The sequence below is a fragment of the Nocardioides acrostichi genome (genome assembly GCF_015319165.1).
Taxonomy (GTDB): domain Bacteria; phylum Actinomycetota; class Actinomycetes; order Propionibacteriales; family Nocardioidaceae; genus Nocardioides; species Nocardioides acrostichi.
Genome location: NZ_JADIVZ010000012.1, coordinates 1 through 115,343 on the forward strand (window position 1 = coordinate 1; position 115,343 = coordinate 115,343).

Sequence of the window (115,343 nt, forward strand, 5' to 3'; positions counted from 1 at the left end):
TACGCCTGGCTCAAGTCAGCTCCCGCACGCGAGGAACGTGCCCGGGCTGATGCCGAACTCGCTGGGCGGATCAGGGCCGTCCACGGCGAGGACAACACCCAGGGTGCGCCACGGATCACCGCCGAGCTCAACGACGGCACCCAGCCCCAACGATCGGGTCAACCACAAGCGCGTCGCCAGGGTGATGCGCGTCGAAGGCATCCGCGGCTACGCGAAGAAGCGCCGGGTGCGGACCACCATCCCTGAACCCTCGGGGCAGAAGTACCCCGACCTGCTCAAGCGGAACTTCACCGCCGATGCCCCGAACCGACGCTACGTCGGAGACATCACCTACCTGCCGTTGACCGACGGCACGAACCTCTATCTGGCCACCGTCTACCTGGCCACCGTCATCGACTGCTACTCCCGGCGGCTTGCCGGGTGGGCTGTCGCGGACCACATGCGCACCGAGCTCGTCGAGGACGCGCTGAAGGCTGCCGCCGCAACCCGGGGCAGCCTCAAGGGCGCGATCTTCCACAGCGACCACGGGTCGGTCTACTGCTCGAAGGCCTACGCCAAGCTCTGCATCAAGCTCGGCGTCACCCAATCCATGGGCGCCATCGGCTCCTCGGCAGACAACGCCCTGGCCGAGTCGTTCAACGCCACCATGAAGCGCGAGATCCTCCAAGACGCCGCCTGCTGGGCCGACGAGCTGGCCTGCCGCCGGCAGGTCTTCAGGTGGCTCGTCCGCTACAACACCCGCCGCCGCCACACCTGGTGCGGCTACCTGTCCCCGTCCACCTACGAGGCCCGCCGCGCCGCTACTCTGCCGACCGCCGCGTAATCACACCCCGTGTCCAAGATCCGGGGGTAGGGCCCTTCAACGAGAAATACCCTTGCGCAATGATTACGTTTCCGCTCGATGGTGAACGAGCAAGAGCCTCCGGCTCTGTTCCCTGGCGTCTCGGCCAGTCGGTCGGCGAAATGTCGCGCTCATGCATGGCATGTCCGTCGACACGATTGAGGGCTCATCTCGATTGAGGGTGTAGTGCGGGTCTGAAGCCTCCTGCTTCGAGGAGGCAACGGGCGATGTAGTTGGTGAGGTTGCGGAATCCGAGGGCGGAGCCGCGGAGGTGTTCGAGGCGGCCGTTGATGGCCTCGGTGGGCCCGTTGGAGGTGCCGGGTCGGTCGAAGTAGGCCAGTACGTCGCCGGGCTCGTTTGCGCAGGGTCCGGCCGAGCTTGGTCAGCTCCAGCAGCGGTGCGGGGACGCTGCTGGTGAGGGAGTCGATGACCTCGACCATGAGTTGGCGTCCGTGGGCCCGGTGTGGGTCGCGGTAGGCGGCGATCATCTTCTGGTAGATCGCCCAGGTCGCGTAGACCTGTGTGTGCTGGTCGGGAGCGTCTTCGGCGAAGAGTCGGGCCAGCCGGTCGGCTTGGGAGTCGGTGAGCAGATCGGTCCCGGTCAGCAGGGTGCGGCGGGCTGTGTAGAGCGGGTCACCGGCGTGGCCGCGGTGGCCGTGGGTGATGAGCTGGATCCGGCGGCGGCACTCCTCGAGCGCTTGGGCGGCCAGGTGAGGTCGACCCGGGGCGCGGTGCCAGCGTTTCGGCTGGTCCGTTTCCCCGGGCCGCCTCCCGAACCGGACGTGCGACTTTCACCGCATCCGGCTCTCTACGAGGTCGTGCCGATGGTCATGCGGGTGCAGGCTCGGCCCACGGTGTCGCGATGTTGCCCCGGTAGCGGTAGCGGGTGACCGCCACGCCGGCGGGGTCGAACAGGACGACCCCTGCATGTTGGGGCCACCACCCCTGGACGGAGTAGCGGCGACGCAGGGCCCTCCAGCCGGTCTTGCGGTGCTTGTCGCTGAGCCAGCCGACCACCCGTGTCCACGTGTAGTGGCGCAGGTAGCCGAAGGCCCGTTTGGACACCCCGTGCTGGAAGTACCGGGTCCAGCCCCGCAGCAGGATGTTCAACTGCCGCAGCAGATCGCTGAGGGGCTGGTTCGTTCCTTGCTGGGCAATTGCCTTGACCTTTCGACGGACGGCAGCCAGCGACTTGCGGGCCGGGAAGGTGTAGACGAACGACTTCGACGTGCCCGGCTTGCGGTGCCGCTGGATGCGGAACCCGAGGAAGTCGAAGCCTTCATCGATGTGGACAACGGAGGTCTTCTCCTGCGACAGACGCAGCCCCAGCGGGGCGAGTACGTCTGTCGTCTCCTGGCGCAACGCCTCTGCGTGCTCACGCTTGCCCGACACCACGACGACGAAGTCGTTTGTCAACGCCGCGCGAAAACTGACCCCCTGGCGTCGTCTGAATTTTGACCCCTCTTCGGTTGGTCCGGTCAGCGGTTGCTGGCCGGAGGTGTGTTGGCGAGTAGGTCGCGGTGGGTCCGGGTGCGGTAGGACTCGCCGGTCAGCGTGAGGACCTCGGCGTGGTGGACGAGGCGGTCGATCATGGCCGCGGCGACGATGTCGTCGGAGAAGATCTCTCCCCACCTGCCGAAGGGCATGTTCGAGGTGACCAGCACGGAGCCTTGCTCGTAGCGGCCGGCGATGAGCTGGAAGAACAGGTTCGCAGCGGTGGCGTCGAAGGGGATGTAGCCGACCTCGTCGATGATGAGCAGCTTGTAGCGGCGCAGCCGTTTCAACTCGTGCTCGAGGCGTCCCTGGTCGTGGGCTGCCTGGAGCCGGGTCAGCCAGCCCACCGCGGTGTCGAACAGCACGGGGTGGCCGGCGTGGGCGGCCTTGACGCCGAGCGCGACCGCGAGGTGGGTCTTGCCGACACCGGGCGGTCCGAGGAGCACGACGTTCTCGGCCTTGGCGACGAAGGTGGTGGTGGCCAGGTGCGCGAGCACGTCACGACGCAGTGCGGGCTGGTGGTCGAGGTTGAAGTCCTCCAGAGTCTTCACAGCGGGGAAGTGCGCGGCACCCATCCGGATCGCAGCGCCGGAGGCTTCCCGGTCGGCGACCTGGCGAGCCAGCACAGCGGCGAGGTACTCCTCATGGGACCAGTTGCTCTCACGGGCCGTGGTGGCGAGGTCGTCGAAGACCCGCCCGATCGTCGGGGTCTTCAGCACCCGCGTCAGGTAGGCGATCTGCGAACCGACATCACCGCTTGTCGGGCTACCGGTGGCGGTCATCGCACGACCTCCAGCCCGTCGCCCAGCCCGTCGCCCAGCCCGTCGCCCAGCCCGTCGCCCAGCCCGTCGCCCAGCCCGTCGCCCAGCCCGTCGCCCAGCCCGTCGCCCAGCTGGAAGTCGGTGGCGTTGATACCGAACAGGGCGTCGTAGTCGGGCAGCGCACGCAGCTGGACGGGATGCCCGTCGTCGTGGCGACGAGCCCCGCGTGTCGCGGCGGCGCGTGCGGCCTGGTCGTGCTTGTAGGCGGTCCGCAGTCGTGCAGCGGTCGCCACGTGGGCCGGGTCGGTGACGGTCTGCCGGCGTGCCCAGCAGCGCCGATGATGGGCCACGACCCGTCCTTCGCAGCGGACGGTGACGTGGTCGAGGTCAGCGACCACGTCGACGAGTCGCCCGATCACGGCGGGATCGACGGAGTAGTCGACCGCATCCAGCCGCACGTAGTACTCCCGGCCGAGCCGAACCCGGTGGTGCCAGCCGACCCGTGGCGCGACCGGCGGGAGCACAGTCATCGCTGCCAGGTCGATGTCCAGGTGGTCGACCGGCCGACCACCCGCACCGGAGCCCGTCGCCGGCGCCAGCGAACGGACCTTGCGCTGGTTCGCGCGCGGGAGCCACTCGGCGAGCTGGGTGTTGAAGTCCTCGGGGCTGGTGAACGACCGGCCCGGCAGGAATGAGGACTCGAGGTAGCCGTTGTGGCGCTCGACCATGCCCTTGAACTCCGGGTCACGCGGTGGGGCAAGGATGATCCGGGTGGCCAGGGTGCCCGCGAACGCCCCCGCCGACCCGGTCACAATGCCGCCCCCGCCGATCGCGGACTCCCGGTCCCACCACAGTCGCTTCGTGACCGCGCCCAGCTCGGTGATCAGCGCCCACATCCCCGCCAGCAGGTCGCCGGCGGTACGGGTCGGGATCATTCGAGCGCTGATGTGCCGGGAGTACGCGAGCGTCATCACCAGCACCGGCAGCATCGCCATCTGCCCGCCGCCGACCGGGATTCGTGGCTCGGGGAACCACAGGTCGCACTGCGTCGTATCGCCCGGCTTGTGGACGATCCGGTCGACCGGGTCGATCCCGCGGTACTCCGGACGGATCAGGCGAACCCGGTCCTTGAGGACCGTGATCGAGCGAGTCCACCCGATCCGCTCAGCGATCACCGTGGCCGGCATCGTCGGATACTCGGCCAGCAGCACCCGGATCTGCGGCTCGACCGCGTCCACAATCGACCCAGCTGCCGGCCGCCGATACCGCGGCGGATCGTCCGAGGCCAGCGCCGCACGAACCGTGTTCCGCGCGACACCAAGCCGCCGCGCGATCTCCTTGATCGGCACCTGCTCAGCCCGATGCAGCCGACGAATCTCTGCCCAGTCTTCCATCTTGATCACCCTCCTCAGGGTCGAGGAAGGGGGTCAGATTTCAGGTGACGCATGGGGGTCAGTATTCACGTGTCGGCGACAGGAGTTCTGTCGTTTTCGCAGGCCCGAGCGCTCGCCAGGGCCCATAGGCAACGACCCCTACGTCGTCATGACCGGCGACAGCGACTGCACGTCGAGCGCAGTGAGCGTCCGCGAGGCCCGGTGAGATGACAGGCAACCCCGACTCACGGCTCAGTTGCGGAGTCTGAATCTGAGGGTGGATCGGGTGCCGGGTGGTCCGGTGCGGTGGATCTCGTAGGCCCATCGGGGGTCGTGGACCATCCGGTGGTGCCGCCAGCACAACAACCGGCCCTCGGCGAGGTCGGTGGGCCCTCCTTGTGACCAAGGATGGTCGTGGTGCGCCTGACACCGGTGCGCAGGCGTCTCGCACCCCTCGGCGGTGCAGTGCCGGTCCCTCACCGCGAGGACGAGGCGTTGGCCCTTGGAGTACAGCCGCTGCCCACGACCCAGGTCCAGCGGCACCCCGTCACCATCCAGGACCACCGGGACCAGATTCGCTCCACACGCCAACCTGCGCGCGGTGGCCGCGGAGAGTCGGTCGCCGGTGTCGAGGACCGCCTCACCCAGCCCACCCAGCAACGCATCGAGGGTCATCGTCACCACGACCGTGGCACCGAGGCCGCCGGTGGTGGGCAGATCCCGCTCGGTGAGCGTTTCGAGGAGCTCGCAGAACGCTTCACCGTTCTGCTGCGGCGTGGTCAGATCCTTCTTCGGTTCATGGCCCTCGCTGTTCCAGTGGCCGGGTGCGAGGATCGCATCCAACGCCTTGCGCAGCATCGCACCGTGCAGGGCGGGTAGCTGGAAGCGTCCGAACACGGTCCCGTGGCCGTCGTCGCTCATCGTCAACCGAGCCCGTTGGGCAGCTTGTTCTTCCTCGGCCTCGAGCCTCTTCGCGGCCTCGAGTTCGCCGCGTTCGGGGTCGACGACCTCCAACAGGTGCCGACCCATCACCCGCAGATCCCTGGCATCGTGCAGCGCTGCCTGCTCGACCAGGAACCGTTCGGCCTTCTCCACCACATCGGCATCGAGGTCGTCGGGCAAGTCGTCGAGGGCGCCCGCGATCACGGGTGCCTGCTCCCGGTTCACAGACCCGTCGGCGAACGCGGCCCGGAGTACCTCGTAGCGTTCGAGGGCGTGGGCCAGCCACACCCGTCGCCGCGCCTCGGCACGGGTCAACCGGGCGGTGCCGGCGAGCCAGGCCGAGGTCTGAACGGCGCCGGTGGTGTCCGCCACGACGACCTCGCCCGCGTGCGCCAGCACCCGGTGCTCGAGCTCGACCAGGCGTGACTCCAACGCCGTCAACACACTCAACGCCCCCGCCGTGGCGGCCTGGTCCAGCCCGAGCAGCGACAAGCCCTCGGCGTCGTCCAGGGCAGCGTCGAGTTGCTCGACGACCCGCCCCAGCGGGTGCCACATGCCCGCGATTAGGGGCTCGGCCACCAGTGAACTCATGTGGTCTAGTCAAGCCGCGACCACCGACAATCAGCCCTCGAAAACCGCCCATCCGGCGGCCTCGCCGAAGACCGTGACCCAACCGTGACCTCGCTCCACGCCGGCGCCGAAACTCGTGGCAGGTCAGGTGAAAACTGGTGACGGGTCATCCGGAAACTCGTGGCAGGTCAGCGCGGGATACTTGCCGCTGCCTCACCGGCCGCCGCAGCCGCGATCTTGCTGGGCACGACCGGGTTGCACGGAAAGGCGTAGTGGTGGGAGTGGTGGAACCCGGAGTGACACCGCCCGCGGACGTTGCGGGGCGTTGGTTCTGCTTGCGGGTGGAATGGGAGGAATGGTCCTCGCTGCGCAAGATCCGCGGCCTCGTGTCCGCAGCCGTGGTCTTCTTCGCCCTGCCGGTCGTGTCTCTCGACGTCGAACCGCGTCGCCACTGCGAGGTGTTCATCGTCAGGCGCGACACCGGCGAGACGGTGACCAGGTTCGACCATCCGTATCTCGGTGAGGCGAATGCCCAGGTGCACAGCCTCCTGGGCCGGCTCGAATCCCAGCACGTCTTCGACTTCTGCAGGGGTGTGGACCTGGACGTGGCGCTCGTCTCGGGTGCGGGTCTCGACATCCCCGCTTCGGGATTGGTGGAGTCGGTACCGATCAAGCGAGCAAGGTGACCGCCGATGTGGGCGAGGTCTGCCGCCGATCCGTCGGCCGAGACGGTGGATACGTCGCCGGTTCGACCAGCCCCCGCGATCGGCGTCGGGTGGCCCTACTCCCTCACCCCCGAGGGCCGCACCAGGAGTCGGGCTCGCCGCCGACGCCGGAGAACTGCAGCGAGCGTGAGCGGATCGGTTGATCGGCCGAGCGGGCGAGGACGACGCGGTAACGCCCGCCCGCCCGGACCCACCGACCGCGCTGCTCGCTGTAGTAGCGGAACGAGCGCGGGCCCAGGTGCAGGCGCAGGGTGCGGGACTCGCCGGGGGCGAGTCGGGTGCGTCGGAACTGCGCGAGGGCCTGCGGGGGTTCGCCGGAACTGCGTGGCTGGCGCACGTAGAGCTGGGTGACCTCGGAGCCCGCGACCCGCCCCGTGTTCGTGAGGGTGACGGTGGCGATGGCCCCCTGACCGTCGCGGCGCACCCGGAAGTCGCGGTAGCCGAAGCGTGTGTACGAGCGGCCGTAGCCGAAGGCGAAGAGCGGGGCGATGCCCGTGGCGTCGTACCAGCGGTAGCCGATGCGCGTGCCCTCGCAGTACCGGGCCGTGAGCTGGCCGTCGACGACCGTGCCGGGGAACTGGGCGCGCGTGCGCAGCGGGCCGTCGGCGAGACGGCGCGGGAAGGTGATCGGCAGGCGCCCGGACGGGTTGACGTCGCCGTAGAGGAGCGCCGCGGTCGCGCCCCCCACCTGGCGGCCGGCGTGCCACATCTCCAGCACGCCGGAGACATCGGAGAGCCACGGCATGACGACCGGGCCCGTCGTCTGGAGCACCACGACCGTGTGCGGATTGGCCGCCGCCACCGCCGCGACGAGGCCGTCGCTGTCGAAGGGCTGGTAGGTGCAGGGTGGGCCGCCGGTGGCGCCGGCCGTGATGGTGTCGCAGGTGCCCACGTTGAGGCCGAGGTCGTTGAGATCGGCCTGCTCGGCACTGACCTGCCCGACGAACACGAGGGCCACGTCGGCGGCGGCCGCGGTGGCGGCTGCGGTCGTGGCATTCGACCCGTCGTCGTAGGTGACGACGTCGCCGGCGCGGGCCGCCCGCGCCGTGATCGCCTGGAGCGGGTCGACCACGTCGGCAGCGCTGCCGACGATCGGCACCCGGCCGCTCCCGTACCCGTGGTAGGTGGTCGCCGCGCCGATGGGTCCGGCGTCGGGCCCGATGACGGCGATCCGCTGGCCACCGCCCGTGAGCGGCAGCACCCGGCCGCGGTTCTTCAGCAGCACCGCGCCGTCCTCGGCCATGCTCTGGGCGAGCGCGAGGTGGGCGGGGGTGCGGCTGTCGTTCGCGGCCGCGGCGCCCGCGCTGATCGGGGGGTGCTCGAAGAGCCCGAGCCGGAACATCTCGCGGGAGATGTGGCGCACCATCGCATCGACGTCGCGCTCGGGCACCTGCCCCGCCCGGACGGCGTCCGCGAGCGCCGCCCCGAAGTACGCCGGCTGGTAGGGGGTGGTGCCGGGCATCTCCTGGTCGAGCCCCGCGCGCACCGACGGCACGGTCGAGTGCGTGGCGAACCAGTCCGACATCACCCAGCCGCGGAACCCCAGCTCGCGGCGCAGGAGGTCGGTGAGCAAGGCCTTGTTCTCGCAGGCGTGCCGGCCGTGTACGAGGTTGTAGGAGCACATGACCGACGCGACCCTCGCGCGCTTCACGGCCGTCTCGAACGGCGGCAGGTAGACCTCGTGCAGCGTGCGGGAGTCGGCGTCCTCGGAGACGGTGTTGCGGTCGGTCTCCTGGCTGTTGAGCACGAAGTGCTTGATCGTGGCGGCGACCGGGTTCTCCTGGATGCCCTCGATGGTGCGCGCCGCGATCTGGGCGGTCAGGTAGGGATCCTCGCCGAGGTACTCGAAGGTGCGACCGGCCAGCGGGTTGCGCGCGACGTTGACCCCCGGGGCGAGCACGACGTTGACCCCCTTGGCCGTCGCCTCCTCACCGAGCGCACGGCCGAACGCGCGTGCCCCGCGCCGGTCGAACGAGGCCGCCTGGCTCTGTGCCTGCGGGTAGGCGGTGGTGGCGGTGAAGAAGTCGCCGATGCCCGCGCCGTTGTCGGCCATCACGAGCGGCGGCAGGCACAGTCCGGCGTCGGGGTCGGTCGCCCCGGCCGCGGGCGGGTTCACGTCGCCGCCACCGAGCGGACCGTGCTGGCCGGTCACGAGCGCCACCTTCTGCTCCAGCATCATCGCGTCGACGAGCATCGATGCGCGGCGTCCGGGGGCGAGGCCGGCGTCCATCCAGGGGCACGATGGGTCCGCGGCCACGGACGGCGAGACCTGCGCCGGCAACACCACCGACAACATCCCGAAGCCGATGAGCACGCCGGCCATCCGCCGCGCCGCGCAACGATGCGCAGACGGTGCCGCCGCCCGGGCGTCATGAGCCATCGGAGCCTCCGTACCGGTCCGGGGATCAGGCCCCGGTGGCTGCGAAGAATAGGCCGACAGCCCGGTTCACGCCACCGGTGCGCGGCCCAGCGTGACGGCGGCGGAGTGGGTCGCGCCGGAGGCGTCGCGCCAGCCGACGACGACCGAGTCCCCGACCGCGTGCTGGTCGAGCAGCCGACTGAGCTGGGTGCCGGTGCCCACCTGCGTGCCGTCGACCGTCGTGATGGCGTCACCGCGCGCCAGTCCGGCGTCGGCGGCGCCTGAGTCGGCCACGACCCCCGCGATCTCCAGGCCGTCGCCGGTGAGTGCGACCCCGAGGAAGGGTGTGTAGCCCAGTGTCACCGAGCCGGAGTCGTCGCCGGCCAGTACCTGGGCGAGCACACGCTCGACCCGAGCGATCGGGATCGCGTAGCCCGTGACGTCCACCGACCCGCTGGAGGCGGCGACGTTCATGCCGACGACGTCGCCTGCGGCGTCCAACAGGGCTCCGCCGGAGTCGCCGGAGATGATGTCGGCCTCGGCCTCGAGCAGTCGTCGTAGCCGTACCGCGTCGCCGGTCTCCTCGTCGCTCACGGTGATGGAGCGGCGCAGTGCGGTGAGCGTGCCGGACGACGCGGTGAGCGTGCCGCCGTCCCCGCCCGCGTCACCCACTGCGGTGACGACGGCTCCGCGGGCGAGGGCCGTCGTGGTGTCGGTGGTGTCGGCGAGGGGAGCGACGGTGAGGCCGGAGGCGTCGGAGAGGCGCAGCACCGCGATGTCGCGCCGGGTGTCGTAGCCGAGCACCTCTGCGGTGTAGCTGGCGCCGGTGTTGACCACGGTGACCGTGATCGAGGTGGCGCCCTCGACGACGTGGTGGTTGGTCACCACGAGGCCGTCGGCGCCCACCACCATCCCGGTGCCGGCCGCCGTCGCCTCGCCGAAGTCGACGTCCGAGGTGATCGTGACCAGCCCCGTCGACTCTGCCGTGGTCGCCTCGCTGGTGTCGGTGGTCGCCGTGGTGCTCGGCCCGAACCGGTACCCGCCGTAGGCGCCGTAGCCCTCGAACCCACCGGACCCCCCGTCGGTGGGGGGTGACCACCGGTCGTCGACCTGCACGACTCGCGAGTGCGCCCGGGGTGGGTGCGCCGGCGCCGCTCCCGCGCGGGCGGCAGGCAGGGCGATCGGCAGGGCGAGCACCCCGGCGGCGAGGACGGCGGAACGGCGGCGGGCGGTGCGGGTCATGGCACTCCTCGGATCTGCGAGCGGGTACCACCGACCCTGCGCCGCCCAGGTGTGCCGTGGCTGTGCGTGCTCCTCGCGCCCGCTGTGGGCCACGACCCTCGCGCGAGGGTCGTGGGCGCTCCGCTGGAGGCATGTCCTGGCGGCGTCCGCGAACGTAAAGTCCAGCTATGCGATGCACTCAGTGCGGTACCAAGATCCGAGGCGACGAGACCACCACGTGGTCCGGCTCCACCCTGTGCGGTTCGTGTGGCGACATCTACAACGGCGCGGCCCTCGGCATGATGACCGGCGGTGGGATGGGCGCGAAGCTCACCGACGCCGTGGCCTCGGCCGGCGTGTTCGGATGGATGCGCCGGTGGCGGGAGAGCCGCACCAGGTAGCCCCTCCCTCTGGCACGCTGGCGATGTGAACCGTCGCGTCGGGTCAGCGATCGCCGTCTGGGCGCTGCTCCTCGCTGCGGCGTGTGGCTCGCACGACGCGCCGACCGACGCCGTGTCGTCCGCCGTGCCCAGCCCGAGCGTCTCGACCCTGCCGCCCCTGCCGCCCGCATCGCCCGAGCCGCCCACGGGCAGGTTCGTCGGCGACATGGAGCAGTCGTCGCTCGACGCGGCGGCCGGGCAGATGCAGGTGTGGGTCGACAACGACACCCGCCGCGACTACACCCCCACGCGCATCGTCTACTCCGACCCGCGCTTCCGGGCGCCCGTCGTGGCCACCCGGCTGCGTGACGAGCCCGCCCAGGCGCGCCGCGGCTTCCCGCTCGCCCTGCCCGCCGACCCACGGTGCGACGTCGATGCGCCCGACGGCAGCGGGCGCCTCGTCGTGCAGACCACCGCGGGCCGCACGTTCCGGCTGCCGGTCCTCGACGAGGCGGGTGTGGTGCAGCGCTGGGTCACGAGCCGCTGCTCCGAGCTGGCGCTGGAGCGCGTCGTCCGCATCTCGTGGGCGCCGCGGGTCGACGACGGGGGTGTGGTGAAGGGTGAGATCGGCACGCTCACGCTGCGGTTGCGACCCACCGGCGGCCCGGGCCGCGCGGTGATCGAGACGGTGGGTGGCTCCCACCTGCTCGGCGCCGACGACGGTCAGACGTGGAGCCCTCGCGTCGTGGTGCACGGCACCGACGCCCGGTCGACGGTGTCGCTGTCGATGCTCCCGGCGCGGTGCGACGACCATGCCTTCATGGAGGGCGGCAACGCCACGGCGTTCCGGGTGAACTTCACCGTCGACGGCGAGCCGGGGCAGGTGCTGCTGCGCATGTCTCCGGCGGGCACCACCCACGCGATCGAGTACGCGAGGGCGGCCTGCGGCTACTCCTGACCGTGGAGTCAGCGAGCCGGCCCAGGGCTGTGTCGAACCTCGGCCGCTTGTCGCGACCGCACTACCGATATATCGTTATCGGTATCGGAATACCACCCATAGGAGAAGATCTGATGAGACCCGAACGAGACGACCATCGAGAGCACCGCGAACCGCGCGGTGACAAGCGCGGCCGAGGCCGCCACGGCGGACGCCGCGGGCGCGCCCCACGCGGCGACGTCCGCAGCGCCCTGCTGCTCCTGCTCGCCGAGGAGCCGATGCACGGCTACGAGTTGATGCACCTCGTCGCCGATCGCACGCGCGGTGCCTGGACTCCGAGCCCCGGCACCATCTACCCGACTCTGGGCGACCTCGAGCGCGAGGGGCTGGTGACCATGAGCGACACCTCCGGGCGCCGCGTCGCCACGCTCACCCCAGAAGGCGTCGACGCCGTCGGCGTGCTGCGGGAGACCGGCCAAGATCCGTTCGTGCGGCACGAGCGAGACGAGTCCCTCGGCAGTCTGCGCAGCCAGCTGGAGCAGGTGCACTCGGCCGTGCGCGAGGTCGGCCGCAACGGCACCGACGCCCAGCGGCAGGCCGCTGTGGAGATCCTGAGCACGGCCCGCCGCTCGATCTACCTGGTGCTCGCCGACGAGCCGGTCGAGGGCGTCGACCTCGTCGCCGCTGATCGCGACGAGACCTGACTCTCGCCCCCGCGGCTCGGCCGACACCGCAGCGACGCCGGGGCAGGAAGCGACCGGAGCAGCGAGCCTCCCCGCGCGCGGTCCGCGACTAGGATCCTCGGGGTGAGCATCTCCCTCGACGTCTCGAGGACGACCGCCGATCAGGTGGTCGTAGGCCCCTGCAGCCTGACCGAGACGATGGCGACGCTGCACGTTCTCTCCGCCGCCGACCACCACCCCGAGGCGGTCCGCCTGATCCAGCAGACCACCGAGCGCCTCGACGCCGAGGAACTCGACGCCTTGTTCTCGTTCTCGCCGCTGTGGTCGCGGTTCCGCTGCCGGCTGTTCTTCCCGCTGCTGGCCGGAGCCACGGTCGACTGGGAGGCGACCCTGCAGGCGCTCGCCGACGTCGACGACGAGGTCTTCGTGGTGCTGGCCGCCGAGGGCATCCTCGGGCTGGGCCGGGCCAGCGAGGCCCCGGTCCGCGACCTGGTGGCGCGCGGTGAGCTGGTCACCGCCTGCGCCCGGCGCTCCACCCTGCGAGCCGAGCTGGCCCAGCGGTTGCTGAGCGATCCCGCCCGGTTCCGGGCCGACCTCGCAGAGTTCCTCCAGCTGTGCTGGGACCGCTTCATGGCCGAGCGCTGGCACGAGGGTCGGCGGCGGCTCGACGACGAGGTGCAACGGGTGCGCCTGCTGCTCTCGCGCGGCTTGCCGGAGGCACTGGCGGGGCTGACCGACAACGCCTCACGCACGGTCAGCCCGGGTGTCGTCAGCTTCGACAAGCTCGCCACGCAGCGCATCGAGGTCTTCCCCAGGCGGCTGCACGTCGTACCGTCTCTCGCTGCCTGGCCCCACGTGACGGTCAAGGACTCCGCGGAACGAAGCGAGCTCCCGATCGTGATCGTCTACCCCGTGCGCGGCCTCACGCACGGCATCTCCCAACGGCTGCTGCTGGACCGCCTCGGTGCGCTCAGCTCGGCGAGCCGTCTGGAGCTGTGCCGGCACCTGCTCGGCGAGCCCATCACCACCTCCGAGCTCGCGGCACGCCTCGACATCTCGGAGTCCCAGGTCTCGCGGGCCCTGCGTCAGCTGCGCGACTGCGGTCTGGTGGAGTCCTGGCGACACGAGAAGACGCTGCGACACCGTGTCGTGGTCGAGCGGCTCCAGGCCCTCGGACCCGACATCGTCGCCACCGTCACCCGGTGACCCCGCCGTCCGCGCCGGTCACCGATCCTGCGTCGAGCAGCGAGATCATCAGGCGCGAGGCGCCGTCTCCGAGATGCAGGGTGGTGCGGGCGACCTGCGAGGTGCGGGTAGGCCCCGCAGGGGCGCCGGTGTTGGGGTTGACGTCGAACCGCGGGAAGTTGCTCGAGGAGACGTCGAGCCGGATCCGGTGACCCGCGGCGAACCGGTTCGCGGTGTCGGGGGCGATCACCCGCACGGTGTAGCGCCGTCCGGGCTCCAGCAGCCGGGGTCGGTCGAAGCCCTCGTGGAAGCGCAGTCGCAAGATGCCGTCGGTGATGTTCATGGCGAAGCCCTCGGGGTAGTCCGCGCTGGGCGGGTACTCGTCGACGAGCTTGATCGTCAGGTCGGTGTCGGGAGCGGAGGTCGAGACGGTCACCTCGGCGCTCACCGGCCCCACGACGTCGACGTCGTGCTCGAGCACGGGGGTGCGAAACGACACGACGTCGTGTCGCGCGCTCAGCGGCAGCGAGGCTCCGCTCGTGGTGAGGCTCCGCTCGTCGGTGCGCTGGTCGAAGGCCCCACCGGACATGACCGGCTCGCCCGAGGTGACCTGCCCGCCGATCGTGGGCACGGGGTCGCGGGGGTCGAAGTCGAAGGTGATCCGGCCCATCGCCGTGCTGCTGCCCGGCCAGGCGAGCGCGTTGTCGGCCGTGAGGTCGAGGGTGGTGGGCGTGCATCCCGCGGGTGGCCACTGCGTGGCGGTGTGCCAGCGGCCGCCGTGGTCCAACCGTCCCTCGGCAGTGCGGCGGCCCGTACCGCCCCCCATCACGAAGTAGGTCACCGGTGGCGGCAGTGTGCTCGTCTCGTCGCCACCCGACGGCTGCTCGGGTTGCGCGGTCACGGCGTCGAACCAGCGACGTCGAAACTCCAGGTAGCCGCAGCCCAGGCCGGTGTCGAAGGCGGCGTCGGGCCCGAAGTCGACGTCGCCGGCGTGCGTGGCCGTCCGGGCCCCGTGCGTCCAGGGGCCCATCAGCAGGTGGGAGACGGAGCGGTGCGCGGCCGTCAGGGCCGTGAAGTTCTCGATCGTCGAGCGCACGTACGGGTCGTACCAGCTGCCGACGTGGAAGGTCGGCACGTCCGGGAAGCGCTCGTAGGAGCCTCGCGCATGGATCGCCGGATGCTCCCAGAAGGGGCCGAAGCGATCGTGGGCCCACTGGTCGTAGAGGTAGTCCTCGTACTCCGGCGACCACCGCAGGGGAGACTCACCCCGCGCCCAGGGGAAGATCCGGAACCAGTCGCGCACCCGGTCCGGCTCGACCACGGGCTCGTCGTCCGGGCGCCCGGCACGCCGGGTGCGGGCGTGTCGCAACGCCCAGGTGACCTGCTTGAGCTCGAAGGCTCCGCCCATGCGCATGCCGGCGTCATAAGCGCACGCCAGGCCGCCGGAGTCCATGAACAGGCCAGCCAGGCCACGCGGTGTCAGGGGTGCTGCGGCGGTCTGAGCGTGAGCCGAGTAGGAGACCCCGGTCATCAGCACCCGCCCGTCGCACCACGGCTGCTCCACGAGCCAGGCGACGGTGTCGGCGCCGTCCTCGCCCTCGTTGAAGTACTTGACGAAGACGCCCTCGGAGTCGAAGCGTCCGCGGCAGTCCTGCCGGACCACGACGTAGCCGGCGGCCACCAGTCGCGCCGCGTTCTCGTCGGGGTCGGGCACGGGTTCCCCGGCGCGGTCCTGGTCGGAGACCCGGGCGCGGCGGCGCCCGTAGGGGGTGCGCTCGAGCACCACGGGCCGCGGGGTGTCCACCGCGCCGTAGACGTCGGTGGCCAGCAGGACGCCGTCTCGCATCGCCACCCCGTGCACCTGCGGCTCCATGGATGCATCGAGGCGTGGCGCGGAGCGGGGCTGACGACCGGTCGTGATCACCCGGCCTGCTTCTGGGTCGAGCCGTTGACGACGAGCTCGTCGGCGTCGATGGTGGCCCCCGGGACGCCCCACTTCTCGAAGATGGCGGCGTAGGTGCCGTCCTCCTGCAGCGTGCGCAGGGCCTTTGTGATGACCTCGGCCATGCCCGAGCCGCGGGCGGTCTCGATGCCGTAGGTGGCCGTGGCAGCGGGCAGCGACTGCATGTCCTCGACGGTGACGACCCGGAACCGGTCGTCCTGGGCGGCGGCGAGGCTGTTGGGTGCGGTCGGCGCGGCCACCGCCTGCACGCGTCCGCTGAGGATCGCGAGGTCGGCCTGGGAGAGGTCGGCGTAGGTGTCGACCTCGACGGCGTCCTCGCCACGCTTCGTGCAGGCGGCGCGCACGGCCTCCATCACGTTCTGGGTGCCGGCGCCCTTCTGGACGCCGACCGTGGTGCCGCAGAGGTCGTCGATCGACGTGGGGTCGAAGTCGTCGTCGGCGCGCAGCAGCAGCGTGACGTTGCTCTGGGCGACGTCGCTGAAGTCGACCAGCTCTTGGCGCTCGACGAAGTCGCCGGCCGGTCCGCTGAGGTCGAGGCGACCGGACTGGATGCCCGGGATGGTGGCGTCCAGGGTGCTGCTGCGGAAGGTGATCTTCACGCCGAGCATCGACTCCAGCTGCCGGGCGAGGTCGACCGCGATGCCCTGGAAGTCCCCACTCTGGGTGATCTCGACGTACGGCGGGTTCTCCGAGGCGCCCCACACCAGGGTCCGGCCCTGGAAGGAGTCGGGAACCTGGGCGGCCAGGTCGGTGTCTCGGGGAGCCAGCGACACCGACGTCTGGCTCGAGGGCTCACTGCTGGTGCCGTCGTCGACCGTGCAGGCCGAGCCGAGCAGGCCGAGGGTCAGGGCCGCGGCGGCGAGGGAGAGGGGTCTGCGTGCGGGCATGGGGCTACCTCCGTGGGGCGTAGGGGAGAACGGATGGGGACGGAAGCGGACGGGTGGTCCGGGGGCGAGGGGATGGGGGTCGCTGGGCGAGCGGCGGACGCCGGGCGCGGTGCCGCGTGGCGGCTATGCGTCAGGGGGCCCACACGCTGGAGAGCACGCGCATGGCGTTGCCGCCGGCGACAGCCTGGATCTCGCTGTCGCTGTAGCCGCGCTGCACCAGCCCGCGGATCAGGTTGCGAGTGGACTCCGCGGGGTTCTCGCAGCCACGCACGAAGGGGATGTCGTCGGGGCCGGGGGGTAGCGACGGATCGACGGCCTCGCGACCGAAGAGCGGCCCGAAGGTGCGGTGCCAGGCGAGGTGGTCACCGAAGTTGGTGTCGGGACCTAGCGCCACGTGCTCGGGGCCGACCAGTTCCAGGCAGTACTCGAGGTGGGCCAGCACGGAGTCGATGTCGTGTCCGGGCACCGTGCGCGCGCGGGTGGTGTTGGGGGCGGCCTCGATGCCGATGTAGCCACCGGAGTCGGCCACCGCGCGGATCACGTCGTCGGGCTTCATACGCGGCGTGGGCTGGAGGGCCCGAGCCCCGGCGTGCGTCACGACGACGGGTGCGGCGCTGGCGCGCACGGCGTCGAGGCAGGTCTGGTCACCGGCGTGCGAGACGTCGACGACCATGCCCAGCTCGTTCATCCGGCGCACGGCGCGGCGGCCCAGCGCGGTCAACGGACCGTTGCCGGTCTCGGCGAGGCCGGAGCCGAGCTGGTTGCTCTCGCTGTAGACGACTCCGAGCAGGCGTACGCCCAGCCCGTAGAGCACGTCGAGCCGGTCGAGGTCGTTGCCGATGCACGTCGCGGACTCCAAGGTGGCCACTACCCCGACCTGGTCGGGCTGGGTGTCCTCGAGGTCGCGGAGGCGCTCGATCGGGCGTACGAGGGACTGATGGGACCAGTCGGCGCGCCGCATGGCGAGGTCGCTGACGGCGTCGTCCCAATCGAAGGGGGTGTGCGAGCGGATCATGCTGACCGCCGCCGGCCCGCCGTCGAAGAACAGGTCGACCCCGGAGCGCGCTATGCCCTCGTAGGGCGTGTGCTCGCGACCGCTGCGGCGGTACTCGGCGAAGCGCGCCGGGTCGGCGGGACGCATCGAGAGGTGGTCGTGCACGGAGACGACCGTGGTGCCCGCCTCCAGCTCGGCGGCACGCCGCTCGACCTCGTCGGGCCAGGCCACCGCCGCCTCGGGGACGCGGCCCACGACGGCGGCGAACTCGAACTGGGGGATCTCCGGCGCCGGTGCGAGGTATTCATAGGGTCGGTATCCGCCCCAGCGCTCCAGGCGGGCACGGGTGCGGTCGTCGTGGGAGCTCACAGCACCTTCTCCAGGAATGTTCGGCCCCGTTGCGTGGCCGGGCGCGCGAAGAACTGTCGGGGCGAGGACTGCTCGAGCACGGCACCGTGGTCCATGAGCACGATGCGGTCGGCGACGTCGCGGGCGAAGCCCATCTCGTGGGTCACCAGGATCATCGTCATGCCCTCGGCGGCGAGGTCGCGCATGACCGTCAACACCTCGTCGACCATCTCGGGGTCCAGCGCGGAGGTCGGCTCGTCGAAGAGCATGACCTTCGGGCGCATCGCCAGGGCCCGCGCGATCGCGACCCGCTGCTGCTGGCCACCGGAGAGGGTCTCGGGGTAGGCCTCCATCTTGTCGGCCAGCCCGACCCGCGCCAGCAGGTCGCCGGCTCGCTCGTCGGCCTCGCGTCGTGACAGCCCGAGCACCGAGCGCGGGGCCTCGACGAGGTTCTGCCGCACGGTCATGTGGGCGAAGAGGTTGAAGCCCTGGAAGACCATCCCGACGGCGGCCCGCTGGGCCGCGAGCTCGGCCGCGCCGACCTCGACGAGGGCGCCGTTGCGGGCGGCGTAGCCCAGCGGCACGCCGTCGATGACGCACAGCCCGGCGTCGGGTGTCTCTAGACGGTTCAGGCAGCGCAGCAGGGTGCTCTTGCCAGACCCCGACGGACCGATGACGCACACCGTCTCGCCCGGGGCGACATCGAGGTCGACGCCGTGCAGCACCCGGTGGCCGCCGAAGCTCTTGACCAGGCCGCGCGCGGAGACGATCGGGTCCGGGGAGTCCGGGGAGTCCGCGCCGGAGGGGTCGGCGGGCTTGATCAGGGAGTACGAGGTGGTCACAGCGCTCCCTCCTCGGTCGGCGCCGCGATGCGGTGCGAGCGGTCGCCCAGGCGCCGCTCCAGCCAGGACTGCGCCAGGCTCAGCACACCGGTGATCACCATGTACCAGATCGACACGACCACCAGCAGCGGGATGGTCCGGTAGTTGGCGGCGTAGATGAGCTGCGCCGAGTACAGCAGGTCGGCCAGTGCGATGACCGAGACCAGAGAGGTCGCCTTGAGCAGGGAGATCACCTGGTTGCCGAGGGAGGGGATGACGATGCGGAAGGCCTGCGGCCAGACCACTCGACGAAACGTGCGCCACGGGCTCAGGCCGAGGGCGGCGGCCGCCTCACGCTGCCCGGTGGGCACCGCGGCGAAGCCGCCGCGGACGATCTCGGCGAGGTAGGCGGTCTCGTGCAGCGTCAGCCCGATGAGCGCCGCCGTCAGGGGGCCGATGACCTCGTTGGTCGACACCCCGCCCACTGTGCCGAGGCCAGGGAAGCCGAGGCCGAGGGTCGGGAAGAGGGCGGCGAGGTTGTACCAGAACAGCAGCTGGACCAGCATCGGGATGGCACGGAAGACCCAGATGAAGGCGGTGGCGGCGCCGGCCGCGGCACGCACCGAGCTCATCCGCAGCGCGGCCACGCCGACGCCGAGCACGATCGCCATCGCCATGGAGGCCAGAGTCATGCCGACGCTGACCAGGACACCGGTCAGGATCCGGCTGTCGAAGAGGTAGGGGCCGACGAGGCGCCACTCGAATCCGGGGGTGAGGGCCGCGCCCACCACCATCCAGGCGAGCACCAGCACCACGACGACGTTCACGGCCACGATCCAGAGTCGTCGACGCCCCCGGCGCGGCATCGCGTGCAAGACATCGAGCCGGCTCGCGGCTGAGCTGATGATGGTCATGCTCGTCACCTCCTTCCCTGATGATGGCCGCGATGCTAGGAACGGCGATCGAGGGGGCGCTAGGACATTGACCGAATGTGGTCAATGCGACGTAGGTGCCACGACGCGCCCTGAGATCGCCGGCGGGTCGTGGGCGTCCGTAGCATCGCCGCGTGGGTAGACGCAGCGCGGAGACCGATCCCTCCCGCCCGGGTAGGGGGTCGTCGGATGCGACGGCGCACGTGGTGCTCGAGGCCGATGCCGCCGGCGGGGTGACCGTGGTCGTCGACGAGACGCCGCAGTCACACGTGCGGCTCGACGACCCGTCGCACCTGGAGTTCGGCTACATCCGGCACCTCGCGCTGCTGCTCGGTACCCGGGTGCCAGCCGCGCCCGCGCCACTGGGGGTCACCCACGTCGGCGGCGCGGCGATGACGCTGGCGCGGTGGGTGCAGCACACGCGACCAGGCTCGCCCCAGATCGTGTTCGAGCCGGACGCCGCCCTCACCGACCTCGTGCGCGCCGAGCTGCCACTGCCGCGCGGCCACCGCATCAGGGTGCGCCCGGTCGACGGCCTGGCTGGCACGGCGGCGCTGCGCCCCGAGTCGGCCGATGCGGTCGTGCTCGACGCCTACGCGAGCGGGTCGGTGCCGTCCGAGCTCACGACGCCGGACTACCTGGGCGACGTCGCCCGCGTGCTGCGCCCGACCGGCGTGCTGGGCATCAACCTCGCCACCGCGTCGGGGCTCGTGCCTCGCGTGCTGGCCGGTCTGCTCGCGATCGAGGCCTATGTCGACCTCGCGGTGATCGGTCCACGCGAGGTGCTGCGCGGCCGCCCGGGCAACGTGGTCGTCGCCGCGGCGCGCGACGCCCTCGACGCGGGCGCCCTGCGTGCCGCGATGTCGCGTGAGCCGTTGCCGAGCGAGGTGCGACACGGTGCCGAGGTGGCCCGGCTGGCCGGTGCGGCGAGCCCCGCGCCTGGCCGGCGGTGAGCAGGCAACCGAACCGACGGCTCGGGCTCAAGGCGACCCTGCAACACCTCGGCGAGGAGCGGCGCCGGTGCCTCAGCGAGCCCCGGCCCGCAGGAACGAGCCCATCCGCTCGACGCCCAGGGCGGGGTCGGCCACGCCGGCGCGGAAGGCCACGTGGCCGTTGACCATGACCAACGGCACGCATGCGTCGTTGCGGTTGACCATGCGCTCGAGTCCGCCGTACACCTCGACCGGCGCCTCGTGGTACTCCTCGAGGGTGTCGTCGAGGCGCTCGGGGTCGACGACGACGAGGTCGGCCCGGTCGCCCTCGCGCAGGAAGCCGGCGTCGATGTCGTACCACTCGCCGAGCTCACCGGTGAGCCGGTGCACGGCGTGCTCGACGCTCATGAACGGCGTACCGGCCTTCTCGGAGGTGTACACGTGCCTCAGCAGTCGCAGCCCGCAGTTGTAGAACGCCATGTTGCGCAGGTGGGCGCCGGCGTCGGAGAAGCCCATCTGCACGCCCGGTGAGACGGCCAGCTCCTTGAGCACCTCGGGCCGGTGGTTGGAGATGGTGGTGCGCCAGCGCAGCTTCTCGCCCCACTCGACGACGAGGTCGAGGAACGCGTCGACCGGGTGCAGGCCACCGCGATCGACGCCGACCTGGCCGAAGCTCTTGCCGACGACGCTGTCGTCGGGGCACTCGACGATCTCGGCGTCGAAGAAGTCGCGGTGCCACACGCGCGGGCCGTACTTCGACTCGTAGTCCTTGCGGAACCGGCGGCGGTACTCCTCGTCGCGCAGCAGCACGTTGCGCTCGAGCTCGGTGCGCAGGTGCAGCGCCTCGGCACCGGAGCCGAACTCCTCGAAGATCACCAGTGAGATGCCGTCGGCGTACACCTCGAACGGCACCGGCAGGTGCTGCCAGCGGAAGTCGGCACCGAAGCGGTTCACGGCCTTCGCGAGTGGGCCCATGATCTTCACGGCGGCGGTGTTGGCCTTGATGTCGGCGGCCGAGAGCAGGCTGGTCTTCAGGTGCGGACGCCCGATGCCGAGTGAGGTCACCACCTGGCTCAGCACCGACGCGGGGTTCTTGATGTCCGGGCCGGACTGGAGCACGCGCCCGGTGCGGCGCAGGATCGCCTGGAGCGTGCGCAGCTCGTGCGCCGTGGCGTAGGTCGAGGGCAGCGTGCGCGAGCGGCACACCTCGCCGTCGAGCTTGTCGAAGAGCAGCTGTTGCGAGCTCATGCCGACGAACCCGGCCTCGAGGCACTCGGCGAGCATCTGCTCCATGCGGACCAGCTCGCGCCGCGACGACTTCACCGACTTCGTGGTGGCTCGCGGCAGGCTCATCGTGGCTGCGCGCATGTCGGAGTGGCCGATGAAGGCGGTGACGTTGGGGCCGAGCGGACGCCGCTCGATGGCGGCGATGTACTCCTCGGGCCCGCTCCAGCCCTCCTCGCTCTCCAGCGCATCGAGCACGTGGGCCCGCGGGATCGCCTCGACCCGGCCGAAGATGTCGCCGGCGTCCTCGGGGGAGCAGTAGACCGTCGACAGCGAGCAGGAGCCCATCATGATCGTGGTGACGCCGTGCCGCAGCGACTCCCCGAGGGCGGGCGCGCCCAGCACCTCGATGTCGTAGTGGGTGTGGATGTCGACGATGCCCGGCATCACCCACTGCCCGGTGGCGTCGACCACCTCGGCGCCGGTGGTGTCCAACGCCTCGGCGCTCACCGCCACCACGCGGCCGTCGCGGATGCCGATGTCGCGCACGGACGACGCCCCGCCCGTGCCGTCGAAGTGCCGTCCGCCGGTGATGACGGTGTCGAAGCCGGTCATGGTGACCTCCGGGTGCTGCCAGATGTGACGGGTGTCGCATCCCAGCGTCGCACCGCATTGGACACCTGTCCAGCGTCGTCCGGACCCGCCCCGACGGTGCTCGAGGTCGGTGGCGTCAGTCGAAGATGCTGTCGCGCTTGCCCAGGAGCATCAGCGCGTACTTCTTCCAGAAGACCCCGGCTGGCGGACCGCCGTTGCACGGACCGGCCGAGCCCCCGGGCTCGCTGATCCAGGCCGTGCGGTCGAGTCTCGGCCCGGCCACGATGCGAGGCGGCGCGCCGAGGCGCATGTGGTCGGGGTTGCACCAGTCGGTCGGGATCTTCTGCGGGTTGCCGTTGACCGCCGTGCCCACGAGGTAGTGGGTGCCGTCGACGCCGCGCGACTCCAGGCGTCGTCCGACGGCGGTCGCGTAGTGGCGCGAGTCGCGGGTCGAGGCGTAGCTCATGACGTTGACCGAGTACCCGCGAGCCATCCCGACGCCGGCGGCCTTCAGGCGGCGCGCCATCCGCCAGGGCGGCACCCAGCCGACATGCCCGGCGTCGACGTAGGCCCACACGCCGTGACTCGCGAGAGCGCGCACGGCGTGCCGCACCAGGCGCAGCCGGCCGTGGGTCTGCCCGGGACAGTTGTCCATGAGCCCCAGCGCATCGGGCTCGACGACGGCGACCGCGTGGGTGCCCGCGAGGCCGCGGGCGATCCGAGTCGTCCACGTGCGGTACTGGCGAGGGCTCCAGCCGCCGGCGGAGTAGCCGCCGCAGTCACGGTGGGGGATGCCGTAGAGGGAGACGAGCGGGATCCGGTCGTGCGCCGCGGCGCGGTCGGCGTACCGGCTCACCTGGCGACGCACGGTGCCCAGCGGGAAGTACTCCGGGCTGAGCCAGTAGGCGGTCGGCTGGTCGCCGATCGGCCGGAACACCGGCTTGTCGCGGCTGATGGAGTAGGCCTGGCTGTCGGTGTTGACCTTGAACGGCAGCCGCAGCCGTGGATCCGTGCCCGAGGCGGTCGCCTGGCCCGGTGCGACCACCGCGGTGAGGGCCGAGAGCACCGTGGTGAGCATGAGCCCGGCCACGACGACCGGCGCGGTCGGCAGGGTAGGGCGATAGCGGCGTCCCGAGATACGCATGCTCCTGAGGGTAGGGGCGCTGATGCCGTGCCGAGGATCTGCCGTGGATTTCTTTACGCCAGGGTGACGAACCTCATCGAGGATCGAGTCGCGCAGCCCGAGCAGCATGAGGGCGTACTCGGGCCAGAAGGTGCCGGCGGGCGGTCCGCCGAGGCGCCCGTCGTCGGGGTCGCACCCCGGGTGCCGGGGGAGGCATGCGACCACGGTGGGGCGCCGATTCCCCGCTCGTCCCGATCATGCGGCGAGGGGTATTCGTCGATGTCCGGTGGGCGGCCGCGAGCCACTATTCTCGGGCCGTGACGAGCGAGGCTGCGACCCAGCGCGAGGCGCGCGAGCAGGGCCCTGCGGGCGACCCTCCCGTCGTGCCGCACTCCCCGCTCGAGGATGTGCTCGGGGTGCTCATCGGCACCTACGTCGTGTCGTTCGGCGTCGCCGTACTCGGCGGCGCCGGCGCGGTCACGGGTGGCACGGCCGGCCTCTCGCTGCTGGTGGCCTATGTGCTCGACGTACCGTTCGGGCCGGTGTTCGCTCTGGTGAACCTGCCGTTCTTCGTGCTCGCATGGTTCCGCAAGGGGACCTCGTTCACCGTGCGCAGCGCGGTGTCGGTGGCCCTGGTCTCGGGGTTCGCGACGCTGCACGACCACCTGCTCACGCTGCCCGATCTCGCGCCGCTCTACGCCGTGCTCACCGCCGACCTGCTCATCGGCATCGGCCTGCTCATCGTGTTCCGGCACGGCTCGAGCCTCGGGGGCTTCAATGTCGTGGCGCTGCTGGCCCAGGAGCGATTCGGCTGGCGCGCGGGGTACGTGCAGATGGGCATGGACGTCGTGGTGGTGCTCGCCGCGTTCGCCGTCGCGGCGCCGCTCATCGTGCTCGTCTCGGCGCTGGGCGCCTTGGTGCTCAACCAGGTGCTCGCCCTCAACCACCGCCCGGGCCGCTACCTCGGCGCCTGACCCGCCTCCGGGCCAGGGGTCAAGGCGTCGGGAGCGCGGATGCGATGCCGCCGCGCACCTCGCCGAGCCCGATGCGGCCACCGCCGGTACCGGGTGCGGTGTAGCGCAGCACGACCTCGTCGCCGTCGGCGAGGAACGCCGACTCCTCGCCCCAGCCGAGCTCGAGCAGGCAGCCGCGCTGGCCGGGCTCCGGGCCGCTGATGGTGCCGGAGCCGAAGAGGTCGCCGGTGCGCAGGCTGGCGCCGTTGACGGTGAGGTGGGCCAGCATCTGCGCGGGCGACCAGTACATCGTGCGGTAGGCCGGCCGGCTCACGACGCGACCGTTGACCTCGATCTCGACGTCGAGGTCGAGCCCGCGGGTGGCGCCGGGCGCGAGGTAGGGCAACGGCTCGGGATCCTGGGGCGGCGGGTCGACCCAGGCGGCGTCGAGCGCGGCGAGCGGGGTGACCCAGTGCGAGATCGACGTGGCGAAGGACTTGCCGAGGAACGGACCGAGCGGTTGGTACTCCCAGGCCTGGATGTCGCGCGCCGACCAGTCGTTGAGTCCGACGACGCCGAACACGTGCTCGGCGAACGCGCTGCACGGCACGGGCGTGCCGAGCGTGGATCCCACGCCGACCACGAAGCCCAGCTCGGCCTCGACGTCGAGCCGGGCCGACGGGCCGAACGTGCCGCCGCGTCGTTGCCCGCTCGGCCGCCTGATGGGAGTGCCCGAGGCGACGACCGTGCCGGCGCGGCCGTGGTAGCCGACCGGCAGGTGCTTCCAGTTCGCCAGCAGCGGCTCGCCGTCGGGGCGCAGGATGCGGCCGACGTTGGTGGCGTGATGCTCGGAGGCGTAGAAGTCGACGTAGTCGGCCACCTCGATCGGCAGCGACAACGTGACCTCGGTCAGGGGCACCAGGTGCGGCTCCACCAGCGGCCGCTCGTCGGCCTGCGTGAGGAGGCCCACGATCCAGCGACGCAGCGCGGCCACGAGCTCGGGGCCGTAGCCCATGAGCTCGTTGAGCGAGGGCTGCTGGAAGGTGCGTGACACCTCGAGCATCTGCGCCGCGGCGATCGGGGCGAGGTCGAGCACGTGGTCGCCGATGCGCACCCCGACCCGCGGCTCCTCCTCGCCTCGCGCGAACACGCCGTAGGGCAGGTGATCGAGGTCGAAGAGCGAACCCGTGGCGCCGGGCACCCAGGTGGTGGGCTCCCCGTGCTGCTCAGGCACGGCGTCCGGCCCAGGTCCAGGCATAGGCCGGATCCTCCACCGCGAGCCCGCCCTCGCCCAGCTCCAGCGGCGCGAACGTGTCGACCATGACCGCGGACTCGTCGAAGGACTCCGCCCCCAACGATGCCTCGATCGCGTCGGGTTGCGGACCGTGCGCGTAGCCGCCGGGGTGCAGCGAGATCGAGCCCAGACCGATGCCCGAGCCCTTGCGGGCCTCGTAGTCGCCGGCGACGTAGAACATGACCTCGTCGCTGTCGACGTTGGAGTGGTAGTAGGGCACCGGGATCGCCAGCTCGTGGTAGTCGACCTTGCGAGGCAGGAAGTTGCAGACCACGAAGTTGCGACCCTCGAACACCTGGTGCACGGGCGGCGGCTGGTGCACCTTGCCGGTGATCGGCATGTAGTCGTCGAGGTTGAAGGTGTAGGGGTAGAGGCAGCCGTCCCAGCCCACGACGTCGAATGGGTGCGTCGCATAGGTCATCGCCGTGCCGACGACGCCCGTGCCGATGCGGTGCTTGACCAACACCTCGACGTCGACCTCGCCCGTCTGCCGCTCGACGAGCTCGGCCAGGGAGTGCGGGCCGTGCAGGTCACGTTCGCAGTACGGCGCGTGCTCGAGCAGCTGACCGTGCTGGGAGAGATAGCGCCGCGGTGGCCCGACGTGACTGTTCGCCTCGATGGCGTAGAGCCGGCTCGGCTCGGCGGGCACCCACCGGTGGGTCGTCGCCCGCGGGATCACCACATAGTCGCCGGCCCGGTAGTCGAGCACGCCGAAGACCGTCTCGACGCTGCCCGAGCCGGCCTCGACGAAGACGCACTCGTCGCCGATCGCGTTGCGGTAGTACGGCGAGGGGCCGGCATCGGTGCCGCCGGTGACGACGTACCCGATGCGCACGTCGGCGTTGCCGAGCACGAGACGCCGATCGGTGACGGCGTCCGGACCGGTCTCGAGATCGTGCAGCCGCAGGTGTCGCGGCTTCAGCGGGTGGTTCGGGGCGCGGGTCTGGTCGGGCAGCACCCACACCTCGCTCGCCACGATCGCCGACGGCACCCCGCGGTGGTAGAGCAGCGAGGAGTCCGAGGAGAAGCCCTCCTCGCCCATCAGCTCCTCACGGAGCAGCCGGCCCTCGACGTCTCGCAGCTGGGTGTGCCGCTTCGCCGGCACCTCTCCGACGCATCGGTAGTACGGCATGGGCGCCTCCTTCTCCTCGACGTCGGCTCAGAAGTTGCCGCGGCGGTCCTGCTCGCGCTCGATGGCCTCGAAGAGGGCCTTGAAGTTGCCCTTGCCGAAACCCAGCGAGCCGTGCCGCTCGATGAGCTCGAAGAACACGGTGGGCCGGTCGCCGGTGGGGCGGGTGAAGATCTGCAGCAGGTAGCCGTCCTCGTCGCGGTCGACGAGGATGCCGCGGGCCTGGAGCTCCTCGATCGGCACCCGCACCTCGCCGATGCGGGCGCGCAGCTCGGCGTCCTCGTAGTAGGAGTCGGGCGTGGGCAGGAACTCCACGCCCTCGGCGCGCATCCGGTCGACGGTGAGCAGGATGTCGTTCGTGGCCAATGCGAGGTGCTGCGCGCCAGGCCCGCCGTAGAACTCCAGGTACTCGTCGATCTGCGACTTCTTGCGCGCCACGGCCGGCTCGTTGAGCGGGAACTTCACCCGGTGGTTGCCGTTCGCGACGACCTTCGACATGAGTGCGGAGTAGTCGGTGGCGATGTCGTCGCCGATGAACTCGGCCATGTTCGTGAAGCCCATGACGCGGCGGTAGAAGTCGACCCACTCGTCCATGCGGCCGAGCTCGACGTTGCCGACGACGTGGTCGAGGGCCTGGAACAGCCGCTTCGGAGCGCCGGGCCGCCGCTGGAGCGTCGAGGTGCGAGCCACGTAGCCGGGCAGGTACGGCCCGTCGTAGCGCGAGCGGTCGACCAGCGTGTGCCGGGTCTCGCCGTAGGTGGCGATGGCGCCGATGCGCACCGTGCCGTGCTCGTCGGTGACGTCGTGGGCCTCCTCGATCACCGTGGCCCCCTGCGCCCGGGCGTGCTCGAGGCAGCGGTCGACGTCGGGCACCTCGAGAGCGATGTCGGTGATGCCGTCGCCGTGCCGGGCGTGATGGGCGATGACCGGGCTGTCCGGGGCCACGCCGCCGTTCACCACGAACCGCACCGCACCGCTGGTCAGCACGAACGAGGCGTGGTCGCGCAGGCCGGTCTCGGGGCCGGCGTAGGCCACGAGCTCCATGCCGAACGCGCTGGCGAAGAAGTGCGCGGTCTGGGTCGCGTTGCCGACCGCCCACACCACGGCGTCCCACCCGGTCACCGGGAACGGGTCGGCGGCGTCGTCGTGCTCGACGAGCCCGACGAGCTGCTTGAGAGTGTCGAGGTCGAGCTCGGCGAGACGCTCCTCGTCGGTCAGGGTCTGCTCCAGGGTCATGGCGCTCAGGGTGCTCGCTCGCCGTCGGCTCGACAACCGCGCTACTCATGGCTGGGCAGACTGGCTCGTCCTGCGTACCAATGCGCGCTCGGACTAGACAAAGTGACCAGAAGCACGCCTAGGGTGGAACCCGTGGACGCCGCATCGCGAGGGCAGCGCCTCGACGCGCTCGACGTGGCGCTGGTCGAGCACGTGCGCGCGCACCCACGTGTCGGCGACCTGGAGCTCTCCCGGCTGCTGGGCGTGGCCCGGGCGACCGTGCAGAGCCGACTCGCGCGGCTCCAGGAGAGCGGCGTGATCGCCGGTTGGGGCCCCGACATCGATCTGCGCGCGGCCGGGCTGCCGGTGCAGGCGTTCGTGAGTCTCGAGATCTCCCAGGGTGCGCTGGAGCGGGTCGAGGAGGATCTGGTCGCCATGCCGCAGATCCTGGAGGCCTATGTGACCACCGGCTCCTCCGACGTGCTGTGCCGGGTCGTGGCGAGTTCGCACGAGGGCCTCCAGGACGCCCTCATCACCCTCAACCACTCGCCGTCCATCGTGCGCTCCACGAGCGTGATGGTGCTGACCGAGCTCGTGCGCCCGCGCCCCGAGGCGCTCCTCGCCACCGTCGCCTCGGCCGACGCGCCCCGGGTACCGGCCTTCCGACGTCCCACCGATCGGGCCGATGCGGCCGATGCGACCGATGAGGCAGGAGACTGACCCGTGCTGCTCGACCTCCAGCTCGACGCCGCCCCCGACCTCGCCTCCGACCGCGCGGTCGAACTCGTGGCCACCGGCGCCGACGGACTGTTCACCTTCGAGGGTCCGCACGACGTGTTCACACCCCTGGTGCTGGCCAGCCAGGCGGTGCGCACCGACCTCATGACCAACGTCGCGATCGCACTGCCCCGCAGCCCCCTGCACCTGGCGCACCAGGCCTACGACCTCCAGCTGCTCAGCCGCGGCCGGTTCCGGCTGGGGCTGGGCTCGCAGATCCGTCCGCACATCGAGAACCGCTACGGCTCCACCTGGAGCCGCCCCGCGGCCCGGATGCGCGAGTGGGTGCTGGCCACGAAGACGATCCTGACCGCCTGGCAGGACGGCGCCCGGCTCGACTTCCGCGGCGAGTTCACGCGGCACACCCTCATGCCGCCCACGTTCGTGCCCGGCCCGAACCCGTACGGCGTGCCACCGGTGCTGCTCGGGGCGCTCGGCCCGGTGATGACCCGCACCGCGGCCGAGGTCGCCGACGGACTGCTCGTGATGCCCTTCCACAGCCACCGGCACCTACGCGAGCGCACGCTGCCGGCCGTGGCCGAGGGGCTCGATCGAGGCGGGCGCGACCAGGTCGACCTCTTCCCCCAGGCCATCGTGGCGCTGGGGCGCACCCCCGCCGAGGTCGAGCAGGCGACGGTCGGGGTGCGGGGTCTGGTGGCGTTCTACGGCTCCACACCGGCCTACGCCTCGGTGCTGGAGATCGAGGGGCACGGCGATCTCCAGCCCCGGCTCAACGCGCTGTCGAAGACCGGCGACGTCGCCACGATGATGGATCTGGTCGATGACGACCTGCTGCGCAGCATCGCGATCGTCGGCACCCCGGTCGAGGTCGCCGCCGAGATCGGCCGCCGCTTCGGCGACCTCGCCGACCGGGTCTGCTGCTACTTCCCCGGCTCCACCCACCCCCCGGACCTGCTCGCCGACCTCGCCACCGCCGTCCACGCACTGGCGTAGCCGCGGGGTGGTCACTCCTGATCGCCCGAGGGGTCGATGGCGCGCCGGGACGGTTGCCGGGTGACCGGCCGTGCGGTTGGGTCGTGCCCGTGACCGACCTCGGCGGCCCCGTGAGGCGTGAGCGACGGGCCGTGAGCGACGACGCGGCGGCGCGGCACGAGCGGGCGCGCTCGCGTGAGGAGCGCCGGCGTCAGGGCGTCTACTACACGCCCGAGCCGCTGGTGGCGCACCTGCTCGACACAGCGCTGGAGCCCGCGCTCGACGATCTGCTGGCCGGGCTCGCCCCCGACGAGGCGCACCAGCGGCTCCTGACCGTCCGGGTGTGCGACCCCACCTGCGGTGCGGGCCGAGTGCTGCTCGGCGCGGCGCACCGGCTCGCCGCGCGGTTGACGGCGCTGCGCGGCACCGGTGGAGACGACGCTCGCCGAGCGGCGCTGGCCGAGGTGGCGGGCTGCCTGCACGGCGCCGATGTCGACCCCGACGCCCTGGCCGTGCTGCGTGCGAGCCTCGCCGAGCTGGCCGGGCCCGCCGCGGCCGAGGCGACCCACCTCGCGCACGCCGACGCCCTGCTCGACCCCGACGCGCTGGTGGGCGGGTACCACGTGGTGGTCGGCAACCCGCCCTTCTTGACCCCCCTCGCGGCGCGCAGCGCGCTGACCCGCGAGGACGCCGCACGTGTCCGCTGCTGGGCCGGCGAGGCCCTCGCGCCCTACACCGACATCTCGGCCCTGTTCGTGCTGCGCGGCCTCGACCTGCTCGCCCCCGGCGGCCGGCTGGCGTTGGTGCAACCGCAGTCGGTCCTGGCGGCGCGTGACGCCGCCGGCGTGCGAGCCGCCGTGACGTCGCGGGCCGCGGTCACCGACTTCTGGGCCAGTGACCAGGCGGTCTTCGAGGACGCCCGGGTGCGCGCCTGCGTGCTGACCCTGCACCGCGACGCCGTGCAGGGACGAGTACGCCACCACCCGGGCGAGGAGACCACGCCGCTGCCGGAGGGCGAGTGGGGTGCGCTGCTGGCGCCGTCCCTCGGGATGCCCCGGGTGAGCGCGAGGGTGGCCGGTCGGCTGGGCGACCTGGCGTCGTGCGCCGCCGACTTCCGCGACCAGTACTACGGGATCGTCGACCACGTGCGCGAGGTCGACCCGGCCGCGGTGCCACCCGACCACGCCCCTCTCGTGACGAGCGGACTGCTCGACGCGGCGGTCTGCCACTGGGGCACGCGCCCGGTCCGCTTCGCACGCCGCACGTGGACCGCGCCCGCGGTCGACCTCACGACCCTGGGCGCGGCGGACCCGAAGCTGGCGGCGTGGGCGAAACGGCGTCGGGTGCCGAAGATCCTGCTGGCCACCCAGGGGCGGGTGCTCGAGGCGGCAGCGGACGCCGAGGGCACCTGGCTGCCGTCGGTCCCGGTGATCAGCGTGGTGCCGCACGACAGCGAGCGGATCTGGCACGTGCTCGCCGTGCTGCTCGCGCCGCCGATCACCGCGATGGCCGCGGCTCGCTATGCCGGCACTGCGCTCACGCCCGGGTCGCTCAAACTGAGCGCCCGCCAGGTCGCGGACCTGCCGTTGCCCGCCCACCGGGAGAGGTGGGACGCCGCCGCCGAGGCCGTGCGAAGGTGGCACTTCGCCCCGTCGGGTGACGACCGTCACACGCCACTCGACGTCACCGAAGCCGCCCGGCGGGGTTGTGAGGCATACGGGCTCGAGCGCTCAGAGGCCGCCGCGGTGACGCGGTGGTGGCTGGACCGGGTCACCCCACGCACCTGACGGAGAACGAGATGGCCACCGACGAAGCGACACCCGCCAAGAAGGCGACCGCGAAGAAGGCGACCGCGAGGAAGGCGACCGCCAAGAAGGCACCGGCCACGAACGTGCAGCCGCCGCGGGCCGAGGACGTGCTGGTCGAGGTCGAGGCGGCGGTCGACGCCGAGGTCGAGGCCCAGAAGAGCCAGGGGCTCGACCCGGTGCTGGCGGCGTACCGGCTGCTGCGGGCCTACTTCCGGCACGAGCTCACCGGCTCCGAGCACGTACCCGCGGGCGGCGCGCTCTTGGTGTCGAACCACTCCGGCGGGTTCATGGCCATGGATCTCCCGCTCATCGCCAGTGGCCTGGCCTCCGGCCTGGGCGTCAAGCGACGCATCGTCACCCTGGCGCACACCGCGATCTTCGCCGGCCCGTGGGGCGCGATGTTCGCCAAGCTCGGCCTGATCGAGGCGACCCGGGAGGCCGCCCACGAGGCCCTGACCTCCGGCGAGCTCACGCTGGTCTTCCCCGGTGGCGTCCACGACGTGCTGCGGCCGACCCGCGACGCGAACGTCATCGACTTCGCCGGCCGCATCGGGTACGTCCGCACGGCACTCGAGGCCGGCGTGCCCATCGTGCCCGTCGTGAGCATCGGCGGTCAGGAGACCCAGCTCTTCCTCACGCGCGGTGAGCCCATCGCCGAGCTGCTGCGGCTCGACAAACTCCTGCGGGCCCGCGCCTTCCCGATCTCGATCGGCTTCCCGTTCGGCATCAGCATCGGCACCCCGATCAACATCCCGCTGCCGGCCAAGATCAAGACGCGGATCTTGGAGCCGGTCGACCCGGCCGCCTTCGAGAGTCCCGAGGAGACCGACGTCGAGGTCCGGCGCCGCATGCAAGAGGCCATCGACGAGATGGCCGATGAGCGTCGGTTCCCGTTCCTGGGCTGAGCCGATGCCCGCACCCGAGCGCCTCGGCGGCCGCGACTCGCTGCTGCTGCACCTGGAGACGCCCGACGTTCCGATGCACACGCTCAAGATCCTGGTGCTCGACTCCACGCAGCGCGGGCGAGCGGTGAGCCGGGAGGACATCCGCGCGGCCGTCGAGCCACGGCTCGGTCTGGTGCCGTGGACGACGCGACGCCTGGTCGAACGGCGCTGGTTCGGTGCCCGACCGTTCCTGGTCGACGACGCCGACTTCGACCTCGACGCGCATCTCGGCGAGGTCGACCTCGCGGACGCCGAGCCGGGCTGGCGCGATCTCGACGAGGTGTGCGCCCGTCTGGCCGAGCAGCACCTGCCCCGCGACCGCCCGTTGTGGGCGCTCACCCTCGTGCACGGTCTCGACGGGGGGCGTCAGGCGGTGATCGCCCGGGTGCACCACGCGGTGATGGACGGTCTGGCGGCGGCGAACCTCTTCTCCGCGCTGACGGGCGAGAGCAGCGGCGACGTGCCGCCCGCAGCGGCGGCCCCGCGTCCGTCGTCCACCCCGGGCCAGGCCGCCCTGGCGGTCGGGGTGCTGCGGTCATGGGGTCCGCGCCTGCGACTGCTGCCGGTGATCGGCCGGGAGCGGCGCGCTTCGCGACGGGCGGAGCAGCCGAGCCCGGATGACGCCGCCTCGGTGCCCCGCCCGCTGCGCGCGCGCCGCAGCAGCCTCAACGGCCGGGGTGAGGCCTCGCGGGTGTGCGCGTCGAGCCGACTCGACCTCGGCGCGGTGCGAGGGATCTCCCAGGCCACCGGCGGCACGGTCACCGGGGTGCTGCACGGGGTGCTCGCGGGAGCGGTGCGAGCCGAGCTGCTCGCTCGCGGTGAGCGGGTCGAGGCGCCACTGGTGGCGACCTTCGGTGTGGCCGAGGACGTCGCCGACCCCCGGCTGGGCGGCAACGCCATCGCCGAGACCCACGTGCACCTGCATGCCGAGCTCTCCGACCCGGTGGCGCGGCTGGAGGCGACGGCGCGCAGCATGCGCGTCTCGGTCGGGCAGCGCCGGTCGGCGGGGTTCGCCCGGACCGAGTTCCTCGCCGGACTCGCGCCGCGAGTCGCCTCGCGACTGCGAGCACTCGCCGCGCCGCGCAGCCCGGTCGTGCTCAACCACGTGACGACCGCCAGCCTCCGCGGCCCCTCGGAGCACCGCTGGCTCGGCGACGTCGAGGTGGTGGGGTTCTTCTCCCAGTCCCTGGCTGTCGCCCCGGCCGACGTCAATCTCACCGCGTACAGCTACGGGGGCGAGATGTATCTCGGGCTCATCGGGACGCCGCGCACCATGGTCGACCCGGCGAGGTTCCTGCGGCGGATGGGCGAGGCCCTGGTCGAGCTCGACGAGGCCATCCGCGGGCGCAGGGGAGTCCTGAGGGGTGAGGAAAGCCCTTCCCAATAAGCGAAGTCGTGTGATCCTGGTGACATGACCAGACCGTCGGGACTGCTGCCCGGTGCCCTGCACGCTGCTGCCTCCGTGGTGACCCACCCCACGCGCACCCTCCTCGATCTGTCGGTGGCGACCTCCCGGCTGCCGGTGGTGGGCCCGGTGTTCAAGCCCCTGGGCAGCCTGACGGCCATCACCCTCTTCGCCGCACGGGTCGCGCCGGAGTACATCTCCGACATGCGCGCCCCCCATGTCGACCTGCGGCGCCCGCCGGCGGCCGAGAAGCCCAAGCCCGACAAGGTGCGCGACCGCGCCCTGAGCGAGCTCGCGCTCCAGCGCGCCGTCGGCGACCTCGAGCCCACGCCCGAGGCGGCCGCCCGTGCCGCCGAGCGGCCCGTGCGCTGCCGCAACCGCCGCACCGCCCGTGCGGTGCTGCGCAACGAGCCCTACACCGATCTGCCCCGCGGGCCCCGTCTCGACGTGTGGGCCGATGAGTCCGCTCGCGCCGGCGAGCGGCGTCCGGTCCTGCTGTTCATCCCGGGCGGCGGCTGGATCTTCGGCATGCGCCAGGGTCAGGGCGGTGCCCTGCTCAAGCATCTCTCGGAGGCCGGCTGGGTCTGCGTCACCATCGACTACCGCTCCGCGCCCCACGACCGGTGGCCGGCCCACATCATCGACGCCAAGCGCGCCGTGGCCTGGATCCGCGAGAACATCGCCGAGTACGGCGGTGACCCCGAGTCCGTCGCCGTGGCCGGCGGCAGCGCAGGCGGTCACATCGCCTCGCTGCTGGGCCTGACGCCCAACAACCCGCGCTTCCAGCCCGGCTTCGAGGACGTCGACACCACCGTGCGCGCCGTCGTCGGCCTCTACGGTCGTTACGACTGGGAGAGCCGCGACACCCTCGAGCGCAAGCGCCTCATGGGCTTCATCGAGCACGTGGTCGTCGGCACCGCGCTCGAGGACGACCCGCAGCTGTACCGCGACTCCTCGCCGATCCACCTGGCAGCCGCCGATGCACCACCGTTCCTGGTCGTGCACGGTGACTCCGACTCGATCATCCCCGTCGAGCAGGGCCGCGACTTCGCCGTCCGGCTGGCCGAGGTCTCCGACCAGGTCGTGCGCTACGCCGAGCTGCCCGGTGCCGGCCACGCCTACGACGTGCTCGACGCCGAGCGTGCGCGCGCCACCGCCCGCGCCGTCGAGCAGTTCCTCGCGGCCGTGCAGACGTCTGCGACGGCCGTGCCGCTCACCGTGGTCGGCGGCGCCTCGGCGGTCTGAACCCAGGCTCCGCGATCTCCCAGAGGCTCCCGCGGGCCCGTGCCCGGGGGTCGACATGGCCCAAGAGGGCCATTTCCTTTGCCGAGCATTGACTGGCTCTCGTGCGAGGAGTGATGCTCCGAGCCTGGAGGATCGGGGGGATCCTCGCCAGTCAGGAGGGGCCGTGAAGGCTGTCCGTTTCTCCATGCTCCGGGTGTCCCGCGTGGGCCTGGCCTCGTCGATCGCCACCCTTCTGGGGGCGGTGGTGCTGGCGGTGCCCGCGGCGGCCGACACCGACCCGGGCGCGCCGGTCGCCCACGACGACGCCTACACCCTGTATCCCGACGAAGCCGTGGTGCCACTGCGCGTCGAGGCCAACGACACGCCCACGGGTGAGGTGAGGATCCACGACTTCGAGCGACCGGAGAGGGACACCGGGGTGGTGCTCTACGTGGAGGCCGGCACCCTGTTCGCCGATGTCAGCCACTTCGCGCCTCTCGGCACCGTGGTCGTGCACTACGACGTGATCGACGGCCAGTCGCGCACGTCGGCCCCGGCCACCATCACGCTCACCGTCGAGCAGGATCCCTCGCGCGGGCCGGTGGCCGTGGACGACGACTTCACCGATCGGCGCATCATGGGCGGCGGCTCCTACGTGCTCGACGTCCTCGCCAACGACACCGACCCCTTCGGCCGGGAGCTGACGATCACCGGCTGCTCCGACGCCCGACGCGCCAGCGACGAGACGACGGCCGGCGTGGTCACCGTGGCCGCGGACGCGCGCACCGTCACCCTGGCGGTGCCGGCGAGGCTGCTCGGGCGCAAGGTCCGGGCGAGCTTCTCGTGCACGATCACCAACGGAACCCGGACGGCGAGCGAGGTCGCCACGTTCCAGACCACCCCGGTCGAGAGGGTGCGGGTCCACCGCACCGGCGAGCCGCGGCAGATCTCGTTCACGAACCCGAACCACGGCTTCGTGAGGATCTACCTCGGCAGGCACCCCTCCGCCCATCGCTGGAGCCTCGGCGTGCACCGAGTGGCCCCGGGTCAGACGCAGATCCTCCGCACCGACGAGCGCCTGACCCGTTACCGCGTCGCCTACGGAAAGCAGCAGATCTTCTTCATGAGGGGCTCGCGCGCCATCCGGCAGCGCTGAGCGGCCACCCGGCGGGCCCTGCACCCACCTACGACCATGAGGCAGGATCGACCCGTGAGTGCCGACCCCGCCCCGACAGCCCGCTACCCGGTGACGGCCGAGCCGCTGCGGCCGCTCGTGCTGAGCGGCACGCGGCTGCTCCCCGTCTCGTTGCTGCGCGTGTACACCTGCGGCATCACGCCCTACGACGTGACGCACGTGGGGCACGCGTCGACGTTCGTGTGGGCCGACCTGCTGTGCTCGGTGGCCCGGGCCGCCGGTGCCCGCACACACCTGGTGCGCAACGTCACCGACGTCGACGACGTGCTCACGGCTGCCGCCCACCGGGCCGGACGCCACTACGACGAGCTGGCGGTGGTGCAGGAGTTCCAGTTCGACCGCGACATGACCGCGCTCGGCGTCGCCCGGCCCGACGACGGCCCGCACGCCCGCGCCCACGTGCCCGCCGTCGTCCGGCTCACCGCCGCCCTGCTCGACGCCGATGCGGCCTACGTGCACGAGAGCGAGCAGGGTAGCTACGTCTACTTCCGTGGCGCGGGCGTGCCCGCCCTGGCTCGGCTCGACGAGCCGACGGCGCTGGCCCTCTCCCGCGAGTACGGCGACCAGGACCACGTGCCGGGCCGCGCATCGGACTTCGACGTCGCCCTGTGGCGGCCCTCCGCCGACGACCAGCCGGCCTGGCCCAGCCCCTGGGGGTGGGGTCGTCCGGGGTGGCACGCGGAGTGCGCGGCGATGGCCGTGGCCAGCCTCGGCCACGCGATCGACGTCCTCGTCGGCGGCTGCGACCTCGCGTTCCCGCACCACGCCTACCAGCAGGCCATGGTCGAGGCGGCCACCGGCACGGCACCGTTCGCCCGCGCAGTGCTGCACGTCGGTGAGGTGCAGTTGGGCGGCCACAAGATGGCGAAGTCCAGCGGCAACCTCACGCTCGTCAGCGACCTGCTCGAACGGTTCCCGGGGCCGGTGCTGCGCCTGGGCCTGCTCGATCGGCCCGTCGCGGATTCCTGGGAATGCGACGACGCCGTCTTCGAGGCCGCCGGCGCCCGACTCGACCAGCTGGTCGCTGCGGCCGGCCCACCGAGTGAGCGGGTCGGGTCGGAGGCGGCGCGGGCCGACGTGCTCGCCGCCCTCCTCGACGGCCTCGACGTGCCGCGCGCCGTCGAGGAGGCCCTGGAGGCTGGCCCCGACGCCGCAGCCTTCCTGCTCGACGTGCTCCGCCTGACCCGATGACCGAGCAGACCGGCCCCCACAGCGGTCCGCCCTACGACCCCGACCTCGCCGAGCTGGCCGAGGGCATCCCGCATCGGGCGCTGACCGAGATGGCGCCCGAGCACATCGAGGAGGTCCGCGCCCAGGCGGCGTCGGCTCCGTTGCCCGAGGGCCTGGCCGGGCGCCGGGTGGCGGCCGACGAGTTGATCGTGCCCGCGCCGGCCGACCACGAGATCGCGCTCACGCGGCTGCGCCCGCTGGGCGCCGGCGAGGGTTCCGCAGAGCCCGCGCCGGCCCTGCTGTGGTTCCACGGCGGCGGCATGGTCATGGGCAACCGCCACCTCGGCGCCGACCAGGTCGCCGACTGGGTGGCCGCACACGGGCTCACCGCCTTCAGCGTGGAGTACCGCCTCGCGCCCGAGCACCCCTTCCCGGCCGCGCACGACGACGGCTGGACTGTCCTCGGCTGGGTTCTCGAGCACGCCGAGGATCTCGGCGTCGACCCCGACCAGGTCGTGCTCGCCGGCACCAGCGCCGGCGGCTGCCTGGCCGCTGGCCTCGCGCTGCGGGCGCGCGACGAGGGCGGCGCGCACGGCTGGCCCGCCTTGGCGGGCCTCTTGCTCGCCAGCCCGATGCTCGACGACCGGCAGCGCACCCCCTCGGCCGCTCAGTTCCACGAGCGCGGCCCGTGGGACGGGCGCGACTCGACCTACGCCTGGACCGCGTTGCTCGGTGACGCGGCCGGAGGGCCCGACGTCTCGGCCTACGCCGCGCCGGCGCGTGCTCTCGACACCGATCCCGGACTGAGGGGGTTGCCCCTCACCTACGTCGACGTGGGCTCGGCCGAGCTGTTTCGCGACGAGGCCGTCGCCTTCGCGGCCGGTCTGTGGGAGGCCGACGGCGACGCCGAGCTGCACGTGTGGGCGGGGGGCTTCCACGGGTTCACCCTGGCGGCCGGTTCGTCGTCCCTGGCCGACGACTGCCTGCGGGCCCAGGATCGGTGGCTGGCGCGCACGCTCGGGAGGCCCTCCGGCGCCCCGTCGTGAGCCAGGCCACAACCGAACGGAGACCGGGCCTACTTCTGGATCGTTCAAACGATCCCAGTGCCGAAAACGGGCTCGAGCCTGGTTACCGTGCCGTAGTCCAGGTCAGCAGCGGAAGGTACATCGAATGGCCAGCATGAGCGCGGCGGACGTCGAGAAGGCTCTCGACGAGGCAGGGGTCTCCAACCCTCACGTACGTGAGTACGTTACCTACTGGGCCGGGATCACCGAGCCCGCCGCCGTCGAGGTGGTCAACGCCTCCGACGACGCCCGCCTGGTCGCCGAGGCCCTCGAGGCCGGCGAGCTCCAGCCCGCCGGTGAGGGTCTGTACTACTCCCGCTCCTACGTCAAGGACACCGCGCGTTCCGAGGAGCGCACGATCGTCGCGACCTCGAAGCCGGAGGACAAGGGCGTCTACAACAACTGGCGTGACGCCGAGGAGATGTCGGCCTCGCAGCTGGAGCGCATGCGCGGGCAGTCCGCCGGCAAGACCATGTACGTGGTGCCCTACCTGATGGCGCCGCAGGGCTCGCCGCTCGAGGCCTACGCCGCCGGCGTGGAGCTCACCGACAACCGCCCGGTCGTGCTGCACATGATCCGCATGGCCCGCGTCGGCGTGACGTACCTCGACCAGCTCGAGGATCCCCAGCACTTCGTGCGCGCCGTGCACGTCACCGGCGACCTGCCCAACCTCGGCCAGGGCACCGACGCCGACCAGCGCTACTTCGTGACCGTCGCCGACCAGCGCACGATCCTGCACTTCGGCTCCTCCTACGGCGGCAACGCGCTGCTCGGCAAGATCGCGCACGGCCTGCGCCAGGCCTGCTACGACGGTCGCGCGAGCGACCGGTTCCTGGCCGAGCAGTTCATGCTGTTGGGCATCTCCGACAAGGAGACCGGCAAGCGTTGGCACATCGCCGGCGGCTTCCCGTCGGCGTCCGGCAAGACGAACCTCGCCATGACGCTGGCCCCCGACGCTCTCGGTGACCGCTACCACGTGGAGTTCTACGGCGACGACATCGCCTGGCTCTGGGTCGACCCCGACGACGGCCGCGTCTACGCGATGAACCCCGAGTTCGGCGTGTTCGGCGTCGCGAAGGACACCAACGAGAAGACCAACCCCACCGCCCTGGACTCCATCGAGCCCGGCAGCGGGGCGATCTTCACCAACGTCGCCTACAACGACCTGACCCAGGAGGTCTGGTGGGAGGGCAAGACCAAGAACCCGCCCGCCGAGCTCGAGGGCTGGCACGACTGGAAGGGCGAGAAGATCGCCGACCGGGAGCCCGGCGACGACTCGCCGTGGGCCCACCCGAACAGCCGCTTCACCACCACCCTGGCCAACGTTCCGAACGTGGCCGGTGACTTCGAGGATCCGAAGGGCGTGCCGGTCGACGCGATCATCTTCGGCGGCCGGACCCGCGACCGCGAGCCGCTCGTGCGGGCCATCACCGACCTCGCCGAGGGTGTCTACGACGGCCTGACCCTCGGCGCCGAGGCGACCTTCGCCGCCGACGGCCTCGACGGGCAGCTGCGCTACGACCCCATGTCGATGCGCCCGTTCATGGCCTACTCCGAGGCCGACTACGCCGCCCACTGGCTCAAGATCATCGGCGCCGCCTCGAACCCGCCGATCTTCGCGCACGTCAACTGGTTCCAAAAGGACGCCGAGGACGGCCACTTCCTCTGGCCCGGCTACCGCGAGAACCTCCGCCCCCTGCTGTGGCTCATGCAGTTCAAGGACGGCGACGCGAAGGGCGAGGCGACCCCCGTGGGCGTCATCCCGACCCTCGAGGAGCTGAACATGGACGGCCTCGAGGTTCCGGCCGCCGACATGGACCGCATCCTGAAGATCGATCTCGACCGCTGGCGCCAGGAGATGGACTTCCGCCACGAGCACCTCGAGCAGTTCGACGGCCTTCCCGAGGCCATCTGGGAGGCGCACCGCCGCGTGGCCAAGGCCCTGGAGGCCTGAGCCCTCGCCCACCCGGTGGTTGAGCCGGGCGAGGCGCTAGTCGAGGGGTCCGGTGGTTGAGCCGGGCGAGGCGCTAGCCGAGAGGTCCGGTGGTTGAGCCGGGCGAGGCGCTAGCCGAGAGGTCCGGTGGTTGAGCCGGGCGAGGCGCTAGTCGAGGGGTCCGGTGGTTGAGCCGGGCGAGGCGCTAGCCGAGACCGTGTCGAAACCCGGTGAGACGAGAAGCAGCCGTGCCTCTCGACTCGCCGGGTTTCGACGCGTTCGGCCGTGGACGGCCTCTCGGCTCAACCACCGGTGCGCGTTCGGCCGTGGACGGCCTCTCGGCTCAACCACCGGTGGGCGTTCGGCCGTGGACGGCCTCTCGGCTCAACCACCGGTGGGCGTTCGGCCGTGGACGGCCTCTCGGCTCAACCACCGGTGGGCGTTCGGCCGTGGACGGCCTCTCGGCTCAACCACCGGTGCGGCGCAGGATAGAGCGATGATGACCCCATGAGCCCCCGCGTCGCCGTCGCCGCCCCCGGGGCGCAGGCTCTCGAGGCCGGCCTCGCCGTGGGCTCGGAGGGCGGGACCGCCGTCGACGCCGCGCTTGCCGCTGCCTTCGTGGCGGGCGCCACCGAGCCCGGCATCGTCAACCTGATGGGCGGCGCCTACGTCACCGTCTGGCCAGCGGGAGGCGACCCCGTCGTGCTCGACGGCAACGTCGAGATGCCCGGCCGCGGTGTGGCGACCGAGCGCTTCGGGCACGGGGTGGTGAGCATCGACACCGACTACGGCGGCGGCGTGACGATGCACGCCGGAGCCGGTTCCGTCGCGACCCCGGGCGTCGTACCCGCCTTCGCACTCGCGGCGCGACGCTGGGGCCGCCTGCCGTTCGCGCGCCTGGTCGAGCCCGCGGCGCTCGCCTGCCGCGAGGGATACCCGCTGGGCCGGGCCTCGGCCACCTACCTGGAGTTCGTGCGCGATTCCCTCTTCGCCCTCGACCCCGAGGCGCGGCGCCTGGTGACCCGCGACGACGGGTCGGCGCTGGGTGCCGGCGAGACCACCCACAACCGACCGCTGGCCGCCACGCTCGAGGCGCTGGGGCAGGAGGGGCCGCGGTTGTTCACCCATGGCGACGTCGCCCGGGCCATGGTCGCCTCGCTGGCCGACGACGGCCTGGTCACGGCGGCCGATCTGGCGGCCTACGAGGTGGTAGAGCGCGAGCCGGTGCGGTTGCACGTCGGGGCGTGGGACGTCGCACTCAACCCGCCGCCGGCGATCGGCGGCGTGGTGCTCGCCGTGATGCTGCGCGAGCTCGCCCGCCGGGCCACGGCGCAGGGCGGGTTCACCTGGAGCGACGTCGTGCAGGTGCAGCATGCGGTGCTGACCCACCGGATCGGTGTGCTCGACACCGCCCCGGATCTCGACGCCGCCGGTCGGGCGATGCTCGCCGACGCCAGCCTGGCGGGGCTCTCGTCGTCCGCGTCGACCGCGCACGTCTCAGCCGTCGACGCCGAGGGCACCGCCTGCGCCATCACGTTCTCGTCGGGGTACCACTCCGGCACCTGCGTGCCCGGCACCGGACTGCTGCTCAACAACTGTCTCGGCGAGACCGAGCTCAACCGTCGCGGGTTGCACGCGCTCGCACCCGGAACCCGGTTGGCGTCCAACATGGCGCCCACCGTGGCGCGCAGCGGCGACGGTGGGGTGCTGGCGGCCGGGTCGCCCGGAGCCGACCGCATCACCTCCGCACTCGTGCAGGTACTCGGGCAGACGATGCTGCACGGCGCCGACCCACGCACCGCCGTCGAGGCGCCGCGGCTGCACGTGCGGGTGCGTCTCGACGGCTCCACCTCGGTCGAGCACGAGCCCGGTGACGGCCTGGCCGAGGCGGCGTCGTCCGCCGGCCTCGCGGCACACGCCTACCCCGGCCCGCACATGTACTTCGGCGGCGTGGGCCTCGCGCTCGTCCACGCCGACGGCCGCCTCGAGGCCCACGGCGACCCTCGCCGCGCCAGCGCCACGGGGAGTCGTTGACCGGGTCGATGCCGAATCCGATGAGTCCCGAGCGCTCGGCGGGTCAGAGGGGGTGAGAGCGCGAGAGCCGCGCTCGACCACGTCGGAGGTGGTATCGATGTCCGACCCCGCGCCGCTCGACCTCACGTTCACGGCGACCCTCGGCAAGGTCCGAACAGGCGACACCTGGACCTGTGTGCAGTTGCCCGGCTCGGCGGAGATCTTCGGTACCCGGGGCCTGGTGAAGGTGGCCGGCACCATCGACGGCGAGCCGTTTCGCGGCGCCTTCATGGCGCTGGGCGACGGAACCCACAAGCTGCCCGTGGCGGCCGCGATCCGGCGGCGCCTGGGCAAGGCCGACGGCGACGAGGTCGAGGTGCACCTGACCCGGCGCCTCAGCTGATGCCGGGCGTGACGATCACGTCGACGGCCACCAGGACACCGGCGTCGCTCGCGGAATAGGCGTGCGGCTGGTCGGCGGCCCACGCATGGTGGACGCCGGGAGCCAGCGGCACGCTGGCGCCTTCGGCCTCCAGCGTGCCCTCGCCGGAGAGCACCACGAGCTGTTCGCGCACCCCCGGGGCGTGGGCCGGGGAGCGCCGGGTGGCGCCGGGGCGCACCCGCACGAGGTAGACCTCGGTCGTCGAGTCGGCATCGTGCTGCACGTGCAGGCGCACGGAGTCCAGCGCCGCATCGCCGACGACGAGATCGGACTCGGCGACCAGGGCGACCAGGGGCACCCCCAGCGGACCGGCGATGGCGTAGAGGGTGTCGAGGGTCGGGTTCCGGCGCCCGCTCTCGAGCTCGGAGAGGGTCGCCTTGCCGATGCCGGCGATCGCCGCGAGCGCGCTGAGGCTCAGGCCGCGCGACTCGCGGATCGCCCGGACTCGGGCTCCGGCGGTGGCCCCTGGACTCGACACGGCTCCGCTCCTACTCTGTTCCATATGCGGAACGTTCCGTCAACCGAACACCCTGATCCTACGTCGAGCACGCACCTGGCCGCACCCGTCACCGCCGGTGCGGTCGCTGCCGTCGTGGGCTTCAGCAGCGCGTTCGTGGTGGTGCTCGCCGGACTCCGCGCCGTGGGCGCCACCGCCGACCAGGCGGCGTCCGGCCTCGCCGCGCTGTGCCTCGCCCAGGCCCTCGGCATGCTGTGGCTGGCCTTGCGGCACCGGATGCCGCTCGCGCTCGCCTGGTCGACCCCTGGCGCGGCCCTGCTCGTCACGACCGGCCCGGTGGACGGCGGCTGGCCGGCGGCCGGGGGGGCCTTCGTCGTCACGGGCCTGCTGGTGGTGCTGACCGGCCTGGTGCCCCGGCTCGGTGACCTCGTGGCCGCGATCCCGGTGCCGCTGGCTCGGGCCATGCTCGCCGGGGTGCTGCTCCCGCTGTGCCTGGAGCCGGTCACAGCCCTGGTCGACGCGCCGCTGCGGATCGCGCCCATCGTGGTGACGTGGCTCGTGCTCCTGCGGCTGGCCCCACGGTGGGCCGTGCCAGCCTCGCTCGTCGTCGCCCTGGGTGTGGTGATCGTGGCCGCCGGTGACCGGATCGCTGTCGGCGAACTGACGCCGTCCGTAGCCCTCACGACGCCGTCGTGGTCGGTGCCCGCCCTGGTCGGCATCGCGCTGCCGCTCTACGTGGTGACCATGGCCTCGCAGAACGTGCCGGGCGTGGCGGTCATGCGCGGCCTCGGCTACCGGGTTCCGTGGCGCGAGTCGATGGGCGTCACCGGGATCGGCACCGTGCTGAGCGCCCCCTTCGGTGGGCACGCGGTCAACCTCGCCGCGATCACCGCAGCGCTCGTCGCCGGCCCGGACGCCGGCCCCGACCGGGCGCGTCGCTGGCCGGCCGCCCTCTCGGCCGCCGCCGCCTACGCCGTGCTCGCGCTCGGCGTGGGTGCCGTCACCGCGGTCGTGGCCGCCGCGCCCGAGGGCGTCGTGCAGTCCGCCGCCGGGTTGGCGCTCATGGGCACGCTGGCCGCCTCACTGGGCGAGGCGTTGCGCGACGACCACGAGCGCGTGCCCGCCGTGGTGTGTCTCGTCGTGGCGGCCTCGGGCATCAGCGTGCTCGGCGTCGGCTCCGCCTTCTGGGCGCTGGTCGCCGGGCTCGCCGTCAGGCTGGTGCATCCGCGGACGTGAGCGCTCAGGCCAGCCGGGTCGGGAGCGCGCCCCAACCGCGCAGGATGCGGGTGGGACGACGCCGCGCTCCGGGCAGCAGCACCAGGTCGGGGTAGCGGTCGAAGAGGGCGCGCAGGCCGACCTCGCCCTCCATGCGGGCCAGGGCGGCTCCGAGGCAGTAGTGCCGACCGGCGGAGAACGACACGTGGTCGCGGGCGTTCTCGCGGGCCACGTCGAAGGCGTGCGGGTTCGCGAACACCTCGGGATCGCGGTTGGCCCCGGCGAGGAGGGTGGTGACGATGGACCCGCACCGGATGCGCCGGCCCGCCACGTCGGTGTCGCGCACCGCGACCCGGCCGGTGAGCAGCACGGGCGGGTCGAAGCGCAGGATCTCGTCGACCGCGTTGGGCATGAGGTCCGGCTCGGCGCGTAGTCGCTCGAGCTGCTCGGGGTGCTCGCGCAGCAGCACGATGCCGTTGCCGAGCAGGTTCACGGTGGTCTCGAAGCCGGCCGCCAGCACGAGCCCCGCCGTGGCCAGGAGCTCGGCCTGGTTCAGCCCGCCCTCTTCGTCCTGCACGGCCACGAGCTGACTCATCAGATCCTCGCCGGGCTGCTCGCGCAGCCGCTCGAGGTGGGCGATCAGCCAGCCGCGGAAGTCGTCGAGGGCTCGCTCGACCGAGCGCAGCTCGCCGAAGGAGAGGCCGAGGTCGAGGCTGGGTGCGGCGGCGGTGCCGAAGTCGAGCACGCGCTGTCGATCCTCCGGCGGCACCCCCAACACCTCGGCGATCACGGTCACCGGCAGCAGCGCGCAGTACTCCGCCACCAGGTCGACCACCTCGCCCCGTTCGGCACGTTCCGCGAGGTCGTCGAGCAGCCCCGCACCGATCTGGGCCGTGCGCTCGCGCAGTCGCTCGACCGCGCGGACCGTGAACACCCGCGTGACGAGCTTGCGGTAGCGGGTGTGGGACGGCGGCTCGGTGACGAGCAGCGATGGCGGTTGCAGGGGGCCGATCCGCTCCGGGTCGTCGGCCCAGGCCCAGAGCCGACCGAGTGGCCCGTCGCCGGGCGTGAAGACGCCCGACCCGAAGTCGTTGCTCGACAGCACCTCGCGCACCACCGGCAACGACGCGGTCACGTGGGCGAACTTCGCCGTGTGCAGGGGTCCGGAGCGGCGGATCTCGTCGGCCAGGGACTGCAGCGCCGCGGTGTCTTGGGAGAGGTTGCGGCTCATCAGCCGGCCCTGGAGATCCCCGCGCCGGGCCGCGATCCGGGTCATGCCCGTCGGCAGGGCGTGCCCGAGCGACCACCGCACCCCGCGCCGCACCTCCTCACGAGCGAACGACGCGATCTGCATGGGCACCACGGTACGGGTGCCCTCAGGCGGGGCGGCGCCGTGCCAACGTCAGTGCGAAGTCGCCGTCCGCCGGGTCGGCTGCGTCGGTGAAGGTGCGCACGACCTCGAAGCCCGCCTCGTCGAGCTCGGCGGCGAGCTGTGCGATGCGGAACTTGGTGGAGATCTCGACGTGGATCTCCTCTCCCAGCCCCAGCTCGACCTCGATGCCGGCGCCCGGGATGCGGACCCGCTGCGGCATCTCGGCGCGCAGGCGCAGGTCCATCCGCTCCATGTGGGCATCCCACAGCGGCGTGTAGCTGAAGGCGTCGAGGTCGAAGTCGGCGCCGAGCTCGCGGCTGAGCACGACCAGACTGTTGCGCACGAACGCTCGCGTGAGGCCCTGGCTGTCGTGGTAGGCCGCGACCAGCCGGTCGACCGACTTGACCAGGTCGGTGCCGAGCAGCAGCCACTCGCCGTCATCGAGGGAGTCGGCCAGCGCGCCGAGGAAGGCGCGTCGCTCCTCGACGTAGAGGTTGCCGATGGTGCTGCCCAAGAAGGCGACCATGCGGCGTCCGTCGTCGGCGGCGGGCGGCAGCTGGCCCAGGTGCAGCGTGAAGTCGCCGACCACGGCCTGCACGTCGAGGCCCGGGTAGCGGCGGCTGAGCATGTCGGCGGCGTCGCGCAGGGTCGCCTCGGAGACGTCGACGGGCACGAACCGCTGCAGCCGACCCGCCCCCGCGAACGCGTCGAGCAGCATGCGGGTCTTGTCGCTGGTGCCGGAGCCGAGCTCGACGACGGTGCAGGCGTCGCAGGCGGCCACGATGTCGTCGGCGTGCTCGACGATGATGCTGCGCTCGGTCTCGGTGGGGTAGTACTCCGGCAGTCGGGTGATGGCGTCGAAGAGCCGCGACCCCTCGTCGTCGTAGAGCCACTTGGGCGGCAGCCGCTTGGGCGTACGCGTGAGCCCACGGCGCACGTCGTCGACCAGCGAACCCGAGGCCCAGTCGGGGTCGAGCAGCACGGTCACGGCGGGCTCGCGCACGTCGTCGTGGTGCTCGCGACTCATCGGGGCTCGCCCCCGTCGGCCAGGCGCACGCCCGAGAGTGCCCAGCGGGCGCCGTGCGGGAAGAAGTTGCGATAGGTGGCGCGGGCGTGACCCGGCGGGGTGAGCGCACAGCCGCCGCGCAGCACCATCTGGTTCGACATGAACTTGCCGTTGTACTCCCCGATCGCCCCCTCGGGCGGGTGGAACCCGGGGTAGGCGTGGTAGGCCGACGACGTCCATTCCCAACAGTCGCCGTAGACCTGCCGCAGCCGGCTGCCGGACGGCGCAGCCCCGGCCGCGGCGGGGTGGAACGACGCCGCGTCGGCCAGATTGCCTCCCGCGCGCACCGCATCGGCCTGACCGTCACTGACGACCGCGTGCTCCCACTCGGCCTCGCTCGGCAGTCGCTTGCCGGCCCACGTGGCGTAGGCGTCGGCCTCGTAGAACGACACGTGCGCCACGGGGAGGCCGGGGTCGACCGGCCAGGTGCCGTGCAGCGTGTGCTCGAGCCAGGTGCCCTCGTGCTGCGACCAGTACAGCGGTGCACGCCAGCCCTGCGCCCGCACCTGCGCCAGACCGTCGGAGAGCCACAGCTCGGGGCGCTCGTAGCCGCCGTCGGCCATGAAGGCCAGCCATTCGCCGTTGGTGACGAGCCGGTCGGCCAGCCGGAACGGCTCGAGCCACTGCCGGTGCCGCGGCTGCTCGTTGTCGAAGCAGAAGCCCCCGCCCTCGTGCCCCACCTCGACCAGGCCACCCTCGACGTCGACCCAGCCGAGCTCGTCGGGCTCCGAGACCGCCCGGCGGCTGCCGGCGTACACCGGCTGGAGCGGGTTGCGGGAGAGCACGTGCTTGATGTCCATGAGCAGCAGCTCCTGGTGCTGCTGCTCGTGATGGAAGCCGAGCTCGATGGTGGGTGCGAGCTTGGTCAGGGTGCCGTCGTCGAGGGAGTCGAGCAGATCGCGGAAGCGGGAGTCGACGTTGTCGCGGTAGCTGCCGACCTCGTGGGCGCCGGGCCGGGTGACCAGGCCCCGGTCGGGTCGGCTGAACCGCGGCCCCAACGACTCGTAGTAGGAGTTGAAGAGGAACCAGTACCGGTCGCCGAAGGGTGCGAAGTCGCGCTCGTGGTCGGCCAGCACGAAGGTCTCGAAGAACCACGTGACGTGCGCTCGGTGCCACTTGGTGGGCGAGACGTCGGGCATCGACTGGACGGTCTGGTCCTCCGGCGACAGCGGCGCGGCGAGGCGCTCGGTGTAGCCACGGACGTCGTCGAACCGGGTCGCGAGCTGGACGGCGGTGTGCAGGGAGTCCACCACCCCACCATGGCGCACACGGCTCACAGGATCGAGCCCTGCCGGGGTGAGCCGTTCAGGAGGCGGCGCGCACCGAGTCGCCTCGAGTCCGACCGTCGTGGCTGTCGCCGGACCCACGGACCTTGCCCAGCGGGGCGGCATACACGACGACGTTGCTCTCGTAGGCCGCGCCGTCCCAGTCGGTGCACGAGATGAGCACGAGCCGACCGTTGCCGTGGTCCTGACCGAAGACGCCGGCCGCCTCGCGGGCCAGCGCCTCCTTGTCGTAGATCTTGCGGCGCATGACCGCATACCGCATGGTGCCGCGCTCGGTGACGACGTCGATGACGTCGTTGCGCTTGACCTCCGGCAGGTCGTCGAGGGAGCCGCCCCCCGTGTGCACGGTGTGCCCGGCGATGACGGTCGAGCCCTCGCCGGAGCCGGGCTTCGCGCTGGCGGCCCACCACCCGACGTCGAGCACGTCCGCCGGCGGGTCGAGCACGGCGTTCGTGACCTGGATCGGCACGATCGGTGCCCGCACCTTGAGCCGGGGCACCTCGAGGCGCACGGGGTCCGAGGGGCTCAGCGAGCCGTAGGCCGGTTGTGGTGGTCCGGGGTCGGCGGGGATCACGACGCCACCGACCACCAGCCCGCCGCTGAGCACGAGGAGCATCGTGCCCAGGGCGGAGAGGCGTCGGTGGAGGCCCGTGAGCGCTCGGTCGACCCGAGCCTGGGTCACGTGCGGTTCATCGCCCGTCGGTAGGAGGCGACACCGGCGCCTGCCGAGAGGGCGAGCAGGCCGATGAGAGCGGCGCTGCCACCCGTGCCGAGTCCGCCGGAGGCGTCGTCCGCGCTCTCGAGGCCGGCCGGCACCGAGGTCGGCACGGTCGTCGGCGTCGCGGTCGGGGTGGGCGTCGGGGTCGCGACGGTGACGCGGCCGCTCGGGCCGCACGCCGATTCACCGATCTGGGCGCCGAGCAGGTCGACGCCGAAGCCGGAGGCGACCGGCAGCACGGAGAGGTCGAGCGCGGTGACGGTGATCTGGTCCTTGCTGGCGCGCGACTGCTTGTTCAGCGTGATGTCGAGGACGTTGTCCTCGAGCGGACCCAGCTGATCGGAGACCTGCTGGAGCGCGGCGGCGAGCACGGCAGCCTGGTCGATTGCACCGCCGAGGGCACCGAGCTGGCCGTCGATCGCCGTGGTGAACTCGCTGTTCAGCGCGTCGAGGATGGCCTGGGTGACGTCGCCGAGACCGGTGACGACCTTCGTGTTCGGGGCCGGATGCACCGGCAGCGAGACCAGGTCGATGCGCGTGCCCTGGAACTGCGCGTAAGCCGACGCGTCGACGATCTGGGCGTCGCCCGAGGCCGTGCCGGGCCCGGCCGTGCACTGGCTCTGGACGGCGCCCAGGTCGAGGAAGACGCCGAGATCGGCGGAGCTCAAGGCGGTGGTGAGCGCCTGGTTGAGCGCGTCGGTCAGCGGGCCGATGACGGGGGCCAGGGCGTTCTGGAGCTGCTGGTCGAGGCCCATCAGCAGGTCGGACTGCACGATCTGGAGGTTGCTGAGATCGACGTGTGCGGCGTCGAGCTGGAGGTTCTGGCCCGGGGTGAGGCAGGCGCCGTCGCCCGCGGCGACCGCGGTGGCGCCGTCACCGGCGAGGCCGGCGCACGCGGCGGAGTGGCCCGACTTGTTCCGCACGGTCGCCGTGGCGTCCTGGGCGAGGGTGCCCGCCTGCACGAAGCTCTGACCACCCAGCGCCGTGACCGCCGGGCTGTTGGTGCCCGTGGTGGTCTCCTTGGTGCCGTCGTTGGTCGCGGTGTAGGAGCCGCTGTCGGTGGGCGTGCTCGCGACCGTTACCCGCAGGGCGGTGGCGCTGGCCTGCGACACGGTGTCGGCCGCGAGGGCCGGGCCGGCCGTCAGGCTGAGCACAGCCGCGGTGGACAGGAGCGCGCCGGCCTGGAGGCCGCGACGACGCACGTGTGACATAGGTGCTCCCTCATGGTTGCTGCGCGGGCGAGTGGTCCCTCACGACTCGACCGAGATGGCGTACGACCTACCCAACGAGTGGGGTGTGGTGGAGGTTACGTAAAGGGCCGCGTGCGCGCCACCTCCGAAGGACCGAGGACTGCGGTCGCGCCGGGTTGGGCCGCACGGGTCGAGCCGCTAGACTGCACCGCGAGGGGAGTACCCCACCATGAGCCCGTTCGGTCAGTACGGCGTCGACGACGCCCCGGCGGGTGCCCGGTAGCAGCACCGCCGGGTCGGGGGAGACCTCAGGACATCTGCCGTCGGCTGGAGCCGGCGCCTTCCTGAGGAGAACCATGATCCCCGTTCCGCTCTCGCCCCTGGCGATCGACACCATCGGCAGCCCCACGTTGTGGACGCTCACCCTGGCCGCCGTGATCGGCCTGCTGGTGCTCGACTTCGTGGCGACCCGCCGTCCGCACGAGGTCTCGATGCGCGAGGCGCTGGCCTGGTCGGCCTTCTACGTCGCGCTGCCGCTCGCCTTCGGCGCCTGGGTCTGGGTCGCGCACGGACAGTCCGTGGGGGTGGAGTACTACACCGGATACGTCGTGGAGAAGTCGCTCAGCGTCGACAACCTCTTTGTGTTCATGCTGCTGCTCGCGGCGTTCGCGGTGCCCGAGGCGCTCAAGCAGCGGGTGCTGCTCTACGGCATCATCGGCGCGCTCGTGCTGCGTGGCGTCTTCATCGCCCTCGGTGCCGCGGCACTCCAGTACGCCGACGCCGTGTTCCTGCTCTTCGGGCTCATCCTCGTCGTCACCGGCGTGAAGCTGCTGCGTGACGCCGTGCGCGGCGAGGAGGAGAGCGTCGACGTCGACGAGATGCGCGTCGTGCGCGTCGTCCGCCGCCTGATGCCGGTCACCGACGACTACGAAGGCGCCCGCTTCACGGTGCGCCGCGACGGCGTGCGCGCGCTGACGCCGTTCGCGCTCGTGGTCGTCGCGGTCTTCGCCACCGACATCGTGTTCGCCGTCGACTCGGTGCCGGCGGTCTACGGCATCACCGGGGATCCCTACCTGGTGTTCGCCACCAACGCGTTCGCGCTGCTCGGACTGCGTGCCCTCTACTTCGTGCTCGAGAGTGCCCTCTCGAAGCTCGTGCACCTCTCCTACGGCCTCGCCGCGATCCTGCTCTTCATCGGCGTCAAGCTCGGTCTGCACTGGGGCCACCTCACGTGGACGTCGGTGCCCGAGGTGCCGACCCTGCTCTCGCTCGGCGTCATCGTGGGCATCCTGGTGCTCACCACCGTCACCAGCCTGATCGCCTCGGGGCGCGCGGAGAAGTCTGCGGAGGCCTGAGCCCCGCCCCTGCACATCGCCCCGCCCGAGCTGCTCGGGCGGGGCGATCGACGCAGATCGGTCACGCGCAGGCCGCGCGCCGTTCACGTGCGTGCGTCAGCATCCCCTGATGCGTGCGCGGATCCGGGCCCGAGTGCTGTCGGTGATCGGCTGGTCGCTCATCGTGCTCGGCGTCGTGCTCTACCCCCTGCCCGGGCCGGGCCTGCTGGTCCTCGCGCTCGGCGTCGGGATCCTCGCGCGCTACGACCCCGTGGCCGCACGACGGCTCGAGCCCTGGCGACGCCGCGCGCTGCGAGAGACGGCGCGCGCGGTGGCCACGCGTCGTCGGGCCGCGGCCAGCCTCGTGGTCACGCTGGCCTTCGGCGCCGCCGGGCTGCTCTGGATCCGGGCGCCGCAGCAGCCGACCTGGTGGCCGCTGCCGACCTGGGCGTGGCTGCCCGGCGGGGTGTGGAACGGAGTCGCCCAGCTCGCCTCGGGCGTGCTGTGCGCCGGTCTGGTGGGGCTGGCCCGCTGGGCGTTCGTGCGCAATCGCCTGGTGCTCGAACCCCGAGCATTCGACCCGATGTGCGGCGAGGCGTTGCCCGACCCTGCCATGCTTCGGCCATGAGCACCGCGAAGCGGGTCGGCGTCGAGGTCGCGGGCTGGCTCCTGCTCGTCGTCGGCATCGCCGCCATCCCACTGCCCGGGCCCGGGTGGCTCATCATCTTCGCCGCCCTGCTCGTGCTCTCCCAGCAGTACGAGTGGGCCGCCCGCTGGGTGGCGCCGGTGCGCTACCGCGCGCTCAAGGGTGCCGCCGAGAGCGTGCAGACCTGGCCGCGCATCGCGATGGCGACCACGGCCTCCCTGCTGCTCGCCGCGGCGGGTGTGCTGTGGATCCTCGACCCGGCCGAACCGTCGTGGTGGCACCTGCCGGCGTGGACGTGGCTCCCCGGCGGCCTCTGGACGGGCATCACCCAGATCGCGTCGGCCTGCCTGGCCCTCGGCATGCTCGTGTGGAGCTACCGCGCCTACCACGACAACCCCGAGGCGCTCGCCGCGCTCGACGGCGAGATCGACGAGGCCGACGAGGAGTCGCCCGTGCACCGGTCCCACGAGGCCTGATCTCGTCGGCGGCCCCGGTGTCGGCGGTGTCTCCTAGGCTGCTCTGCGATGACCCTGCACCTGCATCGCGCCACGCGCACCGACCTGCTCGCCGACGGCCTCGGCGCGCTGTTGGCAGAGGGGCAGGCCGACCCGTTCGCCGAGGAGCTGGTGGTCGTGCCCGCCCGCGGCGTGGAGCGCTGGCTGGCCCAGCGTCTCTCGCATCACCTCGGTGCGGCCGAGGGCCGGTCCGACGGCGTCTGCGCCGGCGTGCAGTTCTGCTCGCCGGCGTCCCTGGTGTCGCTGCTGACCGACCGAGAGCGTGACGATCCCTGGTCGCCCGACCGGTTGGTCTGGCCGGTGCTCGCCACGATCGACGACACCCTCGACGAGCCGTGGTGCGCCGACCTCGCCCGACACCTCGGGCACGCCGACGACTCCCCGGGCGGCGAGGTCCGCCGCCAGCGCCGCTGGTCGGTGGCTCGGCGCCTGGCGTCGCTGTTCGCCGCGTACGCCACCGCGCGCCCTCGACTGGTGGCCGACTGGCGCCACGGGGTGCGGGTGGGCGACGCCGACTCCGACGGTCACGGCGGCCAGCTGCCCGACGACCTGGCCTGGCAGCCCGAGCTGTGGCGCCGCGTGCTGGCACGGATGGCTCAGCAGAATCCCGACGTCGCGCCCCCCGACGAGCGGCATGCCCGGGCACTCACGGCTCTCGAGCAGGGGGAGAGCCCAGGGTCGGCCACGCTGCCCGCGCGCCTCTCGCTCTTCGGGCACACGCGCCTACCCGTCACCGAGATCGAGTTGCTCGACGCGCTCGCCCGCCACCGCGACGTCCACCTCTGGCTGCCCGACCCCTCGCCGGTGCTCTGGCAACGCCTCGCCCCCGAACCGTCGGTGGTCGAACGCGCCGCCGACACGTCCGGCCTCACGGTGCGGCACCCGCTCCTGGCCTCGCTCGGCCGCGACACCCGTGAGCTGCGCCGCGCCTTGTCCGGGGTCGAGATGCACGACGAGCCGATCGCCGCCCGACCCGCGCAGCGCGACACCCTGCTCGGGCTGCTCCAGGCCGACCTGCGCGCCGACGCCCTGCCCTCGATCGAGCAGCGGTCGGCGCGCCCCTTCGACCCGCGCGACCGCAGCCTCCAGGTGCACGCGTGCCATGGCCCCGCCCGTCAGGTCGAGGTGCTGCGCGAGGTGCTCGTCGGCCTGCTCGACGACGACCCCACGCTCGAGCCGCGCGACATCCTCGTGATGTGCCCCGACATCGAGACCTACGCGCCCCTGGTCGAGGCCGGGTTCGGCCTCGGTGAGATGAGCGGCGAGGGCATCGTCGGGGCGGTCGAGAGGGGGCACCCTGCCCATCGGCTGCGCGTGCGCCTCGCCGACCGGGCGCTGGACAGCACCAACCCGCTGCTCGGCGTCGCCACGACGCTGGTCGAGCTCGCCGGCGGCCGGGTCACGGCCTCCGAGGTGCTCGACCTGCTCGCCGAGCAGCCCGTGCGAGCCCGATTCGGATTCACCGACGACGACCTCGATCGGATCGCGAGGTGGGTGGGCCAGTCCGGGGTGCGCTGGGGGCTCGACGCGCCGTCGCGGCAGCGCTACGACATGGCGCGCTTCGAGCACAACACGTGGCGCTCCGGGCTCGACCGCATCCTGCTCGGCGTCGCACTGAGCGGTGAGGAGCACCGGCACCTGGGTCGCGGCCTGCCCGTCGACGACGTCGGCAGCTCCGACATCGAGCTCGCCGGGCGGTTGGCCGAGGCGATCGAGCGTCTGACCCGGTGCCTGCGCGCCCTCGCGCAGGTGCGCGACCCCGCCCAGTGCATGCAGGCGCTCACCCGAGGGGTGCGCGACCTCTGTCTCGTCGGCGCCGGTGGTTCGGGTGGTATCGGTGGTTCGGACGACGCCTGGCAGCTGCCGCAGCTCGAGCGCGAGCTGGCGCGCGTCGCTGCCGATGCCGGTGCCAGCAGCACGTCGCTCGCGCTCGCCGACGTGCGCGCCGTCCTGCGCCAGCGCCTGGCCGCGCGGCCCACGCGGGCGAGCTTTCGCACCGGCAGCCTCACGGTCTGCACGATGACCCCCATGCGCTCGGTGCCGCACCGTGTCGTGTGCCTGCTGGGCCTCGACGACACCGTGTTCCCCCGCCAGCAGAGCATCGACGGCGACGACGTGCTCGCGCGGCGCCCGCTCACCGGCGAGCGCGACCCGCGCAGTGAGGATCGCCAGCTGCTGCTCGACGCCGTCCTGGCCGCCACCGAGACGCTCGTCATCACCTACTCCGGGGCGAACGAGAGCACCGGCGCCGAGCGTCCGCCGGCGGTGCCGCTGGGTGAGATCCTCGACGCCGCCGACCGCACCACGACCGAGCCGGTCCGACCCCACGTGCTGACGTGGCACCCCCTCCAGCCGCACGACGTGCGCAACCTCGAGCCCGGCGGTCTCGTGCCCGCCGACCCCCGGCCCTTCAGCTTCGACGTCGCCGCCCTCGACGGCGCCCTGGCCGCCGAGCACACCGTCGCCCCCTCGCCGCTGCTCCCAGGACCGCTCGCGGCCCCAGTCGGCTCCGAGGAAGTCTCGGTCGCCGACCTGCGGGCCTTCCTGATCCACCCGGCGCGCACGTTCCTGCGCGAGCGCCTGCGGGTCACCTCGCCGCTGGAGGCCCAGGACGTCGACGACGCGATCCCCGTGCAGCTCACGGGCCTGGACAAGTGGGAGGTCGGCGATCGGCTGCTGCGCCTCTTCCTCGCCGGCGAGTCGCCCAGCGACGCGATGCACGCCGAGCTGCTGCGCGGCACGCTGCCCCCGTTCGAGCTGGGTGAGGCATCGCTGCGCGAGGTCATCACCGACTGTCAGGGCATCGTCAACGCCACCACGAGCCTGCGCGAGGGGCGTTCGGCCGGCAGTCGAGACATCGACGTCGACCTGGGCGAGGGGCGTCGTCTGGTGGGCACGGTCGGCTCCGTCTACGGCCACCGCGTCATCAGCGCCGGGTACTCCGCGCTCAAGGCCAAGCAACGGCTCAGCATCTGGGTCGACCTGCTCGCGCTCGCAGCCGCCTTCCCCGACGAGCACTGGACCGGGCACGCCATCGGCAAGGGCTCCGGCCGCGGAGGTCACGCCGACGGCTACGTGCAGGGTCCGCTCGACGATCGCGCCCTGGGCTGGCTGCGCGACCTCGTCGCCCTGCGCACCGAGGGCCTCACCCGCCCGGTGCCGCTGCCGGTCGAGACGTCCGCAGCACGGGCCGCCCAGCTGCTCGACCGGCGCGGCGCACGCAACCCGCGCGACACCTGGGAGGGCTCGGACTCCTCGCCCGTGCCCGGCGAGCGCGACGACCCCTGGAACGCGCGCGCGTTCGGCTCCGCGACGACGCTGACACAGCTGTGCGAGTCGGGTCTCGACGAGCGCTGCACCCGCATCTGGGAGCCGTTGCTCGGTCAAGAGCGGAGGGTTCGGCTGTGAGCACACGTGTGGGCCGTGGCAACCGGGTGCTCGCCCCCAGCGCCTTCGACATCACCGCGCCCCTGCCCGGGCCCGGCACCACTCTGCTCGAGGCCAGCGCCGGCACCGGCAAGACCTGGACCATCGGCGCCCTGGTCACGCGCTACGTCGCCGAGGGCGCCGTTCGGCTCGAGCAGATGCTGGTCATCACCTTCGGCCGTGCGGCCAGTCAGGAGCTGCGCCAGCGGGTGCGCGACCAGCTCGTCGAGGCCGAGCGGCTGCTGGGCGACGACCCGGCGACGGCGCCCTCGAGCGACGAGGTGGCGCAGAGCCCGCTGCTCACCCTGCTGCTGGCCTGCGACGGCGACGAGCGTGCGCGCCGACACCGTCGGGTGCTCGACGCGCTCGCCGACTTCGACGCCGCGACCATCGCGACCACGCACCAGTTCTGCCGGCAGGTGCTGGCCTCGCTCGGCGTCGCCGGCGACACCGACGCGCGGGCCGAGCTGGTCGAGGATCTCGACCAACTGCGCACCGAGGTGGTCGACGACCTCTACCTGCGCGGGTTCGCCACCTCCGGCAACCCAGTCTTCGGGTACCGCGACGCCTTGGGCATCGCGGCCCGTGCGGTGGGTGACCCGCAGGCCCGGCTCGAACCCAGCGACGAGATGCCGGGCAGCGTGGCTGCGCGCCGCGTCGGGTTCGCCCGGCTCGTGCGCGACGAGATGGCCCTGCGCAAGCGCCGGCTCGGGGTGCTCTCCTACGACGACCTGCTCAGCCAGCTCGCCGAGGCGCTCGACGCAGACGGGCAGGACACCGCGGCCCGCCGCCGCATGCGGCAGCGCTGGCACGTGGTGCTGGTCGACGAGTTCCAAGACACCGACCCCGTGCAGTGGCAGGTGCTCGAGCGCGCCTTCGGCGGCACCGACGCTCCCGCCACGATGGTGCTGATCGGGGATCCCAAGCAGGCGATCTACGCCTTCCGCGGCGGCGACGTCGACACCTACCTCGCCGCCGCCGGCACGGCCTCGACGCACCAGACGTTGGGTACCAACCGGCGCAGCGACGCGCCCCTGGTGGCGGCGCTCGACGCCCTGCTCGGTGGCGCCGAGCTCGGCCACCCCGACATCGCCGTCCACGAGGTCGACGCGCACGAGCGCGGCTCGCGACTCCTCGGCGCCCCGCACGGCGAGCCGCTGCGCCTGCGGGTGGTGCGCGACGACGACCTCGTCGCTGGTACGTCGGTCGGCGCGGTGCGCGAGGTGGTCGCGACCGACCTGGCGCACGACGTCCGACACCTCCTCGACGCGGGAGCGACCTGGAACGGCGAGCCGCTGGCGGCCGGGCACGTCGCCGTGCTCGCCCACAAGCACAAGCGGCTGGCCGAGGTGCAGGCCGCGCTGCGTAAGGTGGGGGTGGCCGCCGTGATCGCCGGTCAGGGCAGCGTGTTCGCCACCGAGGCTGCGATGGTGTGGCTCACCCTGCTCGAGGCGCTGGAGCAGCCACACCGTGAGATGCGGGTCCGCGCGGCCGCCCTCACCCCGTTCCTCGGCCACACGGCCGCCCAGCTCGACACCGATGCCGACGCCGACCCGGCTGATCCCGACGGCGAGCCGCGGGGCGACCTCACCGACCGGCTGGCCGACCAGGTCCGCGGCTGGGCACGGCTCTTCTCCCGCCGTGGTGTGGCGGCGGTTCTCGAGGCGGCGACCGTGAGCGGCCTGCGTGCTCGCGTCCTCGGCCAGACGGGGGGCGAACGGCTGCTCACCGACCTCGAGCACATCGGCGAGATCCTGCACGGCGTCGGGCTGCGCGAGCGGCTCGGGCTCGTGGCGACGGTCGCGTGGCTGCGCGAGCACATCGCCGAGGGCCGCGATGCACGGGGGGAGCAGCGCACCCGCCGGCTCGACTCCGACGCCGCCGCGGTGCAGTTGGTCACGATCCATGCCAGCAAAGGTCTCCAGTACCCCGTCGTCTACCTGCCCGACCTCTACGACCGCTGGCCGGTGGAGCCCACGCTGCCGCTCTTCCACGACGCATCGGGTCGGCGCTGCCTGGCGGTCGCCCAGGGCGCCTCATGGGAGCAGACCCTGGAGCGGGCCCAAACCGAGGAGTTGGGCGAGTCGCTGAGGCTGCTCTACGTGGCGCTCACCCGCGCGCAGTCCCAGGTCGTCACGTGGTGGGCGCCGACCGCCAAGAACACCCGCACCTCGGCTCTGCACCGGGTGCTGGCACGGCTGGGCGATCCGAGGCGCCCTCCGCAGGAGCCGGCGTCGGTCGTGGAGGCGTCCGCCCCGGTGTGGCGCGGCGACGGTGTGCGCGAGCAGTTCCGCCGGTGGCGCGAGCGCGGCGCGCTCTCGCCGGAGCTTCTCGGGCAACCGCCGCTGGCCACGCCGTCCACCGATCGGGAGCGGCCGTCGCTGGGCGTCCGCACCCTCGACCGCGAGGTCGACACCACCTGGCGCCGCACGTCGTACTCCGCCCTGAGTCACGTCGAGATCGCGACGCCGGCCACCAGCGAGCCCGAGACGACCCCACGCGACGACGAGCCCGACGACGCGATGGTGCTGCGGGTGGCCGACGATGCGTCGGTCGACGAGCCGGCTCGTGAGGTGGCCTCACCGATGGCCGGCCTGCCGGTGGGCGCGACCTTCGGTTCACTGGTGCACGCCGTGCTCGAGCACGCCGACCCCCAGGCTCCCGACCTGGCGAGCGAGCTGCGCGCGCACGTGACCGAGCAGCGCGGGTGGTGGCCGGTCGACGGCCTCGACACCGATGCTCTGGTCACCGCGTTGGAGGCGGTGTGCGCGAGCCCGCTGGGCCGGCTGCTGCCGGGGCGGACCCTCGCCGACCTCGGGCTGGGCGACCGGCTCTGCGAGCTCGACTTCGAGCTGCCGCTGGCCGGTGGCGACACCCCGGTCGCCGGGCGCGGTGCCGACGAGATCCTGCTCGGCGATCTGGCGGGGCTGCTGCGCGCGCACCTGCCCGACGGCGACCCGGTGCGCGCCTACGCCGACCAGCTCGACCAGCCCGCGCTGGGCGGGCAGCGACTGCTGGGCTACCTCACGGGCTCCGTGGACGTCGTGCTCCGGGTGCTCGGCGAGGCAGGGGAGCCGCGCTACGTCGTGGTCGACTACAAGACCAACTGGCTGGGCCCCCGCGACGAGCCGCTCACGGCCCACGCCTATCGTCCCGCTGCGCTGGAGGCGGCGATGGCGGGCTCCGACTACCCGCTCCAGGCGCTCCTCTACGCCGTGGTGCTGCACCGCTTCCTGCGCTGGCGTCAACCCGGCTACGACCCCGACCGGCACCTGGGTGGTGTGGCCTACCTCTACCTGCGCGGCATGTGCGGTGCCGACACGCCCGTGATCGACGGCGAACCGTGCGGCGTCTTCTCGTGGCGGCCGCCCATCGCCCTCATCGAGGCCGTCTCCGACCTTCTCGACGGGAGGCACCCGTGACCACTCCGCCCACCGACGTCCACCCCGGCGAGCTGATCGAGCCCGTCGACGACCACGACCGACGCCGCGCCACCACCGCGCCCGGCCTGCTCGACGACCTCAACCGTCTCGGCCTCCTCGACCCCGCCGACGTGCACGTCGCCACCCGGCTCGGGGCCCTCGGCGGCGAACACGAGCCCGCGGTGCTGTTGGCGGTGGCGCTGGCGGTGCGGGCCGTGCGCGCAGGCTCGGTGTGCGTGCAGCCTCAAGAAGCCGCGGCCGAGCTCGTCCAGCTCACCGAGCCTCATGACATCGCCTGGCCGCAGGAGTGGGCCGACCCCGCCGCCTGGCAGGCTCTGCTCGCGGCGTCCCCGCTGGTCGAGGCAGGGGTGCTGCGTCTCGACTCCGAGGCCGACCCCGACACGAGCCCCGACGCAGGGGGCGGGTGGCTCTACCTCGACCGCTACCACCGGCTCGAGACCCAGGTGCGCGACGACCTGCTCGGCCGCCTCGAGCAGCCGCCGCCGACCGTCGACGAGCCCGCGCTCGCCGCGGCCCTCACCCGGCTCGGTGACCAGCAGTTCAGCGAGGAGCAGCGTGCCGCAGCGGTCAGCGCCGTGCGCACGCGCACCACCGTGCTCACCGGTGGCCCCGGCACCGGCAAGACCACCACGGTGGCGCGCATGCTGGTGCTGCTCGCCGACCAGGCCGAGGCTCAGGGGCAGCGACTGCGACTCGTGCTCACCGCCCCGACCGGCAAGGCGGCGACCCGGCTCCAGGAGGCGGTCGCCGAGGCGCTCGAGCAGGTGCATCCCGACGACCGGGCACGGGTCGGGCGGCCGGAGGCGATGACCCTGCACCGGCTCCTGGGTTGGCGCCCCGACAACAGCACCCGCTTCCGCCACGACCGCACCAACCGGCTGCCGCACGATCTCGTCGTGGTCGACGAGACCTCGATGGTCGATCTGACCCTCATGGGGCGACTGCTCGAAGCGGTGCGCCCCTCGGCGAGGCTGCTGCTGGTCGGCGACCCCGAGCAGCTCACCAGCGTCGGAGCGGGTGCTGTGCTGCACGACGTCGTGCAGGGCCTCGGTGACCGCGCGGTGGCCCACCTGCGCACCAACCACCGTTCGCAGGCCCACATCCGCGACCTGGCCGAACAGCTGCGCGCCGGTGACGCCGACGCCGTCCTGGCCGTCCTGCGGGCGGGCGGTGACCAGGTGTGCCTGGTCGAGACGGAGTCGACGCAAGCAGCAGAGCGGGAGCTGCGCACCGGGCTGGTCGAGCACGCCGACGCCCTGCGCACGGCCGCGCTCGCGGGCGACCACGAGAGCGCGCTCGCGCTGCTGGAGCAGCGGCGGCTGCTGTGCGCGCACCGGGAGGGCCCGGCCGGCGTCCGGCACTGGAACCGGCTCGTCGAGACCTGGTTGGCCGAGCGCCTGCGCCTGCCCTCGCTCGCGCACGGCACTGCCGGTGGGTCGCCGGAGTGGTACCCCGGGCGGCCGCTGCTGGTGACGAGCAACGACTACGCCCTCGACGTCTACAACGGCGAGACCGGTGTCGCGGTCGTACGCCCGGGCGATGGTCGGCTCCGCGCCTGGATCCGCGGCTCCGACGGCCTGCGCGATCTCGCCCCCGGCCGCTTCGACACCGTCGAGACCATGCATGCGATGACCATCCACAAGAGCCAGGGCTCCCAGGCCGAGCACGTCACCGTGCTGTTGCCCGACCCCGACTCCCGGCTGCTCACCCGCCAGCTGCTCTACACCGCGGTCACCCGGGCCCAGCACTCCGTGCGCCTCGTGGGCACCGAGGCCGCGGTGCGGGCGGCCGTCGAGCGCGAGGCCGACCGCGCCTCGGGCCTGGGCCGCCGGTTGTCCGCGAGGGGTCGCTAATTGTCCCGCGAGGGGTCGAAGATCGTCCTGCGAAGGGTCGAGAATCGTCCCGCGAGGGGTCGATCGCCTGGCCCGCGATTCCGGTGCTCCGGCCGGCATCCGGACACGACATGACCACGCAACACGAGACGACTAGGGTTCGGGCGGTGTCGTTCCTCCTCCGTGTCGAGCTCCCCGACGTCCCAGGCTCCCTGGGACGCGTCGCGAGCGCGATCGGCATGGCCGGCGGCGACATCGAGGCGATCGAGATCGTCGAGAAGCGCTCCGACGGCGTGGCAGTCGACGACGTGCTGCTCGACGTGCCGTCGGGCGTCATGCCCGACACCGTCGTCTCGGCGTGCAACGGTGTCGACGGCGTGCGCGTGGTGTGGGTCAGCCGGTACGCCGCGGGCGGCAACCTGTTCATGGACCTCGAGGCGGTCGAGGAGCTGACCGTCAGCCCCAGCCAGGCCCTCGACAAACTGGTCGACCTGCTGCCGGTGACCTTCCGCGCGGATTGGGCCGCCCGGGTCCACCGCGCCGACGGCGTCGTCTACGCCACCGGGGCCTCGCCCTCCGATCTCTCGTTCGTCGAGATCGTGCGCGCCAAGCGGATCGAACTGCCAGGCGATGAGCTCAACATGGTCGTGGCCGCGCACCTCGACGGCAACCAGACGGTGCTGGTCGGACGCCGCGGGGGCCCGGACTTCGTCGACTCCGAGGTCGCACGGGTCGGGCACCTGACGGGCCTGGCCGCCTCGATCTACCGGGCCGACCCGTCGGCCGAGTTCTGACCTCGCGTCCTAGACCCGTTCGAGCACGAACACCGGGATCTCCCGATCGGTCTTCTCCTGGTACTCCAGGTACGGGGCGAAGACCGCGGCCGCGCGCTGCCACCACTCCTCGCGCTCGGCGCCCTCGACGATGCGCGCGCGGTACGTGTGCTTCTCGGCGCCGTCTTGGAGGTCGACCTCGGGGTGGGCGACGAAATTGTGGAACCACGTCGGGTGCTCGGGCGCGCCGCCCTTCGACGCGACGGCCGCGTACGCGCCGTCCTTCTCGACCCGCATGACCGGGTTCTTGCGCAGCACGCCGGACTTCGCGCCGCGTGAGGTGATGACGACGATCGGCCACTCGGGGTGATCGGGCAGGGTGTTCGCCTCCTGGCCGTCGGAGGCCTCGAACGCCTCGACCTGGTTGCGGACCCACGCTTCGGGGCTGGGCTGGTATTCGCCGGTGAGAGTCATGGCGTCACAACACCACCGGCCCGCGCCGTCTTCCACCCCCGCGCGGCGATAGGTTCGCCCCTATGAGCGCCATCGAGGGAATCTCGGAGATCTTCGACGCCGAAGCCTGGGGCGTCGTCCCGGGATTCGAGCAGCTGAGCGACCTGACCTACCACCGGGCGAAGGAGCACGGCACGGTGCGCGTGGCGTTCGACCGCCCCGACGTGCTCAACGCCTTCCGGCCGCACACGGTCGACGAGCTGCTCACCGTGCTCGAGCACGCCCGCACCAGCGCCGACGTCGGCTGTGTGATCCTCACCGGCAACGGCCCCAGCCCGAAGAACGGCAAGTGGTCGTTCTGCACCGGTGGCGACCAGCGGATCCGGGGCAAGGCCGGCTACCAGTACGAGACCGACGGTCATGTGGACGCCGGTGCCGCGCCGAACCCCATCGACAAGGCGAAGCTGGCACGGCTGCACATCCTGGAGGTGCAGCGACTGATCCGGTTCATGCCCAAGGTCGTCATCTGCGTGGTGCCGGGCTGGGCCGCCGGCGGCGGGCACTCGCTGCACGTCGTCTGCGACCTCACGCTGGCCAGCGCCGAGCACGCGCAGTTCAAGCAGACCGACGCCGACGTCGGCTCCTTCGACGCCGGCTACGGCTCGGCCTACCTCGCCCGCCAGGTCGGCCAGAAGTTCGCCCGCGAGATCTTCTTCCTCGCCGACACCTACTCCGCCGAGGACGGCGTCCGCATGGGCACCGTCAACCGCGCCGTGCCGCACGCCGAACTCGAGCGGGTCGCCCTGAAGTGGGGCGCCAAGATCAACGGCAAGAGCCCCACCGCGCAGCGGATGCTCAAGTACGCCTTCAACGCCATCGACGACGGGCTGGTCGGCCAGCAGATCTTCGCCGGTGAGACCACGCGGCTGGCCTACATGACCGACGAGGCCCAGGAGGGCCGCGACCAGTTCCTGGAGAAGCGCGATCCGGACTGGTCGGAGTACCCGTGGTACTACTGAACCGCTTCGCCGCGGGTGAGGACAGATAGGTCGTCGATCCGGTCCGTCTGGTGGACCAGGATCGCGACCCGGCCCATCACGCGGCGCGATCTAGGGTGAGCCGCATGCGCGACGACCCGGACCAGGCCGAGCTTTTCGCCCCGCCGGTGACCATCGCGCGGGAGTCGCTGCTCGAGGAGATGCCGGAGCACCAGTTCGAGGCGATCGCCGAGATGACGCTGGGCCTGCTCAACCGGCGGCTCGACAAGGTGCAGAAGATGACCGACGTCGCGAGCAGCGATGTGAACATCAACCCCTTCCTCATGCTCGCGCTCGCCCCGGCGTACAACATCTTCTCGCCGTTCGAGGCGGCCGAGTACGCGCAGATGGCGAAGCTGCCACACGGCGACGCGACCGCGTTCGGCCGGTTCGTGGAGGACAAGATCTTCCCGATCTTCGACGTCCGACTGCCGGCGGAGAAGACCGCCAAGCACACCAGCACGGTGTGGAGCTCGATCGACCGCGAGATCACCGTCGACGGACGACGCATCCTGATGACGCTCAAGGCCGGACCGTGGACGATGAACCAGAGCCACGCCCACGAGATGGCGCAGAACTTCCCGGCGGTGCACGAGGCCACCGGCTGCGACATCGTGATCGGCATCTACTACGGCAAGCGCACGAGCGTGAACAACAAGCCGCTCATGGTGCGCGGACGCACCGGCCCCTACGTGCACACCCTGGTCGGCAAGGATCTGTGGGAGTTCGTCACCGGGGTGCGCGACGCCCACATCGCGGTGTTCCGGGCGATCAAGGAGGCGCAGGCGCGCTTCGCCGTCGAGCACGGCGGCAAGACCTTCTACGAGCACCTCATCGAGGCACGGCTCAAATTGGCGCAGTCGTTTCGCGACGCCTTCGACCTGGTCGGTGAGGAGACCGAGATGTGGGAGGGCATCTTCAAGGGCTCCTTCTAGGACGACGCAGCGGACGGCGGCCACACGACCGCGCCCTCGCCCGACCCGTACCAGCGCCGCGTGCGCACGTGCGAGCGCAGGTAGACGCGCCGGAACGGCTCGGCGTCGGCCACCACGTGGGCCTCGGGGGAGCGCAGCTCGGCCGCCACGAGCTCGCCCGCGACCCGGCCGAGCCGCGCAGGCACGGCATTGCCGACCTGGGCGTACTGCTCCTGGGGCGAGCCGGTGACCTGCCAGTCGGCCGGGAACTCCTGCACGGCGAGGCACTCGGCGACCGAGAGCACCCGCACCTCGTCGGGATGGCACATCGAGGTGCTGGAGTGGTTGGGCATCGTGGTGATCGTGGGGCAGGGCAGGTCGCGGCTCAGCCGACGCCACCAGCCCGACCGGCCGCCCTTGGCGTGGAACGCCCGGCCCATCGACTCCTGCGCCACCGCGGGGGGCAGGGTGCGCCAGTTCCCGCCGGGGGTGACCAGCTCGAGGTAGGCCTTCTTGCGGGGGCTGAAGTCCATGAGCACCCGCTCCGCGGGCGCCTCGACCACGCCGGCCAGCGCCTCGCCCAGGGTGCCGAAGGGTCGGTCGGTGCCGGGGCCGTGAGTCGGCTCCGGGAAGTCGACGACCTTGCCGAGCCGGTTGCCGATGACCAGGGCCCGCTCGCGCAGCTGCGGCGCGCCGTAGTTGACCGCGTTCACCTCGAAGCAGTCGGCGCGGTAGCCGCCCTCGAGCCGGGCGAGATCGTGCGCCCACAGCCGCATCACCGACCCCGGCAGCTCGGCCCGGGTCAGCGGTGGGCCGTGGGGCGGGCGTTCGGCGATCGGGCGGTGCTGGAGCGCTGCGGAGAGGAGTCCGCGCACGTTCTCCATCACGAACATCGTGGGCTGGAGTGCCTCGACGAAGCGCAGGAAGTCCCACACCAGCGTGCCGCGCGGGTCGGCGACCGACTTGCGGCGTCCGGCCGTGCTGAACGCCTGACACGGCGGGCCGCCCACCAGCACGTCGACCTCGCCCGGCTCGATGCCGAGCTTCTCCATCAGTACCACCGGGTCGAGCACGGAGAGGTCGGCCTCGATGATCTCGGTGGACGGCGACCCGAAGCGCCCGGCAGCCCGGTTGACGCGCAGGCTCTCGCAGTAGCGGCTCTCGATCTCGACGCACCCGAGCAGGTCGAACTCGCCGGTCGCGTCGAGGCCCGTGTCGAGCCCTCCGGCGCCGGTGAAGAGCGAGACCACCGTGAGTGGTCTGCGAGGTGGCGAGGCTGCGGGCACGCGCGGCTCCCTTCTGACGTCGCTCGATCCTAGGTCGTGGGGCGGCTACCTCCCGGGACCCCGCGCCGCGATCAACCTAGGCGCGAGCACCGACAGTGCCGGGCGGCGTCCGATCGCGACGCCGCAGGCCGTAGACCCAGGAGTCCGAGACGACGCCGTCGACCACGCAGTCCTCGCGCAGGGTGCCCTCGCACTCGAACCCGATCTTCTCCAGCACCCTCGCCGAGGCGGCGCTGCGGGTGTCGACCTCGGCCTGCGGGCAGGGGCATGCGGCTCAGGCTCGCACCGAGGTCTGCTCGAGGCGGACCGACTTCTTGGTTGTGACGACGCCCACTGCCCGGTTGTGCCGACGGTCACTAGGGTGTGGCTCGTGAAGATCGTGGTGCTCACCGGAGCCGGCATCTCCGCCGAGAGTGGCGTGCCCACTTTCCGCGACGCCGACGGCTTGTGGGAGGGGCACTCGATCGAGGAGGTCGCCACCCCCGAGGGTTTCGAGAGCCAACCGAAGCTGGTGCAGGAGTTCTACGACGCCCGCCGTGAGCACCTCGTCGGCGTGCAGCCCAATGCCGCCCACATCGCCCTGGCCGGGCTCGAGGAGCAGCTGCCCGACGACCTGCTCGTCGTCACCCAGAACATCGACGACCTGCACGAGCGCGCCGGCAGCCGCAACGTCATCCACATGCACGGCGAGCTCAACTCCGCCTGGTGCCGAGCCTGCGATCGGCGCACCCACTGGACCCGCACCCTCGTCGACTTTCCGCCCTGCCCCGGCTGCGGTGCCACCGAGCTGCGGCCGGACGTCGTGTGGTTCGGCGAGATCCCGTATCAGATGGACCGCATCCTGGCCGCCGTCGCCGAGGCCGATCTGTTCGTCTCCGTCGGAACCTCGGGTGCCGTCTACCCGGCCGCCGGGTTCGTGCAGCAGGCCCTGAGGTACGGCGCCAAGACGCTCGAGCTCAACCTCGACCCCAGCGAGGGCTCGGTGTGGTTCCACGAGTCCCGACTCGGGCCCGCCAGCGTGCTCGTGCCCTCGTGGGTCGACGACGTGCTGGCCTCACAGCACCTGTAGGCGCCCGGGTCAGCTGCGAGCCAGCTCCGCACGCATCAGAGCATCGAGTCGCTCCTGCTCGTGGTCGAGCCCGAGAAGGGGCAGGGCGCTGGTCATGACGTCGACGAACATCTCGCCGCTCTCGACGACGCGGGGGTCGAGGTGGCCGAAGACCTCGAGGGCGACCACGCCGTAGAGCCGCGACCAGCCCTGCATCATGATCCAGACCAGGCCGCGGTCCTCGGCTGCGATGTCGTCGACCTTCGCGGGGATGAGCGGGTCGAGCACGGCCGCGCGCACGGTGTCGGGGAGATCCTCCAGGCGGGGCAGTGCAAACCGCTCGCGCTCCCACAGGAGCCTGATGAGGTCGGTGAAGAAGATCCCCGAGCTGGCCAGGGTCAGCAGCTCGCGGCGCGTGCAGGGGCTCTCGGCCACCGGGTTCGCGAACACCATCCCGAACTCGCGCGGTGCGCTGAGGGCCCAGCGCCGAAAGGCGCACACGCCCACGACCAGTCGCCCGGCGAGATCGTCGGCAGGCAGCGCGTCGGCGGCGGCCGCGAACCCCTCGGTGGCGAGTCGGTCGACCTCGAAGGCGACGAGGTCGACCAGCTCCTGGTACGACGCCACGTAGCGGTACAGCGCGGGCGCGGTCACGCCCATCCGCGCGGCGACGGCCCGCAGCGAGAGATCCTCACCCTCGCCGATGAGCGCGCGCGACGTCGTCACGATCTCGGCGAACGTCTGCTCGCGGCGCTGCTCCCGACGCGTCGGCTCGTGCAGGTGCATGTGGTGCAGACCTCCGGACCAAGCCGTTGACGATGAACGTTTACGCCGTTTACGGTTTACACCGTTCACAACAGTGACGTCATATTACGTCACGGCACTCGAGAGGGTCAGGGGTCAGCGCATGCTCGATCGATGGGGAGCCGTCCTGGCGCGGCGGCCGGTCCGCGTGCTCGTCGCCGCCGCCGTCGTCGTCCTGCTCGCAGGTGGGTACGGCGCCGGGGTGTTCGGGTCGCTGTCGCAGGGCGGGTTCGACGATCCGTCGTCGGAGGGCTACCAAGAGCTCGCCGCCGAGCGCGCGGCGCTGGGCAACCAGAGCATCGACGTCGTCGCGATCTACTCCTCGAAGAGGCTGGAGGCCGACGACCCCGCGTTCGAGCGGGCCGTGAAGCAGGTGGTGCGCGAGCTGCCGAAGGACGCCGTGGCGCGGGTGTTGCCCTACTACCAGGCACCGCCGCGGGCCGGCCTGGTGAGCGCGGACGGTCACTACGCCCAGGTTCAGATCTCCCTGGCGGGCACCAGTCAGGACGACTTCCTCACCCACTACGACGACATCGCCCCGGTGCTGCAGTCGACGACCCTCACCACCGATCTCGCCGGCCCGTACGCGATCTACGACGACGTCAACGCCATCACCAGCAAGGACGCCGAGCACGCCGAGCTCATCTCGCTGCCCGCCGTGGTGATCCTCGCCCTCATCATCTTCGGCAGCGTCGTCGCTGCCCTCATGCCCACCCTCGTCGGTCTCGGCGCGATGCTCGGCGCCCTGGCCGTCGTCCGGCTGATCGCGGAGTTCACCGACGTCTCGATCTTCTCGGTCAACGTGATCTCCCTGCTCGGCATCGGCCTGGCCATCGACTACGCCCTCTTCGTCGTCAGTCGGTTCCGCGAGGAACTGGCCCTGCTGCCAGACGATGCTCCCGACGCCGCGGCCGTCGCCATCCGGCGCACCATGTCGACCGCCGGGCGCACCGTGTTGTTCTCCGCGCTCACCGTGGCCGGCGCGATGGCGAGCCTGCTGCTGTTCCCGCAGGCGTTCCTGCGCTCGATGGGGTACGGCGGTATCGCGGCCGTGCTCGTCGCGATGCTCGCCGCCCTCACGATCCTGCCCGCGGTGCTCCGCCTGCTCGGACGCCGCGTCGAGGCGGGTCGCCTGCCGTGGCGCCGTGGTCCGCGCGGCGGGGTCGAGGGCGAGCGGTGGGCGCGGCTCGCGCACGCCGTGATGCGGCGCCCGGTCGTCGTCGCGACCGTCACGGTGGTCCTGCTGCTGCTCGTGGCCAGCCCCTTCCTGGGTGCCCGCTTCGGCAGCGTCGACTACCGGGTGCTGCCCGAGGACTCCGCGGCGCACCGGGCCTCGGTGCTGCTCGACACCGAGTTCGGCTCGGAGGTCTCGACCGCCAACCTGCTGCTGCAAGGCACCAAGCCCCGTGACGTCAGCGCGTTCGCGAACGCGGCCGGCCGGGTGCGCGGCGTCGAGTCGGTCGACGAGGTGGCGGAGAAGGACGGCACCGTGCTGCTCCGAGCCGTGTGGAAGGGCGGTGGTCAGACGGAACGCTCGCAGCGCATCGTGCGCGACCTGCGCGACGTCGACCCGGCGTCCGGCAGCGTGCTCGTCGGCGGCATCTCGGCCGACACCGTCGATCTCATCGACTCGGTGGCCGACCACCTGCCGTGGATGGGCCTCGTGGTCGTCGTCGTGATGTTCGTGCTGCTCTTCGTGGCGTTCGGCTCGGTGGTGCTGCCACTCAAGGCGGTCGTGATGAACCTCTTCTCGATCACCGCCTCGTTCGGGGTCGTCACCTGGATCTTCAGCGACGGACACCTCAGCGATCTCATCGGCTTCACGCCCCAGGGCTACCTCGATGCCACCAACCCGATCCTCATGCTCGCGATCCTCTTCGGGCTCTCGATGGACTACGAGGTGTTCCTGCTCTCCCGGGTGCGCGAGGAGTGGGACCGCACGGGCGACAACGAGGCGGCCGTCGCGGTCGGCGTGCAGCGCACCGGCCGCATCATCACGTCGGCCGCCCTGCTGCTCGCGGTCGTGATCGGCGCGTTCAGCACCAGCGGCATCGTGTTCATGAAGATGCTCGGCATCGGCATGCTGGTGGCACTGCTCATCGACGCCACCGTCGTCCGCGCACTGCTCGTGCCGGCCACGATGAAACTGCTCGGACGCTGGAACTGGTGGGCCCCCGCACCGATGGCGCGCTGGTGGGAGAAGTACGGCTTCCGCGAGGGCGGGGACGCCCACGCCGACACCGACATCGACGCCGACGGGGCCGGCTCAGGCGGAACCGAGGTACCCAGCACCGTCGGAGCGCGCTGAGCGCCGCACCCGAGGCAGGACGAGTGAGACCACGGCGACGAGGGCGCAGACGATGAGGGCGATCACCAGCCACCAGCGCAGGTCGGCGGCCAGGGCGTCCCACACCGCGAGCGTGAAGTCGCGCTGCTCGCCCGGGTCGGCGGCGCTGCCGAGCAGCGAGCGGAAGCCGGCGAGACCGAGTAGTTCGAGACCGCAGGTCACGAAGCCGAGCACCGCCATGAGTGCGAGTGCGCGTCGACGCAGGGGAGTCACGGCGACCGCGAGCAGGCCGACCACGAGAGTCGCGACCGGCAGCCACAGCCCGGTGTCGTCGATCGCGGCGTATGTGCTGCGGGCGCGCTCGAGCTCGGAGGAGTCGGCGACCGAGAACTGTACGGGCGGCAGTGCGTCGGTGGCGCCCTTCTTGAGCAGGTTCTTCGCGCCCAGCGCGTCGAGCGTGCTGCGCAGCACGGGTCCGAGGTCGACGGAGACGTCGGTGGGGCCGGAGTCCTGCGAGAGCACCTTCACGAGCTTGCGGTGCATGGTGCGGTTGATCTGCGCCCAGAGGTCGGGGAACTCGCGCGACGTCACGACCCGCTGGGCGGCGGCGTCGACCGCCTTCTGTGCGATCGCGGCCGGGATCTTCGAGCGCACCTGCCGCACCGCGACCGCCGTCACCTTGTCGGCCACGGCCTGCTGCACCTGGGTCTCGTCGGCCAGCGGGGTGACCGTGTCGACGTAGGCATCGGTGTCGGTCACCACCCGGTCGAGCCACGCGGACGCGATGGCGGCGGGCAGCAGCACGGCGAAGAGGAGCACGAGCAGCCCGGAGACGAAGCGGCGCAGGAGAGTCACGGAGTCATCGTCGCAGGTGGGTCGGCGCTCAGCCCTTCACCCGCGCCCGGACGGCCTGCCCGGACTGCTGGAGCTCGACCTTCTTCGGGAAGGAGTCGGCGAAGGCGCGGAAGGAGGAGAATCCGAGCGACTTCTCCTTGAAGCCCGGGTCCATGCGCACCATCTGCTGCTTGACCGACGAGAGGTGCGCCCAGCCTTCGTCGTCCGACTTCTCAGCGACGATGCGCAGGGCGCGCACCAGCAATGCGCCGGCGTCGTCGTTGGGGTCGGTGGGGGCGTCGGCCTGCTTGGCCGCCTTGCGGGAGACCGGCTTGACGTCGGGCAGCGCGTCGTAGTCGCTGAACTCGTCGCAGGCGGCGATGAGGGCCCGCCCGGTCGAGCCGGCCACCCCGATGCCGACCACGAAGCGCCCCAGCTGCTTGCAGCGCTGTGCGAGCGCCACGTAGTCGGAGTCGCCGGCGACCAGCACCACGTGGGTCAGGTCGGGGTAGCGGATCAGATCCTCCATCACGTCGACCGAGAGCCGGATGTCGGCGCCGTTCTTGGTGCCGCCCAGCGCGAAGAGCTGCACCAGGTCGACCGCCCGGTCGACGAGCTGGCGGCGGTAGGAGGTGTTGGCCGGCACCGACCAGTCGGCATAGGCCCGGCTCTGCGCCACGGTGCCGAAGGACGACGCGTAGTCGAGGATCGCGCCCACGTCGACGCGTGCCGTGGCCAGGTTGCGGTCGATCTCGTCCTTCGACTGCTCGTGCGCCGTGTGGTCGCGGGCGTCGTCTCGCCGCCACGTGCCTGTGCCGAACACGTGGTCGTAGCGGGAGATCACGATGTTGTCGAAGTCGAGGTACACCGCCACCCGGGAGTTCTCAGCCACGGGCACACCCTACGGATCAGCCGACGACCGCTCCGGCATGTGCTGGCAGCACGAGCGTGCCGCCGGCCAGGCTCGCCTCGGACCCCGACCCCGCACCGGTCACGGCCAGCAAGTCGCCCTGCACGTCGAGGACGCTCTGCTCCGTCTCGCCGAGGTTGAGGGCGACGAGCGTGCCGCCGCGCCACAGGTGCACCAGGCGGGCGCCCTCGTCGACCGTGCAGCGATGGGCGGTCATGGCGGGGTCGGTGAGCTCCGTGCGCTCCCGGCGCAGCCGGGTCAGCGTGCGGTAGAGCAGCAGCATGCGCGCATGCCGCGACCCCGCGTGCTCCGGCTCGGCCCAGTCGAGCTTCGAGCGGGTGAACGTGTCGGGATCCTGCGGGTCGGGCACGACGGAGGGATCCCACCCCATCTTCGCGAACTCCTCGATGCGGCCCTCGGCGGTGGCCTCGCCGAGCTCGGGCTCGGGGTGGGAGGTGAAGAAGCAGAACGGTGTGCTGGCCGCCCACTCCTCGCCTTGGAACAGCATCGGGGTGAACGGCCCGAGCAGGGTGAGCATCGCCGCGCAGCCGAGCTGGTGCTCGTCGAGGTGGTCGGTGAGGCGGTCGCCGACGGCGCGGTTGCCGATCTGGTCGTGGTTCTGGCTGCACACCACCAGCCGCCAGGCCGGCATGTGCTCGACGTCGATCGGTGACCCGTGGTCGCGCTCGCGGAAGGACGAGTAGATCCCGTCGTGGAAGAAGCCGTGCTCGACGACCTTCTTCAGCGCGGTCAACGGCTCGAAGTCGGCGTAGTAGCCGGTGGTCTCGCCGCTGAGCGCCACGTGCACGGCGTGGTGGTAGTCGTCGCTCCACGACGCGTCCAGCCCGTAGCCACCGGCCTCGCGCGGGGTGAAGAGGGTGGGGTCGTTGAGGTCGGACTCCGCGATGAGCGTGAGCGGTCGCCCCACGTGCGCCGAGCGGGCCGCCGTCTCGATCGCCATCTCCTCCAGCAGGTGGGTGGGCGAGGTGTCGGCCAGCGCGTGGACGGCGTCGAGCCGCAGCGCGTCGACGTGGTAGTCGTCGAACCACATCGCGAGGTTGTCGAGGATGTAGCGCCGCACCTCACTCGACCCCTCGCCGTCGAGGTTCACCAGGTCTCCCCAGGTGTTGCGGCCGGTCGTCAGGTACGGCCCGAACAGCGGCAGGTAGTTGCCCGACGGGCCGAGGTGGTTGTAGACGACGTCCTGCACGACGCCGAGGCCCCGGGCGTGGCAGGCGTCGACGAAGCGCTGGTAGGCGCGCGGACCGCCGTAGGTCTCCTGGACCGCGAACCACGCCACGCCGTCGTAGCCCCAGTTGTGGGTGCCGTTGAACGCGTTGACCGGCAGCACCTCGACCAGGTCGATGCCGAGGTCGACGAGATGGTCGAGTCGCTCGATCGCGGAGTCGAGGGTGCCGCCGGGCGTGAACGTGCCGACGTGCAGCTCGTAGAGGACCGCGCCGGCGAGCTGGCGGCCGGTCCACGCGTGGTCGGTCCACGCGAAACCCGAGGGGTCGAAGGTGCGGGAGAGCTCGTGGACGTCGCCGGGTTGACACCGCGAGCGGGGGTCCGGCCGCGGTTCGGGGTCGTCGTCGAGCAGGTAGCCGTAGTCGGTGAAGGGCTCTCCAGCGGCTCGAGGCAGCGGCTCGGCCGGCGTCCACCAGCCGCCGTCGTCTCGCTCCATCTCGACGACCGTGCCGCCGGCGTTGTCGCCGCAGAGCAGCCGGACCCGCTGCGGCCGCGGTGCCCACACATCGAAGCGCCGATCGGTCATGTCAGTCCTCCTCCACGAGCAGCGCGACCGGATGGTCGGCCAGGACGTCGGCGACGTCAGCGGGGCCGGTGTGCCCCCGCCCGGTCAGGGCATCGCGCCACCGACCGGGCGGGAGGTCCAGGTGGGTGCCGCCCCAGCCGCCGCGGGCGTTGAGCCCCAACGGCAACCGCGTGACGACGGTGATCGCGCCGCCCCGGTCGAAGGCCACCGCATGGTCGGCGGCCTCGCCCGTCACCCCGACGGGGTCGTACCCGGTGAACAGCTCCGGGCGGTCGCGCCGCAGCCGGAGCGCGCCCGCGGTGACACGCAACTTCGCGCCGCGCACGTCGTCGGACTCCCCGGCCAGCACTCGGGCCAGGTGCTCGAAGTCGACCGGACGCCGGTTGTCGGGGTCGACCAGCGACTGCTCGACCAGCTCCGAGCCCTGGTAGACGTCGGGCACTCCGGGCATCGTCAGCGCGAGCAGCTTCGCCGACAGCGCGTTGACCCAGCCGGGTGCCGAGACCCAGCCGAGCATCGTGTCGAGCACGTCGCGCACGCCCCGGTCGTCGAACGCCGCATCGACGGCGGAGTGCACGGCGGCCTCGAAGTCCTCCTCGGGTGCGGTCCAGGTGGTGGCCTCACCGGCCTCGCGCATCGCCTTCATGGCGTACCCGTGCAGTCGCTCGCGCAGCACGTCGTCGGGGTCGGACCCCCAGACCCCGAGCACCGCCTGCCACAGCAGGTGGGCGAACCCGGCATCCGGGATCGGGGCAGCTGTGAGCAGCTGGTCGACGGCGTCGATCCAGTGTCTCGGGGTCTCGGCCAGCACATGGATGCGAGCGCGCACGTCTTCGCCGCGCTTGGTGTCGTGCGTCGAGAGCGCGGTCATGGCGTGCGGCGTCGTGGCCTGGCGATGCGCCATCGCCGCGTGGAAGCCCGCCACGTCGAGAGCGAAGTCCGACGGGTCGCCGCCGACCTCGTTGAGCGAGGTCAGACGCGAGAAGCGGTAGAAGGAGCAGTCCTCGACACCCTTGGCCATCACCATGCCCGACGTCTGCTGGAAGCGCCGGGCAGCCGGCTGCGCGGGGTCGCCGAGCACCGGCTCGAGCGCCTCGAGGGTTGCCGCGAGGTCGGGCCGGTGGGCGCGGGCCGCGGCGAAGGCCTCGTCGAGGTGCGCGCGGCCGGCGTCGGCGTCGTCCGGGCGCAGGTAGGAGCGGTACACCGGGAAGCACGCGAGCAGCTCGGCCACGGCGTCGACGGGTTTCGACACGCTCGTCGCTGGCGCTCCTCCCGGCTCAACCACCGGGGAGGCGCTCGTCGCTGGCGCTCCTCCCGGCTCAACCACCGGGGAGACGCTCGTCGCTGGCGCTCCTCCCGGCTCAACCACCGGGGAGGCGCTCGTCGCTGGCGCTCCTCCCGGCTCAACCACCGGGGAGACGCTCGTCGCTGGCGCTCCTCCCGGCTCAACCACCGGGGAGACGCTCGTCGCTGGCGCTCCTCCCGGCTCAACCACCGGGGAGACGCTCGTCGCTGGCGCTCCTCCCGGCTCAACCACCGGGGGTGGCAGCTCACGCACGATGCGCCGCACCTCCGAGCCCAAGATCGTGTCGGCGACGTCGCGCTTGCGATCGTGGATCATCGCGTGCCAGTCCAGCGGGGCGTCGAGGCCACGCAGCCGCGACTCCAGCTCATCGAGCGGCGCCTGGCCGGCCGGGTCGACCAGCACGCGGTCGACCAGAGCGAGGGCGTCGTACCCGGTGGTGCCCTGGGTGGCCCAGGTGGTGGGCAACTCCTCTCCGGGCTCGAGGATCTTCTCGACCAGCACGTAGGCGCCCCCGGTGACCTCGGCGAGGTCGTCGAGATAGCCGCGCGGGTCGTGGAGCCCGTCGGGGTGGTCGACCCGCAGGCCGTCGACCAGACCGTCGTCGAACCAGCGGGCGATCTCGCTGTGGGAGTCGGCGAAGACCTCCGGCAGCTCGACCTTCACCGCAGCGAGCGTGTTGACCGCGAAGAACCGGCGGTAGTTGAGCTCGTGATCGGCGCGCTGCCAACCCACCAGCTCGTAGTGCTGCTCGGCGAGGGTGGTGGTGCCCGGAGCCAACGGGAAGACGTGCTCGTAGTAGCGCACCTCGCCGGCGTCGACGTCGACCTCGACGTCGTCGGTGGAGTCCGACCCGAGCACGGGGATGCGGATCTTGCCGTCGCCCGCGGCCCAGTCGATGTCGAAGGCGGCGGCGCGTGCTGACCCGGGGCCCATCTCGAGCAGGGTCCACCACCAGGTGTTCTGTCGAGGTGTGGCGACGCCCATGTGGTTGGGCACGATGTCGACCAGCACGCCCATGCCCAGTTCGCGGGCCCGTGTCGACACGGCCGCGAGACCCTTCGCGCCACCCCGGTCCGGGTCGACGCGGTCGTGGGCGATGACGTCGTAGCCGTGGTCGGAGCCCGGCTCGGCCTCGAGCACGGGGGAGAGGTAGACCCAGTCGGCGCCGAGATCGTGCAGGTAGTCGAGGAGTTCGACCACGCGGAACAGATCCTGCGCCGCGGTCACCTGCACCCGGTAGGTCGAGGTGGGCACTCGGGTCACGACTCCTGCTCCCAGGCTGCCCGAGCCGCCAACGAGGCGTCGACGGAGAGGTCGGGTGCCGGTTCGGCGTCGTGGTGCTCGACGAGCAGCAGCACCGACCGCGCCGGCAGGACGACGCCGCTGCCGGCGTCCATGGGCTTCTCGACCTCGACGGTGCCGGAGGTGTCGAGCGCGACCGTCCAGCGCTGGGCGTATTCGGCGGGCGGCAGCGTGATCGGTAGGTCGTCGCTGCCGGCGTGGGTGTAGAGCACGAAGTGGTCGTCGGTGATCTTCTCGCCGCGCAGCCCGGGACCGCGGATGCCGTCGCCGTTGAGGTACATGCCCAGCGACGACCCGCCGGCCTCCCAGTCGTCGCCCTCCATGCGGCGGCCGTCGGGGTGCAGCCACACGATGTCGTCGCTCTCGCCGGTGAAGAAGCGCTTGCGCCGGAAGGTGGGGTGCTCGGCGCGCAGGGCCGAGACGGCGGCGGTGAACTCGACCAGCGGCTCGTCGAGGCGCGACCAGTCGATCCAGGCGAGCTCGTTGTCCTGCGCGTAGGTGTTGTTGTTGCCGCCCTGACTGCGCCCGCCCTCGTCGCCGTGCAGCAGCATCGGTACGCCCTGGCTGAGCAGCAGGGTGGCCATCAGGTTGCGCTGCATCTTCGCGCGCTCGCGCAGCACGCCCGCGTCGTCGGTCGGCCCTTCGACGCCGAAGTTCTGCGAGCGGTTGTGGCTCTCGCCGTCGTTGCCGTCCTCGCCGTTGGCGTCGTTGTGCTTGCTCTCGTAGCTGACCAGGTCGGCCAGGGTGAACCCGTCGTGGGCGGTGACGAAGTTGATGGAGGCGAACGGGCGGCGGCCGGACTGCTCGTAGAGGTCGGAGGAGCCCGAGAGCCGCGAGGCGAACTCGCCGAGCACCGGTTCGCCGCGCCAGAAGTCGCGCACGGTGTCGCGGTACTGGCCGTTCCACTCCGACCACTGCGGCGGGAAGTTGCCGACCTGGTAGCCACCGGGGCCGACGTCCCACGGCTCGGCGATGAGCTTGACCTGGCTGACCACGGGATCTTGCTGGCACAGCTCGAAGAACGTCGCCAGCCGGTCGACCTCGTAGAACTCGCGCGCCAGCGTCGAGGCGAGGTCGAAGCGGAACCCGTCGACGTGCATCTCGGTGACCCAGTAGCGCAGTGAGTCCATGATCAGCTGCAGTGAGTGCGGATGCCCGACGTTGAGGCTGTTGCCGGTGCCCGTGTAGTCCATGTAGTAGCGCTGGTCCTCGGCCACGAGCTGGTAGTACGCGGGGTTGTCGATGCCCTTGAACGACAGCATCGGGCCGAGGTGATTGCCCTCGGCGGTGTGGTTGTAGACGACGTCGAGGATCACCTCGATGCCGGCCTCGTGCAGTTGCTTGACCATCGCCTTGAACTCCTGCACCTGCTGGCCGCGGCCAGCCTCGGTGCGGCCGGCGGCGGAGTAGGCGGCGTGCGGGGCGAAGAAGGCCAGCGTGTTGTAGCCCCAGTAGTTGGAGAGGCCCTTGTCGAGGAGCGTGGAGTCCTGCACGAACTGGTGCACGGGCATCAGCTCGATCGCGCTGACGCCCAGCTTGGTCAGGTGCTCGACGATCGCCGGGTGGGCGAGCCCGGCGTAGGTGCCGCGCAGCTCCTCGGGCACGTCAGCGTGGGTCATCGTGAGACCCTTGACGTGCGCCTCGTAGACGACGGTGTCGTTGTAGGCCGTGCCCGGTGAGCGGTCGCCCTCCCAGTCGAAGAACGGGTTGATCACCACGCCCAGGGTCATGTGCGACGCGGAGTCGTCGTCATTGCGGGAGTCCTCGTCGCCGAAGTGGTAGCCGAAGAGGCTCTCGTCCCAGTCGATGTCGCGGGTGGTGGCCTTGGCGTAGGGGTCGAGCAGCAGTTTGTGAGGATTGCACCGCTGGCCGTGCTCGGGTGCCCACGGGCCGTGCACGCGATAGCCGTAGCGCTGGCCGGGCTGCACGTGCGGCAGATAGCAGTGCCACACGTGGGCGTCGATCTCGGTGAGCTCGACCCGGGTCTCGGTCAGGGCCTCGGAGTCGGGGGCGGCGTCCGGCTCGTCGAAGAGGCACAGCTCGACCCGCTCGGCGACCTCGCTGAACAGGGCGAAGTTGGTGCCGGTGCCGTCGAACGTCGCACCCAGCGGGTAGGCGGTGCCGGGCCAGATCTCCATGGGGTTCCTCCACTGCAACCGTCGAGACGCACTGGAACGATCCAACCAGCCGTGAGCGAAGCGGCGCTCACCCGCTCGGAGGCGCTACTGGCCCCGAGCCCTACTCGTCGGTAATATCTGCCCTCGTGAAGCGAGAGATCTACGACGAGGACCACGAGTCATTCCGCTCTTCGGTGCGCGAGTTCCTGGAGCGTTCGGTCATCCCGAACGTCGAGCAGCACGCTGCCGACAAGGCGATCCCGCGGGAGTTCTGGATCGAGGCCGGCAAGCAGGGCTTCCTCGGCCTGGAGATCCCCGAGGAGTACGGCGGCGCCGGGGCGGGCGACTACCGCTTCAACGCCGTCATGTGCGAGGAGCTTTCCAAGGTCAACGCCGCGCTGGGGTCGTGCTGGGGCATCCACGCCGACATCACCGCGCCCTACATCGTGGCCTTGGGCACGCCGGCGCAGAAGCAACGCTGGCTGCCGGGCGTGGCCTCGGGCGAGATCCTGCTCGCCATCGGCATGACCGAGCCCTCGGGTGGCTCCGACCTCGCCGCGCTCAAGACCACTGCCGTGCGCGACGGCGACGACTGGGTCATCAACGGCTCCAAGACCTTCATCACCAACGGCTACTCCGCCGACATCGTGCTCACCGCCGTGCGGACCGACCCAGAGAAGGGGGCTCGCGGCATCACCCTCTTCGCCATCCCGAGTGACGCGCCGGGCTTCAGCCGCGGCCGCAAGCTCGACAAGGTCGGCCAGGACGAGTCCGACACCGCCGAGCTGTTCTTCGAGAACGTCCGTCTCGGCGACGACCACGTCGTCGGCGAGCTCGGCGGCGGGTTCATCGCGATGATGCAGAAGCTGCCCCAGGAGCGCCTGGGCTGCTCGATCTCGAACGTCGCGCACGCCAAGCAGATCCTCGTCGAGACGCTCCAGTACACCAAGGACCGCAAGGCGTTCGGCCAGTCCATCGGCCAGTTCCAGCACAACAAGTTCCTGCTCGCCGAGCTGTTCACCGCCATCGAGGTCGCCGAGACCTACATCGACCGCTGCGTCGTCGCCCACGACGCCGGTGAGCTGTCCCCCGTCGAGGCCGCGAAGGCCAAGTGGTGGTCCTCGCAGGTGCAAAACGACGTGCTCGACCACTGCGTGCAGCTGCACGGCGGCTACGGCTTCATGAACGAGTACCGCGTCGCCCGGGCCTGGCGCGACGCGCGGGTCTCCAAGATCTGGGCCGGCTCGAACGAGATCATGAAGGAGCTCATCGGGCGCGAGCTCGGGCTCTGACACCCGGCCCGGGGGAATCGTCGACCCCGGCAGGCGGTTGAGGGCCGCGTGACGACCGAGGCGCCCATCACCCGCCGGAGCGTCGGTCTGCGCAGCGAGCGCGGGCCGGTGCTGCTGGCGGTGATGCTGGGCACCGCCCTGGTCGCGATCGACTCCACGATCCTGGCCACCGCGGTGCCATCGATCGTGGCCGACGTCGGCGGCTTCACCCAGTTCCCGTGGCTGTTCAGCGTGTACCTGCTCGCGCAGGCGGTCACCACGCCGGTGTACGCCAAGCTCGCCGACCAGTACGGCCGCAAGCCGCTGATGCTGGTGGGCATCGGGCTCTTCGTGCTCGGCTCGGTGCTGTGCGGGCTGGCCTGGGGCATGGTGCCGCTCATCGTGTTCCGCGCCGTGCAGGGCCTCGGCGCCGGCGCGGTGCAGCCGATGGGCATGACGATCGTCGGCGACCTCTACACCGTCGCCGAGCGTGCCAAGGTTCAGGGCTACCTGGCCTCCGTCTGGGCGACCTCGTCGGTGCTCGGACCCACTCTCGGCGGGGTGTTCTCCGACTACCTCACCTGGCGTGCGATCTTCTGGGTCAACGTCCCCCTCGGTGCCGTCGCCGCGTGGTTCCTCCTGCGCGGCTTCACCGAGACCGTCGAGCACCGTGAGCGCCGGGTCGACTACGCCGGTGCCGGCCTCCTCGCGAGCGGCGGGATCCTGCTGCTGCTCGGTCTGCTCGAGGGCGGGGTCCGCTGGCATTGGACCTCACCGACCAGCCTCACGATCTTCGCGGCGTCCGCACTGCTGCTGATGGCCTTCGGATGCGTCGAGAGCCGCGCCGCCGAACCGATCCTGCCGTTCTGGGTCTTCCGCAGCCGGGTGCTGGGCTCGGCGATGCTGGCCTCGCTCGCGGCCGGTGTGCTGATGCTCGGCCTCTCCTCCTATGTGCCGCTCTACGCCCAGAGCGTCCTCGGTCACGGCGCCCTCGTCGCTGGCCTCGCCCTCGCCGCACTGACGTTGGGCTGGCCGATCGCGGCGTCCAACGCCGGGCGCCTCTATCTGGGCGTCGGGTTCCGCGCCACGATGGCGATCGGATCCAGCGTCGCGCTGGTCGGCACCCTGCTGCTGCTCACGATCGGCCCGGACTCCTCGATCTGGCACGTGGCCGCACCGTGCTTCGTGATGGGACTCGGCTTCGGGCTCGTCGTCAGCCCGTCGGTCATCGCGGCGCAGTCGTCGGTCGACTGGTCGCGCCGCGGGGTCGCGACCGGCACCACCATGTTCGCGCGCTCGGTCGGGAGCGCGGTGGGCGTGGCTGTGTTCGGCGCCGTCGCCAACGCCGTGGTCACCTCACGTCTTGCAGCCACCGGCGGCACGCCCGCTCTGGAGGATCTCACGCCCGGCGTGCTGGACCCGGCGATCCACGCGGTGTTCGCCGTCTCGGCCGGCGTAGCGGTGCTGCTGCTCGTGGCGGCCGCAGCGATGCGGGAGCCATGAGCACCAGGACCGGTGAGCCCAGGCATACCTTCGTTGCGGGTGTCGGTGGGGGCGGCGAGGATTCGATCATGACCTCCGAGCTGACCGTTGAGTCGATGTCGGGCGTGCCCGACATCGGCCTGCACGACGACGAGCCCCACGAGAGCGGCCTCAACAACAAGCTGAACTGGCTGCGCGCCGGGGTGCTGGGCGCCAACGACGGCATCGTGTCGACCGCGGGCATCGTGGTGGGCGTCGCCGGAGCCACCACCGACCGCTCGGCCATCCTCGTCGCCGGCGTGGCCGGCCTGCTGGCGGGTGCCTTCAGCATGGCGGCGGGTGAGTACGTCTCGGTCTCGACGCAGGCCGACTCCGAGCAGGCGCTGCTGGCCAAGGAGCGCCGCGAGCTCCGGGAGGAGCCCGAGCACGAGCTCGCCGAGCTGGCGCAGATCTACGTCGACAAGGGTCTCTCGCCCGACCTCGCGCGCCGGGTCGCCGTCGAGCTGACCGAGCACGACGCGCTGGGAGCCCATGCCGAGGCCGAACTCGGCATCGACCCCGACGACATCACCAACGCCTGGCAGGCGGCCTGGGCGTCGATGCTCTCGTTCACCGTCGGAGCGCTGTTGCCGCTGCTGACCATCGTGCTGTTCGCAGCCGGAGCCCGGGTGCCGGTCACGATGGTCGCGGTCGCCATCGCGCTCGCCATCACCGGATGGGGCAGCGCGAGGTTCGGCTACGGTCCCACGCGCAAGGCCGTCGTGCGCAACGTCGCCGGGGGGCTGCTCGCCATGATCGTCACGTTCGCGGTCGGGTCGCTGCTCGGCACGCACCTCTGACCCGCCGACGGACCATGACGACGCTGCGACTCTTCGCCGCGCTCGTTCCACCCGACGGGGCCGTCGAGCACCTCGACGACTGGCTGGCCCCACGCGGCGAGCGGTGCCCGTCGGCGTGGCCGACGCTCGGTGAGGGTGGTCACGGATAGGTTGCCCTCGTGAGGATCGCAGTCGCCCGGGAGACCCGCGAGGGTGAGCAGCGCGTCGCGATGGTGCCCGAGCTCGTCGGCAAGCTGACCGCGTTGGGCCACGAGGTCGTGGTCGAGGCGGGTGCGGGTCGCGGGGCACTCATCGCCGACGACGACTACGCCGAGGCAGGAGCCGGCGTCGCCGACGACCCCTACTTCGACGCCGACCTGGTGGTGTCGGTGCAGCCGCTGGCGCGCGACATCGCCCGCCGGCTGGCGGTCGGGGCAGTCACCGTGTCGTTCCTGCCGACCACCGTCGAGACCGACCTGGTGCGCGACCTGCGCGACCTCTCGGTCACGAGCCTGGCGATGGAGCTGGTGCCCCGTATCTCGCGGGCGCAGTCGATGGACGCACTCTCCTCCCAGGCGCTGGTCGCCGGTTACCGCTCCGCGATCGTCGCGGCCGGTCTGCTGCGCCGGTTCTTCCCGCTCAACATGACCGCCGCGGGCACGGTGCCGCCGGCCGAGATCGTGGTGCTCGGCGCCGGGGTGGCGGGTCTCCAGGCCATCGCGACCGCCAAGCGCCTCGGCGCGGTCGTCAAGGCCTACGACGTACGCGCCGCCGCCGCGGAGGAGATCCGCTCCGTGGGCGCACAGTCGATCGAGCTCGACCTGCCGACCCTGGAGGGCTCGGGAGGCTACGCCCGCGAGGCCGGCGAGGAACGGGCCGCGCTCCAGCGTGAGTTGCTGGCTCCCCACATCGCCGCGGCCGACGGGCTCATCACCACCGCCGCCGTGCCGGGTCGCCCCGCTCCCCGGCTCGTCACGGCCGGCATGGTCGAGGCGATGCGGCCCGGCTCGGTCGTCGTCGACCTCGCCGCCGAGACCGGCGGCAACGTCGAGGGGTCGGTGCCGGGCGAGGTCGTGCGCATCGGCCATGCCCAGGTGTGGGGCGGGCGCAATGTACCCAGCCAGATGCCGGCGCCGGCGTCCAAGCTTTACGCCCAGAACGTCGTCAACCTGGTCACGCTCATCAGCGCCGAGGGTGCCCTGCGCCTGGACTTCGACGACGAGATCGTCGCGGGCGCGTGCGTCACCCACGGTGGGGCGATCCTGCACGAGCCCACCCGCCAGCTGATCGAACCGGGCCAGCCCGGGGAGGGGGAGCAGCCATGAGCGACGGATTCGTCTGGCTCACGATCTTCGTGCTCAGCGTCTTCGTGGGCATCGAGGTCATCTCGAAGGTGTCCTCGACGCTGCACACCCCACTCATGTCGGGCGCCAACGCGATCCACGGCATCATCCTGCTCGGTGCCGTGCTCGTCACGGGCTCGAGCGACGACACCGCGGTGCTCGTCGTCGGACTCATCGCCATCGTGCTCGCGGCGGTGAACCTGGTGGGCGGCTTCGTCGTGACCGACCGGATGCTCCAGATGTTCTCGCGCAAGAAGCCGGCCAAGCGGCAGGAGGCCGGTCGATGAGCGCCCTCGACACCGGCCTCGGAGCAGACCTGACCCAGCTGGCCTACCTGCTCGCGGCCGTCGGGTTCATCCTGGCACTCAAGGGTCTCGCCGGGCCGCGGACGGCGCGGGCCGGCAACCTGGTGGGCGCCGGCGCCGCGGTGCTCGCCCTGGTGGCGACGTTCGTGTACTTCCCGCTCGATCACAAGCTGCTGATGATCGTGGCGATCGCGATCGGCACCGCGGGCGGTGTGCTCGGGGCGCAACGGGTGCAGATGACCCAGATGCCACAGATGGTCGCGCTCTTCAACGGCGTCGGCGGTGGCGCCGCGGCGCTGGTCGCGATCCTCGAGCTGAACGAGATGCAGCCCGACCCGGTCTCCTCCGTGCCGCGGTTCGTACTGGTCGCCACGGCATTCACGATCCTCGTCGGTGCCGTGTCGTTCTCGGGCTCGATCATCACCTTCGCCAAGCTCCAGGAGCTGATGACCTCACGCCCGGTGGTCTTCCCCGGGTTGCCGGTGGTCTTCGGCGCCTCGCTGCTGGCCTCGGTGGCGGTGGCCGTGCTGATCATCCTGGGCAGTCCGACCTGGATCGGCGTCCTGCTGGCTCTCCTGGGGCTGGCCGTCGGCGTGCTGCTGGTGCTACCGGTGGGCGGTGCCGACGTGCCGATCGTCATCTCGCTGCTCAACGCGTTCACCGGCCTCACGGTCGCGGCCGGTGGCTACGTGCTCTCCAACGTCGTGCTGCTGGTGGCCGGAACGCTGGTCGGCGCCTCCGGTACGTTCCTGACCCTGCTCATGGCGGGCGCGATGGGCCGTTCGGTGGCGAACATCCTCTTCGGCGCGCTCAAGGGTGGCTCCACCCTCGGCGCGGGGGAGGCCTCCGACCGGCCGGTGCGCTCGGCCGGCCCCGAAGACGTCGCGATCATGCTCGGGTACGCCGAGCGGGTCATCCTCGTGCCGGGCTACGGCCTCGCCGTCGCGCAGGCCCAGCACACCCTGCGCGAGTGCGTCGAGGTGCTGCAGGCGCGCGGCATCAAGACCGCCTACGCCATCCACCCCGTCGCCGGCCGGATGCCCGGCCACATGAACGTGCTGCTCGCCGAGGCGCAGGTGCCGTACGAGCAGCTGATCGAGATGGACGACATCAACGACGAGTTCCAGCACACCGACGTGGTGCTGGTCGTCGGCGCCAACGACGTCGTCAACCCGGCCGCGCGCGACACGCCGTCCGCCCCGATCTACGGCATGCCGATCCTCAACGCCGACGCCGCCAAGCAGGTCGTGTTCCTCAAGCGCTCGATGCGCCCCGGCTTCGCGGGCATCGAGAACGAGCTGCTGTTCATGCCCGAGACCACGCTGCTGTTCGGCGACGCCAAGGACTCCCTCTCCAAGCTGCTGGCCGCGCTGAAGCAGCTGTGAGGTCGGGCCGCCGAACCACTCCGGTCGAGGGCGTACGCGACGAGGCGGTTGCTTGGGCCGAGTCCATCCTCTGCGATCCGGTCGTCGAGGTGGATGCGTTGGCTGGAGGCCTGACCTCCACGATGGTGGCGCTCTCTCACCGCTCCGGTGAACGGTCCGTTCTCCGGCTGATGACCAATGAGCCGTGGCGGACCCACGGAGCGCAGCTCACGCGCCGTGAGCGGGCTGCGCAGAACGAGTTGGTCGATACATCCGTGCCTTCCCCGGTGAGCTACGGGCTCGACGCCGAGGGAGCCGCCACCGGGGTCGCCGCGCATCTGATGTCCCGTCTGCCGGGCGTGCCTGCGGCTCGGGTCGAGGACTCTGCACCGGGAGCGATGGCCGAGATGCTGGCCCTGATCCACGACGTCCACCCGAGGGAGCCTTTCCGCGAGTACGAGTCCTGGGCGTGGGAAGCCAAGTGGGAGGTTCCCGCATGGGCACGAGACCCCGGGGCCTGGAGGCGAGCCTTCGGCCTCCTCGCGGAGGGACCGCCCTCGTACGACACGACCTTCCTCCACCGGGACTTCAGTCACCGCAACCTGCTCTGGATCGACGGCAGGATCTCCGGGGTCGTCGACTGGGTCGAGACATCAACGGGACCCGCCTGGCTCGACGCCGCCCACGCAGCGACCAATCTGGCTGTCGCCTACGGCGCCGAGCCGGCCTTGTCGTTCCTGCGCGCGTACGGCGCGCTGACCGGCACTCGGCCCGAACCGTACTGGCTGGTCATGGATGCGGTCGGCTTCCTCCCGGCCCCGGGCAGGAGCCCGTTGTTCGGTTCGGCCGGGGAGCTCGAGCGACTGGACGCCTGGCTCGAGAGAGTGGCGACGTCTGACCCCCCACTGTGAGCTCCGCGGCGCAAGCAGACTCGCGGGGGTGCTCCTGGTGAGGGTCAGGGGTCGGAGCGCCAGCGGCGCGCGGCAGCCGTCGTTCGGCGTGCGTCGGACCACGCCACCATCGCCGTGCGCAGGCGCGGCGACCTCACGGCCCTCCCGTCGCGTCGCGCACGGAGATCGTCGCGCAGCCAAGGGGGCGCGTGCACAGCATCGATGGCCGACGTCTTCGTCATGAGGCCACCGGTGGCGAGGGAGTGGCGCGCACGGGCCATGGATGTGAGTCCGAGGTCGGCGATCGACGGGTCGAGCCACCACCACGGGTGATGCACGGCCCGTGACCAGTCGCCTGACGAGCATTGCAAGATATCTTTCGAAACACTACTTTCAATTCATGCCACGTCGCCGTCTCACCCAACCGCGCGAGCTGCGGGCCCTCGCGCACCCCGTGCGCATCGCCATCATCGAGCAGCTCAGTCTCGACGGCCCGTTGACGGCCACCGAGCTCGCCGACCGTCTCGACGAGACCCCGGCCAACTGCTCCTGGCACCTGCGCAAGCTCGCCGAGCACGAGCTGGTGGAGGAGGCGCCGTCCGAGGGAGGACGTCGACGGCCCTGGCGGCTCCCGGTCATCGGCCTGGAGTTCCAGGACGCCGACGACGAGCCGGAGACGCACCGAGCGGCCACGGCCTTCTCTGAGATGGTCGTCGGGCGGGCGGTAGAACGGCTGAGGGAGTCGCACGAACGGGCCCCGCGAGAACCCCACGCCTGGCGACGGGCGGCCACGACCTCGCAGAGCATGGCCTGGCTGACGGCTGAGGAGCTGGAGGAGGTCAACGAGGCCATCCGGCAGGTGCTCCTCCGGCACTCGGAGCGGATCGAGGATCCGTCCGCCCGCCCCGAGGGCGCGCGGCTGTGCGAGATGGTCGCCTGGGGCGTGCCGGTCTACCTGATGGAGCGCGAGCGGTGAGGGCCGTGTTCGCGCAGCCGGGGTTCGCGCGCCTCTTCGGGGGGCTCGCCACCTCGATGCTCGGGGACTCCGTCATGCTGCTCGTGCTCAGCATGTGGGTGAAGACCCTCACCGGGTCGAACGCCCTGGCCGGGCTGACCTTCCTGTTCATGGTGCTGCCGGCCGTCCTCGCCCCGCTGGTGGGCGTCTGCGTCGACCGGCTCCCGCGGAAGGCCGTCCTGGTGTGGGGCAACGTGGCCTCCGCCCTCGTCGTCCTGCCGCTCGTGCTGGTGCGCGACGCCTCGCACACGTGGATCGTGTGGGCGGTGGCGTTCGGCTACGGCGTCAGCTTCGTCGTCCTGCCGGCCGCGCTGAACGGACTGCTCAAGGAACTGCTGCCGGACGAAGCCCTGGTCGACGCGAACGCGAGCATCCAGACGACCAAGGAGGGGTTCCGGCTCTTCGGGCCGTTGGTCGGCGCCGCCCTCTTCGCGGCCGTGGGAGGGTGGGCCGTGGCGTTGGTCGACGCCGCCAGCTTCGGGGTCGCCGCCGCGCTCATCGCGAGCATCGAGGTCCGGGAGGAGCCCGTGAAGCGGGACACGCGCGGACTCTGGCCGCAGCTCACCGCCGGAGCGAGATACATCGCGACCGAGCGGATCCTGCGTCACGTGCTGATCGGCTTCGGGCTGACGATCCTCGTCATCGGCTTCTTCGAGGCCTCGATCTACGCGCTGCTGGACGCCTTCGACCGCGAGCCCACCTATGCCGGCTTCCTCGTGACGGTGCAAGGCGTCGGCGCCGTCATGGGCGGCGTGCTCAGCGCCCGGCTGGTGCGCGGACTGGGTGAGGTGGGCTCACTGGTGCTGGGCCTGGCGCTGATCGCCGTCGCCACCGCTGTCGCGGCGTCGGCTCCGACCATGCTCGTGGTGCTGGGCGCCCTGGCCGTCATGGGGTTCGGGCTGCCGTGCACCTTCGTGCCGTTCACGACCCTGGTGCAACGGCGCAGCCCGCGCCGGCTCATGGGGCGTGTCAGTGCCGCGGTCGAGATCCTGATGGCGACTCCGCAGGCCGTCTCGCTCGCGGTCGGCTCGGTCCTGGTGAGCGTCCTGGACTACCGGGCCATCTTCTGGGTCATCGCGGCCACGGTCGCCCTGGGGGCGGGCTACATCGCGGCGGCCCTGCGAGGTGAGTTGGGGCGCGAGGTCGTGCGGGTGATGGAGCCGGAGCCCGTGCGCGGGACTCAGCCCGCCAGGCCGTAGAGCCGGTCGCCGGCGTCGCCGAGGCCGGGCACGATGTAGCCCTTCTCGTTGAGCCGCTCGTCCATCGCGGCGGTCACGACGGTGACGGGCACGTCGAGGTCGGCGAGTTCCTGCTCGAGCCGCGCGCACCCCTCGGGGGCGGTGAGCAGGCAGATCGCGGTGATGTGGTCGGCGCCGCGGTCGACGAGGAACCGGATGGCGGCGGCGAGGGTGCCGCCGGTGGCGAGCATGGGGTCGAGCACGTAGCACTGCCGTCCGGAGAGGTCGTCGGGCAGCCGCTCGGCGTAGGTCGACGCCTCGAGGGTCTGCTCGTTGCGCACCATGCCGAGGAATCCGACCTCGGCGGTCGGCAGCAGTCGCATCATGCCGTCGAGCATGCCCAGCCCGGCCCGCAGGATCGGCACGACCAGGGGTTTCGGTGAGGCCAGCCTCACGCCCGTCGTGGGCGCCACCGGGGTGGTGATCTCGACCGGCGCCACCCGCACGTCGCGCGTCGCCTCGTAGGCCAGCAGGGCGACCAGTTCGTCGGTGAGCGCCCGGAAGGTGGGGCTGTCGGTGCGCTCGTCGCGCAGCGTGGTCAGCTTGTGGGTCACCAGCGGGTGGTCGACGACGTGGGTGCGCATGACAGGTGAGCCTAGAGGTCGCCGATGGCGAAAGGGCTTGCCGCGGGGCGTCGAACCGGTCACGCTTGTGGCATGGCTCCCGTCGAGGACCGCGCCGCCCAGCTCGAGGACGACCTCGACCTGGCGGTGGCCGCCTACGCAGACGAGGACGACGACTGGTCGGTCGTCGAGCTCGAGGCCTCGGTCACGGGCGATCTCGACGATCTGCTCGCCGCGCTGCGGTCCCTGCCCGGTGACCTCGGCGTGATCGCCATGGTGGCCGTCGACGAGGACTTCTTCGTGATCGTGCGCGTGGAGGGTCCGCGGGTGAGCGTGATGCTCTCCGACGTCACCGCGGCCGACGACTGGGATCTCGCGGCGTCCGTCGTCGACTTCCTCGGCCTGCCCGAGCCCGATGACGACGACGACTCCGAGCCGGTGGGCGAGCTCGACCTGCTCGACGACCTCGGCGTCACCGAGGGCGACCTGCTCGATCTGCTCGACGACGACGAGGCCTACCCCGACGAGGTGCTCGCCGATGTCGCCCGCGAGCTGGGCTTCGGCGAGCTGTTCGACGAGGTCGTCGGCCTCTCGCCCGCCTGAGCCGCCCGTGCCACCCGCCGACCCCTGGGTTTCCGCGATGCGCGCCGCGCTCGACGAGGCGCGCCTGGCCCTGGCCGAGGGCGACGTGCCCATCGGCGCCGTCGTCGTCGACGAGTCCGGCGAGGTGGTCGGCCGCGGCCGCAACGTGCGCGAGGCGGACGCCGACCCCACCGGCCACGCCGAGGTGGTGGCCCTCCGCGAGGCCGGACGCCGCCGCGGCGAGTGGCGGCTCACCGGCTGCACGCTCGTGGTCACCCTCGAGCCCTGCACCATGTGCGCCGGTGCGGCCGTGCTGGCCCGGGTCGACCGGGTCGTCTTCGGCGCCTTCGACGAGAAGGCCGGCGCCGTCGGCAGCCTGTGGGACGTCGTCCGCGACCGGCGCCTGAACCACCGGCCCGAGGTGCTGGCCGGTGTCGAGGAGGCGGCCTCCGCAGCCCTGCTCGAGGAGTTCTTCGCCGGGCGTCGCGAGGCCGGTCTGCCACGATGGCGAGCATGAGGGTCGCGCTGTTGGTCACCTGCGTGAACGACGCGATGTTCCCCGAGGTCGGCAAGGCGACCGTGCGGCTCCTGCGGCGCCTCGGTGTGGACGTCGCGTTTCCGGAGGCGCAGACCTGCTGCGGGCAGCCGATGGTGAACACCGGCTACCTCGACGAGGCCGTGCCGGTGGTGCGCGCGTTCGCCGCCGCCTTCGCGGGCTACGACGCCGTGGTGACGCCGTCCGGCTCGTGCGCCGGGTCGGCGCGGCACCAGCACGGGCTCGTGGGCCGGCGCGGTGCCGAGAACGGCTCCGACCCGGGCCTCGCGGACGACGTGGCGGCCCTACCGCCGACCTACGAGCTCACCGAGTTCCTCGTCGACGTCCTGGGCGTGAGCGACCTCGGCGAGCACGGCGCGTACTTCCCGCACACGGTGACCTACCACCCGACCTGCCACTCCCTGCGCATGCTCGGGGTGGGTGACCGGCCCCGCGGGCTGCTCGAGAGCGTGCGAGGGCTGCGGCTGCGCGAGCTGCCCGCCGCCGAGCAGTGCTGCGGGTTCGGTGGCACCTTCGCGGTCAAGAACGCGGAGGTCTCGGTGGCCATGGGCTCCGACAAGGCCCGGCACGTGCGCGCGACCGGCGCCGAGGTGCTGGTGGCGGGCGACTCCTCGTGCCTCATGCACATCGGCGGCGTGCTGAGCCGCCAGCGCTCCGGGGTGCGCGCCGTGCACCTCGCCGAGATCCTCGCCAGCACCGAAGCCGATGCGGAGAGCGCATGAGTCGCACGTTCGTCGGCATGCCGCCGTTCCCGACCGCCGCGCGCGAGGCGCTGGCCGACACTCAGCTGCGCCACAACCTCGCCCACGCGACCGGGGTCATCCGGGCCAAGCGTGCGGCGCTCGTCGAGGAGCAGGGCGAGGTGTGGGAGCCGCTGCGCCTGGCCGGCGCGGCGGTCAAGCAGCGGGCCCTCGACGACCTGGCCACCCACCTGCTGACTCTCGAGGAGCAGCTGACGTCGGCCGGGGCCACGGTGCACTGGGCTCGGGACGCCGCCGAGGCCAGCCAGGTGGTACTCGACGTCGCTCGCGCCCACGATGTCGACGAGGTCGTGAAGGTCAAGTCGATGGTGACGGCCGAGATCGGGCTCAACGAGCACCTCGAGGCGCACGGGGTCGCGGCGTGGGAGACCGACCTCGCCGAGCTGATCGTGCAGCTGGCCGGGGATCTGCCCAGTCACATCCTGGTGCCGGCGATCCATCGCAACCGCGCCGAGGTGCGCGAAATCTTCCTGCGTGAGATGGCCTCCGCCGGCCGCCCGGCGCCGGCTGACCTGACCGACGAGCCGGCCGTGCTGGCCGCCGCCGCTCGCGAGCACCTGCGCGAGAAGTTCCTGCGCGCCAAGGTCGGCGTCTCGGGGGCGAACTTCGCCATCGCCGAGACCGGCTCGCTCGTGGTGGTCGAGTCCGAGGGCAACGGCCGCATGTGCCTGACCCTGCCCGAGGTGCTGGTGAGCGTCGTGGGCATCGAGAAGGTGGTGCCCACCTGGGCCGAGCTCGACCCCCTGATGCGGTTGCTGCCGCGCTCCTCGACCGGCGAGCGGATGAACCCCTACACCTCGGTGTGGTCCGGCGTCCGCGAGGGCGACGGACCCCAGGAGGTGCACGTGGTGCTGCTCGACAACGGCCGCACCCGCGCGCTGGCCGACCAGGTCGGACGGCAGGCGCTGCGCTGCATCCGCTGCTCGGCCTGCCTCAACGTGTGCCCGGTCTACGAGCGGACCGGCGGGCATGCCTACGGGTCGGTCTACCCCGGCCCGATCGGGGCGATCCTCAACCCCCTGCTGCACGGTCAGGGAGACCCACAGACCGACTCCTTGCCCTACGCCTCCTCGCTGTGTGGGGCGTGCTTCGAGGCCTGCCCCGTGCGCATCGACATCCCCGAGGTGCTGGTGCACCTGCGCACCCAGGTGGTCGACGCCCACCGCTCCGACCGCGTGCCCAAGGCGGAGGCCGCTGCGATGCGGGCCACCGCCTGGGCCTTCTCCGACGCCTCGCGCCTGGGTCTGGTGGAGCGGGCGGCGGGTCTCTCGGGCCGGGTGCTCGGGCGGCTGACGCGTTCCACGCTGCCCGGCGGACGTGCGGCACTGGGCCGGTTGCCCGGCCCCGGTGCCGCCTGGACGACCGCGCGCGACCTGCCCGCCCCACCGCCGGAGTCCTTCCGCGCGTGGTGGGCCCGCACCGACGGTGGGCGGGAGGACGGCTCGTGAGCGCACGGGAGGAGATCCTCGGGCGCGTGCGCGCGGCCCTCGCCGACGTCGCGCCGGCGACCGAGCCGGTGGTCGGGCCCCTCGCGGTCGAACCGACCGACGCCGAGCGGCTCGATCTCTTCGTCGAGCGGGTGGCCGACTACCGCGCCGTCGTCGAGCGGGTCGCCGAGGCCGACCTCGCGGCGCACGTGGCCTCGCTCTTCGCGCCGGGCGACCGGGTCGTCGTCCCGCCGGGGCTGCCGGAGGATCTCGTGGCGGCCCTCGCGCATCCCGTGGCGGACAACGCCCTCGGGGCCGCCGACCTCGACGCCGCCGACGCCGTCGTGACCACGGCGGCCGTGGGCATCGCCGAGACCGGCACGATCGTGCTCGACCACGGCCCGGGCCAGGGGCGCCGCGCGCTCACCCTGGTGCCGGACCGCCACGTGTGCGTCGTCCGAGCCGAGCAGGTCGTGGCCGACGTACCCCAGGCGGTGACCCGGCTCGCCGCCGCGGTGCGCTCCGGGCAACCGCTGACGTGGATCAGCGGCCCCTCGGCCACCAGCGACATCGAGCTCGACCGGGTCGAGGGCGTGCACGGTCCACGGGCCCTCCACGTCGTGCTGGTGGACTGACCGAACGGTCCGAATCCGGGCAGTAGCAGGTCGCTATCGGGCACCAGATCGGGCACGGCATGCCGTCGTGGCCGCTCACTAGCTGAGAAACGGGCAACAACCGGGCAACCAGAACCCCCCGGTCGGGCTGGGTGCACCGGGCCCGTCCGGGCCATACTCGGTTCGTGACCGGGGTCACACCCCACGCGGCACGGTATCGGCGCCCACGACCGAGGAGGTGGCATGCAGGCGATGCAGCGTCAACGCGAGATCCTCGCCCGCGCCCGCCACGACGGTCGCGTCGACGTCGTCGGTCTCGCCACCGACCTGGGCGTGGCGCCCGAGACGGTGCGCCGCGACCTGCGCCTGCTCGCCGACCGCGGCGTGGTCCAGCGGGTGCACGGCGGGGCCTACCCCGTCGAGAGCGCTGGCTTCGAGACCGAGCTCTCCCAGCGCGAGAGCTCCTTCGTGGGCGAGAAGCGCCGCATCGCGCACGCCGCCGCCGGCCTGCTCGACGGTGCCGAGACCGTGTACGTCGACGAGGGCGTCACGCCGCAGCTGGTCGCCGAGGCGCTCGAGCCCGAGGGCCCGGTCACCGTGGTCACCTCGTCGCTGCAGACCGGCGTCTCGCTGGCCCAGCGCCCCGATGTCACCGTGCTGCTGCTCGGCGGCCGCGTGCGCGGTCGCACCCTGGCCACCGTCGACCACTGGGCCACCTCGATGCTCGGCGACCTCGTCATCGACCTGGCCATCCTCGGCGCCAACGGCGTCTCCCGCCAGCACGGGCTCACCACCCCCGACCCGGCCGTCGCCGCGGTCAAGGGGCTCGTGGTCGAGCGCAGTCGCCGGCGCATCTTCGTCGGCCTCTCGAAGAAGTTCGGCGTCTCGAGCTTCTGCCGGTTCGCCCAGATCTCCGACTTCGAGGCGCTGGTGACCGACACCGGCCTCTCGACCAACGACGCGCACCGCTATGCAGCCCTGGGTCCGCAGGTGATGCGGGCCTAGCGCCGCCCCGTCTCGACAGAGCACCAGAAACACCGGTCGTCCTCGACGCCCGGCTCGACCGTCACGCCCGTGACCGGTCACCTCGCCCGACACTGCATGGAGGTTGAAGTGGGCAGCTACAACAAGAAGATCGCGATGACCGCGGTCGTCGGAGTCGCGGGCCTCGCCCTGGCCGGCTGCGCCGGCGCCGGCGGCGGCGGTGGAGGGAGCAGCTCGGACGGCGGCGGTGGCGCCGTCACCGTGCTCATGGTGGGCAACCCGCAGATGGAGGACATCGAGAAGCTGACCAAGGACACCTTCACCAAGGACACCGGCATCGAGGTCGACTACACGATCCTTCCGGAGAACGAGCTGCGCGACAAGGTGACCCAGGACGTCGCCACCGGTGCCGGCCAGTACGACGTCGTCTCCGTGGGCGCCTACGAGGTGCCGATCTGGGCCAAGAACGACTGGCTCCAGCCGCTCGACGACTACGTGGACGACGACGCCGACTACGACGCCGCCGACCTGCTGGACCCGATGAAGGAGTCCCTCTCCTCCGACGGTCAGCTCTACGCCCTGCCGTTCTACGGCGAGTCGTCCTTCCTCATGTACCGCAAGGACGTGCTGAAGCAGGAGGGCCTCACCATGCCGGAGAAGCCCACCTGGGACGAGGTCGCCGACATCGCGGCCAAGGTCGACGGCGCCGAGCCGGGCATGAAGGGCATCTGCCTGCGCGGCCTGCCGGGCTGGGGCGAGATGTTCGCCCCGCTCACGACGGTGGTCAACACCTTCGGCGGCACCTGGTTCGACGAGGACTGGACCCCCGAGGTCGACAGCCCCGAGTTCACCGACGCGGTCGACTTCTACGTGAACCTGATCAAGCAGCACGGTGAGCCCGGCGCCTCGCAGGCCGGCTTCACGGAGTGCCTGAACGCCATGAGCCAGGGCAAGGTCGCCATGTGGTACGACGCCACATCGGCCGCCGGCTCGCTCGAGGACTCCTCGGTCTCCAAGGTGGCCGGCAAGGTGGGCTACGCCTACGCACCGGTCAAGGAGACCGACTCCTCGGGCTGGCTGTGGACCTGGTCGTGGGCCATGCCCGCCGACACCGACAACAAGGACAACGCCGCCGAGTTCATGAAGTGGGCGACCTCGAAGCAGTACGAGCAGACCGTGGGCGAGCAGTTGGGCTGGTCGCGCGTGCCGGCCGGGAAGCGGGCCAGCACCTACGAGATCCCCGAGTACGAGAAGGCGGCCGGCGACTTCGGCCCGCTGACCCTCGCCTCCATCGAGGCGGCCGACCCGACCGACCCGGGCGTCCAGCCCCGGCCGACCGTGGGCGTGCAGTTCGTCGGCATCCCCGAGTTCGCCGACCTGGGCACCAAGGTCTCGCAGTCCATCGCCGCGGTGATCGCCGGCAAGGGCTCGGTCGAGGACGCCCTGGCCCAGGGCCAGAGCGAGGCCGAGGACGTCGCCAAGAACTACCAGTGACGCTCCACCCCTGAGCGGCCCGGGCGCGGCGGTCCAGCCGACCGCGCCCGGGCATTCCAACCCAGCACGACCCCAGCACGAACCCCAGCACGACCCCAGCACGAACTCCAGCACCACCGGCGGGGCCGATCGGCGGCCCCGTGCCTTCGGGAGGCCCCATGAGCACCACCACCGCACCGCCGTCGGCGGGAACGAGGCAGGCACCGACGCCGGTCCCTCCCGCCCGCAAGCTCGCCTCCGGCGAGCGCTGGCGCCGTCGCGGGCCGCTGCTGCCCGCCCTGGTCTTCACGATCGTCCTCACGCAGATCCCGTTCCTGGTCACCATCGGCATCTCGTTCCTGAACTGGAACGTGCTGCGGCCCGGCGACAAGGACTTCATCGGTCTCGGCACGTTCAACTCCTTCGCCGGCTTCTCGAACTACGCCACGGTGTTCACCGACACCCGGCTGCGGCACGCGGTCGTCAACACCGTCGTGCTCACCGCCTCGGTCGTGGTGGTCAGCATGCTCTTGGGCCTGCTGCTCGCGGTGCTGCTGGACAAGAAGTTCCCCGGGCGCGGCGTGGCCCGCACGCTGCTCATCGCGCCGTTCCTCGTCATGCCGGTCGCCTCGGCGCTGCTGTGGAAACACGCGCTCTACAACCCGGACTACGGCCTGCTCAACGGCGTCCTCAACTGGGTCTGGCAGCTGTTCGGCGCCGACCAGGGCCCGGTCGTCGACTACGTCTCGGGCACGCCGATGACCGCGGTCGTCGCCGCCCTGGTCTGGCAGTGGACGCCGTTCATGATGCTGATCCTGCTGGCCGGGCTGCAGTCCCAGCCGGCCGACGTGCTCGAGGCCGCGCGTCTCGACCGGGCCAGCGGCTTCCAGATCTTCCGCTTCATCACGCTGCCGCACCTGCGCCGCTACATCGAGCTGTCGGTGCTGCTCGGCTCGATCTACGTGCTGCAGACCTTCGACGCCATCTTCACGATCACGCAGGGCGGGCCCGGGTCGGCCACGACGAACCTGCCCTACGAGATCTACCTGACCATGTTCCGCAAGTACGAGTACGGCGAGGCGGCGGCGGCCGGCGTCGTGGTCGTCGTCGGATCCATCGTCGTGGCGACCTTCGCGCTGCGCACCATCTCGTCCCTCTTCACCGAGGAGCACACCCGATGACGACCACGCCCACCGACACCTCCACCGTCCCCGCCACCACCCCGGACACCGCGCCCAGCCCGACGTCCGCCCCGCCGCGACGCCGGCGCGCCCGGTTGCGCGGCGCCGACCAGGAGCGTGCTTCCTGGCGCTGGGCCCTGACGGCCTGGGTGCTCACCCTGGTCTTCGTCGCCCCCGTGGTCTGGATGGTCCTGACCTCGCTGCACACCGAGGCCGACGCCGCCACCAACCCGCCGTCCCCGTTCGCGCCGGTCACCTTCGACAACTACCTGCAGGTCTTCGACCGCGGTGCCGGCGTCTTCCTCACCAATTCCGCGATCGCCAGCGGCGTCTCGACCCTGCTGGTGCTGCTGCTCGCGGTGCCGGCGGCCTACGCGCTGTCGATCAAGCCCGTGGAGAAGTGGACCGACGCGATGTTCTTCTTCCTCTCCACCAAGTTCCTGCCGCCCATCGCGGCGCTGCTGCCCATCTACCTCATCGTCAAGCGGGTGGGCATGCTCGACAACGTCTACACGCTGGTCATCCTCTACACGGCCATGAACATGCCGATCGCGATCTGGATGATGCAGTCGTTCCTGGCCGAGATCCCCAAGGAGATCCTCGAGGCCGCCCAGGTCGACGGCGCCGGCTTCCTGCGCACCATGTGGAGCATCGTCACGCCGATGATCAGCCCCGGCCTGGCCGCGACCGCGCTCATCTGCTTCATCTTCAGCTGGAACGAGTTCATGTTCGCGGTCAACCTGACCGCGACGGTGTCGTCGACAGCGCCGATCTTCCTGGTCGGGTTCATCTCCAGCCAGGGACTCTTCCTGGCCAAGCTGTGCGCCGCCTCCACCCTGGTCTCCCTGCCCGTGCTGATCGCCGGCTTCGCCGCCCAGGACAAGCTGGTGCGCGGTCTGTCGCTGGGAGCGGTCAAGTGAGCCAGCAGACTCTCCAGCGCCTCGCCCCGGAGACACTGGAGGACATCGGCGACCGGGTGCCGGTGCCCGCCTACGACCGATCCCGGGTGCGCACGGGCATCGTGCACCTGGGGGTGGGCGGCTTCCACCGCGCCCACCAGGCGATGTACGTCGATGCGCTCATGAACGCCTCGCCCGGCGACGACGAGGTGCTCGGCTGGGGCATCACCGGCGTCGGGGTTCTGCCGGGGGATGCCCGGATGGCCGAGGTGATGCGCGCGCAGGGCGGCCTCTACACGCTCGTGGTCAAGCACCCCGACGGCCACCTCGAGCCACGCGTCATCGGCTCGATCGTCGACTACCTGCACGCGCCCGCGCAGGGCGAGGAGGTTCTCGACCTGATGGCCGCCCCGGCGACACGCATCGTGTCGCTGACGGTCACCGAGGGCGGGTATCACGTCAACCAGGTCACCGGAGACTTCGATCCGGACGACGCCGGCATCCAGCACGACCTGGGCCTCGGGGCGGGCGAGCTGCCCACCACCGCGTTCGGCTTCGTGGTCGAGGCCCTGGCGCGGCGCCGCGAGGCCGGTGTCCCGGCGTTCACGGTGATGTCGTGCGACAACATCCAGGGCAACGGGCACGTGGCGCACCAGATGATCGGTGCGTTCGCGCGGCTGCGCGACGAGCGGCAGGGCACCGACCTGGCCGACTGGATCGAGCGCGAGGTCGTCTTCGCGAACTCGATGGTCGACCGCATCACGCCGGTCACGACGGACGACGACCGCGCGGCGCTGGCCGACCGGTTCGGCGTCGAGGATGCCTGGCCGGTGGTGTGCGAGCCGTTCACGCAGTGGGCGCTGGAGGACGCCTTCCCGACCGGGCGTCCCGCCTTCGAGGAGGTCGGCGTGCAGGTGGTACCCGACGTCGTCCCGTACGAGCTGATGAAGCTACGGCTGCTCAACGCCAGCCACCAGGCGTTGTGCTACCCGGGCTATCTGGCCGGCCACCGGTACGCGCACGAGGTGTGTCACGACCCGCTGTTCGTCGACTTCCTGCTCGGGTACATGGAGCACGAGGGCACGCCGACGCTGAGCGAGGTGCCGGGCGTCGACCTGGCGCAGTACCGCCGGCAGCTCATCGAGCGGTTCGCCAACCCCGAGGTGCGCGACACGCTCGCCCGGCTGTGCGCGGAGAGCTCGGACCGGATCCCGAAGTGGCTGGTGCCGGTCATCACCGAACGTCTCGCAGCCGGGGGGTCTGTCGACCGCGCCGCACTGGTGGTGGCCTCGTGGGCGCGGTACGCCGAGGGCATCGACGAGCAGGGTGAGGAGATCGACGTCGTCGACCGTCGGCGCGACGTCGTGATGCAGCGTGCCGCCGCCCAGCTCGGCGAGGGTGCCGACGAGCTGGCGTTCCTGCGTGACCCCGCGCTGTTCGGCGACCTCGTGGACACGCCGGCCTTCACCGGCCCCTATCTCGCGGCACTGCGGTCGCTGCACGAGGTCGGTGCCCGGGCGACGCTGGAGGCATGGGCAGCGCGCGGGTGACGCCTGGGGGTGTGTGTCGCGGCCTAGGCTGGAGTCGATGACCAGACCCACGCTCGTCGCCGGCGTCGACTCCTCGACGCAGTCCACCAAGGTGCTGGTGGTCGACGCGGCCACGGGTGTCGTCGTCCGTGAGGGGCGGGCCGCGCACCCCGACGGCACCGAGGTCGACCCCGAGCACTGGTGGGCGGCGTTCTCCTCAGCGACCGCCGGAGGGCTCCTCGACGACGTCGCGGCCATCTCGGTGTCGGCGCAGCAGCACGGCATGGTGGCACTCGACGACGACGGCGCCGTGGTCCGGCCGGCGCTGCTGTGGAACGACACCCGCTCGGCGGATGCGGCCGCCGCACTGGTCGAGGAGTGCGGCGGGCCGGCGGCGTGGGCCGACGAGGTCGGCACCGTGCCGCTCGCGGCGATCACCGTCTCGAAGCTGCGCTGGTTCGCCGAGCACGAGTCGGATGCCGCTGCGCGCACGGCTCAGGTGGTGCTGCCACACGACTGGGTGACTGCGCGCATCCTCGGGCACGACCGGATGCGGCCCGGCGAGGTCACGACCGACCGGGGAGACGCGTCGGGCACCGGCTACTGGTCGCCCGAGAGCGGCTCCTACCGCGAGGACCTGCTGGTGCGGGCGTTCGGTCGCGCCGTCGCGGTGCCACGCGTGCTCGGCCCGACCGAGGCCGCTGGCGAGACTCCCTTCGGCATGCTCGTCGCGGCTGGCACCGGCGACAACATGGGCGCGGCGCTGGGACTCGGGCTGCGGCCGGGCGACGTCGTGGTCTCGCTCGGCACGTCGGGCACGGTGTTCTCGGTGCACGACCGCGCCACGCACGACCCGTCGGGCTTCGTGGCGGGCTTCGCGGACGCGAGCGGTGCGTTCTTGCCGTTGGTCTGCACGTTGAACGCGGCCCGGGTGCTCGGCGCGACAGCCGACCTGCTCGGCACCGACCTGGCCGGGCTCTCGGACCTCGCCCTCGCCGCCGCTCCGGGCGCGGGCGGGTTGACCCTGCTGCCCTATCTGGACGGTGAGCGTACGCCCGACCTGCCCGACTCCACCGGCACGCTGGGTGGGCTCACCCGTGACTCCATGACACCGGCCAATCTCGCGCGTGCGAGTGTCGAGGGCATGCTGTGCGGTCTCGCCGAAGGTCTCGACGCGCTGGTGCGTCAGGGAGTCAGCGCGGAGCGCGTGGTGCTCATCGGCGGCGCGGCGCGTTCGCCCGCCGTCCAGGCCGTGGCACCGGAGGTGTTCGGCGTGCCGGTGGTGGTGCCGCCGGCGGCGGAGTACGTCGCTCTCGGGGCGGCTCGGCAGGCGGCCGAGGCACTGGCGGCGGCTGGCGGACCGGCTCCGGGTGAGTGGAGCCAGGGGGGCGCCGAGGTCGTCGAGCCGCACGGCGGGGCGGCCGGCGCGCGGGTGCGTGCGGCCCACGCAGATCTGCGCACACGGATGCATCCTTAACGTCCGAACGCGCAGGCACGGTGCACTCGTGATCAGGCGGCGGTGAAGTAGAACTCGAACCGGGGCCATTGGTGGCGGTGACGTTGGGGGCGGGGCTGCCCGGGTGGGGCGTTGGATGACCTGATCTGGGCGAGCAGGGCTCGGTAGGAGGTCTCCTGGCGGGCGTGGTTGCAGGCTTCGCAGAGTCCGTCGGCGTTGTCGACCGAGGTGGGCCCGCCTTCTGCGTGGGGTCGGCGGTGATCGATGTGCCGGATGGGCGCGTCGCAGTAGGGGGTGCGGCAGGTGCGGTCGCGGTGGGTGATGAACGTCGCGAGCCCGGCGGGGAAGCAGCGGGCGCGAGACTCCATGGCGACGAGTTCGCCGGTGTCGGGGGCGGCGTAGAGGCGGCGCAGGCTCGCGAGCCCGCGTTCCTGGGCGCGGTCGATGAGGTCGCGGACGGTGTCGGCGGGTAGCGGGACGCCGTCGATCCAGCCGGGTTGGTCGCCGTCCTCTCCGAGGACGTCGAGCAGGGCGGCGTCGGAGACGACGACGTTCACGCTCATCGGGATCACGGGCTCGGCAGGCGCGAGATCTGCTGCCGGCTGGGTGGCGCGCGAGACGAGGGCGTCGACCATGACCTGCCCGCGGGTGCGGGGGTCGCCGGTTGTTCGGGCGGTGTCGGCGATGCGGCCGAGGGTGGCGATGACCGAGACGCCTTGTTCGAGGGGGAGGAGTGCGGAGAGGCGGGTCATGCCGACGCCGGCTGCTCCGGGGACGGGGCGCAGGGACACGTGCCGTTCGGCGACGGCTGCTTCTCGGCGCTTCAGGGTGGCGTGGGGGTCGAGCCGGTAGGCGAGGGCGTCGGCTTCGGCGTGGAGGCGGCGGTCGCCCCAGCCGCTGGTGGTGTCGGGGTCGGCCATGAGTTCGGTGTCGATGCGTCGCCGGTCGGCCAGGGAGAGGCAGGCGGTGGCTTGGGCGAGGATGGTCGCTCGCCATTCGGTGCACCGTCCTGCCTCCATGGCGGCCATGGTGTGGGGCATCTCCTCGACCAGCACGTGCGCGAGGCCGAGGTGACGTTGGCCTCGGTGGGGTGACTCGGCGCGGGCGAGGGCGATCTCGTGGCCGATGCCGCGGGTGCGTCGTGCGGCCGGCTGATGCTCGCGCTCGGCGATGCGGCACTGCTTGACGTGGTGGGCGAGTCGGGCTTGGGCGGCGGCGATGGTGTTCGTCAGCGCCTCGAGCTCGCCGAGGGCCTCGAGCGCGTCGCCTGGCTCGTGGGAGGTGGTAGCGGTGGTGACGCGCTGGTGCACCTGCTCGCGCAGTGTGGCGGTGCTCGGAGGCGTCATGTCCCCAGCCTAATCGAACAGATGTTCGATCACAAGGGTCCAGATCGACTGATTTCGCCGACCCAACCGGCCTCCGGTAACCTCTCCGGCGGTGGCGTGTCCGAGCGGCCGAAGGTGCATCACTCGAAATGATGTGTGGGGTCAAACCCACCGTGGGTTCAAATCCCACCGCCACCGCCAAGTGATTCACGTTTGAACCCCCGTCGAGCTTGCGCTCGGTGGGGGTTCCTTCGTTGTCCGGCCTGGTGGCTGTCACCACGGCAGCCACGACCGGCGCAAGGAGCGCCTCGGCGACGCCGGGAGCGGGTCCGCAGCCGTCGGTGCGGCTGTCGACGTAGAAGGCTTCGAACACGGCGCCATTGAGGATCTGGCGAGAGTGCGGGCCGCAGGAGGCGTAGAGCTCGTGAGCGCAGCGCAACAGTGAGATGACCTGCTCCAGCCGGGCGAAGACCTCGTCGCTTTCGGTCTGAGCGTGCTGGATGAGGCGCCTGGCGTCCGCAATCTCCGCGCCGACTTTCGACTGTCTTTCCTTCAGCACATCGACCGGCAGCGCGTCAGCCATGTAGGCATCGACGAGTTTCTGCTTGTGTCGTTCGAGCTCGGCCAGGCGACGTCGCTGGTCGGCAATGAGGCGACCACCTGACTCTGCGGAGCGGCGGAGGTCGCTGCGGGCTCTGCTGCTGAACTTCTCAACCTCGTCGTCGGTAAACCGCACGACGTCCCACTGGCGCTGGACAACGTCTTCGACCTCCGGGACCGGAAGGTAGGGAAGTTCACAGTCGTACCGCCCGCTGCGAGAGCCGATGCAGAAGAAGTAGTCGTAGTCGCCGCCACGACCCTTGGCGGTGGCAAATCCGATGCGACCCTTGCAGCGCGCACATCGCAGCGCGCCCTTGAGGTAGTGAGTGTGCCGCCAGGAGCGGTCGCCGGCGATGCGCCGACCAGCGAGGATGTCTTGTACCTGTTGCCACAAGACCTCGTCGATGATCGGCTCGTGCGTGCCGTCGTGGATCACGCCGTTGAAGACGATCTGACCCTTGTAGTACGGGTGGCTCAGCATCCGATGGACCTGGCTCGTGTTGATCGGCTTCCCGACGACCTTTCGCGTCGTGCGGCTCTTGAAGCCGCGCTCCTCGAGTGCGTCGCGCAACCCGGAGATTGACCAGTCGCCGGTGGCGTACTGCTCGAAAGCCCACTGCACATGCGGGGCGCGGTCGGGGTCGATCGAGACGGTCCGCACTTCGACCCCGTTGAGGCGCTCGACGGTGTTGAGGTAGCCGAGCGGAGCGACCCCGTTCGTGCCGCCACGCCGGACCTTTTCGGCCATGCCCTTCTTGGCTTCGTGAGACAAGTTCTTCGAGTAGTGCTCAGCGATTGCCGCCATGATGCCGTGGAGCAGGGTGCCGGAAGGGCTGTCGTCGATCTGCTCGCTCGCAGACACCAACGTGGTGCCCGCTAGGTGAAAGACTGTGGCAATCTCGGCGTCATCGATTCGCGAGCGCGCTAGCCGGTCCAACTTGTGCACGATGACGTAGGCGATGTTGCCTTGGCGTATTCGTTCAAGCATGGCCTGCAAGCCGACGCGATCTGCCGACCGGGCTGACGCGCCAGCGTCGACGAACTCGTCGACGACTTCGGCGCCGAGCTCACGAGCCTTGCGGAGGCAGGCCTCACGTTGCGCGGGGATCGAGTAGCCCTCCGCCTCGCCGTTCTTGGTCGCCTGGCGTGCGGTCGAGACTCGCAGGTAAATGAGGGCCTCGACTGCTGCGGTCTCGGGAGAGCTTCTCGGCATGAGCGTTCCTACTCGCTTCGTGCCTCGGACTGGCGTCGGGCGCGCGGTGGTTTGGCTGCGGTCTTGGCGGCGGGAGGGCTGGTCACCGTCTGGCCGATGAAGCCAGCGATGGCGGCCGTGCGGGCGGCTGCTTCGCGTTCAATCTCTTGGCGTGCTTCTTGAGCGCGGGCGATGAGATCAGCGTCGTCCTGCGCCGCATTGATCCGGTCCTCGATGGACCGTCGGATCTCGTCGGCAATGCTGTTGCCTCTGAGCTGCGCAATGAACCGCAGCTGCGCGTGGGCGCCCTCGTCGAGGCGGACGGCCAGTGTCTTGAAGTGCTGCTGTTCTTGATCGGTTGCGCCTTCTGGCGCGGCGTTCTTCGGCTGATGTGGTTGTTCTTGCATAGGCGTAGTACTCCTTTCGGTTAGTTGTTCGAGTTTCTGCCCGCCGGGGTCAGAACCTCGTGGGCTCGTCGGACATTGACGCTCGATTCGAGTGACCTGTCCAGTCGAAAATGCGGTCTGACCTGAGCAAACAGGGGTCATTTGGCAGATGAGCCTGGGCCTGTCGTCAATGGCGGCGGGCGGCCTGTGACGGCCTGGAGGTAGTCGGCCGGGCTGGCAACGTGGCACAGGCCGGTAGGCAAGCGCGGTGTCGCGGCCACAGCGGCCCGCAGGGCGGCGCGGCGGGCCGGATCGGGGCTTACCCACACCACGGCCGGGAAGATGCCGTGTTTGGCCTGGTACGCGCCCGTGGCGGCGTACGCCGCATAGGCTAGGCACTTAGTCTGGATGCGGGGCAGGTGCTCGGTGCCGAGGTCGACTTCCACGAAGGCGTGCTCCTCATAGGCGCTATCGAAATCCGCCCTCCCCGGCAACGGCGCGTACGTCGTAACGACGTGGAGGTCTGGCTTGAGCCATTTCGTCTCCCCGGCCTGGCCGAGAAAGCGACGCCAGTTGCGCGGCTCGACGCCGAGCTAATTCAGGGTGAAACCAGGCAGGTCGCGGTTGGCTTCCGCCAGCGATACCGCGAGATCGTTGACCGCCAAGGTGTGGGTTACAAACTGTGCACCGGGCTCAAGGTAGCGCTTGCGTCGAGCGCGGCCGTGGACAGCGCGGAGGTAGCGCTCCCCGAGGGAAGCGAGCTGCCAGACGTAGCTGGCAGACCCGCGTCTTACACCGCCAATACGTCGCTCGAGGCTGGTGATGACGCCGAGGTCGTCGAGTCGCCGCAGCGTGCGGTTGCAGGCCCGAGCGGCCGCGAGCGTCGTTGCGTGAGCGTTGGCGAAATGCAGTCGTTGGAGCTGATGCGTATCGAGGAGCCTGAAGCGCTCCAAGCTCGTCAGGATCTGCTCGTCCCGTGCTCCTAAAGCCTCGCTGAGTTGGTGGATGCGTCGTGTGTTCACTCACCTCTCCAATCGCGCGGTCTGCGGCCGTCCCGCTCGCCGCTCGCCGCGTCGTTGTGTCCCCGCACTGCGGGGTCAGTCCCTTCCCGGAGCGGCGAGTGAATCGGGGTTGAGCTGCGGGAACGGCTGGAAGTCAGCAACGCGGTTCGTCGATCGGTTCGTCTGTCGTTCTTCGCGTTGAGTGCGCGGATGTTGCGGTGGTTGTCTTCGCTCACGGAGTCGTCTCCTCACCCGTGCTAGGCACGTTGTCGCGGCAGTGCTCACTCCCCGTCGGAAGCGGCTTGCGACCGATTCGTAGATCGGCTGCGGGGGAAGGAACGGCTTCGCCTTCGACGACCCGCTCGTGGACCTGCATTGCTGCGCCATAGCGATCGCGGGAGGCCCGGCGGATGCGCTCGCCGAGGCCGGTCGCGGTCGGTGGCGGGAGCGTCACGAGCGAGCACCAGGGCTGGGACGCCCCGCCGACCACGAGCGTCGCGTAGGCGTGGAAGCGATCGAGGCTCAGGAAGTCGACATCGGCCAGGTTGGGCGCTTGCCGGGCTGTGGCGGCGGCGTCGCGGGGGTCGAGGGCACGGAAGACGATCTTGTTGCGTGCGTTCGAGTCGACGGCGGCAGCCATCTGGGCTGGCAACTGCGCCTTGAACTGGTGGGCGAGATGCCAGCCGACGCCCATCGAACGGCTGGCATTCAAGGCTGAGTCGAAGGAGGTCGGGAGGTGCAGGTAGTTCTGGACCTCATCGATCCAGACGCTCGCGGGCCGACTCGTTGGGTCGAGCTCAGACGCCCGCTCCAGCGTTGCGGACCATGTCTCTGCGACGACGAGGCCCCCAAGCAGCTGGGCCGTCAGGGGACCGATCAGCGACTCATTGAGCGGAACGAGCACGACCTTGGTGTCTCGGAAGACGTCACGAAATCGGAAGATGGGTTTTGGCTGTCCGAGGACTCGTCGCAGGCTGGGCCGAAGCAGGTATTGACGCAGCTTGTTAAGAGGTGCGGCGAGGGCCTGGGCCTGCGCTTGCACTGTCTGTCCTTCGTACCAGGACCAGAACTGCCCCAGCCCCGGATCGCTTGCGACATGCCCGATGACCGAGCGGCGGAAGCTGGCGTCGGTGAACAGTCTCGGCAGGTCAAGCAACGTGTAGGGCAGCTCGCCGTGGCGCTGCTTCTGCGTACCGACACGTGCGAGTGTAAGCAGTCCCGAGTGGAGTATGTCCTGAGTCCGCCGGCAGCCGATTTTCCATGTAGGCAGCGCGAAATTGGGAACCCGGGCACGCGTGTTGGCGCCGGACGTAATCCGACTTACTTTGAACGGTCCCTTACCGCTCCGCGTGCTTGATCGAGGCTTGCTCCGAGATCCGGGACGACGGCGCATTTGGGGCGTGACTGTGCTGGATCCTTGCCCGCCCGGTCACAAGCGAGACATTTCGACCCACGACGGCTCTTTGGCTGCCGAGCTCCGACTTCGAGGCGTCATCTCTCGCGATCACGCGCGGCGAATTGGAGTGTCACTTGAAGAAATCTCCGGGGATACGGTTAAAGCTGGTGGTTGGCTCATGGACGGCGATTGTGCGCGTGTAAAACTGACGGGCTTGAAGGGTCTTGTGAGAGTCCGAGCATTGACACCAAAGGAAGCAGCTCGTGAACTTCGAATTCCGGACCCTGCATTAGTGTTCGCTTTGATGGACCATTCGTTGTTGCTTGAGCAAGGGTTTATCAGACCTGCTCTTGCTCGAGACCTAGATAGCGAACTGCTTAGTGCGCGCGATTCAGCATTTTTCGGCAGGGGAAAGTTCGAAACTCCTGCCGAAAAACCTAACTCGTATCTACTTGCACACCCGCGTCTTCTTCGAGACATGCGGGTGTCCGGACTGATTCTTCAGTTGCCGGGGAACATCATTTTGCGGGGTGATGCTGCCACGAAAGCTTTAAGAATCGTCACGGGGCTCTCTCAGCCATTCTCTGTGAGTGAAGCGCGAATAGCTTTACGAACGAATCGCCGCGTTTGCTTGGCTTTGCTTCAGCGACTAGATGAGCTTGGCGGGACAAAGAAGCTTCCTGACGGGAGGCGCATAGTGATCGGAAGTGGGCAGCCCCCCATTGATTAGCCGAGTTCGAGCACGTGATTCTCACGCGTTACCGGCTGCTACTAGGGCGCATTCAATATTGTTCTCGGGGGCTAGATCTAGGCCATGGGGGCTCTCGAAAGCTGCGGGTGCCGTTGATGTGAGGCGGATCTAGGTGGTCGCATCGAGTACTGTGAGCTGAAGCAGTCACTGATCACAAGTGGATCCGGATGCAGGACAAGTGCGGTCATCTGAATCGGGGCGCAAGGGCAACTCGCGCTCAGGTGTCACGCGGGGGGCCGGAGTCTGGCGCGAGATCGCCAAGGAGATCGCGCGCAGCGCACCGTTGGGCTGGCATCATAGCCCGCTGTGGTAGGCACCTCGACGCCAGGCCCTTCGGCCGGAAGCCACGCCAGGGACGGCGGAGGATCGATGGGCGCGGGCACATCTTGCTGGGCCTCATCTGCCGCCACACTTTCACCACCATTGCCCAGAACCTGGGTCAGGCTGGGCGACCAATGCCCCCGGCACGGTGATGCGCCTTGAGCGATCCGACAAACCCGACGATCGAGACGAGCCGAGCCACTAGGCGACCGTGTCCTCGGCGAGGGAAGCCACAGCGCAGTCGGAATACTCGTTGACGGTCGACCAGGACGACCCTTTGATCTTGTACCTCCCGCACCGCAGCATCGAGTGCACCAACGGTGTGTTGGCGAGGACCAGCACCTGTCTAAGGGCAGCGATCTGAGCGTCGTGAGCGCGAAAACTCGACTCGATCCTGGCAGCCTGACGGGCGGTCGCGCCAGACACTGGGCCATCTACACCGTGAGAGAAGCTCCCAGAGTTCCCTGCGTCCACCGCTCTAGTCTGCCCTCGATCCAGCGTTGCATGCCCGCCACGTCACATAGAAACCGGTCTAGACCGACATAGCAACCCAGATCCGCCCCTTGACACGAGCTTGCCGCTCCCTCGTACTAGTTCATACTTAGGAAACCTTCAGCTCGGGAGCACCAGATGAAGTTGGTCGCACAAGGGGCTTTAGTCTGTTCCTGTGCACTCTCCTTCACGATGTTGTTAGTAGCGGGAAGCAGCCACGTGCGAGGGCTAGCCAAGTTTCGTGCCTCAATCGTGGCTCATGGTGTGGTGCCGTTCCGCCTTCATCGACCCGCAACCCTTGTGTTTGCTTGGGCTGAGGTGGGTGTGGGGATTGCGGGCATAGTAGGTATTGGCGCTTTCAGAACCGGGCCCTCGGTAGTATCACAGAAAGGACGTCGTCCCGCAGAGTTCAACACTTGCCTACAATTATAACCGGCGGGCATCGAGCTGCGCTGGCAAAAATGCGTGGTCATGGAAAGTCGACCTGTCTCCCGCCTGGCAGAACAAGAAGTCGAGGCGCTGCTCAGATGGACAGAGAATTACTCTTCGCGACGGTGACGAGGTAGCCCGCGTGAACACCGCATGTCGCCAAATGCTTGGTGGACACGACCCCGCTGCAAGTAGTCTCCCATATAACCAATTTACACCTGACGGATGCGATCCGGGTGCGGGGAGCCCTGCTGGATGTTGAGCTGCCGGCCTGCCGTGTTCTTGATGCTTTGTATCGTCTGGGCGTCAGCTGGTTGTTCTGCGACTACTGATGACCGCCCTCATGTTCCGGCGAGCAACTCGCCCTCTCACTCCACAAGTGAAGACCCCTGCGACGCGACGGAAAATCCGAAGTACGTCAATTCCGAGTCGACAGCGTCTCGCAAGACTGATTCGCTGCCTTTTCAGCTGGGTTTTGCAGGAGATATAGTGGCAGATGCCCTGCCATTGATGCGGAATCTGCCCGGGCACGTCGTCATGATCGCCTTTTGGGGTGAACCGGGAGCGGTCGAGCCCACCGTTGACACTCCACTGACGTTCTTGGGAGTGGACGGGGTATGGAGGAGTCTATCTGGGCGCGACATGGGAGGTACTTCGCAGTATCTGCAGCTGAGAAGCGGTTCCTTGAGTCCAGACGGTTCGCGGTGGCTTGTCACTTACGGCGATCGGACGCGTCTGCTGAACTTTCAGTCGGGTGAGCTGTCGCCCCCGCTGGTTCCGCCCACCGGCCGTTCCGTCGTGTCCTGGGCGCCGGATGGTCTGTCGTTTCTAATTCAGGTTCCTGGAGCTCGCCCAAGGCTCTTCGACCGGGACGGGAACAGACTCCCAGTCACGTTGCCGTTAGCGCGGAAAGAGCAGGGTGTCTTCGCCGCTAATGAGCAAACTGCGTTGTACGTAAGCGAGCGATCGAAAGATTCGGGAATGCAGTTCCTGATCAAAAGCTTTGATGTTTCGTCTACGGTTACAGTCACTAAATCGTGCGTCGCGCGTTTAGGGATCGACCGCGGAAAGACGGGTGTTTTGGCAGTCAATAGAAGTGAGTTGCTACTTAGCGGCCCGCAGAGAACCGGTAGTCGTCCCACCTTTGAGTTTGTTCTCTTGAGCCTACATAACGGCACCGTCTTGCACGATATCGCGGTCAAGGGCTACGTACCTTTCTATGATCAGCCCCTAGCGCCTACACTTATTGCCGCCGGTGTCCAGGGTGGCCCTACCAGGCTAAGTGTGCTGGATCTTAAGTCATCAAATGTTGTTGATATCGCGCGGCTGCTCAGTTATAAGCAGTCCGGTTACGAGAATCACGCTTCGAGTGTTTTCGCCTCTCAACTGTTACGGCGATCGCTGCGATGAGCTTAAGCCCAGTAAGTAGCGTCCCATGGCACAGGCACCCCACTGTTTATGCGATTCTGATATTGTCATTGCTTCTGTTTGTCCCTGCATCGCTCGTTATGTCTGGACATACTGCGGTTGCCGGCGCAACATGGTGGGTGCTGTTTGCACTTGCGGCAGCGTACTCATTGTCAGGGTCTGTTTGAAGTCACAACTCAGCTATGCTGATCTCGTCGGTCTGGCGAGGCCTCGGTCGCTCGTACTTCATAGCCGGTCTGCTGGTCGGCGGTGCAACAATGGCGTTTGCGCTGTGGTTGCTCGGTGCCAGCACGCTGCGCTGGTGGTTGAACTGGGATCCCCAGATTCAAACTTTTGTCCTGGCTGCGCTTCTATTGGGCAGTCTGGGAGTGGGACGACCTCCGATGTCTCGGAGATTGTCCCAGAATCGAAGGCAGGTACCCCAGGCAGTTTCGCGGCGTGGGCCGCGGCTGGGGGGTTTGCAGTTTGGCTTTGAGATGGGGACAGGTGCAAGGACATTCATGCCAACCGTTTTGCCTCATCTGTTGGTATTGGGTGTTGTGCTATTTCTTTCTGTCGGTACTTCGCTTTTAGTGGGCCTCGGTTTCGGCATTGGTCGATCCCTGGTTCCACTCCTTCGCTCGTATGATGATTTTGACCTAGAGTGGTCAGAGGCATTCACTCGGGTGGAGACATGGTTTTGGAGGGCCGTCTTACTTGTTGCCGTAGCAGGTCTGACATTCCGCACTGTGTATTTGCACCAGTGAGTCCTTAAACGTGTCGATGTTAGCGGAATGCGGTTTATGCGAATCGAGGGTGTAGGAGCTGGGGTATAAAGCCGCCTCTTTCGAGAGCAGGCAGCGGTCGATGTAGTCCGTGAGCTTCCCGACTTTGAGCGCGGATCCGCGCAAGTGTTCGAGGCGCCCATCGCTAGCCTCTTGGGGGCGTTTCTGGTGTCGGCCTGTCGAAGCGGGAAGGCCGATGGACTGCAAGTGATCCGGGTGACCGGCGGTTTCAGCCGCCGAGATATTCCGCGTGTTGAGGCGCGAATGAGGAGGAGCCGGATAAGTGAAAGTTCTACTTAGCTGCGAGCTGGACGGTGCGAACGACCTGAAGCATATTGGGGCGTAAAGAAGATGATTGTGCAACATGCAATCAGTTGCGAGAAACCTCTCCGCTCCCCGTGGTTCATCGAGACCGAGGAGAAGGTCCAGACTTGGCACGGACGGGTGAAATTGGTAACCGACAAGAACAATCACTGATTCATGATGAAAATCTCCAATCCATATCGGTGCTGGTTGGAAAGACAATCTGAACCTGGCTCAAAGAGCGACTCTAGGTTCTTGATTTCGCGGGGGGGGGGGATTGTAGATAGAGAATGCCCCGACTTGCCGCCTACAAATGTTTCCTGCAGCGTAAATGGTTGGTGGAGCTGTGGGTAGAGCAGCACCCGGTGTTCGGGCTCCTTCGTCCACGGGATCAGTCGCACCTGCATGAGTACTTTGTGCCGAGCTGGACAGTCCTAACGGATGCTGAGCTACTCGCGCATCGCCAACAGGTGACTACCGAGCAACCGAGCCTGCCGCAGTGTGCCGGTCGTGCGCTGCGGAAGCTGCAGCGCCAGTGGGCGATCGTCATACCGAGCCGAGCAGCATCGGCTCCGCCCCGGAAGCGGAGAGCAGTTGTCACGATCGCCGTGGTGCGGCCAGAGATCGATGTCGATGGCATGGCGCGAGCACTCCTCAAAGCAGCTGAGGAGCTTGGCAAGCAGGGCGACGTCACGAGCTGAGCGATGACCGTGCAGCGCGACGTAGCGCTCGTTGAACCGAGCTTCGACTACAGCCGAAGTGCTCACCGATGTCCGCCGTGTTGAGTCCCTGGGCTTTGAGCTGAAGGAGTTCGGCCTGCCGAGATTCGGGGATGCGGTAGTGGTTGGGGCTCTTGATGCCACGTCGGTTCAGGTGGCGCGTCGCGGTCTGGGTGTTGATGTTGAACTCCTTTGCCACCTCGTTGACCGACAGGCCGGATTGATAGCGCTCGACCAGGTTGTCGACCTGCTCGCGTTGCAGGCGGACCTGGTGCTGGCGGGGCCTGCCTGGGCGGTCAACGGGGGTGTCGAAGGGGCCGTCGGCCACAAGGGTGGCAGCCTGACCCCAGACACTTTGGGTCCAACGTTGCGTCAGTTGGCCCGCCATGGGCTACAGACGAAAATCTGTAACCCGAGAGACGAAAGTCCCAGCGAAGCCGTCTGGTGGCCCGGAAGCGGGTCCACGGGGCGGCATCGCTGCTTCCCGACCCGATTCCGCCTACGGGCCAGGGTCGCGAGCATGACGACCGGCGCGTGGAGCCTCGCCACCGACCTCGCGCCCATGGGTGTTCTTCGCGCGTCGATCAACCTGGGTAATCCCGTGCTGGCACGGGGCAGCGCGCAGGATCCCGGTGGCGTCACCGTCGACCTCGCGCGAGAGGTGGGCGGGCGGCTCGGCCTGCCGGTCGAACTGGTCTGCTTCGACGCGGCTCGCAAGTCCTTGGAGGCCATGACGGCGGGCGACGCTGACATCTGCTTCCTCGCCATCGATCCCGCCCGCGAGGCGGAGGTCGCATTCACGGCGCCGTACGTCGTGATCGAAGGCGTGTTCGTGGTTCCTGCGGACTCGGCCGTCCAGACGCTTGCCGACATCGACCGGTCCGGCGTCCGGATCGGGGTGAAGCGCGGCTCGGCCTACGACCTCTACCTCACTCGCACCCTCCAGCACGCCGACGTGGTGCGGGGCGAAGAGGGCGTCGACGTGTTCCTCGACGAGGAACTGGACGTGGCGGCGGGAATCCGTCAGCCGATGACGGCCTTCGTGCAGGAGCGGGCAGACGTGCGCCTGTTCGACGAGCGGTTCATGCAGATCCAGCAGGCGGTGGGCACCACGAAGTCGCGTCGACCGGAAACCGTGGCGTTCTTGCGTGCGACCGTCGAAAACCTCAAGGTCAATGGCTTCGTGTCCGAGGCGCTACGTCGGTCGGGACAGGCTGACGCGGCCGTCGCTGCACCCGCCTGAGTACTGCTGCTCAGGTCGCCGCGCGTCGGCGCTCGCTAGCGTCCGGCCATGCCCAGCAGGCCCGACGACGGCATCCTCTCGGCGATCCTCGACGGCGAGGATCGGTCGCGGCCTCCGACGAGGAGCAGCCTTCGCGCGGTCTGGGCAGCGAGTGGCCTTCTCGTGGTGTGCGTGCTCCTCGTCGCCCTGAGCCTGGCGCACGGTCTGTCCCGGATTCTCGACTGGATATCGCAGTTCCCCTACGGCTGAACAAGCGCGGGCCCGTGCCTGTGATCGAGCGGTCGGGCTTCGGTGGAACGCCCCGCTCGCTTCGGTGCCGTGGGCTAGACCCGGGACACCTCACGATCGACGAGCCGCACCCGGAGGGCCCCGAACTCCTGACCTCACTGACGCAAGCCGTCACGGCGTGGCGCGAGCAGGAGGAGCCCGCCCGCCCCTGGGTCGACCTCGCGACGAAGGCGGCCGGAGCCGAGGCGCGAGATCGCGCCCGGTCGGCTCACGCCGCAGCGCCGTTGCGCTCGACCCTGGCGCGGGTGGTCGGCGTCCACACCGAGGAGCGGGCCTGGCGGATCGGTGCTGACGGCGAGGAACTCGTGGCGGCGCGACTCGAGAAGGTCGTCCGGAAGGATCCGCGCTGGCGGGTGCTGCACGCGATCCCGGTCGGCACCCGCGGTTCCGACATCGACCACCTCGTGCTCGGGCCCGGCGGCGTGTTCACCATCAACACCAAGCACCATCCGCGGGCCAAGGTCTGGGTCTCGGGCGACACGTTCATGGTCGATGGCCACAAGCAGCCCTATATCCGCAACAGTCGGCACGAAGCGAAGCGCGCCTCGGCTCTGCTCGAGGCCGCGAGTGGGGTTCCGGTGCGCGTGGAGGGTCTGGTCGTGACGGTCAACGCGACCGATCTGGTGGTCAAGAACCAGCCGAAGGGCGTACACGTCACCTGGCGGAGGAATCTCAGCAGTTGGCTCCTTGCCCTGGGTGACATCCTCGACGAGCCCACCGTCACCGCTTTGTACGACGCCGCTCGCCGCTCGACCACCTGGCGGCCCTGAAGCTCGCGGGCCGGCAGGCACCTCCAAGGCGGTGGCGCAGCCCACGGTGAGCGAGGCATCCTTGGCCCGATGTCTCGGATCCGAGCCTGGTACGCCGCGCACCCCCAGCCCGTCTGGGCGGGGGCAGGCCTCGTGGTGCTTGCGGTGATGGTGCTGTTCGCGGCGTCCGGTGCCCGGGAGGCCGCACCTGAGCAGGCGACGCCGGCCCGCGCGGTGGCGCCGCCCCAGCGGGTGCAACCCGGCGTGGTGCTGACGCCGCCGGCGCCCTCGCCCAGCGTCGACACGACGGCCGCCGCGAGCGTCGTCTACGAGCCCGGCGTGACGCGGCGGCTGATCGTGCCACGTCTCGGCGTCGACGCCCCGGTGCTGAGCATCGAGGCCCCCGGTGGCGTGCTCACCCCGCCATCAGACCCGCAGACCATCGGCGTGTGGGCGGCCGGCGCGCAACCCGGCGACGCGACCGGCAGTGCGCTCGTGGTCGGTCACACGGTGCACACCGGCGGCGGAGCGCTCGACGACCTCGAGACCATGCGGGCCGGTGACCCGGTGCGGTTCGAGGACGGCGGCAGCACGCTCGCCTACCGGGTCAGCGACGTGCAGGTCTACAGCAAGGGCACCATCGCCAGCGACGCCCAGCAGCTGTTCAGTCAGAGTGTGCCCGGCCGCCTGGTCATCTTGACCTGCGAGGACTGGGACGGCACCGGCTACCTCTCCAACGTCGTGGTGACGGCCGATCCGGTGGGCTAGGGGTTACCAGATCCTCTAACCCTGCGAGGTCGGCCGGTCGAGGCACACGGCCACGAGCTCGCCGGGCGCGTCGCCGTTCTGGGCGGCCCAGCCGCGATCGAACGACACCAGCTCGAGGTGACCCTCCGGGGTGCGCAGCAGCGCGGACGCCGGGATAGCGGTGTCGCCGAACCCGCTGGTGGAGCATTGGTGCTGCCCCATGAGGCGCACCAACGCCGGATCCACCTTCTGCACCGGGGTGGGTGTCGCGCTGGGGGCGGCGGTGGTCGTGCCACCGAGGGCGTTGAACGAGGCCGTGACGGCGACGACGGCGAACACGGCGCCGACGATGAACGCCTTGACCAGGCCGAGGATCCGCAGCGACTGCCGGCGGTCGGGGAGGGTGACGTCCATGCCTGGGCAACGAGCCCCGGCCCGCACGGGTCACGCTGGTGTAGACCATCGTGAGCAACCCCACAGACCCTGCCGCCCCCGGTCGTGGGCGAGGATGAGGCCATGCCCGCCCCCACCTGGTTCGCGTCCCCCGCCGAGGCATCCGAGCGGCTCACGGGGTCCGGCTACCTCGCCGACACTCCCACCGCGGTCACGACCTTCCTGGCCGGGTCGCTCGAGAAGCCGCTGTTGCTGGAGGGGTCGGCCGGCGTCGGCAAGACCGAGCTGGCCAAGGCCATCGCCCGCTCGACCGGGGCCGAGCTCGTGCGTCTCCAGTGCTACGAGGGGCTCGACGAGGCCCGCGCGCTGTACGAGTGGAACTACAAGAAGCAGCTGCTCCGCATCCAGGCCACCGACACCGACACCCGGTCGTGGAACGAGACCCACGACGACATCTTCACCGACGAGTTCCTGCTCTCCCGGCCGCTGCTCACCGCCATCCGGCGCGACGAGCCGACGGTGCTGCTCATCGACGAGGTCGACAAGACCGACGTCGAGGTCGAGGGTCTGCTGCTGGAGGTGCTGAGCGACTTCCAGGTCACCATCCCCGAGCTGGGCACCCTGGCGGCGGTGCGGCGTCCACTCGTCGTGCTCACCTCGAACGCGACCCGTGAGCTCTCCGAGGCGCTCAAGCGCCGCTGCCTCTACCTGCACCTGGACTACCCGGACGCCGAGCGCGAGCGCGACATCGTGCTCTCCCAGGTGCCCGGGCTCGACGACGCCCTGGCCCGCCAGCTGGTGGAGACGGTCGGCCGGCTGCGTGAGCTGGAGCTGAAGAAGTCACCCTCGATCGCCGAGTCGGTCGACTGGGCGCGCACCCTCATCGCGCTCGAGATCGCCGACCTCGACGACGCCGCCGTCACCGCCACCCT

The 115,343-nt window shown here is 70.8% G+C and carries 95 protein-coding genes, 1 tRNA gene and 7 pseudogenes (1 of these 103 running past the window's edge); 62 read left to right on the top strand and 41 right to left on the bottom strand.

What is annotated here, in order from left to right:
* Positions 1 to 823: pseudogene (locus ISG29_RS17245) on the top strand (IS3 family transposase); the annotation flags it as partial.
* Between the two features lie 184 nt (positions 824 to 1,007).
* On the opposite strand, the pseudogene ISG29_RS17250 reads toward ISG29_RS17245, so the two are convergent.
* From ISG29_RS17250 to ISG29_RS17270, 5 genes and pseudogenes are all read right to left on the bottom strand, one after another.
* Positions 1,008 to 1,551 (bottom strand): annotated as a pseudogene (locus ISG29_RS17250) (transposase); the annotation flags it as partial.
* Positions 1,552 to 1,669: 118 nt separating this feature from the next.
* Entirely contained in the window at positions 1,670 to 2,257 is a 588-nt protein-coding gene (locus tag ISG29_RS17255) for a group II intron maturase-specific domain-containing protein (RefSeq protein ID WP_194504706.1), read from the bottom strand.
* A gap of 62 nt (positions 2,258 to 2,319) precedes the next feature.
* Positions 2,320 to 3,117, bottom strand: coding sequence for an IS21-like element helper ATPase IstB (gene istB, locus ISG29_RS17260; protein WP_194504707.1), 798 nt, complete (start codon positions 3,115 to 3,117; stop codon positions 2,320 to 2,322).
* Positions 3,118 to 3,242: 125 nt separating this feature from the next.
* Positions 3,243 to 4,499: pseudogene (gene istA / locus ISG29_RS17265) on the bottom strand (IS21 family transposase); the annotation flags it as partial.
* A 222-nt stretch (positions 4,500 to 4,721) separates the two neighbouring features.
* On the bottom strand, positions 4,722 to 6,002 hold the full coding sequence (locus ISG29_RS17270; RefSeq protein WP_194504708.1) for an HNH endonuclease signature motif containing protein: 1,281 nt from the start codon (positions 6,000 to 6,002) through the stop codon (positions 4,722 to 4,724).
* Positions 6,003 to 6,277: 275 nt separating this feature from the next.
* Here ISG29_RS17270 and ISG29_RS17275 point away from each other — a divergent pair, with 275 nt between their 5' ends.
* Complete coding sequence (locus tag ISG29_RS17275) at positions 6,278 to 6,667, top strand: hypothetical protein (RefSeq protein WP_194504709.1); 390 nt, start codon at positions 6,278 to 6,280, stop codon at positions 6,665 to 6,667.
* Positions 6,668 to 6,770: 103 nt separating this feature from the next.
* Here ISG29_RS17275 and ISG29_RS17280 read toward each other — a convergent pair whose 3' ends face one another.
* Positions 6,771 to 9,029: a beta-glucosidase family protein gene (locus ISG29_RS17280; RefSeq protein WP_194504710.1), complete on the bottom strand. Its 2,259-nt coding sequence runs from the start codon at positions 9,027 to 9,029 to the stop codon at positions 6,771 to 6,773.
* A gap of 123 nt (positions 9,030 to 9,152) precedes the next feature.
* Complete coding sequence (locus tag ISG29_RS17285) at positions 9,153 to 10,307, bottom strand: S1C family serine protease (RefSeq protein WP_194504711.1); 1,155 nt, start codon at positions 10,305 to 10,307, stop codon at positions 9,153 to 9,155.
* Positions 10,308 to 10,474: 167 nt separating this feature from the next.
* Here ISG29_RS17285 and ISG29_RS17290 point away from each other — a divergent pair, with 167 nt between their 5' ends.
* The 4 genes from ISG29_RS17290 (at position 10,475) to ISG29_RS21075 (ending at position 13,492) form a co-directional block, all read left to right on the top strand.
* Positions 10,475 to 10,687, top strand: a complete 213-nt coding sequence (locus tag ISG29_RS17290) for a hypothetical protein (protein WP_194504712.1) — start codon at positions 10,475 to 10,477, stop codon at positions 10,685 to 10,687.
* Between the two features lie 25 nt (positions 10,688 to 10,712).
* The gene (locus ISG29_RS17295) at positions 10,713 to 11,624 is read left to right on the top strand and encodes a hypothetical protein (protein ID WP_194504713.1); all 912 of its coding nucleotides are present in this window, start codon (positions 10,713 to 10,715) and stop codon (positions 11,622 to 11,624) included.
* Positions 11,625 to 11,737: 113 nt separating this feature from the next.
* A complete protein-coding gene (locus ISG29_RS17300) occupies positions 11,738 to 12,307 on the top strand; it encodes a PadR family transcriptional regulator (protein WP_194504714.1) in 570 nt (189 codons plus the stop codon).
* Between the two features lie 102 nt (positions 12,308 to 12,409).
* Positions 12,410 to 13,492, top strand: coding sequence for an ArsR/SmtB family transcription factor (locus tag ISG29_RS21075; RefSeq protein WP_194504715.1), 1,083 nt, complete (start codon positions 12,410 to 12,412; stop codon positions 13,490 to 13,492).
* Here ISG29_RS21075 and ISG29_RS17310 read toward each other — a convergent pair.
* From ISG29_RS17310 to ISG29_RS17330, 5 genes are all read right to left on the bottom strand, one after another.
* The gene (locus tag ISG29_RS17310; RefSeq protein ID WP_194504716.1) at positions 13,482 to 15,344 is read right to left on the bottom strand and encodes a CocE/NonD family hydrolase; all 1,863 of its coding nucleotides are present in this window, start codon (positions 15,342 to 15,344) and stop codon (positions 13,482 to 13,484) included. The two genes, ISG29_RS21075 and ISG29_RS17310, sit on opposite strands and share 11 nt — an antisense overlap.
* Before the next feature lie 47 nt (positions 15,345 to 15,391).
* A complete protein-coding gene (locus ISG29_RS17315) occupies positions 15,392 to 16,321 on the bottom strand; it encodes a transporter substrate-binding domain-containing protein (protein WP_194504717.1) in 930 nt (309 codons plus the stop codon).
* Between the two features lie 130 nt (positions 16,322 to 16,451).
* Positions 16,452 to 17,684: a dipeptidase gene (locus tag ISG29_RS17320; protein WP_194504718.1), complete on the bottom strand. Its 1,233-nt coding sequence runs from the start codon at positions 17,682 to 17,684 to the stop codon at positions 16,452 to 16,454.
* Entirely contained in the window at positions 17,681 to 18,433 is a 753-nt protein-coding gene (locus ISG29_RS17325) for an amino acid ABC transporter ATP-binding protein (RefSeq protein WP_194504804.1), read from the bottom strand. Before ISG29_RS17325 ends, ISG29_RS17320 begins: the two co-directional genes overlap by 4 nt.
* A gap of 68 nt (positions 18,434 to 18,501) precedes the next feature.
* Positions 18,502 to 19,398: an amino acid ABC transporter permease gene (locus ISG29_RS17330; RefSeq protein WP_194504719.1), complete on the bottom strand. Its 897-nt coding sequence runs from the start codon at positions 19,396 to 19,398 to the stop codon at positions 18,502 to 18,504.
* Between the two features lie 152 nt (positions 19,399 to 19,550).
* On the opposite strand from ISG29_RS17330, the gene ISG29_RS17335 reads away from it, so the two are divergent.
* Positions 19,551 to 20,369: a spermidine synthase gene (locus tag ISG29_RS17335; protein ID WP_194504720.1), complete on the top strand. Its 819-nt coding sequence runs from the start codon at positions 19,551 to 19,553 to the stop codon at positions 20,367 to 20,369.
* Between the two features lie 72 nt (positions 20,370 to 20,441).
* Here the strand turns inward: ISG29_RS17335 and ISG29_RS17340 are convergent, their stop codons facing one another.
* Positions 20,442 to 22,187, bottom strand: coding sequence for an N-acyl-D-amino-acid deacylase family protein (locus ISG29_RS17340; RefSeq protein WP_194504721.1), 1,746 nt, complete (start codon positions 22,185 to 22,187; stop codon positions 20,442 to 20,444).
* A 115-nt stretch (positions 22,188 to 22,302) separates the two neighbouring features.
* A complete protein-coding gene (locus ISG29_RS17345) occupies positions 22,303 to 23,310 on the bottom strand; it encodes a glycoside hydrolase family 6 protein (protein WP_194504722.1) in 1,008 nt (335 codons plus the stop codon).
* A gap of 296 nt (positions 23,311 to 23,606) precedes the next feature.
* On the opposite strand from ISG29_RS17345, the gene ISG29_RS17350 reads away from it, so the two are divergent.
* On the top strand, positions 23,607 to 24,263 hold the full coding sequence (locus ISG29_RS17350) for a YitT family protein (RefSeq protein WP_328829659.1): 657 nt from the start codon (positions 23,607 to 23,609) through the stop codon (positions 24,261 to 24,263).
* 19 nt (positions 24,264 to 24,282) lie between these two features.
* Here ISG29_RS17350 and fahA read toward each other — a convergent pair whose 3' ends face one another.
* Genes fahA through hppD form a run of 3 tightly spaced genes read right to left on the bottom strand, consistent with a single transcriptional unit; the run spans position 24,283 to position 27,901 of the window.
* Positions 24,283 to 25,500 carry a fumarylacetoacetase gene (gene fahA / locus ISG29_RS17355; RefSeq protein ID WP_194504724.1) on the bottom strand — a complete coding sequence of 406 codons (1,218 nt, stop codon included), beginning with the start codon at positions 25,498 to 25,500 and terminating at the stop codon, positions 24,283 to 24,285.
* Positions 25,469 to 26,668 carry a homogentisate 1,2-dioxygenase gene (locus tag ISG29_RS17360; RefSeq protein WP_194504725.1) on the bottom strand — a complete coding sequence of 400 codons (1,200 nt, stop codon included), beginning with the start codon at positions 26,666 to 26,668 and terminating at the stop codon, positions 25,469 to 25,471. Before ISG29_RS17360 ends, fahA begins: the two co-directional genes overlap by 32 nt.
* Before the next feature lie 27 nt (positions 26,669 to 26,695).
* Entirely contained in the window at positions 26,696 to 27,901 is a 1,206-nt protein-coding gene (hppD, locus tag ISG29_RS17365) for a 4-hydroxyphenylpyruvate dioxygenase (protein ID WP_194504726.1), read from the bottom strand.
* A 132-nt stretch (positions 27,902 to 28,033) separates the two neighbouring features.
* On the opposite strand from hppD, the gene ISG29_RS17370 reads away from it, so the two are divergent.
* The 12 genes from ISG29_RS17370 to ISG29_RS17425 all read left to right on the top strand — a co-directional run bounded on the left by ISG29_RS17370 (position 28,034) and on the right by ISG29_RS17425 (position 42,749).
* Complete coding sequence (locus ISG29_RS17370; protein ID WP_194504727.1) at positions 28,034 to 28,600, top strand: Lrp/AsnC family transcriptional regulator; 567 nt, start codon at positions 28,034 to 28,036, stop codon at positions 28,598 to 28,600.
* 3 nt (positions 28,601 to 28,603) lie between these two features.
* Positions 28,604 to 29,611: a TIGR03617 family F420-dependent LLM class oxidoreductase gene (locus ISG29_RS17375; protein WP_194504728.1), complete on the top strand. Its 1,008-nt coding sequence runs from the start codon at positions 28,604 to 28,606 to the stop codon at positions 29,609 to 29,611.
* Between the two features lie 131 nt (positions 29,612 to 29,742).
* Entirely contained in the window at positions 29,743 to 31,377 is a 1,635-nt protein-coding gene (locus ISG29_RS17380) for an HsdM family class I SAM-dependent methyltransferase (RefSeq protein WP_194504729.1), read from the top strand.
* Positions 31,378 to 31,388: 11 nt separating this feature from the next.
* The gene (locus tag ISG29_RS17385) at positions 31,389 to 32,303 is read left to right on the top strand and encodes a lysophospholipid acyltransferase family protein (protein ID WP_207793296.1); all 915 of its coding nucleotides are present in this window, start codon (positions 31,389 to 31,391) and stop codon (positions 32,301 to 32,303) included.
* A 4-nt stretch (positions 32,304 to 32,307) separates the two neighbouring features.
* Positions 32,308 to 33,729 carry a wax ester/triacylglycerol synthase domain-containing protein gene (locus tag ISG29_RS17390; RefSeq protein ID WP_194504730.1) on the top strand — a complete coding sequence of 474 codons (1,422 nt, stop codon included), beginning with the start codon at positions 32,308 to 32,310 and terminating at the stop codon, positions 33,727 to 33,729.
* Positions 33,730 to 33,753: 24 nt separating this feature from the next.
* Complete coding sequence (locus tag ISG29_RS17395; RefSeq protein ID WP_194504731.1) at positions 33,754 to 34,992, top strand: alpha/beta hydrolase; 1,239 nt, start codon at positions 33,754 to 33,756, stop codon at positions 34,990 to 34,992.
* Positions 34,993 to 35,155: 163 nt separating this feature from the next.
* Positions 35,156 to 36,127, top strand: coding sequence for an Ig-like domain-containing protein (locus ISG29_RS17400; protein ID WP_194504732.1), 972 nt, complete (start codon positions 35,156 to 35,158; stop codon positions 36,125 to 36,127).
* 54 nt (positions 36,128 to 36,181) lie between these two features.
* Entirely contained in the window at positions 36,182 to 37,357 is a 1,176-nt protein-coding gene (locus ISG29_RS17405) for a cysteine--tRNA ligase (protein ID WP_328829665.1), read from the top strand.
* A complete protein-coding gene (locus ISG29_RS17410; RefSeq protein ID WP_194504734.1) occupies positions 37,354 to 38,382 on the top strand; it encodes an alpha/beta hydrolase in 1,029 nt (342 codons plus the stop codon). Before ISG29_RS17405 ends, ISG29_RS17410 begins: the two co-directional genes overlap by 4 nt.
* Positions 38,383 to 38,515: 133 nt before the next feature.
* Positions 38,516 to 40,354 carry a phosphoenolpyruvate carboxykinase (GTP) gene (locus ISG29_RS17415; RefSeq protein ID WP_194504735.1) on the top strand — a complete coding sequence of 613 codons (1,839 nt, stop codon included), beginning with the start codon at positions 38,516 to 38,518 and terminating at the stop codon, positions 40,352 to 40,354.
* A gap of 486 nt (positions 40,355 to 40,840) precedes the next feature.
* Positions 40,841 to 42,367, top strand: a complete 1,527-nt coding sequence (locus ISG29_RS17420; protein WP_194504736.1) for a gamma-glutamyltransferase — start codon at positions 40,841 to 40,843, stop codon at positions 42,365 to 42,367.
* 97 nt (positions 42,368 to 42,464) lie between these two features.
* The gene (locus tag ISG29_RS17425; protein WP_194504737.1) at positions 42,465 to 42,749 is read left to right on the top strand and encodes a DUF1905 domain-containing protein; all 285 of its coding nucleotides are present in this window, start codon (positions 42,465 to 42,467) and stop codon (positions 42,747 to 42,749) included.
* On the opposite strand, the gene ISG29_RS17430 is transcribed toward ISG29_RS17425, so the two are convergent.
* Entirely contained in the window at positions 42,742 to 43,266 is a 525-nt protein-coding gene (locus ISG29_RS17430) for a helix-turn-helix domain-containing protein (RefSeq protein WP_207793297.1), read from the bottom strand. The genes ISG29_RS17425 and ISG29_RS17430 overlap by 8 nt on opposite strands.
* Before the next feature lie 24 nt (positions 43,267 to 43,290).
* On the opposite strand from ISG29_RS17430, the gene ISG29_RS17435 reads away from it, so the two are divergent.
* Positions 43,291 to 44,481, top strand: coding sequence for a benzoate/H(+) symporter BenE family transporter (locus ISG29_RS17435; protein WP_194504739.1), 1,191 nt, complete (start codon positions 43,291 to 43,293; stop codon positions 44,479 to 44,481).
* A gap of 4 nt (positions 44,482 to 44,485) precedes the next feature.
* Here the strand turns inward: ISG29_RS17435 and ISG29_RS17440 are convergent, their stop codons facing one another.
* From ISG29_RS17440 to ISG29_RS17460, 5 genes are read right to left on the bottom strand one after another with little or no spacing between them, the layout of a single operon-like run.
* Positions 44,486 to 45,814, bottom strand: coding sequence for a cytochrome P450 (locus tag ISG29_RS17440; protein ID WP_194504740.1), 1,329 nt, complete (start codon positions 45,812 to 45,814; stop codon positions 44,486 to 44,488).
* A gap of 22 nt (positions 45,815 to 45,836) precedes the next feature.
* On the bottom strand, positions 45,837 to 46,859 hold the full coding sequence (egtD, locus tag ISG29_RS17445; protein ID WP_194504741.1) for an L-histidine N(alpha)-methyltransferase: 1,023 nt from the start codon (positions 46,857 to 46,859) through the stop codon (positions 45,837 to 45,839).
* Positions 46,856 to 48,148, bottom strand: a complete 1,293-nt coding sequence (gene egtB, locus ISG29_RS17450; RefSeq protein ID WP_328829671.1) for an ergothioneine biosynthesis protein EgtB — start codon at positions 48,146 to 48,148, stop codon at positions 46,856 to 46,858. Before egtB ends, egtD begins: the two co-directional genes overlap by 4 nt.
* A 55-nt stretch (positions 48,149 to 48,203) precedes the next feature.
* The gene (locus ISG29_RS17455) at positions 48,204 to 48,866 is read right to left on the bottom strand and encodes a class F sortase (protein WP_328829672.1); all 663 of its coding nucleotides are present in this window, start codon (positions 48,864 to 48,866) and stop codon (positions 48,204 to 48,206) included.
* Positions 48,863 to 50,113 carry a hypothetical protein gene (locus ISG29_RS17460; protein ID WP_194504743.1) on the bottom strand — a complete coding sequence of 417 codons (1,251 nt, stop codon included), beginning with the start codon at positions 50,111 to 50,113 and terminating at the stop codon, positions 48,863 to 48,865. Before ISG29_RS17460 ends, ISG29_RS17455 begins: the two co-directional genes overlap by 4 nt.
* A gap of 335 nt (positions 50,114 to 50,448) precedes the next feature.
* Here ISG29_RS17460 and ISG29_RS17465 point away from each other — a divergent pair, with 335 nt between their 5' ends.
* The 7 genes from ISG29_RS17465 (at position 50,449) to ISG29_RS17495 (ending at position 62,082) form a co-directional block, all read left to right on the top strand.
* Entirely contained in the window at positions 50,449 to 51,447 is a 999-nt protein-coding gene (locus ISG29_RS17465; protein WP_194504744.1) for a TerC/Alx family metal homeostasis membrane protein, read from the top strand.
* Between the two features lie 109 nt (positions 51,448 to 51,556).
* A complete protein-coding gene (locus ISG29_RS17470; protein ID WP_194504745.1) occupies positions 51,557 to 52,054 on the top strand; it encodes a PGPGW domain-containing protein in 498 nt (165 codons plus the stop codon).
* Entirely contained in the window at positions 52,051 to 52,548 is a 498-nt protein-coding gene (locus ISG29_RS17475) for a PGPGW domain-containing protein (protein ID WP_194504746.1), read from the top strand. The genes ISG29_RS17470 and ISG29_RS17475 overlap by 4 nt, the downstream gene beginning before the upstream one ends.
* A 48-nt stretch (positions 52,549 to 52,596) precedes the next feature.
* The gene (recC, locus tag ISG29_RS17480) at positions 52,597 to 55,995 is read left to right on the top strand and encodes an exodeoxyribonuclease V subunit gamma (RefSeq protein WP_194504747.1); all 3,399 of its coding nucleotides are present in this window, start codon (positions 52,597 to 52,599) and stop codon (positions 55,993 to 55,995) included.
* Entirely contained in the window at positions 55,992 to 59,435 is a 3,444-nt protein-coding gene (locus ISG29_RS17485) for a UvrD-helicase domain-containing protein (RefSeq protein ID WP_328829675.1), read from the top strand. The genes recC and ISG29_RS17485 overlap by 4 nt, the downstream gene beginning before the upstream one ends.
* Positions 59,432 to 61,309 carry an exodeoxyribonuclease V subunit alpha gene (recD, locus tag ISG29_RS17490; protein WP_328829677.1) on the top strand — a complete coding sequence of 626 codons (1,878 nt, stop codon included), beginning with the start codon at positions 59,432 to 59,434 and terminating at the stop codon, positions 61,307 to 61,309. The genes ISG29_RS17485 and recD overlap by 4 nt, the downstream gene beginning before the upstream one ends.
* Before the next feature lie 146 nt (positions 61,310 to 61,455).
* Positions 61,456 to 62,082 carry an ACT domain-containing protein gene (locus tag ISG29_RS17495; protein WP_194504748.1) on the top strand — a complete coding sequence of 209 codons (627 nt, stop codon included), beginning with the start codon at positions 61,456 to 61,458 and terminating at the stop codon, positions 62,080 to 62,082.
* A 9-nt stretch (positions 62,083 to 62,091) separates the two neighbouring features.
* On the opposite strand, the gene ISG29_RS17500 is transcribed toward ISG29_RS17495, so the two are convergent.
* The gene (locus tag ISG29_RS17500) at positions 62,092 to 62,535 is read right to left on the bottom strand and encodes a nitroreductase family deazaflavin-dependent oxidoreductase (RefSeq protein ID WP_194504749.1); all 444 of its coding nucleotides are present in this window, start codon (positions 62,533 to 62,535) and stop codon (positions 62,092 to 62,094) included.
* Positions 62,536 to 62,597: 62 nt separating this feature from the next.
* Between ISG29_RS17500 and ISG29_RS17505 the strand changes: the two genes are divergently transcribed.
* The gene (locus ISG29_RS17505; RefSeq protein WP_194504750.1) at positions 62,598 to 63,533 is read left to right on the top strand and encodes a 1,4-dihydroxy-2-naphthoyl-CoA synthase; all 936 of its coding nucleotides are present in this window, start codon (positions 62,598 to 62,600) and stop codon (positions 63,531 to 63,533) included.
* A gap of 104 nt (positions 63,534 to 63,637) precedes the next feature.
* Positions 63,638 to 64,486 carry a PmeII family type II restriction endonuclease gene (locus ISG29_RS17510; protein WP_194504751.1) on the top strand — a complete coding sequence of 283 codons (849 nt, stop codon included), beginning with the start codon at positions 63,638 to 63,640 and terminating at the stop codon, positions 64,484 to 64,486.
* On the opposite strand, the gene ISG29_RS17515 is transcribed toward ISG29_RS17510, so the two are convergent.
* Both ISG29_RS17515 and ISG29_RS17520 read right to left on the bottom strand, forming a co-directional pair.
* Entirely contained in the window at positions 64,483 to 65,715 is a 1,233-nt protein-coding gene (locus tag ISG29_RS17515) for a DNA cytosine methyltransferase (RefSeq protein WP_194504752.1), read from the bottom strand. The genes ISG29_RS17510 and ISG29_RS17515 overlap by 4 nt on opposite strands.
* Before the next feature lie 112 nt (positions 65,716 to 65,827).
* Positions 65,828 to 65,968 (bottom strand): GNAT family N-acetyltransferase, encoded by a 141-nt coding sequence (locus tag ISG29_RS17520; protein ID WP_235960288.1) that lies wholly within the window; start codon positions 65,966 to 65,968, stop codon positions 65,828 to 65,830.
* Positions 65,969 to 66,121: 153 nt separating this feature from the next.
* On the opposite strand from ISG29_RS17520, the gene ISG29_RS17525 reads away from it, so the two are divergent.
* Positions 66,122 to 66,820 carry an NAD-dependent deacylase gene (locus ISG29_RS17525; protein ID WP_328829681.1) on the top strand — a complete coding sequence of 233 codons (699 nt, stop codon included), beginning with the start codon at positions 66,122 to 66,124 and terminating at the stop codon, positions 66,818 to 66,820.
* A gap of 9 nt (positions 66,821 to 66,829) precedes the next feature.
* Here the strand turns inward: ISG29_RS17525 and ISG29_RS17530 are convergent, their stop codons facing one another.
* Positions 66,830 to 67,585: a TetR/AcrR family transcriptional regulator gene (locus ISG29_RS17530; RefSeq protein WP_194504754.1), complete on the bottom strand. Its 756-nt coding sequence runs from the start codon at positions 67,583 to 67,585 to the stop codon at positions 66,830 to 66,832.
* 121 nt (positions 67,586 to 67,706) lie between these two features.
* Here ISG29_RS17530 and ISG29_RS17535 point away from each other — a divergent pair, with 121 nt between their 5' ends.
* A complete protein-coding gene (locus ISG29_RS17535) occupies positions 67,707 to 69,911 on the top strand; it encodes an MMPL family transporter (protein WP_194504755.1) in 2,205 nt (734 codons plus the stop codon).
* On the opposite strand, the gene ISG29_RS17540 is transcribed toward ISG29_RS17535, so the two are convergent.
* The 5 genes from ISG29_RS17540 to glgX are packed head-to-tail and all read right to left on the bottom strand — an operon-like array spanning position 69,870 to position 78,154.
* Positions 69,870 to 70,745, bottom strand: coding sequence for a hypothetical protein (locus ISG29_RS17540; protein ID WP_194504756.1), 876 nt, complete (start codon positions 70,743 to 70,745; stop codon positions 69,870 to 69,872). The two genes, ISG29_RS17535 and ISG29_RS17540, sit on opposite strands and share 42 nt — an antisense overlap.
* Positions 70,746 to 70,773: 28 nt before the next feature.
* Positions 70,774 to 71,616, bottom strand: a complete 843-nt coding sequence (locus ISG29_RS21760; protein WP_328829684.1) for an NYN domain-containing protein — start codon at positions 71,614 to 71,616, stop codon at positions 70,774 to 70,776.
* A 16-nt stretch (positions 71,617 to 71,632) separates the two neighbouring features.
* Positions 71,633 to 73,408, bottom strand: coding sequence for a malto-oligosyltrehalose trehalohydrolase (treZ, locus tag ISG29_RS17550; protein ID WP_194504758.1), 1,776 nt, complete (start codon positions 73,406 to 73,408; stop codon positions 71,633 to 71,635).
* Position 73,409: 1 nt separating this feature from the next.
* Positions 73,410 to 75,977, bottom strand: coding sequence for an alpha-amylase family glycosyl hydrolase (locus tag ISG29_RS21095; protein ID WP_328829686.1), 2,568 nt, complete (start codon positions 75,975 to 75,977; stop codon positions 73,410 to 73,412).
* Positions 75,974 to 78,154, bottom strand: coding sequence for a glycogen debranching protein GlgX (gene glgX / locus ISG29_RS17560; protein WP_194504759.1), 2,181 nt, complete (start codon positions 78,152 to 78,154; stop codon positions 75,974 to 75,976). Before glgX ends, ISG29_RS21095 begins: the two co-directional genes overlap by 4 nt.
* 125 nt (positions 78,155 to 78,279) lie before the next feature.
* Between glgX and ISG29_RS17565 the strand changes: the two genes are divergently transcribed.
* From ISG29_RS17565 to ISG29_RS17605, 9 genes are all read left to right on the top strand, one after another.
* Positions 78,280 to 79,425: an acyl-CoA dehydrogenase family protein gene (locus tag ISG29_RS17565; protein ID WP_194504760.1), complete on the top strand. Its 1,146-nt coding sequence runs from the start codon at positions 78,280 to 78,282 to the stop codon at positions 79,423 to 79,425.
* 48 nt (positions 79,426 to 79,473) lie between these two features.
* Positions 79,474 to 80,907, top strand: coding sequence for an MDR family MFS transporter (locus ISG29_RS17570; protein ID WP_328829689.1), 1,434 nt, complete (start codon positions 79,474 to 79,476; stop codon positions 80,905 to 80,907).
* A gap of 68 nt (positions 80,908 to 80,975) precedes the next feature.
* Positions 80,976 to 81,725: a VIT1/CCC1 transporter family protein gene (locus ISG29_RS17575; RefSeq protein WP_407940237.1), complete on the top strand. Its 750-nt coding sequence runs from the start codon at positions 80,976 to 80,978 to the stop codon at positions 81,723 to 81,725.
* 158 nt (positions 81,726 to 81,883) lie between these two features.
* A complete protein-coding gene (locus ISG29_RS17580; RefSeq protein ID WP_194504761.1) occupies positions 81,884 to 83,029 on the top strand; it encodes an NAD(P) transhydrogenase subunit alpha in 1,146 nt (381 codons plus the stop codon).
* The gene (locus ISG29_RS17585) at positions 83,026 to 83,334 is read left to right on the top strand and encodes an NAD(P) transhydrogenase subunit alpha (RefSeq protein WP_194504762.1); all 309 of its coding nucleotides are present in this window, start codon (positions 83,026 to 83,028) and stop codon (positions 83,332 to 83,334) included. Before ISG29_RS17580 ends, ISG29_RS17585 begins: the two co-directional genes overlap by 4 nt.
* Entirely contained in the window at positions 83,331 to 84,737 is a 1,407-nt protein-coding gene (locus ISG29_RS17590) for an NAD(P)(+) transhydrogenase (Re/Si-specific) subunit beta (RefSeq protein WP_194504763.1), read from the top strand. Before ISG29_RS17585 ends, ISG29_RS17590 begins: the two co-directional genes overlap by 4 nt.
* 89 nt (positions 84,738 to 84,826) lie before the next feature.
* Entirely contained in the window at positions 84,827 to 85,627 is an 801-nt protein-coding gene (locus ISG29_RS17595; RefSeq protein ID WP_328829693.1) for an aminoglycoside phosphotransferase family protein, read from the top strand.
* Positions 85,628 to 86,006: 379 nt separating this feature from the next.
* A complete protein-coding gene (locus tag ISG29_RS17600) occupies positions 86,007 to 86,582 on the top strand; it encodes an ArsR/SmtB family transcription factor (protein WP_194504765.1) in 576 nt (191 codons plus the stop codon).
* Positions 86,579 to 87,820, top strand: coding sequence for an MFS transporter (locus ISG29_RS17605; protein ID WP_194504766.1), 1,242 nt, complete (start codon positions 86,579 to 86,581; stop codon positions 87,818 to 87,820). The genes ISG29_RS17600 and ISG29_RS17605 overlap by 4 nt, the downstream gene beginning before the upstream one ends.
* Here ISG29_RS17605 and upp read toward each other — a convergent pair.
* On the bottom strand, positions 87,802 to 88,443 hold the full coding sequence (gene upp, locus ISG29_RS17610) for a uracil phosphoribosyltransferase (RefSeq protein ID WP_194504767.1): 642 nt from the start codon (positions 88,441 to 88,443) through the stop codon (positions 87,802 to 87,804). The genes ISG29_RS17605 and upp overlap by 19 nt on opposite strands.
* Positions 88,444 to 88,515: 72 nt before the next feature.
* Between upp and ISG29_RS17615 the strand changes: the two genes are divergently transcribed.
* The 11 genes from ISG29_RS17615 to xylB all read left to right on the top strand — a co-directional run bounded on the left by ISG29_RS17615 (position 88,516) and on the right by xylB (position 99,905).
* Positions 88,516 to 89,025, top strand: coding sequence for a tRNA adenosine deaminase-associated protein (locus ISG29_RS17615; RefSeq protein ID WP_194504768.1), 510 nt, complete (start codon positions 88,516 to 88,518; stop codon positions 89,023 to 89,025).
* A 37-nt stretch (positions 89,026 to 89,062) separates the two neighbouring features.
* The gene (locus ISG29_RS17620) at positions 89,063 to 89,521 is read left to right on the top strand and encodes a nucleoside deaminase (RefSeq protein ID WP_194504769.1); all 459 of its coding nucleotides are present in this window, start codon (positions 89,063 to 89,065) and stop codon (positions 89,519 to 89,521) included.
* The gene (locus ISG29_RS17625) at positions 89,518 to 90,282 is read left to right on the top strand and encodes a (Fe-S)-binding protein (RefSeq protein ID WP_194504770.1); all 765 of its coding nucleotides are present in this window, start codon (positions 89,518 to 89,520) and stop codon (positions 90,280 to 90,282) included. The genes ISG29_RS17620 and ISG29_RS17625 overlap by 4 nt, the downstream gene beginning before the upstream one ends.
* Complete coding sequence (locus ISG29_RS17630) at positions 90,279 to 91,769, top strand: lactate utilization protein B (protein WP_194504771.1); 1,491 nt, start codon at positions 90,279 to 90,281, stop codon at positions 91,767 to 91,769. Before ISG29_RS17625 ends, ISG29_RS17630 begins: the two co-directional genes overlap by 4 nt.
* Positions 91,766 to 92,383, top strand: a complete 618-nt coding sequence (locus ISG29_RS17635; RefSeq protein ID WP_194504772.1) for a LutC/YkgG family protein — start codon at positions 91,766 to 91,768, stop codon at positions 92,381 to 92,383. Before ISG29_RS17630 ends, ISG29_RS17635 begins: the two co-directional genes overlap by 4 nt.
* Positions 92,384 to 92,605: 222 nt before the next feature.
* Positions 92,606 to 93,367, top strand: coding sequence for a DeoR/GlpR family DNA-binding transcription regulator (locus tag ISG29_RS17640; RefSeq protein WP_194504773.1), 762 nt, complete (start codon positions 92,606 to 92,608; stop codon positions 93,365 to 93,367).
* A gap of 69 nt (positions 93,368 to 93,436) precedes the next feature.
* The gene (locus ISG29_RS17645; protein ID WP_328829699.1) at positions 93,437 to 94,840 is read left to right on the top strand and encodes an ABC transporter substrate-binding protein; all 1,404 of its coding nucleotides are present in this window, start codon (positions 93,437 to 93,439) and stop codon (positions 94,838 to 94,840) included.
* Between the two features lie 158 nt (positions 94,841 to 94,998).
* Positions 94,999 to 96,000 carry a carbohydrate ABC transporter permease gene (locus ISG29_RS17650; protein ID WP_194504774.1) on the top strand — a complete coding sequence of 334 codons (1,002 nt, stop codon included), beginning with the start codon at positions 94,999 to 95,001 and terminating at the stop codon, positions 95,998 to 96,000.
* Positions 95,997 to 96,920, top strand: a complete 924-nt coding sequence (locus ISG29_RS17655; protein ID WP_194504775.1) for a carbohydrate ABC transporter permease — start codon at positions 95,997 to 95,999, stop codon at positions 96,918 to 96,920. Before ISG29_RS17650 ends, ISG29_RS17655 begins: the two co-directional genes overlap by 4 nt.
* A complete protein-coding gene (locus ISG29_RS17660) occupies positions 96,917 to 98,449 on the top strand; it encodes a mannitol dehydrogenase family protein (RefSeq protein ID WP_194504776.1) in 1,533 nt (510 codons plus the stop codon). The genes ISG29_RS17655 and ISG29_RS17660 overlap by 4 nt, the downstream gene beginning before the upstream one ends.
* A 37-nt stretch (positions 98,450 to 98,486) precedes the next feature.
* Positions 98,487 to 99,905 carry a xylulokinase gene (xylB, locus tag ISG29_RS17665; RefSeq protein ID WP_194504777.1) on the top strand — a complete coding sequence of 473 codons (1,419 nt, stop codon included), beginning with the start codon at positions 98,487 to 98,489 and terminating at the stop codon, positions 99,903 to 99,905.
* A 32-nt stretch (positions 99,906 to 99,937) separates the two neighbouring features.
* Here the strand turns inward: xylB and ISG29_RS17670 are convergent, their stop codons facing one another.
* Positions 99,938 to 101,230, bottom strand: coding sequence for an HNH endonuclease (locus ISG29_RS17670; protein ID WP_194504778.1), 1,293 nt, complete (start codon positions 101,228 to 101,230; stop codon positions 99,938 to 99,940).
* Between the two features lie 90 nt (positions 101,231 to 101,320).
* Here ISG29_RS17670 and ISG29_RS17675 point away from each other — a divergent pair.
* Together ISG29_RS17675 and ISG29_RS17680 are read left to right on the top strand one after the other, a co-directional pair.
* Positions 101,321 to 101,410: transfer RNA gene (locus tag ISG29_RS17675), tRNA-Ser, on the top strand.
* Positions 101,411 to 101,702: 292 nt separating this feature from the next.
* The gene (locus ISG29_RS17680) at positions 101,703 to 101,873 is read left to right on the top strand and encodes a hypothetical protein (RefSeq protein ID WP_194504779.1); all 171 of its coding nucleotides are present in this window, start codon (positions 101,703 to 101,705) and stop codon (positions 101,871 to 101,873) included.
* A 93-nt stretch (positions 101,874 to 101,966) separates the two neighbouring features.
* Here the strand turns inward: ISG29_RS17680 and ISG29_RS21875 are convergent.
* The 4 genes and pseudogenes from ISG29_RS21875 to ISG29_RS17710 form a co-directional block, all read right to left on the bottom strand.
* Positions 101,967 to 103,022 (bottom strand): annotated as a pseudogene (locus ISG29_RS21875) (recombinase family protein); the annotation flags it as partial.
* Between the two features lie 8 nt (positions 103,023 to 103,030).
* Positions 103,031 to 103,408, bottom strand: a complete 378-nt coding sequence (locus tag ISG29_RS17695) for a hypothetical protein (RefSeq protein ID WP_207793300.1) — start codon at positions 103,406 to 103,408, stop codon at positions 103,031 to 103,033.
* A 137-nt stretch (positions 103,409 to 103,545) separates the two neighbouring features.
* Positions 103,546 to 104,409: pseudogene (locus ISG29_RS21880) on the bottom strand (replication-relaxation family protein).
* A gap of 211 nt (positions 104,410 to 104,620) precedes the next feature.
* A complete protein-coding gene (locus tag ISG29_RS17710; protein WP_194504781.1) occupies positions 104,621 to 105,544 on the bottom strand; it encodes a type IV secretory system conjugative DNA transfer family protein in 924 nt (307 codons plus the stop codon).
* Between the two features lie 718 nt (positions 105,545 to 106,262).
* Here ISG29_RS17710 and ISG29_RS21885 point away from each other — a divergent pair.
* The 3 genes and pseudogenes from ISG29_RS21885 (at position 106,263) to ISG29_RS21890 (ending at position 107,780) form a co-directional block, all read left to right on the top strand.
* Positions 106,263 to 106,514 carry a SelB domain-containing protein gene (locus ISG29_RS21885; RefSeq protein WP_407940239.1) on the top strand — a complete coding sequence of 84 codons (252 nt, stop codon included), beginning with the start codon at positions 106,263 to 106,265 and terminating at the stop codon, positions 106,512 to 106,514.
* Positions 106,515 to 106,702: 188 nt separating this feature from the next.
* Positions 106,703 to 106,981: pseudogene (locus ISG29_RS21105) on the top strand (IS30 family transposase); the annotation flags it as partial.
* 505 nt (positions 106,982 to 107,486) lie between these two features.
* Positions 107,487 to 107,780, top strand: coding sequence for a MauE/DoxX family redox-associated membrane protein (locus ISG29_RS21890; protein ID WP_407940238.1), 294 nt, complete (start codon positions 107,487 to 107,489; stop codon positions 107,778 to 107,780).
* Positions 107,781 to 109,985: 2,205 nt separating this feature from the next.
* On the opposite strand, the pseudogene ISG29_RS17720 reads toward ISG29_RS21890, so the two are convergent.
* Both ISG29_RS17720 and ISG29_RS17725 read right to left on the bottom strand, forming a co-directional pair.
* A pseudogene (locus tag ISG29_RS17720) lies at positions 109,986 to 110,128 on the bottom strand (ISL3 family transposase); the annotation flags it as partial.
* Positions 110,129 to 110,962: 834 nt separating this feature from the next.
* Positions 110,963 to 111,379, bottom strand: a complete 417-nt coding sequence (locus ISG29_RS17725) for a helix-turn-helix domain-containing protein (protein WP_194504783.1) — start codon at positions 111,377 to 111,379, stop codon at positions 110,963 to 110,965.
* A gap of 132 nt (positions 111,380 to 111,511) precedes the next feature.
* On the opposite strand from ISG29_RS17725, the gene ISG29_RS17730 reads away from it, so the two are divergent.
* The 4 genes from ISG29_RS17730 (at position 111,512) to ISG29_RS17745 (ending at position 114,039) form a co-directional block, all read left to right on the top strand.
* Positions 111,512 to 112,234, top strand: coding sequence for a transporter substrate-binding domain-containing protein (locus ISG29_RS17730; RefSeq protein ID WP_194504784.1), 723 nt, complete (start codon positions 111,512 to 111,514; stop codon positions 112,232 to 112,234).
* Between the two features lie 48 nt (positions 112,235 to 112,282).
* Positions 112,283 to 112,483: a hypothetical protein gene (locus ISG29_RS17735; protein WP_194504785.1), complete on the top strand. Its 201-nt coding sequence runs from the start codon at positions 112,283 to 112,285 to the stop codon at positions 112,481 to 112,483.
* A gap of 14 nt (positions 112,484 to 112,497) precedes the next feature.
* Positions 112,498 to 113,292, top strand: a complete 795-nt coding sequence (locus tag ISG29_RS17740; protein ID WP_207793301.1) for a nuclease-related domain-containing protein — start codon at positions 112,498 to 112,500, stop codon at positions 113,290 to 113,292.
* 69 nt (positions 113,293 to 113,361) lie between these two features.
* A complete protein-coding gene (locus ISG29_RS17745) occupies positions 113,362 to 114,039 on the top strand; it encodes a class F sortase (protein ID WP_235960290.1) in 678 nt (225 codons plus the stop codon).
* Between the two features lie 15 nt (positions 114,040 to 114,054).
* Here the strand turns inward: ISG29_RS17745 and ISG29_RS17750 are convergent, their stop codons facing one another.
* Complete coding sequence (locus ISG29_RS17750; RefSeq protein WP_194504786.1) at positions 114,055 to 114,432, bottom strand: hypothetical protein; 378 nt, start codon at positions 114,430 to 114,432, stop codon at positions 114,055 to 114,057.
* A 102-nt stretch (positions 114,433 to 114,534) separates the two neighbouring features.
* On the opposite strand from ISG29_RS17750, the gene ISG29_RS17755 reads away from it, so the two are divergent.
* Positions 114,535 to 115,343: the 5' portion of an AAA family ATPase gene (locus ISG29_RS17755; RefSeq protein WP_194504787.1), read on the top strand. 70 nt of this gene lie beyond the right edge of the window; 809 of the gene's 879 nt are visible here — the first part of the coding sequence; the start codon lies at positions 114,535 to 114,537; its stop codon lies off the right edge, out of view.

Excerpts from the sequence above, each read along its gene's own strand:
- ISG29_RS17615 (WP_194504768.1), top strand. The coding sequence starts at position 88,516 with ATGGCTCCCGTCGAGGACCGCGCCGCCCAGCTCGAGGACGACCTCGAC.
- ISG29_RS17425 (WP_194504737.1), top strand. The coding sequence starts at position 42,465 with ATGTCCGACCCCGCGCCGCTCGACCTCACGTTCACGGCGACCCTCGGC.
- ISG29_RS17500 (WP_194504749.1), bottom strand. The coding sequence starts at position 62,535 with ATGACTCTCACCGGCGAATACCAGCCCAGCCCCGAAGCGTGGGTCCGC.
- ISG29_RS17395 (WP_194504731.1), top strand. The coding sequence starts at position 33,754 with ATGACCAGACCGTCGGGACTGCTGCCCGGTGCCCTGCACGCTGCTGCC.
- ISG29_RS17505 (WP_194504750.1), top strand. The coding sequence starts at position 62,598 with ATGAGCGCCATCGAGGGAATCTCGGAGATCTTCGACGCCGAAGCCTGG.
- ISG29_RS17745 (WP_235960290.1), top strand. The coding sequence starts at position 113,362 with ATGTCTCGGATCCGAGCCTGGTACGCCGCGCACCCCCAGCCCGTCTGG.
- ISG29_RS17390 (WP_194504730.1), top strand. The coding sequence starts at position 32,308 with ATGCCCGCACCCGAGCGCCTCGGCGGCCGCGACTCGCTGCTGCTGCAC.
- ISG29_RS17330 (WP_194504719.1), bottom strand. The coding sequence starts at position 19,398 with ATGACCATCATCAGCTCAGCCGCGAGCCGGCTCGATGTCTTGCACGCG.
- egtD (WP_194504741.1), bottom strand. The coding sequence starts at position 46,859 with ATGAGTCGCGAGCACCACGACGACGTGCGCGAGCCCGCCGTGACCGTG.
- ISG29_RS17340 (WP_194504721.1), bottom strand. The coding sequence starts at position 22,187 with ATGACCGGCTTCGACACCGTCATCACCGGCGGACGGCACTTCGACGGC.
- ISG29_RS17585 (WP_194504762.1), top strand. The coding sequence starts at position 83,026 with ATGAGCGACGGATTCGTCTGGCTCACGATCTTCGTGCTCAGCGTCTTC.
- ISG29_RS17590 (WP_194504763.1), top strand. The coding sequence starts at position 83,331 with ATGAGCGCCCTCGACACCGGCCTCGGAGCAGACCTGACCCAGCTGGCC.
- ISG29_RS17435 (WP_194504739.1), top strand. The coding sequence starts at position 43,291 with ATGCGGAACGTTCCGTCAACCGAACACCCTGATCCTACGTCGAGCACG.
- ISG29_RS17470 (WP_194504745.1), top strand. The coding sequence starts at position 51,557 with ATGCGTGCGCGGATCCGGGCCCGAGTGCTGTCGGTGATCGGCTGGTCG.
- ISG29_RS17750 (WP_194504786.1), bottom strand. The coding sequence starts at position 114,432 with ATGGACGTCACCCTCCCCGACCGCCGGCAGTCGCTGCGGATCCTCGGC.
- ISG29_RS17630 (WP_194504771.1), top strand. The coding sequence starts at position 90,279 with ATGAGTCGCACGTTCGTCGGCATGCCGCCGTTCCCGACCGCCGCGCGC.
- ISG29_RS17620 (WP_194504769.1), top strand. The coding sequence starts at position 89,063 with ATGCGCGCCGCGCTCGACGAGGCGCGCCTGGCCCTGGCCGAGGGCGAC.
- ISG29_RS17650 (WP_194504774.1), top strand. The coding sequence starts at position 94,999 with ATGAGCACCACCACCGCACCGCCGTCGGCGGGAACGAGGCAGGCACCG.
- treZ (WP_194504758.1), bottom strand. The coding sequence starts at position 73,408 with ATGACCGATCGGCGCTTCGATGTGTGGGCACCGCGGCCGCAGCGGGTC.
- ISG29_RS17465 (WP_194504744.1), top strand. The coding sequence starts at position 50,449 with ATGATCCCCGTTCCGCTCTCGCCCCTGGCGATCGACACCATCGGCAGC.
- glgX (WP_194504759.1), bottom strand. The coding sequence starts at position 78,154 with ATGGAGATCTGGCCCGGCACCGCCTACCCGCTGGGTGCGACGTTCGAC.
- hppD (WP_194504726.1), bottom strand. The coding sequence starts at position 27,901 with ATGACCCTGGAGCAGACCCTGACCGACGAGGAGCGTCTCGCCGAGCTC.
- ISG29_RS17460 (WP_194504743.1), bottom strand. The coding sequence starts at position 50,113 with ATGTCACACGTGCGTCGTCGCGGCCTCCAGGCCGGCGCGCTCCTGTCC.
- upp (WP_194504767.1), bottom strand. The coding sequence starts at position 88,443 with ATGCGCACCCACGTCGTCGACCACCCGCTGGTGACCCACAAGCTGACC.
- ISG29_RS17270 (WP_194504708.1), bottom strand. The coding sequence starts at position 6,002 with ATGAGTTCACTGGTGGCCGAGCCCCTAATCGCGGGCATGTGGCACCCG.
- ISG29_RS17625 (WP_194504770.1), top strand. The coding sequence starts at position 89,518 with ATGAGGGTCGCGCTGTTGGTCACCTGCGTGAACGACGCGATGTTCCCC.
- istB (WP_194504707.1), bottom strand. The coding sequence starts at position 3,117 with ATGACCGCCACCGGTAGCCCGACAAGCGGTGATGTCGGTTCGCAGATC.
- ISG29_RS17280 (WP_194504710.1), bottom strand. The coding sequence starts at position 9,029 with ATGGCCGGCGTGCTCATCGGCTTCGGGATGTTGTCGGTGGTGTTGCCG.
- ISG29_RS17300 (WP_194504714.1), top strand. The coding sequence starts at position 11,738 with ATGAGACCCGAACGAGACGACCATCGAGAGCACCGCGAACCGCGCGGT.
- ISG29_RS17440 (WP_194504740.1), bottom strand. The coding sequence starts at position 45,814 with ATGCAGATCGCGTCGTTCGCTCGTGAGGAGGTGCGGCGCGGGGTGCGG.
- ISG29_RS17385 (WP_207793296.1), top strand. The coding sequence starts at position 31,389 with ATGGCCACCGACGAAGCGACACCCGCCAAGAAGGCGACCGCGAAGAAG.
- ISG29_RS17655 (WP_194504775.1), top strand. The coding sequence starts at position 95,997 with ATGACGACCACGCCCACCGACACCTCCACCGTCCCCGCCACCACCCCG.
- ISG29_RS17575 (WP_407940237.1), top strand. The coding sequence starts at position 80,976 with ATGACCTCCGAGCTGACCGTTGAGTCGATGTCGGGCGTGCCCGACATC.
- ISG29_RS17600 (WP_194504765.1), top strand. The coding sequence starts at position 86,007 with ATGCCACGTCGCCGTCTCACCCAACCGCGCGAGCTGCGGGCCCTCGCG.
- ISG29_RS17420 (WP_194504736.1), top strand. The coding sequence starts at position 40,841 with ATGAGCCCCCGCGTCGCCGTCGCCGCCCCCGGGGCGCAGGCTCTCGAG.
- ISG29_RS17730 (WP_194504784.1), top strand. The coding sequence starts at position 111,512 with ATGACGACCGGCGCGTGGAGCCTCGCCACCGACCTCGCGCCCATGGGT.
- recC (WP_194504747.1), top strand. The coding sequence starts at position 52,597 with ATGACCCTGCACCTGCATCGCGCCACGCGCACCGACCTGCTCGCCGAC.
- ISG29_RS17475 (WP_194504746.1), top strand. The coding sequence starts at position 52,051 with ATGAGCACCGCGAAGCGGGTCGGCGTCGAGGTCGCGGGCTGGCTCCTG.
- ISG29_RS21885 (WP_407940239.1), top strand. The coding sequence starts at position 106,263 with ATGCGGGTGTCCGGACTGATTCTTCAGTTGCCGGGGAACATCATTTTG.
- fahA (WP_194504724.1), bottom strand. The coding sequence starts at position 25,500 with ATGCCTGGACCTGGGCCGGACGCCGTGCCTGAGCAGCACGGGGAGCCC.
- ISG29_RS17290 (WP_194504712.1), top strand. The coding sequence starts at position 10,475 with ATGCGATGCACTCAGTGCGGTACCAAGATCCGAGGCGACGAGACCACC.
- xylB (WP_194504777.1), top strand. The coding sequence starts at position 98,487 with ATGACCAGACCCACGCTCGTCGCCGGCGTCGACTCCTCGACGCAGTCC.
- ISG29_RS17310 (WP_194504716.1), bottom strand. The coding sequence starts at position 15,344 with ATGGAGCCGCAGGTGCACGGGGTGGCGATGCGAGACGGCGTCCTGCTG.
- ISG29_RS17285 (WP_194504711.1), bottom strand. The coding sequence starts at position 10,307 with ATGACCCGCACCGCCCGCCGCCGTTCCGCCGTCCTCGCCGCCGGGGTG.
- ISG29_RS17670 (WP_194504778.1), bottom strand. The coding sequence starts at position 101,230 with ATGACGCCTCCGAGCACCGCCACACTGCGCGAGCAGGTGCACCAGCGC.
- ISG29_RS17360 (WP_194504725.1), bottom strand. The coding sequence starts at position 26,668 with ATGCCGTACTACCGATGCGTCGGAGAGGTGCCGGCGAAGCGGCACACC.
- ISG29_RS17695 (WP_207793300.1), bottom strand. The coding sequence starts at position 103,408 with ATGCAAGAACAACCACATCAGCCGAAGAACGCCGCGCCAGAAGGCGCA.
- ISG29_RS17530 (WP_194504754.1), bottom strand. The coding sequence starts at position 67,585 with ATGCACCTGCACGAGCCGACGCGTCGGGAGCAGCGCCGCGAGCAGACG.
- ISG29_RS17345 (WP_194504722.1), bottom strand. The coding sequence starts at position 23,310 with ATGCGTATCTCGGGACGCCGCTATCGCCCTACCCTGCCGACCGCGCCG.
- ISG29_RS17315 (WP_194504717.1), bottom strand. The coding sequence starts at position 16,321 with ATGCCCGCACGCAGACCCCTCTCCCTCGCCGCCGCGGCCCTGACCCTC.
- ISG29_RS21890 (WP_407940238.1), top strand. The coding sequence starts at position 107,487 with ATGAAGTTGGTCGCACAAGGGGCTTTAGTCTGTTCCTGTGCACTCTCC.
- ISG29_RS17735 (WP_194504785.1), top strand. The coding sequence starts at position 112,283 with ATGCCCAGCAGGCCCGACGACGGCATCCTCTCGGCGATCCTCGACGGC.
- ISG29_RS17535 (WP_194504755.1), top strand. The coding sequence starts at position 67,707 with ATGCTCGATCGATGGGGAGCCGTCCTGGCGCGGCGGCCGGTCCGCGTG.
- ISG29_RS17415 (WP_194504735.1), top strand. The coding sequence starts at position 38,516 with ATGAGCGCGGCGGACGTCGAGAAGGCTCTCGACGAGGCAGGGGTCTCC.
- ISG29_RS17510 (WP_194504751.1), top strand. The coding sequence starts at position 63,638 with ATGCGCGACGACCCGGACCAGGCCGAGCTTTTCGCCCCGCCGGTGACC.
- ISG29_RS17725 (WP_194504783.1), bottom strand. The coding sequence starts at position 111,379 with ATGGCGGGCCAACTGACGCAACGTTGGACCCAAAGTGTCTGGGGTCAG.
- ISG29_RS17640 (WP_194504773.1), top strand. The coding sequence starts at position 92,606 with ATGCAGGCGATGCAGCGTCAACGCGAGATCCTCGCCCGCGCCCGCCAC.
- ISG29_RS17410 (WP_194504734.1), top strand. The coding sequence starts at position 37,354 with ATGACCGAGCAGACCGGCCCCCACAGCGGTCCGCCCTACGACCCCGAC.